Below are 108,385 nucleotides of genomic sequence, written 5' to 3'. Positions count from 1 at the left end.
CCGCGTTCCCATGCGCTTGCGATCTCTTTCGACTGCCTCTTCCATAACGGTCACGTCTCCCTTCACGAGCGTGTCTATGGAGGTGTCGAATAGGATGCTCAGCATGAGCAGACTCTGGACGTCCGGATACGTCTTGTCCCGCTCCCAGTTGCTGATCGTCTGACGCGACACGTAGAGTTTCTCGGCGAGTTGTTCTTGGGAGAGCCCCATCGCCTCGCGCCGCGTCTTGATCTGGTTGCTGATGTCCATCGTCACCTCCCGGTCGTGAAGGAGCGTCCCGCGAACACGCCGGGTGCGCTATCGAATCTGTTGTACATCATATGCGGCAAGGCTTGCCGGGCGCTGCAAAAACTGTTTTGCACGGGGTTTACCTGCATGACTGTTGCTGCGATGGCTTAGCGATGTTGTCGAGCAGTCATCCAAGTGCGCAGGCCCATGGCGGCGTAGCCGATTGCGGTATAGGCAACCCCATGGAACGCAAGGTCCCGGCTGCCCTCGACCGCGAGGGGAAACAGGAGCGCGGATCCGATTCCGAGCGCCGCGGGTATCCAGAAGAGCGTCCTCGCGGAGTTCGCGGCGAGCAGGCCGAGGGCGATCGCAGTTACGGGGAGCACGAGGTAGATCAGCGTCATCATGGCGATCATGCCGGCATCGGATGGGACGACCCTCACCAGGAGGACGGGGATTGCCCAGCAGGCGCCAACGATTGCGATCAATGCGATGAGGGACGCGCGTACGGTGACGTTCATGGGGCACCTCCTAACGGGAATCGCCCCCATTCTGGCATACATCTTCAGAATGGGGGCTAAGGGGGATACCATTTCGGGGAACGGGTGCGTACCCGCGCTTTTAACTCAGCATCTTGGCGAGCATGCCGATGCCGACGCCCACCAGTCCGCCGGCGATGGCGCCGATGATGATCTGCACCGCGTTGCGCGTGCCCTTGACCCAAGGGTTCATCTCGCGCTCACGGCGCCCCTCGAGCGTGTCGCGATCGACCTGCTCGCCGCGGCTAAACGCCAACACCTCGCGGTACGTGACGAGGTCGTGCTGCTTCTTCATGCGTTCCATATACACGAACGCCACGAGCATCACGACGAGCGCCACGGCGGCAAACGCCGCGGTGGGCGCGATGTGCATGCCCCAGCCCCATTCGAACTGGAACGCCGCCCACGCGCTCAGCACCAAAAACACGACCGCGCTCACGACCGTGATTGTGGAGAGGGCGTTGTACTTCTTGACCGCTTTGTTCATTACCTGTGCCATGGTTTCCACATCTCCTTTGATGAGGGAGTCCACGGTCACCCCGAACACGTTGGAAAGCAGCAGCAGGCTCTGGACATCCGGATACGTACGGCCGCATTCCCAGTTGCTGATGGTCTGGCGCGACACGTAGATGCGCTCCGCCAGATCGTCTTGGGACAGTCCGAGCTCCGTGCGATGCTCCTTGATGTGCGAGCCCAGCTCCATGCGTTTGCTCCCTAGAGGGTCGGGGTGACCCCTGTCGAGAGCCACCATGTCATTGACGCGAGCATCGTACCATCAAAGGTCTTTATATTTGACCCCCACGGGGCAAAATCGAGCTGTCAAAAGGCTTTATATACGACATCTAGCTGGGAAAAGAACGGTCCCCAAAGGCGGATGCCTCCGGGGACCGGTTGGTGCGTATAGAGGGGGCGAGCTTGCTTTGGGTTGGTGTTGGCCCCGCCGCTCGGCTCGACTTTGGAGCGGCGGGGCTCAGCTCTGCCTCGGCGCTGGCGAGGCAGAGCGCGGCTTTGCCCCGACGTCGGCAGCGGCCGAGCCCTGTCTTCCCGGCTTAGCCCTCTTCGCCTTTGGGCGTGCCCTTGAACGAGGGCTCTTTCTTTGGCAGCCTTCCCGCGCGTTTGAGGGCGTCTCGCAAGATCCATTCCACCTGACCGTTGGCGCTGCGCATCTCATCGTCCGCCCAGCGTTGGACGGCCTCCCAGATAGCGGGGTCTATACGAAGTGGATACTGCTTGCGTGCCATGACGTGCCTTCTTGTCGAATGTGCAATTTTGCACCCGTCCCCAAATTACTCATTGGTGTTGGGGTTAGTACAGCGAGCCTGCGTTGAGCACCGGGTGCGCCTCGGATTCACCGCAGAGCACCACCATGAGGTTGCTGGCCATCTGCGCCTTGCGCTCGTCGTCGAGCTCGATGGTGCCGCCGGCAGCCATCTCCTTCACGGCCATGTCGACCATGGAGACCGCGCCCTCGACGATCTTCTTGCGTGCGGCGATGACGGCCTCGGCCTGCTGGCGGCGCAGCATCGCCTGGGCGATCTCGGGGGAGTAGGCGAGGTGCGTGAGACGTGCATCGTCGACCTCGACGCCGGCGGGCGCCAGGCGCATCGCGAGCTCGCGGCGCAGGGCTTCGGAGACCTCTTCCACATTGGCGCGCAGCGTGATGGCGCCGGCGGCATCGGACTCGTCCTCCAGGTGGTCGTAGGCGTACACGCTCGCCACGTGGCGCAGCGCCGTCTCGGCCTGCATGGCGACATAGCTCTGGTAGTCGTCGACGTCGAAGAGCGCCTTGGCGGTATCGGCGACGTGCCACACCACGACGGTTGCGATCTCGATGGGGTTGCCCATTTTGTCGTTGACCTTCAGGCGCTCGCCATTCAGGGTGCGCACGCGGGTGGAGATGGTGGTGGGGTTGCCCTTGGCGGCCTTCTGCGCCGCGGCCTTGGCGGCCTTGGAATCGCTCATCTCGAGCTCGATCATCTCGCCGATCCCGGCCGATCCGCCCATGCTCTTGCTAAAGAACGGGTTGGCCCAGAAGAAGCCCTCGTCGCGGACGGTGCCCACGTACTTGCCGAACAGGATGCACACGCGCGCCTGGCCGGGCTGCAGCGAGAAGAATCCGTTGAGTGGGATGAACCACAGGCAAAACGCGAGGATGCTGAGGCCGAGCCCCCATCCGTAGACTGCGGGCGCGTCGACGCCGTCGGGCGTGCTCGCGAGCCCGATGGTGCTCCAGATAAAGAGGCCGATGATGGCGATGAGCGCCACCGCCACGGCGACGAGCATGCCGTAGCCCGACTTGGCCTTGAGTTGCTTTTCCACGCTCATTGTGAGTTCCTTTCACGACTGCGCCGGCGTTTGCGTGACGTCCCCGGCGCCGCGCTCCAGATTGCGATGGGGAGGAGGCGAGTCCCCGAGCAGTCCGTGCGACTGCTGATTGCATTGTGATATCACATTGAGACCAAGTCAAGGAGAATCGGATGCCGTCTCTCATGGCATAAGTGGTTCGGGGCGCCCGGCATCTACGCTCCGTAGAGGTCTTCCTGTTGCATCTTGGCTCGCAAGTCCCTATAATAGCTCCACTCACGGCTGAAGGTTTACCTCTAGATTTGGAAAGGGGAGCTGCACCATGCTTGCTTCCATTTGGCTCTAGCCACGGTCGCGTGAGCGACCGGTACTTCGCTGCATACCACCGATCGCATCAAAGGATTATTCCATGACACAACCGAACCCCTGCGCTTCTTGGAAGCGCTCGCTCGCCATCGTCTGGATCGGCGAGTTCTTCTCCGTGCTCACGAGCTCCATTCTGCAGATGGGTCTCATCTGGCACGTCACCCTCACCACCGGCTCCGCGAGCGCCCTGTCGTTCGTGAGCCTGGCGGCCTTCTTGCCCATGGCGCTCCTCGGCGCCTTCGCGGGCACCATCGTGGACCGCACGTCCATCAAGCGTCTCATGATCGGCGCCGATCTCTTCATCGCGGCCGTGAGCCTCACGCTTGTCTTCGGCTCGCTTCGGGGCGACCTTTCTGTCGCCGTTGTGGCGGCGGTGCTGTTCGTCCGTGCGCTGGGCAGCACGCTCCATACGCCCGCCTTCAACGCGCTCACACCGCTCATCGCCCCGCCCGAGGTGCTCGGCAAGCTGGCGGGCATGCTGCAGTTCATGCAGTCGGGTAGCTATATCATCGGCAACGCCATCGCCGCGGCGGTCTACCCGGCGTTTGGTCTGACTTTCATGATCGCGCTCGATGTCGCCGGGGCGGTGCTCGCGAGCATCGCGGTGGCGACCTCCGGCATCAAGACGCCGGCGCCCGAGCGCCATACGCCCGAGGAGAACGCCGAGGCGTCGCACCGCGCGGTGCGGGCCTTCCTATTGGAGACGGCCAACGGGTACCGCGAGCTCAAACGCCATCACGGTCTGTTCGCCATGCTCTGGATCGGCTTCGCCTTCTCGGTCCTGTTCTCGCCCATATCCGCGCTGTTCCCGCTCATGGTGTTCGACCATTTTGGGGGCACCACTACGCAGTCGGCTATCGCGGAGATCGCGTTCTCGGTCGGCATGATCGCGGCGAGCGGCTGGATCGGGGCGACGGGTGGCCTTAAGAACCGCGCTCTTTCGTGCACGCTGGCCATCGGCCTCATCGGAGCCGCCGCGCTCGCGGGCGGCCTCGTGCCCCCTTCCGCGCTCGTTGTGTTTCTGGGGCTTACGTTCGCGATGGGGGTCTCGAGTCCGCTGTACAGCGCGCCGCAGATGGCGCTCATGCAGGAGCGCGTCGATCCCGAGTGCATGGGCCGCGTCTTCGGTCTGTACGGAGCGGTCTGCAGCTGGGCTATGCCCGTGGGGCTCGTCGCATCGACCTTGTTCGCGGACGCCATCGGCGTAAGCGCGTGCTTCGTGCTCATCGGTGCTGCAATGGTGATCCTAGCAGGCATCACCTGGGCGATCCCGAGCATCCGCAAGATTGGGTAGCGCTCTGGCGGAGTGCGTTTCGTTTCGGACGGCTCGTAGGGTCGCTGCGACGTGAAGGGTGGTCGACGGTGCGCCTGCGAGGGCGCCGTCGACCACCCTTTTGTTTAATTCGTCTGGCCCGGCGCCGATCATCATCTGTTCGCCGGGCGATTGCGATGCCGCCGCTTGCCGATACGCGGCTCCTTACGTTGTGCGCATCCCATCGTTCTGGCAGCGTTTCCTGCAGTTAATCTCCAGAGCCCTAGGCGGTGGCCCCTATGAGTAATCTGCTCGAATCCATTCTGCGCGTCGGAATGACTGTGTTCGTCTTCGGCCCGCTGGTTGCGTGGGTCGCTCGCCGCGGTGCGCGGGAGCGCCGCGAGGCGACAGACGTCTTCGAGTGCTTCACGGTGCGCATGACCGCGGGTGGTATGGGCACTGCCTGGGACCGGGCCTGCCTGCCGCTCCTCGCGTCCCTACATCACGCCCGCAGGCCAGCGGTACCGGGTGAGGTCGACTCGGCCGTCGTCGAGAAATTCGACACCCTCGGCTTCGAGCAGCTCACGTTGCGCCTCAGGTCCGCCAAAGGCGAAGCCCGCAGCGAGGCGGCCGTCGGCAAACACGATGCGATGGCAGGGGATGACGCCCGGTTGAGGGTTGACGTGCAGGGCATATCCCACGTAACGGGCTCGCCTGGGCTCGCCGACGAGCTTGGCGATCTGCCCGTAGGTGGCGACCATGCCCGCGGGAACCTGTGCGACCATCTCGTAGACGCTCCCGAAGAAGCCCTCGCGGTTCCTATCAGCCATCACAAACCTTTCAGTGCGCGGGTATCGGCGCGCCCGCGAGCAGCGGACGCGCTACGCCTCCAAATACCTCTCGACAAGCTCCTCAAACGCGCCGTCCATGCCCGTGGTCTCGAGCGCGCCGTCGCAGTGGGGGCGCACGTCGTCGGTGACGTTCGCCACGCCCACGCCGAGTCCGGCGGCCTGGATCATGGAGAGGTCGTTGGCGGAGTCACCCACCGCGATGACCTCGCTCATGGGGATACCGAGCATCTCGGCCAGGCGCATCAGGCCGACTCCCTTGTTCACGCCTGCGGGCATGAACTCGAGGTAGCGCTTCGAGGAGAACGTGATCTCGACGCCAAGGCGCTGCGCCAGGGGCTCAAGATCGCCCCCGAGCTTCTGCAGCGCGTCAAAGTTCCTGTTCACAAACAGGATCTTCACGATGTCGCGCCCATCCAGGAAGGACAGGTCGGGGTGGTCTGCGCTCGAGATATGCGTCACGCCGCTGATCGAGGTGAGGTACGCACGCTCGTCGTCGTCCGCATCGGGCACGAAGACGTGTCCGTCGGCGACGTTGATGTGCATGCTAAGCCCCAGCTCAAGGCCCTTTTGATAGAGCTGCTCGGCACAGTCGCGCGAGAGTCCGCAGGTGGTGAGCGGGCAGGGGTCGCCCACGCGGTTGATAAACCCGCCGTTGTACGACAGAACGTATCCGCCTTCGAGCAGCGACGCATCGACGGCCGCGAAATTGTGCATGATGGACGAGTACCAGCGCCCGCTTGAGGGGACGAACAGAACCCCCAGCTCCTTCATGCGCTTGAGCGCGCGGATGTTCGCCTCGGGGATGGCGTGATTGGAGTCGAGAAAGGTCTCGTCCATATCGCTTGCAACAAGGCGGTACATGCTAGTACACCATGCCCATGGCCTCGCGCACCTCGGCGAGCGTGGCCTCGGCGACCTCGTTAGCGCGGCGGTTGCCCTCGTGCAGGACGTCCTTGACGTAGTCCATATCCTGCACGAGCTCCTCGCGGCGCGCGCGGATGGGGGCGAAGTGCTCGTTCACGCTCTCGGTGACGTACTTCTTGAGCGCGCCTGCGCCGCCCATGCCGATCTCCTCGGCGATCTCGACCTCGGAGCGGCCGGTGCAGATGGCGGCGGTGGAGAGCAGGCCGGACACACCGGGACGGGCTTCGGGGTCGAACGTGATCATGCGCTCGCCGTCGGTCTGGCTCTTCTTGATGCGCTTGGCCGTCTCCTCGGCGGTCATGGAGATGTTGATGGCGTTGCCGTAGGACTTGCTCATCTTGCGCCCGTCAAGGCCGGGCAGCAGCGGCGTATCGGACAGCAGCGCGTCGACCTCGGGGAACACCTTGCCGTAGCGGTTGTTGAACTTGCGTGCGATGGTGCGGGTGAGCTCGATGTGCGGCAGCTGGTCGCGCCCGACCGGCACCACGTTGCCCTTGCAGAACAAGATGTCGCACGCCTGGTGCACGGGGTAGGTGAGCAAAAGGCCGGTGAGCTCATGGCCGCTGGCCTCCATCTCGGCCTTGACGATGGGGTTGCGCTGCAGCAGGGCCTCGGAGACGAGCGACAAGAACGGCAGCATGAGCTGGTTTGCCGCGGGCACGGCGGAGTGCGTGTAGATCATCGTCTTGTCGGGGTCCAGGCCGCAGGCCAGGTAGTCGATGACCATGTTGTAGACGTTGTCCTAGATGTTGTCGGTGCTGTCGCGGTCGGTGATGACCTGGTAGTCGGCGATGAGCACGTTGGTGTGGACGCCCATGTCCTGCAGCTCGACACGGCTCTTGAGCGTGCCGAAGTAGTGGCCGAGGTGCAGGCGGCCGGTGGGGCGGTCGCCGGTGAGCATGGTGTACTTCTCGGGGTGCTGCGGCAGGTCGGCGCGGATCTGGTTGCTGCGCTCGAGGCTGACCTCATAGCTGAGCTCGTTGGGCATGCTGTCTCCTTTTGGGTTGAGTGCCTGGCCGGCATTGTCGGTCTTGGTTGAAGATGAAGCTACCAGAGAAACGGCGTCTCTTGCCGGAATCAACGATGGTTTTCGCCGTGTCGTCCCGCAGGGTCGTTTCCCTTCTTGGGAAGGAGCCCCTCGATATGCTCGAGCCGCTCCTCATGGGCCGCGTGCGCCGCGCGCTCCTCGGCGGCGAAAGCGGGGTCTTCGGGCGTGACGGTCTCATCTCGCTGTCGACTCCGGTACCACCGCGACGGCGCTCCTGAGCCTGCTCGTCGACAAGCCGGTGACTATCTACACCACCAACGGCTATGCATGTCGGTTTACGGGCGAGCTTGCTGCTAAGGTGGTGGTAATTGGCGGCGACTTCAACCCCGTTACCTGCTCGCTCACCGGTCCTATGGTTGAGAGCGCGCTGCGCGAGCTGTACTTTGACCGGGCGTTTATAGGTGTCAATGCGGTGGACGAGGACCGCGGCATCATGACGCCAGGTTATCCCGAGGCTATCAAAAAACGTATCGTGATGCAGAATTCCCAAGCGAGTTGCGTACTCGCCGATAGCTCCAAGTTCCACGTGTTTTCAAATGTAAAGGTGTGCGACCTGGAGGGCTTTACTGTTATTTCCGACAGGCGCGACTCCAAAATCGGCGAACGCGTCAAAATGATCACGGCCTAGGACACTGGGGCATCGCATCTTGCCCTCAAGCCGTTGCCCACGTAACGAAGCGTGGGGCAAACGTGCGCCCCATTCCTGATTTGGGGACTAGCTTAGTTCGTCGGCTATTTGGTGCTCGTAGAAGGCTTCTACTACGGCGTTAAAGTCGCGGGCGAAGTCTTCCATGGTTCCACGCCAGGTGGCTCGGCCGGGCTTTCCTTGGCCCACATAGGCGGTTTGAATGCCGCAGGCGGGGCTGGGGAAATCGCGCTTGGGGTCGTTGCCCACCATGAGAACCTCATGTGGCTCGAGCCCCATGACCTGCAGCTGCCCTAGATAATATGTGGCATCGGGCTTGCAGCGCGTGGCGTTGCCCATGTGCGTTACGAGCTCGAAGGGCGCGTCTGTCAGCTCGCCCCAGCCCATGCGGCACTCGATGGCCCCTTGGGGAAAGCTGGGGTTGGTGAAGAGCGCACAGCGCAGCCCCGCGTCCTGTACGGCTTGAAGCGCGGCGTGCGCACCCGGCATGGCGTGGGCATTGATGGCATCGTCATTCTTGTACGGGAGAACTTCGCGTTCATAGTAGGTAAAAGCCTCATAGATGAGTGGGTCCGAGAGGCAGATGCCGCACCTGCGCTCGACCTCGGTGCGGTAAAACTCAAGATTGGTGCGATTGTCCGTGCCGCTTCGGCGATTGGCGTTGAGGTCGACCAGGATGGTGCCGAGGCGTGCCATCGTACCACCGCGGCTGCATCGTCCGATATCCGCGAGCATTGACGAGACATCCTTAAAATAGCGAAGGATAAACGCGTTGAGATTGATGCTGAGAAGCGTCTCGTCCATATCGAAAACGACTGCTTTGAGCACGCGGGCACCTTTCTCGAAAAATCGTTTAGAACGTGGGCTCCGGATACTTTACCCCAAAGCCGTATACTCAACTGCTTATCGTCAACTTATGGAGACGGTCGTTCACAAGATTGCGAAAAAGTCTCCATACGAGTAAAAAATCGCAGTTCACGCTTGAAATCGAAGTGATTTCCACGTAACCTATACGAACGTGATTGCATAAGCGTCACATTAGTATCTGTCGGCTCCCGAGTGTTCCTAAACGTTGTGTGCTTGTCGCACCCTTCTGTAGGTCCTAGCAATCGGGGCCCCGTAGTTCGAAAGGGGTCCACCTTTGAGTGAGATTCAGAACTCGTCCATTTTCTCTCTTGACGATGTCAACGAGGAGGAGATGAACAACCTCATCGACGGTACGATTACCGACTTTGATGAGGGCGATCTCGTTAACGGTACTGTCGTTAAGATCGAGCATGACGAGGTGCTCGTTGACATCGGATTCAAGTCCGAGGGCGTTATCCCGGTCCGCGAGCTGTCCATCCGCAAGGACGCTAACCCTGCAGACATCGTTGCACTCGGTGATTCCATCGAGGCCCTGGTTCTCCAGAAGGAGGACAAGGACGGTCGTCTGGTCCTTTCCAAGAAGCGTGCCGAGTACGAGCGTGCTTGGAACCGCATCGAGGAGAAGTTCAACTCCGGCGAGAACGTCGAGGGCGAGGTTATCGAGGTTGTCAAGGGCGGCCTGATCCTCGACATCGGCCTGCGTGGCTTCCTGCCCGCTTCCCTCGTCGACCTCCGTCGCGTCAAGGACCTCACCTCCTACATGGGCACCCGCATCGAGGCCCGCGTCATCGAGATGGACCGCAACCGCAACAACGTCGTTCTTTCCCGTCGCGTCGTGCTTGAGGAGTCCCGTAAGGCCGAGCGTTCCGAGATCCTGTCCAAGCTCAAGTCTGGCATGCGTCTCCAGGGCACCGTTTCCTCCATCGTCGACTTCGGCGCCTTCGTCGACCTCGGCGGTATCGACGGTCTCATCCACATCTCCGAGCTCTCCTGGAACCACGTCAACCATCCTTCCGAGGTTGTCAAGGTCGGCCAGGAGGTCGAGGTCGAGGTTCTCGACGTCGATCTCAACCGCGAGCGCATCTCCCTGGGTCTCAAGCAGACCACCGAGGATCCGTGGCGCGCACTGGTCAAGAAGTACCCCGTCGGCGCTATCGTCGAGGGCACTGTGACCAAGCTTGTCCCGTTTGGCGCTTTCGTCGATCTGGGCGAGGGCATCGAGGGCCTGGTGCACATCTCCGAGATGGCCAACAAGCACGTCGACCAGCCTTCTCAGGTCACCCACGTGGGCGACAAGGTTCAGGTCAAGGTCATGGAGATCGACCTCGACCGTCGTCGTATCTCCCTGTCTATGAAGTCCGCCGCTGAGACTCTGGGCGTCGAGATCGAGGTTACCCCGCTGCCTTCCGAGAAGAAGGACGAGGAGACCGACGCCGAGTAAATCGGTTTGACGATCACTTGCTTTAAGGGATCCGTCCGCAATGGACGGGTCCCTTTTTGCGTTTGCCGGTGAGGTGCGCAATGCTACTCGTGCGCAATGCTGTCCTGGCTGTTCACAGGCTATTGGGTTGTCGGTGCATGAAAATGCCGACATCCCGCCTCGGGGAGGAGGCGGGAACGCACCGAGTAGACGGAGGGGTGCGGAGCGCGGTCGCGTCTCGACTGGCGACGTTGCCCATCGACAACCCTATTGTACTGCATGGCATGGTTCTTGGTATATCGTGTCGAACGCTTGTGTTGTGCCTTTGCCTGCGGCAACGGTGTGTTACACTCTTGCACTGCTGAGTGGGCCAGACGGTCGCGCGATGTGCTGCTTGCGGCACGCGTGAGGAAAGTCCGGGCTCCAGAGGGCGGGATGCCGGCTAACGGCCGGGCGGAGTGATCCGACGGAAAGCGCCGCAGAAAAGAAGACTCCCACCTGCGCCGCAAGGCGTAGAGGGAAAAGCTGAAACGGTGGTGTAAGAGACCACCAGCGTCGTGGCAACACGGCGGCTTGGCAAGCCCCATCCGGAGCAAGCGCGAATAGGAACGCTATGGGCCGGCCCGGTCCGCGTTCGGGTAGCGTGCGTGGAGCTGCACGGTAACGTGCAGACAAGATAAATGACCGTTCACGACAGAACCCGGCTTATCGGCCCACTCGGCACTTTGTTGACGCTGCGAACCCGTCAGCGCGACAATCTGCCTTTCAAGCCTTCGGGCATGACCATAAGGTCAATGCCCTCGTCTTTCAAGGCACCTTGCTCGCGCTGACGGGTTCTCGCTTTCGTTGACGGAATCATCGGCGGTTCCGTTCTTGGCATCTCGCTGTTTTTGCCTGGTCATCGGCAGCCTCATTTCTGTTGCAATCTCGTCTTTCAAGGCACCTTGCTCGCGCTGACGGGTTCTCGCTGTTGGTGACGGCATCATTGGCGTTTTCGCTCTTGTTGGCGAGGACAACGGTGCTGTCTTTGCCGTATTATTGAGGCTGTTTGTTGCCGTGCTTAGTTTTGTTGAGGGGCTTTGTTGGACAGCTACTTTACTCTGCGATCGAATATTGAGGCTTCTGGCGAGTTTGTGGATCGCAAGAGCCGGTTTATTGCCCAACTGGTCCATATTGAATCCGAGGATGAGGCGAATGCCTTCATCGAGATGGTTCGCAAGCGTCATTACGACGCTCGACACAATGTTCCCGCGTGGATTTTGGTCGATGGACGCGAGCGTCAGAGTGACGACGGTGAGCCGAGCCGCACGAGCGGCATGCCGACGCTCGAGGTGTTGCGCGGCGCTGGGCTCAAAAATGTTTGCTGCGTGGTGACGCGCTATTTTGGCGGCACGCTGTTGGGGCCCGGTGGCTTGGTGCGCGCCTATACCGCGGCGACGCAGGCGGCGGTGGCAGCTGCTCAGGAGGCAGGACAGGTCGTTGAGATGACGAGCGTCGTGCCTGTTGACGTGCACGTGGCCTATCCGCAGTATGAGCAGGTGCTTCGTTTGGCGCAGGATTCGGGTGCCAAGGTTTCGGATACCGATTACGCGGATGCCGTGACGATTCATTTGGTGTTTAAGGCGGGGGAGCAGGAGCCTTTTTGCGCTAAGATGCGCGAGCTTATGGCGGGGCGCGAGGAGATTGAGGTCGGCGTTCCCAAATTTGCCGAGTTCTAACGGCGACGGCCGGCGTGCTTTTGGATGAATCCCAAGCACGCCGGCCGTCGTTTTCTGTTGCCGCCGTTTACTCGGCGAGCTGCTTTAGCACATCGCAGGCGATCTCGATGGCGTCGTCGATGCAGCCGGGGCAGCTGCGGAGCGGACCATTGTCCGATCCGATGCCCTTGAGCGTGCCGCAGACGGTCGTCGTGTTTTTCGTTTTAAAACGCTTGGCGATTTCGCGCGACAGCTTGTAAGTCTGGCCCTTGGTCTTGGGGTTATCCATGCCGTCGCTCATTACAAAGCCCATGATGGCCACGGCGCCCGAGATAGCGCCGCAGGTCTCGGTCATGCCGCCCATGCCGGCGCCAAAGCCCTCGGTGAGGATAAAGGCGGTCTGGGGGTCGAGCCCGACGGCGGGTGCGAGCGTGCAGGCGACGGCCTGTGCGCAGTTAAAGCCACGGGCGTGGTATTCGGCAGCCTGAGCCTGACAGGCGGTGATGTCGAGCTGGGCAGTATCGATTTGCTTCATCGTTGTCTCCTCGGTAACGGTGTACTCGCCTATGGTACCCTTGCCGATGCATTTGTTTATCGAAAGCCTCATGTATGCCTCATTTTTATCTATCGAATAAATGCCAAGATCTGCGATAAATGCCCCGGTTGATTTGTCTCATAACCTACCTTGGGGATGGGTTGAGAGGGGTGCGGGGTAGCGGTATCGTGAACCGGATAAAAATGTAACCCAGGCAAGGGAGCTAGATATGAGCGAGCAGACCATCGGTACGACATGTGTTCAGGGCGGCTATCACCCGGGAGATGCGGAGCCGCGCCAGGTGCCCATCTACCAGTCCACCACGTGGAAGTATGACACGTCCGAGCACATGGGCAAGCTGTTTGACCTGGAGGAGTCTGGCTATTTCTACAGCCGTCTGCAGAACCCTACGTGCGATCTGGTTGCCGCCAAGATCTGCGAGATGGAGGGCGGCACCGCTGCGATGCTCACGAGCTCGGGCATGGCTGCGAACTTCCTCGCGATCTTTAACGTGGCCGGCGCCGGCGATCATGTGGTCGCAAGCTCGGCCATCTACGGCGGTACCTACAACCTGCTTGCCCATACCATGGGTCGTATGGGCGTTACCTGCACGTTCGTTGCCCCCGATTGCACCGATGAGGAGCTCGAGGCAGCCTTTGAGCCCAATACCAAGCTCGTCTTTGGCGAGACGATCGCCAACCCCGCCCTTGCCGTGCTCGATATTGAGCGCTTTGCCAAGGCCGCGCATGACCACGGCGTGCCGCTGATGGTCGACAACACCTTCCCGACGCCCGTGATGTGCCGTCCCTTTGAGTGGGGCGCCGATATCGTTACGCACTCCACCACCAAGTACATGGATGGACATGGGGCCTGCCTGGGCGGCGTGATCGTCGACCACGGCCAGTTTGATTGGATGGCCCATGCGGACAAGTTCCCGGGTCTCACCACGCCCGATGAGAGCTACCACGGCGTGACCTATGCCGAGAAGTTCGGTCGCGAGGGCGCCTTCATTAGCAAGGCAACCGCTCAGCTCATGCGCGACCTCGGCCCCATGCAGAACCCGCAGGCGGCGTTTTTCCTGAACAGCTCGCTCGAGAGCCTGCATGTGCGCATGCCGCGTCATTGCGAGAACGGCCTGGCTGTTGCCAAGTTCCTGCAGAGCCATCCCAAGGTGCGCTTCGTGAGCTATCCGGGTCTGGAGGGCGACAAGTACTATGACCTAGCTCAAAAGTACATGCCCAACGGTACCTGCGGCGTTGTGAGCTTTGGCTTTAACGGTGGTCGCGCGGCGGCCGAGACCTTTATGAAGAGCCTCAAGCTCGCTCAGATCGCCACGCATGTGGCCGACGCCCGCACTTGCTGCCTGCATCCCGCTAACGCCACGCACCGCCAGATGAACGATGAGGAGCTTATCGCCTGTGGTATCTCCGCCGACATGGTGCGCCTGTCGTGCGGCCTCGAGGACACGGCCGATCTGATTGCCGACCTTGAGCAGGCGCTCGAGCAGTGCTAGGCTAGCGTTCGTGCAAGGCGCCGATGCCGGCAGATAGCTTCGGCGACCTTTAGCTCCGATACCGTAGGCGGGGCCCCAATCGCGACTGTTTGCAGGCGATTGGGGCCCCGTTTTTGTGTTGCGCCACTCGAAAGGATGGATATGGAGAAAACCGCAGAGCAACTGCGCCGCGAACACATCGCTGTTGAGGGAGACACCCATGGCAAGAACAAATGGGCGATTCTGTTTACGGTGCTCATCATGACGTTTATGGTGTGTCTGGATTCGACCGTCGTGACCGTGGCGCTGCCCGTGATGCAAAAGGGGCTGGGCGTGGGCCTCGATCGCATTCAGCTGGTAAGCTCGGTGTGTCTGCCTGCGGCTTTGTGGTGCGATGCGGCTTGTGGGGCGGGCGGGGGTCGGACCGTGGTAGACTATCGAGCAATGTTTATTAATCGCGCGGTATCGTTGCCGCGAGAAGGGGTTGCGCCATGCAGGAGCTTGAGGACCGTATTCGCCATGACGGCATCGTAAAGGCCGGTAATGTCCTTAAGGTTGATGCTTTCCTCAACCATCAGTGCGACGTTGAACTGTTTGACCACATGGGCGCCGAGTGGGCCCGTCTGTTCGAGGATGTCGAGATTAACAAGATCCTTACGATCGAGGCTTCGGGCATTGGCATGGCTTGCATTGCAGCCCAGCATTTTGGCGGCGTGCCGGTGGTCTTTGCCAAGAAGGCGCAGTCCATCAACCTCGACGGCGAGCAGTATGCCACGACCATCTACTCCTTTACCAAGCAGAAGGAGTACCCGGTCATCGTTGGCAAGCGCTTCCTGTCCGAGGGCGACAAGGTCCTGATTATCGACGACTTCCTGGCCAACGGATGCGCGCTCGAGGGTCTTATCAAGATCTGCGAGGCCGCGGGTGCAGAGGTTGCCGGCATTGGCATTGCGGTGGAGAAGGGTTTCCAGGGCGGTGGCAATAAGCTCCGCGAGCGCGGCTTCCGTGTTGAGAGCCTGGCCCGTATCGCCGATATGGACTGTGAGAACGGCGAGATCACCTTCGCCTAAGCGCGCAACACAAGCGATTGGTATGCGATGTGACAAAGGGACTGTCCCTTTGTCACATTTTTTGTATGAGGGGAGGTGTTGATATGGATGAGAACACGATGGGATGGCGTGAGTATGCGCGCTATGCCGAGATGTCGGTCGAGGAGCTGGCGCGCGATTGCGAGGTGCAGGTGTTTCGCGCGACGGGCCCGGGCGGGCAAGGCGTGAACACGACGGACTCGGCGGTGCGCATGAAACATATCCCTACGGGGATTACCGTGACGGCGCGCGAGAGTCGCAGCCAGTTCCAAAATCGTAGCTGCTGTTTGCGTAAGCTGCGCGCTGAGCTTGAGCGTCGCGGGCGTCCACCGCGTCGACGCGTAAAGACCAAGGTGCCTCAGCGCTCTCGCCAGCGCAGACTTAATGACAAGCACTTCAACGCCATTAAAAAGGCCAACCGCCGCAAGCCGGGCGGGGAGGAGTGATCTTCTCGATAAGTTGCGGTGAAATAGGGGCTGTTTTGCGGCTTTACCTGCATAAACAGTCCCTATTTCACCGCAACTTAGGGGTGGTTAGCGGGTTGGACGCCAGACTTGGAGGGCGCCGGGTAGGATGTCGACTTCGATGCGCGAGGCGATAACAGGTTCGCCGTCGGCCTGGATGGGGTAGTCGGGCTCCCCAAAGGTGAGCTCGGCATGGCGGCAGCGGCGCATGCAAACCGGCGGCAACTTGGTATGGTGGCCGTCCTTGGCCGAAAGGAACATGGGAAGCGCGACCGCGCGCGGAACGGGGCCGCAGGCGTAGCAAACGTCGAGCATGCCGTCGCACGGGTCGGCGTCGGGACAGATGCGATAGCCCGAGCCATACGTGGGGCCCAGCTGAATCGCCATGATGATCGCCCTCACGCGCTCGGCGGGCGCGCCGTCAAAGCTGACTGTCATGGGGTAGTTGCGATAGCGCAGGCCAAACTGTTCAAGTCCCGAGAGGGTGTAGAGCGGAGCACCGGTGAGGCCCGTCTTTTTGCGCAGCTCGGTGGTGCCCAGGCCGATGGCGGCGTCAATACCGACGGAGAGCGTCTGGTCGTAGTACTCAACGGAAGCCTCGCCGCTACCGCTTGCAGGGTTCCATGAGCGAATGCGACCGATGTCCTGACGCTGCAGCTCGCAGGTGAGCAGCGCGCCAAAATCCTTGCCGGAGAAATCTTCTATACCGAGCGTTTGGGCAAAATCGTTGCCGGAACCCACGGGTAGGATGGCAAGAGCGGGGCGGGGGTCCTCCTTTTGTGCCATAAGCCCGTTGACGACCTCGTGGATCACGCCGTCGCCGCCAAGGGCGATAACGGTGCGATAGCCCTGAGCCTGTGCGGCCAGCTCCTTGGCGTGCCCCATACGCTCGGTCAATACCAGGTCAAACTGGGATGCGCGTGCAGTCATGTCCAAAAAGCGTTGCAGGCGCTCGGCAACTTCGCGCGCCGCACCCGATTGGGCGGCTGGGTTGGCGATGATGAGCGTGCGACCAAAATCAGTTGCGTGCATGGGCGACTCCCGGCATATGGCGTGACGGTGCGGTCGCGCTCGGGTCGAATTGCCCCCCGATTGTGGCTGCACGGCGAATACTTACGTCTACTCTATCAGGTCGTTGTGGCGCTCGATAGCATCCGCTACCGTACCGCCCTCATCCACTATAAGCGAACGGCGCTTGGGTGAGATGATGCGCTGGGCAGGGTACACGCCGCGGTGTCCGCCGGCGAGATAGCTGATAAAGGCCACGATGACAAAGAACCCGGCGGCCGTGCCGTGGAACAGGTCGATGGCCATCATGCAGGTGGTGATGGGCACGTTAAGGCCGGCACAGAACACGCCGAGCATGCCGAGAGCCGCCAGAAAACTGGGGTCGAGCCCGGTAAGGCAACCGATCCAGCCACCGAGTGCCGCACCGATGCCAAACAGGGGCGTGACCTCGCCGCCTTGGAAACCGGCACCCAGGGTGAGTGCCGTTACGACGAGCTTGATGGCGGCGTCGGCGAGGGTGGTGTTGCCGGCAAACCCGGCGCCCGAAAGCCACGTGGAAAGGCCGGCGTAGTCCCAGGCGTCGAGGAGGGCATAGACAGCCAAAACCACGAGTGCGCCTATAAGTGCGCGAACGAGGTAATTGGTGATAAAGCGACCGTACAGGCTCTTGACGGTTCGAACCGACCAGGCAAAGAGGCGTGCCGTCAGACCGAAGATAATGGCGCTGATAACAACGATAACGACCGTTTTGGGCGTCATGGCGGGAACGCTGGCGATGGCATTCGCTTCGTACTCGGTACCCAGGGCGAGTGATGTAAAGTAGCCGGTAAACGAGGCGACCAGGCAGTAGATCCCTGCGGTGTAGTCGATCTTGCCGATAAAGCACATCTCCATGCCAAAGAAAGCTCCGGCAAGGGGCGAACCGAATACGGCGCCAAAGGCCGACGAGATGCCGGCGAGCATGAGGTCGTGGTGGTCATGCTTTTTGAGGTGGGCGAGGCTTGAGATGTTGCTGGCGATGGTGCCGCCAATCTGCACCGCGGCTCCCTCGCGACCGGCCGATCCGCCCGTTAGGTGCGTGAGCGTGGAGCAGACGAAGGTGAGGACGGCCATGCGCTTATGGATGAGGCGTGTGCCCAGAGCGGAGTCGATGACCAGGTTGTTACCGCGTTTGGCGGCAAGACCGTGGTTTTTGTACGCCCATGCGGTGGCAACGCCCACAACGGGAAGCAGCGCGTAAATCCACGTATGGTGCTCGCGATAGTCGGTCGCGATATTCAACGAGGCCAAAAACGCCCAAGCGGCAACGCCCATGGCGAGCGAGACGATGACGACGAGCACGAGCAACTTAGCGCTCGCGAGTAGGTTGTGGGCATTGCGGCGCGTGTCGGCAGCCAAGAGATGCTCGGAGCGGGTGAGCTGTTGCCTGCCTGCCATGATGACGTCGTTCAGGGAGAAAAAGCCGCCGTTGTCGAGCGACTGGGAATGATCCTGCGCCTCGTTTGCGCTTTCGGGTTTGTCGGTAAAAGCCATGCGGTCCTCTTTTAGGTTGCAACACGAGCATTATAGAACGTGCCAAACGTGACAAACCGGCAGGTTGGTTTCGGTTCTGTTTCGCGGCTTGCGGCCGACAGATGTATTCGAGAACGTGGGTCGTTTCGCCGTCGTGCGGCAGGGGATTATACTGAGACAAGCATAAAGAATTGGCGCCCCCGTTGTGCGCTGTGGCATTAAGAGGTGCATATGGCAGAGAAACTCATTCCGCTGGAGGACGCGCAGTCGATTGTTCTGTCGCACGTTGCTCCGACCGATCTCGTCGAGATTCCCGTGTGGCAGGCCGCCGGCCTTCCCTTGGCCGAGGACGCGGTGGCCGATATCGACATTTCGCCGTTTGCCAACAGCGCTATGGACGGATATGCCGTGCGCGCCGTCGACCTCGCCAAAGCGTCCACCGATGCGCCCGTGACGCTTTCTGTCGTGGGGCACGAGGCGGCGGGCCATGTGTTTGGGGGCGCAATCGGCGCGGGCGACACGGTTCGTATCATGACGGGCGCGCCGGTACCCGAAGGTGCCGATGCCGTGGTGAAGTACGAGATCGTCGATGTGCTCGACGGTGACGGCAACGAGGGTTCGCGTGTGAGATTCTCGACGCCGGCCAAGGTGGGGGAGAACGTTCGATCGGCTGCTGAGGAAGCGCATGCTGGCGACGTCGTGATGTACGCTGGAGAGGTTGTGGCTCCGGCGGGCGCCGGCTTGCTGGCGAGCGCCGGGTATGCGAGTGTGAAGGTGCATGCCGCTCCGCGCGTGGGCATTATCTCGCTGGGGACGGAACTGGTCGCACCGAGTAACGTGCCGGCGCGCGGGCAGATTCGCGACTCCAACTCGTCGGCGTTGATGGCCGAGGCGCTCGATGCAGGAGCCGAGCCCGTGTTCTACGGCATTGCGCCCGATGATGAGCAGGCGATTGCCGAGTTGGTGCATCGCGCCGCGCAGGACTGCGATTTTGTCATTACGAGTGGTGGCGCCTCTGCGGGTGATTACGACTATGTGACGGCGCTCGTTCGGCGCGAGGGCGAGGTGCTGTTCGACCGCATCTCGATGCGTCCCGGCAAGGCCATCACGTTTGGCCTGCTGGGGGGCAAGCCATATTTGGGACTTTCGGGCAATCCCGCGGCGGCGTATGTGGGCTTTGAGATGCTCGCCCGCCCGGCGATCCGCAAGATGCGCGGCTTTGCCGAGGGCGTGCGTCCCGTGCAGCAGGCGAAGCTCACACACGGCGTGAAGAAGCGACAGCATCGCCGCTTCTTCGATCGTGCCACGGTTTTGCGCGACCCCGAGACCGGTGAGCTGTTGGTGACCGAGGCCAAGACGCAGAATTCGGCGCTGCTCGGCACGATGCAGCGGGCCAACTGCCTGCTGCGTATTGACGAAGGCTCGTGTGACCTCAGGGCGGGCGACGTCGTGGATGTCGTGCGTGTCGACTTGCCTGAGGGCACGGTGCTATAGGAGGAATGCTATGGAGCTGAAGATATCGATTGTGACGTGCTCGGATACGCGCGATCTTGCCCAGGACGAGGCGGGTGCTGCGCTCGAGGAACTCATCGCGGCGCAGGGCTGGACGGTCGCCTCACATGTGGTCGTGCGCGACGACGTCAGCGAGATCGGTGATGCCATTGTGGAGGCGGCCGATGAGTGCCACGCCAATGTCGTGCTCACCTGCGGCGGCACGGGCCTTTCGATGCGCGACGTGACGCCCGAGGCGACGCGTGCCGTCTGCGACCGCGATGTACCGGGCATTGCAGAGGCAATCCGTGCGTACTCCATGACCAAGACGCGCCGCGCTATGCTTTCGCGCGCCGTGTGCATGCAGCGTGGGCATACGCTTGTCATCAACTTTCCGGGATCAACGAAAGCGGCCCGCGAAAGCTGGGAGGCTGTGAGCGACCAGCTGGAGCACGCAGCTCAAATGACGGCGGGGGGCGGGCACGCCAAATAAGCGCATTACCTGCGGCGGAGTGACCTTACGGGCTGCTCCGCCTTTTTTATGCAGCGACAGTGCGGGCCGTCTCGTGGTTATCGGTAAAGGAAAATTATTAGACGAGAAATGTTTATCACAAACACTATTCGCGCAAAAGTATAATCTAGTAACAGAATAAAGCTTGCGGCGGGGTGCCCGGGCGTAGCCTTCGAAAGGGTTGAACATGTTCGATACGGTTTCTCGCCGCGGATTCGTCTCGCTCTCTGCTGTCGCCGCTGCCGGCCTTGGGCTTGCCGGCTGCTCCGGCAACAAGACGTCTGGGCCGACTGGCTCCGATGCCGGTTTTGCTAAGGCATCTTCCAAGAAGGCTGTCGAGCTGCAGGTCTTTGCTGCCAACTCGCTCGAGAAGGCCCTGCCCGAGGTTCAGAAGCTCTATACCGACCAGACCGGCACCACGTTTGCCGACACGCAGTTTAAGGCGTCTGGCGACCTTGTCGAGCAGATGCGCGCCGGTGCCGCCGTCGACGTACTCATCACGGCCTCCAAGGGCACCATGGATGACGCCGAGGCCGCCGAGCTCGTCGACGCCGACACGCGTGAGGACATGTTCGTCAACGACCTCGTGATCATTCGCGCCGAGGGCTCCGACACCAGGGTCGAGGCCATCGCCGACGTCGCGAACCTGGACGGCAAGATCGCCATTGGCGACGCCAAGACCGTTCCCGCTGGCAAGTACGCCAACCAGGCCCTGGCCTCCGTGGGCCTCTACACCGGCACCGAGGGCGACGACGGCGAGTATGCACCCGATTTCGCCGACAAGGTGGCTCTGGCCGACAAGGTCGGCACCGCTGCGTCTTACGTCTCTACGGGCGACTGCGTGGCCGGTTTTGTCTACAGCTCCGATATCTTCCGCTACGACGGCATCGAGGAGACCTTCGTGTGCCCCGAGGACTCGCACAAGCCCATCGTGTATCCCGGCGCTGTCGCCGATAGCTCCGAGCACGCCGACGAGGCCAAGGCGTTCATCGACTTCTGCCTGACCAACAAGAAAGCCCAGAAGATTTGGGCTAAGTACGGCTTTGAGCTTTCCGCGTAGTTCGCAACATCGCTGCATAACGATATGCTTGAGGGCGGGCGTTCTCGCGATCGCCCGCCCTTTTGATTGAACCGGCGTGTCCGCGCGCCGCTGCCCTGTGTTTGAGGAGTCGCCCGTGTCAAGGAAAACGATTCGCCTGCTCGCCGTGCTGGCTGCGGTTCTGTGCGTGCTGACCGCACCGCCCGGGGTTGCTCGGGCCGAGGCGCTCTTCACCACCGCCGATGGCCGCCAGGCGACCGAAGATTCCGCGCTTATCGATGGCGTCGGGTTTGGCCTCAACGCGTTTGAGCGCAATGCCAAGGGCACGGCCCGTTCGTTTGCGGGTCAGCCCGAGGGTTACCGTTTTCCTATCTACAAGAAGACGACCCTCGTGACGGTGACGACGCCTGAGAGCATCGTGGTCTGGCTCGACGCCCATGCCGCCAAAGACGCGGGGCTCGATATCTCAAAGGCAGATGACCAAAAGGCGCTCAAGAAGATGCTCGTGGGGCTCGACAAGTCGCACTCCATGGGCGGTGCGTTGCTGGAGGACTCTAATCTCGAATGGGTCTTTACCTCGGATAACGCGCTGGTTCAGAGCGATTACCGCTATCAGTTTAAGGTGAAGGGCGGCAACGGCGATTACTACACGGTAGTGAATGCCGCCGACGCCGCGAATGCCGAGCTAGATTTGGGTGACGGCGTCCTGTGGAGCGATAACGCCGCCCTCGTGCGGTATGCGGACGTGTCGACGACGGTGCCGCCGTCGCTGGCGGAGCGCGCCGCAGCCTTCTTGGGCGACATCGACTATCGCCCGTTTTGGGTGTCCATAAAAACGAGCGGCCTTGCCCTGCTGATCTCCTTTGCGCTGGGGCTGTTCGCCGCGTGGAAGACTATGGGTACCTCGAGCCGCATCAGGGGCCTGCTCGATTCGGTCTTTACGATTCCTATGGTGCTGCCGCCCACGGTCTGCGGCTTTCTGCTCCTCATGCTGTTTGGCCGCTCGACCGGGGTGGGCCAGTGGCTCATCGCGCACGGCATCTCGATTGTCTTTACGTGGCCGGCGGCGGTGATATCTGCCGTGGTGGTGTCGTTTCCCCTTGTCTACCGTACGGCACTTGGTGCCTTCGAGAGCCTCGACACGCAGATGCTCGATGCGGCGCGCACGCTGGGATGGTCCGAACGTCGTATCTTTGCCAAGCTCATGATGCCGCTCGGCTGGCCCTCCATCGCCGCCGGCACGGTGCTCGCCTTTGCCCGCGCGATGGGCGAGTTTGGCTGCACCCTGTTCTTTGCGGGCAACTACGCCGGCATTACGCAGACTATTCCCATCGCCATCTACTTTGAGTGGATGGGCGGCAACACGTCGGTGGCCCTCTTTTGGGTCGTGGTTGTAATTGCGTTCAGCTTCCTGGTCATTCTGTTCATCAATATGTACACCGCTCATTCGCAAAAGTATCGCGAACGGGGCCTTTCCCGTGCGGAGCGCAAGCAGGCCAAAGATCTCGCTGGACAGGGCGATTCGCTCGATCCGGCGGGCGGCGATGCCTTGCGTATCGATCGCGAGGCACTGGTCGAGCTCATGCGCGATGATGCCGCTTTGCAGGGAGGTCGATAGGCCATGTCACTCGTTCTGGATATCAAAAAACGCTATCCCGGGTTTACGCTCGACATGCAGCTTGAGGCCGGCGAGGAGCGCGTGGCGCTGCTGGGCGCCTCGGGTTGCGGCAAGAGCTGTACGTTGCGCTGCATTGCCGGCGTGGAGACGCCCGACGAGGGCAAGATCGTCGTCAACGGCATGACCTTTTTTGACTCGGCGGCGGGCATCAACCTGTCGCCCCAGGAGCGCAAATGCGCCCTGCTGTTCCAAAACTATCAGCTATTTCCCAACATGACGGTGGCCGATAACGTATGTGCCGGTGTAAAGGACGCGGGCGACGCCGCGGCGCGCAAAAGGTTGGCGGAGCGCTATCTGGGCATTTTCGGCCTGGCCGATTTTGCCGACCGCTACCCCGCGCGCCTTTCGGGCGGGCAGCAGCAACGCGTGGCGCTCGCCCGCATGGTGGCGGCGCATCCGGGCATCTTTATGTTCGACGAGCCTATGAGCGCGCTCGATTCCTATCTTAAGAGCGCACTCGAGCAGAACATGCTCGACCTGTTCGATGTGTGCAACCGCACCGTGCTCTACGTGAGTCACGACATCGACGAAGCGTGCCGCCTCTGCCAGCGCATCTGCGTGATGCATAACGGGCATGTGGAGGAGATCGGCTCCGTCGAGGACGTGGTCCGCCGTCCGCAGACGCTGGCGGCACTGCGCCTGACGGGGTGCAAGAACACAAGCCGCGCACGAAAGATCGGGCCCGAGGAAGTTGAGGCGCTCGACTGGGGCATGACCTTTAACGTGGGTCGCGAGGTTCCCGATAATGTGGTGTACCTGGGCATTCGCGCAAGTTACTTCCATGTTGACAACCGTGCCGAGCGGGGCCGCAACAGCTATGATTTGCACGTGGCCCGAGTGAGCGATTCGCGTTTTGAGCGCCTGGTGCTGTTAGACGTTCCGCGTGCCGATGCGCCCACGCGCCTGCAGTGGAAGGTCAACAAGGTGGGCGTGCCTGTCGACGAGCTACCGCAAGCAGGCGAGACGCTGCGCATGCATTTTGATGCCAGTAGGATCCATTTGGTTTGTCGATAGCGCCGGGTAATGCCGTCGGGGATATAAGCCTCGGCGGCTTTGTTTTTGCCGTTCGCCGAATGAGGGATGACAAACTCTTTTCAATCAATTTATTAAACGACGGCACACGATGCTGCCGTACGACGATGCCGCGGGGGCTGCAAGCGTAGCTCTGTGTGGTACGTCCGACGAGGTGATTCCCGAGGGCGAGAAGGTGCTGCCGTCAAACCTCTGCCCGCTCATCAAGTCGACCTATGGTTTTGCCTACTCGCAAAAGTGTCCGTTTACGTACTTTAGCGACATGATCATCGGCGAGACCACCTGCGACGGCAAGAAGAAGATGTACGAGCTGCTGGGGGAGCTTAAGCGCACGCACATTCTGCATCTTCCGCAGGGTCGCGACCGCGCCTACGAGCGTGAAGGCTGGTACGAGGAGTGCCGCCTGCTCAAGGAGGAGCTCGAGGGCTTCTACGGCGGCTAAGGCCGCTGTGGTCGATGGGGTGGATTCGGTGACGTGGACCTGCGTGCAGCCAACCGGGTTCTCCTCGGTCGATGCTTCCGAGCGGCTGCGCGAGGCACTGGCAGCGGCTGGCTATGACGTGGCTGCCGACCTGGCGCGTTCCGGTGAGCCCACCAAGATCAGCAGCATGTGCACGGTGTTTGCCGAGAGCGAGGTCATTAGTCTGATCGGCCGCGGCGAGCCGCGCGAGAACATTGCGCGCGGCGTGATCGACAGCGTCGTGTCGCGTGTGGCGACCATGGCCTCGCAAGCCGCGGGCGCCCCGTACTATCTGACCGGTGGTCTGTGCGAAAACGCCTATGTCATCGAGCGTCTTGGCGCATTGGTGGGCTCGCCGGTCACCACCTCGCCCCAGGCCCGCTTTGCCGGTGCCATCGGCGCGACCATTCGAGCCCAGGCGCTCGCGTAGGGGGCCGGTGCGATAAATTGCCCGCTCTCGGCGCCGCCATGCGTATACTGGGAGGAACTGATTGACCTATGAGAGGAGGTATCGATGGCTGACGATCTCATGAAGCTCACGCAGATGACTGCCGCGAGCGGTTGAGCCGCTAAGTTGGCTCCTGGAGCCCTCGCCCAGGTCCTGGGCGACTTACCCAATGTGCATAACGACAACCTGCTCGTGGGGTTCGATACCTCCGACGATGCGAGCGTCTTCCGCGTTGGCGATAACTTGGGCCTCGTGCAGTCCATCGACTTCTTCCCACCGATGGTCGACGACCCGTTCCTGTTTGGCCAGATCGCCGCGGCAAACTCGCTGTCGGACATATACGCCATGGGCGGACGGCCGAGCCATGCCATGAACCTGCTTTGCATACCCAGTTGCCTGGGCGTTGAGGTTGCCGGCCAGATTCTGGCGGGTGGCGCCGACAAGTGCGTCGAGGCCTGCTGTGCCATCGCGGGCGGCCACACCATCAACGACGACGAGCCCAAGTACGGCCTGTCCGTGAGTGGCTTTGTCGCGCTTGACCGTATGCTCACCAACAGCGGCGCACGCGTGGGCGATGTTCTGCTGCTGACCAAGGCGATCGGCTCGGGCATCATCACTACGGCCATTAAGGGCGAGCTCATCGAACAGGACGAGGCCGCAGCCATGTTTGACTCGATGCGGACCCTCAACGAGGCTCCGATTCGTCTGGCCGAGGACCTCGAGCTTCATGGCTGCACCGACATCACGGGCTTTGGCCTGATCGGACATGCGTGCGAGATGGCCGAGGGCTCGGGCGTGCAGATTGAGCTTGTGTCGGGGGCGGTGCCGCTCTTTGACCAGGTGCTCGACATGGCACGCCTTGGCATTATCCCTGCCGGCGCCTACCGCAACCAGGACTTTTTTGGCCCGCGCGTGGCTGCCGACGATGGTCTGGAGCCGGGCATGCTCGACGCGCTGTACGATCCGCAGACCTCGGGTGGTTTGCTCATCGCGGCGCCCGCGAGGGATGTGGATGAGCTTGCGCGCCGTCTGCATGCCGAAGGACGTATCGCCTCCGTCGTCGGTCGCGTGTGCGAGCCGGTGCCAGGCGGTCCTGCCGTCCACGTTGTCCGCTAGCCCGCACGTTTATGTAACTGTTTACCGTTCTCTAGAACGGTTCTTTCGAAAGGAAATGCTATGTCTACCAAGATTGAAGTCAATGCCATGGGCGATGCCTGCCCGCTGCCCTTCGTCAAGACGCTTAAGGCGCTCAAGCAACTCGATGGCGAGGGCGTTGTCGTGACCTCGGTCGATAACGAGACCGCCGTCAAGAACATCTCCAAGATGGCGCAGGAGAAGGGCTGCACGGCCTCGGTCGAGAAGGTTTCTGACGCCGAGTGGCACGTGACCGTGGCGACCGCCGGTGCCGTGGCCGTTGCGGACCCCGAGCAGGACGGTGCTGCCTTCTGTGATGCCAGCGCCGGCAAGGGCAAACTCGTCATTTCCGTCTACACCGACTGCATGGGCCGCGGCGACGACGAGCTGGGCCACAAGCTCATGAAGGCGTTTATCTTTGCCGTGACGCAGCAGGAGGAGCTGCCCGCGACCATGCTGTTCTACAACGGCGGCGCCAAGCTCACCGTCGAGGGCTCTCCGGTGCTCGATGACCTGAAGGGCCTGGCCGAGCAGGGCGTCGAGATTCTCACCTGCGGTACCTGCCTGGACCACTTTGGCATTAAAGACCAGCTTGCGGTGGGCGAGGTCACCAACATGTACGTGATCGTGGAGAAGATGGAGCATGCCGTGCGCGTCGTGCGCCCGTAACATATTTGGTTGGAGTTGCCATGAGGGAGAAGCGTCCGGCGCTTGTCATCACGTTTCCCACCACGGCGGCCGCCATGGGGTGCGAGACCCTATGCATCGAGCGCGGCCTCCCCGGGCGAACGATTCCTGTGCCCGGGGAGGTCGCTGCCGGCTGCGGTCTGGCGTGGAAGGCGTTGCCTGCCGATGAGGAGCTGCTGCGCGGCGAGCTTGCCGCAGCTGGTGTTCCCACCGAGGGCTTTACGGTGATTGACATGTGGGAGGTCGTGCGATGATCTATCTGGATAACGCGGCGACGACCATGCTCAAGCCGCAGGCGGTCATCGATGCCGTGACGCAGGCGATGTGCTCGCTCGGCAATGCCGGGCGCGGCGCCACGTCGGGTGCTCTCGATGCGGCTCGTACGATTCACGGTTGCCGTGCCAAGCTCGCGCGCCTTTTGGGTTGCCCCAGAGCGGACCATGTGTGCTTTACGCCCAACTCCACGGCTGCGCTCAACACCGCCATCTGTGGCGTGGTGCGCCCCGGCGACCGTGTGGTCACGACGGTGCTCGAGCACAACTCGGTGTTACGCCCGCTCAATCGCCTGGCGGCGGAACAGGGTGTGGCGGTTGAGCATGCGGGTTGCGACGCGAGCGGCGTGCTCGACTACGACGAGCTCGAGCGGTTGGTTACGCCGGACACGCGTGCTGTGGTGGTGACGCACGCCTCCAATGTGACCGGCAACGCGGTCGACATTGCGCGCGTAGCGGCCATGGCCCATGCGGCAGGTGCGCTGGTGATCGTCGACGCCTCGCAGTCTGCCGGCACGGCGAAGATTGACATGGATGCCATGGGGCTCGACGTGGTGTGCTTTACCGGCCACAAGGGGCTCATGGGACCTCAAGGCACCGGCGGCCTGGCCGTGGCGGAGGGCATTGACGTGGCGCCGTGGGCCATGGGCGGCACCGGTGTACACAGCTTCGATGCGCTGCAGCCGCTTGAGTGGCCCACGCGCCTTGAGGCGGGCACGCTCAACGGTCACGGTATCGCGGGCCTTTCTGTCGGCCTCGACTTTATCGAGGCCCAGGGTGGGGTCGAGGCGATTGCGGCGCATGAGCGCTCGCTTGCAGAGCGCTTCCTCGCCGGTGTTCGCGAAATCCCCGGCATTGCGCTCTACGGTGCCTTTGACCAGCCCGTGCGCTCGGCGATCGTCTCACTCAACGTGGGCGATATCGACTCTGCCCAGATCTCGGACGCGCTCATGCAGGGGTGGGGGATTGCGACGCGCCCCGGCGCCCATTGTGCCCCGCTCATGCACCGCGCGCTCGGGACTGAGCGTCAGGGTGTCGTTCGTTTCTCGTTTGGGTATTTCAACACGGACGAGGAAGTCGACACCGCGATTGACGCGCTCCGCGATTTAGCCTGCTAGAGCGTATATACTTGCGGGACGGGTCTTTTGCCCGTCCCGTTTTTGTTTCGACCCGAAAGGTGGTCCCATGGCCTCATCCGCCTCGCGCGGCCTGCGCTCCGACCATGTCGTTACCGTCGGCATCGCCCTGTTCTCGATGCTCTTTGGCGCCGGCAACCTCATTATTCCGCCGCTGTTGGCGCTGCAGGCAGGCTCTGCCACGCCGCTCGCCATGCTCGGCTTTCTGATTGCCGCCATCGGCCTGCCCGTCATGGGTTTTATCGCCGTGGCGCTTGCCGGAACGGCGCGCGAGCTGGCCGGGCGTGTGCATCCTAAGTTTGGCGAATTCTTCGTTGCGGCGGTGTATCTAGCCATCGGCCCGTGCCTGGCTATTCCGCGCACGAGCTCCACGGCCTTCGAGATGCTGGTGCCGCTGCTGCCCGAGGGCGTCTCGCTCGGCACGGCACGTCTGGTGTTTGCCGTTGGCTTCTTTGTCGTCGCGTTTGCGCTCACGCTGCGTCCGGGCGTCATCACGCGCGTGCTCGGTCGCATTACGGGACCCGCGCTCATTGCGCTCATCGTGCTGGTCGTGGGTGCCGCCGTGGTCTCGCCGTTGGGACCGGCTGCCGCGCCTCAGGCTCCCTACGATGCGGGCGCTGCCGTGCAGGGCTTTCTGACCGGCTACCAGACCATGGACCTGCTCGCTTCGCTCGCCTTCGGCATTATCATCGCCGAGACCATCCACGAGCTGGGCGTGACCGATGACAAGCGCGTGGCCTTCGAGATCTCGCGTTCCGGTGTGATCGCCGGCGTACTCATGGCCATCATCTACTGCGGCCTGGCGCTTGCCGGCATGCAGCTCGGCACGGTTGTGCCCGATGCCACCAACGGTGCCGCCATCCTTGCCCGCTCTGCCTCCATGCACTTTGGTCTTGCCGGCACGATCGTGGTCTTTGCGATCTTTTTCCTCGCCTGCATGAACGTGTGCATCGGCCTCATCAGCTGCTGCTCGCGCTACTTCTGCGAGACGTATGTGGTCGAAGGGGGAGCGGAGGCTCCCGAGGAGGCTATGCGCCGTCCCTTTGCGGTTCTCGCCTTTGTGTTCGCGGCGTTTTCTTGCGTGCTCTCCAACGTGGGCCTCGACGCGATCCTCATGTTCTCGGTGCCCATGCTCAACGCCTTGTATCCCGTTGCCATCGTGCTGGTGCTTATGGGCCTGGTGCACGGCTTTTGCGACGCTCATCCGCAGGTGTGGGTCTGGGTCGGCGGCGTCGTCGCGGTGCAGAGCGTGATCACCTCGGTCCGCGACGCGTTCTTTGCGGGCGCGTGGCTACCGTTCGATGCGGTGCCGCTGGCGGATATTGGAGCCGCGTGGGCGCCGGCCGCCGTTGTGGCGTTTGTGATTGGTCTGCTCCATAGCCAGTTTGTCACACATTCGAGGAGCTAGGGTATCGTCGCTTGCACAAGCGGGAAGTCTCCCCTATAATTTCCTTCGCTTTGGGACACGCAAGGTTTAGACCTTAGCTGCTCAACACCTTCGGGACGTGGCGCAGTTTGGTAGCGCGCCTGCTTTGGGAGCAGGATGTCGCAGGTTCAAATCCTGTCGTCCCGACCATATCTTGCGGGCGTAGTTCAATGGTAGAACCCCAGCCTTCCAAGCTGATGACGCGGGTTCGATTCCCGTCGCCCGCTCCATAGGATAGTTTTAACGGCTTTGGCTCTATTTGGCGCCAGAGCCGTTTTCATAAGCGTGCCAGGCGACGGGAATCGAACCCGGCAGGGTGCGAAGCTGAGAAAATGCGTGAGCATTTTCCAGCGCAGCACGCAAGGGCCAATGGCCCGCAGCGAAACAAGGGTTTGCGAAGCAAACCCTTGGACTTCCCGTCGCCCGCTCCATAAGATTGATGAATGGCTCTGCTTCCTTTTGGAAGCAGAGCCATTTTCATATACATGCCGGAGACCCCACATCCCCTCCTAAGTTGCGGTGAAATACGGGCTGTTTTCCGGCTTTTATGGCCCATGTAGTCCGTATTTCACCGCAACTTGCACCTGAGCTTCAGGTTGAGATTGCTCGGCCAGGAAACGCCGGCTATTATCTGGCAGATTATGGTTGGCACGTGCCGTCGCTACTCGAGGCCTGCGATGCGCTGCTCGACGAACGCGGTTTTCGAGGGTCGGCCAAGGCCGGCATCTCGGTGTTTGACGACGACTTTGGCCTGCATGCTCAGCAGGTGGCACCATCCGCCTGCTCGACAAACGCGACGTAGCTCGCAAGTCGATGTTCACCACGCATTCGCTCCCTTTGTCGATTCTGATCGAAGAAATCGAGCAATCGTGCGATGATATCTTCTTCATAGGGATTCAGCCGGGCGACATGGAGTTCTACAACCCCATGTCCCCGGAAGTCTTTGACGCCGTTGACGCCGTGTACGACGCCGTGGCCGCCAACGACTTTTCCCACTTTGTCCGCTTGGGACAGGAGCTGTAGCAGCGCTTGTCCCTGGTGATTAGGAAAGAAGTGATTGACATGGCAGATTCCAAGGTGGAGTACCCTGCCCCCGATTGCCTGGCACCCGCCGCGATCGAGGCCAAGACCGAGGCCGCCGGCGTGACCAAGGCTAACCTGCCGGTCGCTCAGGCCTTTCTGTTGGCAATGTTCGCCGGTGCGTTTATCGCCTTCGGCGGTCTGTTCTTTACGGTGTTTTTGAGCGACAGCACGCTGGGCTGGGGTACCCAGCGCGTCGTGGGCGGCCTGTGCTTTTGCCTGGGCCTGGTGCTGGTGCTGGTGTGTGGCGCCGAGTTGTTCACCGGTAATTCGCTTATGGTCTGCGCGCTCAAGAGCAAAAAGATCACCCTGGTCCAGATGCTCAAGGCTTGGGTCGTTGTATGGCTTGGCAACTTTGCCGGTGCCTTGTTCATCGTCTTTTTGGTGTACATGGCCGGCGTTTACAAGCTCAACGGCGAGGCGGTCGCCAATTCCATGGTGAGTGTCGCCGCCGGCAAGGTGACGATCGACTGGCTGACGATCTTCTTCCGCGGCATCCTGTGTAACATCTTTGTGTGCCTGGCCGTGTGGATCGGTACCGCCGGCAAGACCGTGGTCGATAAGGTCGTGGGCATTCTGCTGCCCATCGCCGCCTTTGTGGCCTGCGGTTTTGAGCACTGCGTTGCCAATATGTACTTTTTGCCCATGGGTGCCGTGATGCACGCGTGCGGCTATGGTGCCGACGTCGCCGGCGCCGATGCGCTCAACGCCGCGGGCATTGCGTTTAACCTGTCCGCCGCCACGTTGGGCAACATCGTGGGCGGTGCGGTTCTGGTCGCGCTCGGCTACTGGTTTATCTACGCCAAGAAGTCTGAGGCGTAGGGTACCGTCTGTTTGACGTTGGACCTCCCGCGGGGCGTCGCCGTGCGAGGATAATAGCGATTGATTGACTCAGCCGATCGAATCGGCTGATAGTTTGACGTTCGAACGATTGATTCACCTTTGGTTTTGAAAGGCCGCACATGAGCGATAGCCAGAACATATCCGATGAGGTTCGCGCCCGCCTGCGCGCCATTCCCTCCGTCAACGAGCTGCTCGCCGAGTGGCCGGTAGTGAAGGCGGCGGGGGAGACCTGCGACGCGGTGGTGCATGCCGCCGTCACGGCCGAGCTCGACGAGGAACGCGCCGCCATTCGCGCCGGTGCCGCCCCGCGCTCTAAGCGCGACCTGGCCTTGGCAATTGAGTGGCGTGCGCACCGCTCCGCGCTGCCGAGCCTGCGCCCTGCCGTCAACGCCACGGGCGTGGTCATCCATACCAACTTGGGCCGCGCCCCGCTCGCGGAGTCGGCGGCAAAGGCCGTGGCCGAGGTTGCGCGCGGGTACAGTACGCTCGAGTACAGCGTGGACACCTGCTCGCGCGGGTCGCGCAAGGAACACGCCGCGCATCTGATCCGCTCGCTCACCGGTGCCGAGGACGCGCTTGTGGTCAACAACAACGCCGCCGCGGTGCTGCTGGTGCTGGCTACCCATGCCGCAGGCAAGGAGGTCGTCGTTAGCCGCGGCGAGCTTGTCGAGATCGGCGGCAGCTTTCGCATCCCCGATGTCATGGCGTCTTCGGGCGCCAAGCTCGTCGAGGTCGGCGCCACCAACCGCACGCACCTAGCAGATTATGAGCAAGCCATCACGCCCGATACGGCCATGATTCTCAAGGTCCATCCTTCCAACTATCGCATCGAGGGCTTTCACGAGGAAGTGAGCTCTCGGGAGCTTGCGGCGCTTGCTCACAAGCATGGCCTGCTGTTCTATGAGGACCAGGGTTCGGGCGCGCTCCTGCCCGATGACATCCTGGTGCGCGGTGGCGAGGAACCCACGCCGGCTTCGGTCGCGGCGGGTCTCGATATCGTGTCGTGCTCGGGCGATAAGCTGCTGGGCGCGGCGCAGGCGGGCATCATCATGGGCCGTCGCGATCTGGTCCAGGCCTGCGGCGCACATCCGCTCATGCGCGCTCTGCGTCCGGGCAAGTTGGCGCTTACGGCGCTCGAGGCCACGCTGCATATCTACATGGACGGCGCCGATGTTGCCCATCGCGATATTCCGGTGCTCAGCATGCTTACGCTGTCGCAGGCCCATTTGGAGCGACGTGCCCGCAAGCTGTGCGATCGTATGGTCGCCGGGCTCGATAAGGCCGGTTGCCCGTGCGCCGTTCAGGTGGAGATCGTCGAGGAATCGTCGACCCCCGGTGGCGGCTCGCTGCCTACCATGGAGCTGCCCACGATGTGCGTTGCCGTGCGTCTTGTTGACGCGCGCCTGACGGTCGATGCGCTCAAGCGCTCGCTTGTCCAGGACTTCGACACACCGGTTGTCACGCGAACCTCGCACGATCGCATTTTGTTTGACGTCCGTACGCTCGTGGGCGACCGCGATATCGAGACGGCGGCATCGACGCTTGCCGCATGCGTTGAGAAGGCGATTGCTCGATGAGTGAGGTCCAGGCGCTGGTGGAGTGTCCCGTTATCTTTGGCACGGCGGGCCACGTCGACCACGGTAAGTCGGCATTGATCGAGGCGCTGACCGGCAAGAATCCCGACCGTCTGGAGGTTGAGCGTCTTCGAGGTATGACCGTTGAGCTTGGCTTTGGCGAGCTGGCGCTGCCGAGTGGCAAGATTGTCGGCCTGGTCGACGTGCCTGGCCATGCCCACTACCTGCGCGCCATGGTGCAGGGCGCCACGGGTATCGACGTGGCCGTGCTGGTGGTTTCGGCCGTCGAGGGCGTGATGCCGCAGACCCGCGAGCACGTGCATGTGCTGGAGCTGCTGGGCGTTACGCATATGGTGGTCGCGCTGACGATGTGCGACCTGGCCGATGCCGAGATGACCGAGCTTGCCGAGCTCGATGTCGATGACTTTTTGTCGGGTACCGTGTTTGCGGGCGCGCCGATTGTGCCCGTGTCGTCCAAGACGGGCGAGGGGATCGACGGGCTGCTTGCGGTGGTCGACGAGCAGGTAAGTGCCTGCTGGGATGCTTGCCGCGACCGTTCCGATCGGAGCGATGCCTCGTCTCGCCTGCCGATTGACCGCTGCTTTACGATCAAGGGTGTCGGCACCGTCGTTACGGGAACGCTGCACGATGCGCCGGTTGCGGTGGGCGACGAGCTGATGGCTTTGCCGTCGCGTACGGTCTGTCGTGTGCGCGGGATTCAGGTGCATGGCGATACGCCGGGCGCTGCCTGGGCAACGCGCGGCGCTCAACCTGGTCGGTGACGGTGTCGCGGCGCTTGACCGTGGTGAGATGCTGGGCGTGGAGGGTCGCTTTGGTCAGACGTTGCGCTTTATGATGACGTTTACCTACCTGGGCCGCGAGGGCACCAAGCCGCGCGTGCTCGAGTCGGGCGCGCGCGTGCACGTGATGGCCGGCACGGCCGAGGTCATCGGCCGCGTCATGCTTTTGGAGGGCGAGGCCCCCATGGCGGTGGGCGAGACCCGTACCGTGCAGGTGCGCCTGGAGGAGCCATTGCCGCTGCGCGCCGGAGACCATGCCGTGGTGCTGTCGTATTCGCCCGTTATGCTCATCGGCGGCGGGCGTGTGCTGCTTTCGCGCTGCCGTCGCTCGCGCGAGCTTTCGGCCGGCGAGCGTGCGCTGTTTGCGGCGCTTGAAGCCGGCGATGTCGTTGCTGGCGTAGACGCGTGGCTGGCGCTGCAAGCGCTGCCGGTTGCGGCGGCTGATGTTGCCGAGGCGCTCGATCTTGTTGCCGGTGAGGCCGATGCCGCGCTGGGCGAGTTGGTGGCGCGAGGCGTTCTTTGCGAGCTTGCCGGCTCGGGCGGCACGTTGTATGCGAATGGCGCCGTGCTCGATGCCGCCATGGACGTGCTGGCGGCGACCCTGTCTGCCATGCACGCGGCGGCTCCCAAGGAGACGGGTTTTACGCCCGGCGCCGTTGCCCATGCTGCGTGGCCTGCCGCCGATGAAGGCGTTGCCGCGGCTCTGATTGCCGAGGGCTGCTCGCGTGGCGTGTGCGCCGCCGAGGGCACCGAGGTGTTCGACCCGCACTCCGCTGCTGCCGCGGCGCGTGTGGTGCGCGAGGCGTGTGAGCGCATTGTGGCGCTGCTCGACGGGGCCGGCCTCGATGCGCCGACGCTGCCCGAGGTGGGTGAGCGACTGCAGCTCGACCGCGACACCATGACGCGCGCCCTGCGCGAGCTTTCGCTCAACCGCTCGATCGTTAAGGTCGAGCGCGACGTTGCCCTGTCTGCCATCTCGGAAGCCCATGCGCGCGAGCTTGTCGCCGCTGCCATTGAGGCAGCCGGCGGCGCTGCCACCACGAGCGTGCTGCGCGAGGCTCTGGGCGTGTCGCGCAAACGTGCCATCAGCATCTTGGAGCACCTGGATGCCGCGCGCTTTACGGTGCTCGACAAGGAAGCCGGCGGCCTGAGGTCCCTACGCTAGACTGGCTGCTCGGTTTGGTAAAATACCGCCGCACTTGGGAACGGATGGGCTCCGGTGGGCTCCGCGGTCCTCAAAACCGTTGCGAGGCGTGCAAAACGTCTTGGATGTGTTCGATTCACATACGTTCCCGCCACACGCTACCAGCGCTTTTGTGCTCGCGGTCTTGCTGCGTGCCGCAAAGGCGCTGTTTTGTTTTTATGCGGGTCCGCCGTGTCGTCTGTCTTGCCGCCGGTGTGCCCGGGCGCATCATGTGTCCCCAATGTGGTGGTTTGGAACGTGTGGACGAAACAGCTTCGAAACACGCGATTTGTACGTCGGGTGCTCAAAAACGCTTCTACCTGCATCGTAATCAAAATGAAACATCTGCTCGTCGGCTTATGCGAAACTTTGCTGCAACAGTGCGATATTATCCATACACGATAAAGTTCGCGGCGCATGGGGTGCCGTGACCGACATTTTCGTTTCCCATCATTGGAGGAAGCATGAGCTACACGCAGAAAGTTCTCGAAGAGCTCAAGGCCCGCTATCCCGAGCAGCCTGAGTTCATCCAGGCCGCGACCGAGATCCTCGGCACCATCCAGCCGGCGCTCGACGCCCACCCCGAGTACGAGGAGGCCGCCCTGCTGGAGCGCCTCGTCGAGCCCGAGCGCATCGTCATGTTCCGTGTTCCCTGGGTCGACGATCAGGGCAAGGTTCAGGTCAACCGCGGTTACCGCGTCGAGTTCAACTCTGCCATTGGACCCTACAAGGGCGGCCTGCGCTTTAACCCGACGGTCACCCTGGGTATGCTCAAGTTCCTGGGTCTGGAGCAGATCCTCAAGAACAGCCTGACCACCCTTCCCATGGGCGGCGGCAAGGGCGGCTCCGACTTTGATCCCAAGGGCAAGTCCAACAACGAGATCATGCACTTCTGCCAGTCCTTCATGACCGAGCTCTATCGCCACATTGGCCCCAACACCGACGTTCCCGCCGGCGACCTGGGCGTTGGCGGCCGCGAGGTTGCCTACATGTTCGGTCAGTACAAGCGCCTGACCAACGAGTGGACCGGCGTCCTTACCGGCAAGGGCCTCTCCTTTGGCGGCTCGCTCGCCCGTACCGAGGCCACCGGTTACGGTCTGGTCTACTTTGTGGACGAGTACCTCAAGAGCCGCGGCGACTCCTTCGAGGGCAAGAACGTTGTCGTTCACGGCTCCGGTAACGTCGCTATCTACGCGGTCCAAAAGGTCGCCCAGCTCGGCGGCAAGGTGCTCGCCTGCTCCGATACCCACGGCTGGGTCGAGGATCCCGACGGCATCGACTACACCGTGCTCGAGCACGTCTACAACAAGAAGCGCTCCGGCCACGACAAGGGCGTCACGCTCGCCATGTATGTTGACGAGAAGCCCAACGCCGTGTGGCACGAGGGCGACGGCCGCGGCGTGTGGCAGCTGCCCTGCGACATCGCGCTGCCCTGCGCTCGCGAGAACACGCTGCTGCTCGAGGACGCCCAGGCGCTCGTCGCCAACGGCTGCAAGGTGGTCGGCGAGGGCGCGAACATGCCCACGACCATCGAGGCCACGACTTACTTCCAGGAGAACGGCGTCGCCTTTATGCCCGGTAAGGCTGCCAACGCCGGCGGCGTGCTCGTGTCCGGCCTGGAGATGAGCCAGAACGCCGAGCACCTGTCCTGGACCTTCGAGGAGGTCGACGGCAAGCTCGAGCAGCTCATGCGCGGCATGTTCCACAACGTGGACGACACCGCCAAGGAGTACGGCCAGGAGGGCAACTTTGTCATGGGCGCTAACATCGCCGGCTTCCTGAAGGTCGCCGACGCCATGCTCGCCCAGGGCGTCTGCTAAATCTTCGCTCGACATAGCATGTGATGAGGCTCCCAGCCATCAGGCTGGGAGCCTTTTTCTATGGTGGCGAGGGCTGTGCGCCCTCGTTTGGTACACTTAGAGGTACTGGATAAGTGAGGAGATGGGGGAGAACGTGCTCAAGTTCGGTACCTACGTTCGCGTTGGAAACGCGGCCGAAGCCTATGAGCTCTTACAGAAGAACCGCAACAACAAGATTGTGGGCGGCGGCATCTGGATGCGCCTGGGTTCGCGTCGCGTGGCGACGGCGATTGACCTTTCGGCCTGCGGACTCGACCAGATCGAGGAGACCGAGACCGAGTTTCGCATCGGTGCCATGTGCACCCTGCGCCAGCTCGAGCGCCATGCCGAGCTCAACGCGCTTGTCAACCATGTCTTTGAGTTCGCCGTCCACGATATCGTGGGCGTGCAGCTGCGCAACACCGCCACGGTGGGCGGCAGCATCTACGGTCGCTTTGGTTTCTCGGACGTGCTCTCGGCCTTTTTGGCGCTCGATTCATACGTTGAGCTGACGGGGGCCGGTCGCGTGCCGCTCGCCGAGTTCGTGGATATGGGTTACGTGCGCGACGTGATTGAGCGCGTCGTGGTCGTTAAGCACGATTACCGTGCAAGCTACGAGGCCGTGCGCAAGGCCGCGACCGACTTCCCCTCCTTAAACGTCACCGCCGCCTGGTGGGACAACAGCTGGCATGTCACCGTGGGTGCCCGCCCGCTGCGCGCGACCCTGCTGCAGGGCGAGGCATGTGGCCTGGTGAGCGAGCAGCCTTCCGAGGACGAGCTGCGCGCCCTGGCCGCGTCCGTACGCGCGCTGAGCTACGGCACCAACCTGTGGGGCTCGGCCGACTATCGCCGTTGCATCTCGGCGCCGCTGGCGATTCAGGCCGTGCGTCGCGCCGCCGGCATCGAGCTTTCGGCCTCGCTTGCCCGCGAGCTCGAGGGCGTGCAAGTGCCTAAGTTTGCCACGGACGAGTATTCCTGCCGCCGCGTGCCCGGCGTCGATTCTAGCGAGGTGCGCTAATGGCTGCCAAACTCATCGATCTTTCCTTTACGCTCAACGGCCGCAAGGTCAAGGTTCAGATTGCCCCCGACACCATGCTCTTTGCGCTGCTGCGCGAGCAGGGTTGCGCCTCGGTGCGCTGTGCCTGCGAAACCACCAACTGCGGTCTGTGCACGGTGTGGCTCGACGGCGACCCGGTGCTGAGCTGCTCGGTTCCCGCTGCGCGCGTCGAGGGCCGCTCCGTCACCACGCTCGAGGGCCTCAAGGCCGAGTCCGAGGCGCTCGCCCACGCAATGGCTGCCGAAGGCGCCGAGCAGTGCGGTTTTTGCGCCCCCGGCCTCATCATGAACGTGCTGGCGCTTGCCCGCGCCGCCAAGGAGGACCCGAGCCTCGTCGCCACGCGCGAGGAGCTCTCGCGCCAGCTCGCCGGCAACCTCTGCCGTTGCAGCGGCTACGAGAGCCAGCTGCGCGCCATCGTCCGCTTCCTTAACGAGTCCGGCGTGCAGGTGGGCTTTGAGATGCCCGAGCTTCCGGTCAACGACACCAGCTGCGATGGTGTCTCGTACAAGCAGATCACCCATAAGCAGCCCAAGAAGGACTCGAAGGCCCTGCTCGAGGGGCGTCCCGTCTACACAGGAGACCTGGTGCCCGCCGGCGCCCTTATCGTCAAGCTCAAGCGCAGCCCGTATGCCCGTGCCAAGATCCGCTCCATCGATACGTCGCGCGCCCTGAAGGTGCCCGGCGTGGTGGGCGTCTACACCTACGAGGACGTGCCCAAGCGCCGCTTTACCATCGCCGGCCAGAGCTATCCGCAGCCGAGCCCCTACGACCGCCTGATCCTCGAGAACCTGGTGCGCTACCAAAACGAGGAGGTGGCGATCGTCGCCGCCGAGACCGAGGAGGCCGCCGACAAGGCACTCAAGCTCATCAAGGTCGACTACGAGGTGCTCGAGCCCCTGCTCGACTTTACCCAGGCGCTCGATAACGACATCGTGGTCCACCCCGAGGGCGACGTGACCTTTATGTTCCCGCAGGGCGGCGACGTTGCTCGCAACCTGGTGTGCAGCGGTACCAGCGATTTTGGCGACCTGGACGAGGCCTTCGCCCAGAGCGACATCGTCTTTGAGCGCACTTACACCAGCCAGGCCACGCAGACCGCGCCCATGGAGACCTTCCGTGCCTTCGCGACGACCGACGCGTTCGGCCGCATCTCGGTGACCACCTCCACGCAGGTGCCCTTTCATGTGCGCCGCATGGTCGCGCAGTCGCTCGACATTCCGCAGTCGCAGGTGCAGGTTATTAAGCCGCGCATCGGCGGCGGCTTTGGCTCCAAGCAGACGGGCTGCTGCGAGATCTTCGTGGCGTTCGTGACGCAGCAGACTGGCCGTCCGAGCTATTGCTGCTACACCCGCGAGGAGACCATCACTGCGGGCAACTCGCGTCACCAGATGCAGATGACCGTCAAGCTGGGCGCCATGAAAGACGGCACCATCACGGCCATCGACCTGCACACGTTGTCCAACGCCGGCGCGTATGGCGAACATGCCACCACGACGATCGGCCTCTCGGGCCACAAGAGCCTGCCCATCTACAACCACGTGAAGGCGAGCCGCTTTAGGTGGGACGCCGTCTACACCAACACCAACCGCGGCGGTGCGTATCGCGGCTACGGCGCCACCCAGGGCCAGTTTGCCGTGGAGAGCGCCGTCAACGAGCTCGCCGACATGCTGCACATGGATCCCGCCGACCTGCGTCTTAAGAACATCGTGCGCGAGGGCGAGATTATGCCGCAGTACTACAATGAAAAGCTCAACGCCTGCGCGCTCGACCGCTGCCTGCTGCGTGCGATGGACATGATCGGCTGGCGCGACAAGCCGCTGGCCGTGGACCTGGGCGACCGCGTGCGTGCTCTGGGCTGCGCGCTCACCATGCAGGGCTCGGGCATTTCCAATGTGGATATCGCCGGCATCGACATGCGCCTGGAAGAGGACGGCTTCATTACCATCGGCACCGGAGCCACCGATAACGGCATGGGCGTCGACACGATCCTGGCGCAGATTGCCGCCGAGGAGCTGGGCGTGGAGAGCTCGCTTATCGTGGTGCGCGGCGTGGACACCGACGTCTCGCCGTTCGATGCCGGCTCGTACGCGAGCTCGGGCACGTACGTGACGGGCCTGGCAGCCAAGAATGCCGCGACCGAGCTGCGCGAGAAGATCTGCGCCAAGGCCGCCCAGATGTGGGACGTGGACGCCGCCGACGTGGTCTTCGACGGCCAGTACGTGCGTCTGTCTGACGAGCGCGCCGCTCGCGAGTGCGGCCGCTACCTCACGCTGCGCGACTTTGCCAACCTGTGCGTAAAGAACATCGCGGGCGGCGACGCGCTCACCTCGCATGCTTCTGCCTGCCTGCCCGTTTCGCCTCCGCCGTTTATGGCCGGCATTGCCGAGGTCGAGGTCGACAAGGCCACCGGCAAGGTGACTGTGGTGGACTATGCGGCGGCTGTGGACTGCGGCACCGTGATCAACGAGGCACTCGCGCGCGTCCAGGCCGAGGGCGGCATTGCCCAGGGCATCGGTCACGCACTCTACGAGATTGTCGAGCACGACGACCGCGGCCGCCTGCGCACCGGTAACTTTATGAGCTACAAGCTGCCCACGCGCCTGGATATCGGCAGCATTCGCGTGGCCTTTGAGCCGAGCTACGAGCCGACGGGCCCGTTTGGCGCCAAGTCGATCGGCGAGGTCGTCATCAACACACCGCTCGCCGCCGTTGCCTCGGCCGTGGCGCACGCCACCGGCCACCAGGTTCGCTCGCTGCCGATCACGCCCGAGAAGGCCCTGCTGGGGGAGTAGGCGAGGCGCGGCAGCCGCCGCTCTTTGGCAAGCCCGAGGAAACTGCAGCCCACTTTTCAACCGAATTGTGGGCTGCGGGAGATAGCCGATGGGGGTAGCTAATTTGGGACGGGGCTTTTTTAGCTACCCCCACAAGCGGGGTAGCTAAAAAGCCCCGTCCCAAATTAGCTACCCTGTTCCGCTGTAACTCGTGGTGAGGTCGTGGGTCTAAAAAGGTGTGCGTGCGCTTGCCGTTCGTATCTGCTATCATTCCTTGTCTGTGCGCTCATGCGGGCGTGGCGGAATTGGTAGACGCGCCAGATTTAGGTTCTGGTGGGATTCCCGTGAAGGTTCGAGTCCTTTCGCCCGCACCAACGCACCTGCGTCGGCCTCGGCCGTCGCGACACTTTGTTGCATAAAGGTACCAGCACCTCAGATAAGCTGGGCAGTATGAGGAGGAACGTGTTGAACATCACCGCTTCTGACGTCAAGGACGCCAAGCTCACCGCTACGGTCACCATCCCGGCCGCCGACGTCGACGCCGCGATCAAGAAGGTCTACAAGGACACCGCCAAGAAATACCGCTTCCCGGGCTTCCGTGCCGGCAAGGCTCCCCGTCCGGTCATCGACGCTGCTCTTGGCGCCGAGGCCACCCTCGCCCAGGCCACCAACGATCTGATTGCCGCCAACGAGCCCGCCGTCCTCAACGAGCTGGACATCGTCCCCACCAAGAACGGTGACTACAAGGAGCTCGACCTCGCCAAGGATCACGAGGACTACACCTACACCGTCGAGTTCTCTCTGCGTCCTGCCGCCGAGCTCTCCTCCTACGACGCCGTCGAGATCGAGATGCCTCCCGCGGAGGTCACCGAGTCCGAGATCAACAACCAGGTCGAGATGCTCCTCAACTACCGTGCCACCTTCGAGGACGTCGAGGATCGTGCCGTCGAGGCCGAGGACTACGTTACCGTCGGCCTCAAGGCCGTCGAGAACGCCGACAACTTCGCTGCCGAGGGTCGCATGCTCATCGCCGGTAGCGACAGCAACCCCAAGGAGTTCAACGAGGCTCTGATCGGTGCTAACGTCGACGACGTCAAGACCGTCACCTGGACCGACGAGGTCGAGGAGGGCGAGGAGGCCGAGACCCACACCGTCGAGGTCACCGTCAAGGGCATCAAGGTCCGCAACACCCCCGAGCTCACCGACGAGCTCGTCAAGTCCGATTTTGGCTTCGACAGCATCGACGCTATGCGCGACGCCATCAAGCTCGAGATCGAGCAGGACAAGGCTTCCCGCCTTCCTGCCGAGAAGGAGAACCGTTGCGTCGCCGCTCTCGCCGAGCGCCTGCAGCTCGAGGAGATGGACGCCGACTATGAGCAGTCTGTCTTTGAGGAGCTTGGCCAGAACTTCCTGTCCAACCTCGCTGCCCGTGGCATGACGCTGGACACCTGGCTGCCCGCTTCCGGCCTGACCATGGAGCAGTTCATCGGCGACCTGCACAAGCAGGCCAACGACGTTGCCCGCGAGTCCCTGGCGCTCGACGCCCTCGCCCGTGAGCTCAAGATCGAGGTCACCGAGGACGACGTCAACGCCGAGTTCGAGAAGGCCGGCGTCAAGGACGTCGAGGCTTCCAAGGCCGAGTTCATCGCCGATGGACGCATGCCTGCCGTCCGCGAGTCCATCCGTCGCTCCAAGGCCGTCGATCACCTGGTCGAGAACGCCAAGGTGACCGAGGTCGACGAGACCGCCAAGGACGCCGAGTAATTCTCGCCACCTTTCCCGCGAGCGCATGCAGGCGCCCGTGATGGGGTAAAGTTATAAACCGGTTATTCGGTTGCTTCGTACGGTGCCAGCCAATGCATAGCATGCGGGCACCGTACGTTTATCTAGAACCAATTTGGTCCGCAAGAGAGAAATGGAGATGCGTATGATCGCTAAGTTCGATTCCGCCCTCGTGCCATACGTTATCGAGCAGACGCCGCGCGGCGAGCGCAGCTACGATATCTATTCGCGCCTGCTCAACGACCGCATCATCTTCTTGGGCGAGGAGATCAACTCCGTCAGTGCCAACCTGGTCGTTGCCCAGCTGCTGCATCTTGAGAGCCAGGATGCCGAGAAGGATATCTCGCTCTACATCAATTCGCCCGGTGGCGAGGTCTACTCCGGCCTGGCGATTCTGGACACTATGAACTTTATCAAGCCGCAGGTCTCTACCATTTGCGTCGGTATGGCCGCGTCTATGGCCGCCGTGCTGCTTTCGGCCGGCGCCAAGGGCAAGCGCTTCTGCCTGCCGCACTCCAAGGTCATGATTCACCAGCCCAGTGGCGGTGCCCAGGGTCAGCAGACCGAGATCGAGATCGTGGCCGAGGAGATCAAGAAGACCCGTCGCGAGCTCAACCAGATCTTGTCCGACGCCTCGGGCCAGCCGATCGAGAAGGTCCAGGCCGATACTGAGCGCGACAACTACCTGACCGCTGCCGAGGCGCTTGACTACGGCCTGATCGACCGTATCGTTACCTCGCGCGATCTTGCCGAGAAGGACGCCTAGGATGGCCGGTAACATGCAGGACAACTTTGACGAGAACGGCAACCCCATCCGCTGCTCCTTCTGCGGAAAAGAGCAGGGTCAGGTGCGCCGCCTTGTAAAGGGCCCTACCAACATCTTTATCTGCGACGAGTGCGTTGCCGCCTGCTCCGAGATCTTGGAGGAGTCGCTGGCTTCGGACTTTATGGATGCCGCCTGCAACGGCAAACTGCCGGGCTTCCTCAACGACCACGGTCAGGCTGCCGGGCAGCCTGTCATGGATCCCGAGGCCGAGGGCTTTGAGCTCGAGGACGACGTGCGTCAGGTCATCACGCACGTGCCGACCCCGCACGAGATCTATGACGAGCTTTCGGCCTATGTCATGGGTCAGGAAGACGCCAAGCGCGCCATGTCGGTTGCCGTGTACAACCACTACCGTCGCGTGATCGAGGGCGGCGCCGCGCTTTCGGCCTTTGACGAGGCCTCGGGTGCGGGTTCGCGGCTCGACGACGATATGGACGAGGTGGAGCTCGCCAAGTCCAACATCTTGCTGCTCGGTCCCACCGGTACCGGTAAGACCTTGCTCGCCCAGACGCTCGCGCGCATCCTCGAGGTGCCGTTTGCCATCGCCGACGCCACCGCACTCACCGAGGCCGGTTACGTGGGCGAGGACGTGGAGAACATCCTGCTCAAGCTCATCAATGCTGCCGATGGCGATATCGAGCGTGCGCAGGTTGGCATCATCTACGTGGACGAGATCGACAAGATCGCCCGCAAGGCCGAGAACCTCTCCATCACCCGCGACGTTTCGGGCGAGGGCGTTCAGCAGGCGCTGCTTAAGATCCTTGAGGGCACGGTGGCAAGCGTTCCGCCCACCGGCGGCCGCAAGCACCCCCAGCAGGAGCTGCTGCAGATCGACACGACCAATATCTTGTTTATCTGCGGCGGTGCCTTTGTGGGTCTGGACAAGATCATCGCCGATCGCGTTGGCAACAAGGGCGTGGGCTTTAACTCCGAGATCGCCGGTCCCACTTCGGTCGACGAGAACGACCTGCTGCGTCAGGTGCTCCCGCAGGACCTCAACGCCTTTGGTATGATCCCCGAGTTTGTGGGACGTACGCCCGTCGTCACCCAGACACAGGCGCTCGACGAGGACGACCTGGTGTCGATCCTGACCGAGCCAAAGAACGCCGTTGTGCGTCAGTACCGCAAGATGTTCCAGCTCGAGGACGTTGAACTTGAGTTTGAGGACGCCGCCCTGCACGAGATTGCCCGCATGGCGCTTGCCCGCAAGACCGGCGCCCGCGGCCTGCGCTCCATCTGCGAGGACGTGCTGCAGCAGACGATGTTCGACCTGCCGAGCGAGGAAGGAGTCGCCAAGGTCATCGTGACCGAAGCCTCCGTAAAGGGCACCGAACAGCCCCAGCGCATCTACGGCTAACCTGCCAAAAAGGGACAGGTTTATTTTGGCAGGTTTTATCAGGGAGAATGACGTTTGCCCATATAAAACCGACCAAAATAAACCTGTCCCTAAATGGTAGGTTTCGCAAATGTGAATTTGAATAGCCTCCGACCACCCGCGGTCGGAGGCTATTTTATATATACGCAATAACCCCAACTACCTGTGTTATTCTGTGTGTTTGTTTAAGCCTCAGCGAAGTCGTATCAGACTGAAGTAATTGATACCTAAGGGGAGGAATGCAGACCCTGGCGGGCCTACATTCCTCCCCGGTGGGACGGGAGAGATATATGGAAGAGATGCCCAAAAACTACGATCCGTCGACCAACGAGCCGGCGATCCTGCAGAAGTGGCTCGACGGCGGCTACTACAAGCGCCGCGAGGGCGTGGGCGACTGCACTGTCACCATTCCGCCTCCCAACGTGACCGGCAAGCTCCACATGGGTCACGCCACCGACGACTCCATCCAGGATGCCATCATCCGCATGGCCCGCATGCGCGGCAGGTCCACCCGCTGGGTGCTCGGTACCGACCACGCCGGTATCGCCACGCAGACCAAGGTCGACAAGAAGCTCAAGAGCGAGGGCATCAGCCGCCTGGAGATCGGCCGCGATAAGTTTGTCGACGCCTGCTGGGATTGGACCCACGAGTACGGCGGCATCATCGTCGAGCAGATCAAGCGTATGGGCTGCTCCGTCGACTTTGATAACGAGCGCTTTACCATGGACGAGGACTACGCCCAGGCCGTGCGCAAGGTGTTCTGCGACTGGTACCACGACGGCCTGATCTACCGCGGCAAGCGCATCGTCAACTGGTGCCCCAACTGCACCACCGCCATCTCGGACGACGAGGCCGAGTACAAGGACGAGAAGGGTCACCTGTGGCACCTGCGCTACCCGCTGACCGAGCCGGTCAACGGCCAGGACTACATCGTCGTCGCCACTACGCGCCCCGAGACCATGCTCGGCGACACGGGCGTGGCTGTCTCCCCGAAGGACCCCGAGAAGGCCGCCTTTGTGGGTAAGACCGTCAAGCTCCCCATCGTCGACCGCGAGATCCCCATCTTTGAGGATTGGCATGTCGACGCCAACTTTGGCTCCGGCTTTGTCAAGGTCACCCCGGCCCACGACCCCAACGACTACGCCATGGGTCAGGCCCACGACCTGCCGCAGATCAACATCTTTGACGAGCATGCGGTGGTCGTCGAGGGCTACGGCGAGTTTACCGGCATGACCCGCGAGGAGTGCCGCGAGGCCGTCATCAAGTGGTTTGAGGAGCACGACCTGCTCGATCACGTCGAGGATCACGATCACTCCGTCATGCACTGCTACCGTTGCGACTCCGCACTGGAGCCGTGGCTGTCCGAGCAGTGGTTTGTGGCCGTCGACAAGCTCAAGGGGCCGGCGCTCGATGCCGTCAACTCCGGCAAGGTGACCTTCCATCCCGCGCGTTGGACGCAGACCTATACCACCTGGATGGAGAACCTCAAGGACTGGTGCATCAGCCGCCAGCTTTGGTGGGGCCACCGTATTCCCGTGTTCTACTGCGAGGACTGCGGCTGGGAGGATGCCCTTACCGAGGACACCGACGTGTGCCCCAAGTGCGGCGGTCATCACGTACATCAGGACGAGAACGTGCTGGACACCTGGTTCAGCTCGCAGCTGTGGACTTTCGCCACGCAGGGCTGGCCCCAAAAGCCGGAGCTGCTCGAGGGACATCACCCCACGACGGCACTCGTCACCGCGCGCGACATCATCGCGCTGTGGGTCGCCCGCATGGTCATGAGCTCGCTGTACTTCCTGGACGAGGTGCCGTTTAAGGACGTCGTCATCTACCCGACGATTCTTGCCAAGGACGGCAGCCGCATGTCCAAGTCCAAGGGCAACGGCGTTGACCCCATGGACCTCATTGGCATGTACGGCGCCGACGCCATGCGCTTCAACCTGCTGACGCTCTGCACCAACAACCAGGACGTCAAGTTTGACGCGAACATCGATAAGAAGACCAAGAAGCTTATCGACAGCCCGCGCACCGAGCAGGCTAAGTCGTTTGTGACCAAGATCTGGAACGCCAGCCGCTTCCTGCTTATGAACATGGAGGGCTACACGCCCGGCGAGCCTGTCGTAGAGACGCCGGCCGACGCCTGGATGTTCAGTCGTCTGGCCAAGGCCGTCAAGATGGTCACCGAGGGCATCGAGAACTACACCTTTGGCGACATGGCCCGCGGTGTTCAGCAGTTCTTCTGGAACGAGGTCTGCGACTGGTACGTCGAAGTCACCAAGGCGCGCCTGAAGGGCGAGGGCCGTCTGCAGGCGCAGCGAAACCTGATCTTTGTGCTCGATACCTCTATTCGCCTGATGCACCCGCTCATGCCGTTTGTCACCGAGGAGATCTGGGACAACATGCCGGCGAGCGTGCTCGACCTGGACGCCGAGGGCAACGTGGACCGCGCCGAGGCGCTCATGATCGCCAAGTGGCCCGAGCCTGCCGACTATGTCAAGTATGTCGACGAGGACGCCGAGCGCGCGTTTGAGCTGTGTCGCACCGTCGTTTCTGCCGCCCGTGCCACGCGTTCGCGTTATCGCTTGAGCCCCAAGGCCGAGCTCGACGTGGTCGTGCGTGCCGGTGCCGAGGACATCGAGAAGCTCGAGAGCCTGCGCTCGACCATCGAGCCGCTGGCCAATACCGCCTCGCTGGTCATGGGTACCGATGTTGAGAAGCCGGCTGCGAGCATCGCCGTGGTCGACAGCGGCGTCGAGGTCTTTGTGGTGCTCGAGGGCAAGGTTGACCTTTCGGCCGAGAAGGCACGTCTGGAGAAGGAGATTGCCGCGGCCCAGAAGGAGCTCGCCGGCTGCGAGAAGACGCTCGCCAACGAGGGCTTTGTGGCCAAGGCCGCGCCCGCGGTGGTCCAGAAGAAGAGGGACCGTGCAGCTGAGCTCAAGGAGATCCTGGAGGCGCTGACTGCTCAGGTTGCTGACTTCTCGTAGGCGTTACTGGGGGACGCGGTTTGGGGCATTGCTCGCTACTGCGGACACCTATTCCGCCGTTCTAACGAACGGCGGCTGGCTCGACGCTGCAAACGCCTCTGATGGCCAATCTGCCGTTCAACTTCGGGCGCATGGGCATAAGCCCTATGCGCCCTTGTTTCACGGCACCTTGGCTCATCAGAGGCGTTTTCGCTGACTATCCTCAACCTATACTGTTTTATTTATCTATGAATGGCGGTTCTGAAAATGCCTAAGCGTTCTGGCTTGTATACCGTTCCTTTTGAGTTTGATTTGCTTTCGTTTAGTGAGGCTGTGGGGCTTGCTGCCGATACGGGGCGGATTTCTGGGGATGCTGGTCCTCTGCTCGAGACGGTTGTCGATATGCTCGATGAGCTGGGGCGGCCGGACGAGTACTTTGATTGCATTCAGGTTGCCGGTACCAATGGCAAAACTTCGACCACGCGTTTTTCGGCTGCTATCCTTCGCGGCGAGGGGCTCAAGGCTGCGCTTTATACGTCGCCGCAGCTTGTTCGCTATCCCGAGCGCATGGAGGTCGATGGGCACGTCGTAAGCGATGAGGCGTTTGCCCGTGGCGTTTCTGCTGCTGTTGAGGCGGGGCATCGAGTGAATGCGCGCCGCGTGGTGGCGGGGGAGCGTGCCTATACCATCACGCCGTTTGACCTGCTGACGGCCGCCGCGCTTGTGGTGTTTGCCGAGGCTCGCGTGGATGTTGCCGTGCTCGAGGTCGGCATGGGCGGTCGCTGGGACGCCACGAGCGCGACCGATCCCGTTGCCGTTGCCATCACGGGCATCGGACTCGATCACACGCGCATTCTGGGCGATACGCTCGAGGCCATTGCGGGGGAGAAGGCCGCCGTCATTAAGCCCGGACGCCTGGTTGTGCTGGGCGAGGGCACGCATGAGCCGAGCGTTCAGCGCGTTATGGACACCCGTTGTCGCGAGTGTGGTGTGGTGCCGCTGGTGGTGAGCCACGCCACGACCAAGGTGCCGGCGCATGTGGGCGATACGGTTGAGTTTAGCTGTACCACGCCGCGTGCGATTTATACGTCGAGCATGGTTAAGCCGGCGTATCAGCCGCAGAATGCCGCGTGCGCGATTATGCTCTGCGAGGGGTATCTGGGTCGCGAGCTCGACCACGAGGCGCTTGATGCTTCGCTTATGGGCTGTGCCACGCCGGGCCGTTTTGATGTGTTGGGAACCGACCCGCTCAAGCTGATCGACGCCTGCCATAACCCCCAGAGTTGCGAGAACTTTGTGAGCGCCTTGGACGAGATCGATCCGTGCGTAGAGAATCGCCCCACGTTGCTGTGCGCCGCGCTGGCAGACAAGGACGTGGCGGGTATCGTCGACGTGCTGATCCCGGCCTTCCCGCGCGTGGTCGTCACACAGACCGATTCCGATCGCGCCCTGCCGGCGGAGGAGCTTGCTGCCTTGGTGGACTCCGATAAGCTCGCAGGCGTGTACCCGAGCGTGTCCGAGGCCCTCGCAGCCTTTGAGGCCGCAGGCGAGCCTTTCGTAGCAGCAGGCACCATCACCCTGGCCGGCGAAGTTGCCGGTCTGCTCCGCTAGATCCCTTCCGCGGGGTAGCTAGTTTGCCTGCTCGCCACGAAATGGGCCTATCTACTACGTTTGACCGGCTACCCTCAACCATGCCGAGAATCGCAAAATCAAAACCGCAGGTAGAAGGCTTGCCAATTTTCAAAAAATACCCGCATGGTCGCCCCATGCGGGTTAAACGTAGTAGATAGGCCCATTTCGTGGCGGCATTCATGTGATGCGGCAAAGGGGCTGTCCCTTTGCCGCATTGCCTAGTCTAGGCGGACCGGATCGTGGGGGTAGGCGTTGAGGATCTCGACGCCGCTCTCGGTGACCAGGGCAAGGTCCTCGATGCGGACGCCGGTGCGGCCGGGGAGGTAGATGCCCGGCTCGATGGAAAACGTCATGCCCGGCTCCACGACCTGCTCGTTGACGAGCGAGACGTCACCCGGCTCGTGGTCTTGCAGGCCGATCGAGTGTCCCAGACGGTGCGTAAAGTACTTGCCATAACCCGCGTCCTCAATCACGTCGCGCGCGGCACGGTCCAGGTCGCACATGCGCACGCCCGGGGCGATGAGCGCCTCGGCGGCCTCGTTGGCGCGGCGCACGATGTCGTAGATGCGTGCCGTCTCCTCGTCCGGCTCGCCCCAAAAGAACGTGCGCGTCATGTCCGAGCAATAGTTGCGGCGACGTCCGCCAATATCGAACAGCACCACGTCGCCACGCTTGAGTACCGTATCGTCTGGCTCGTGGTGCGGGTCGCCGGCGTTGGCGCCAAAGCTCACGATGGGCGGAAAGCTAAAGCCCTCGCAATCGTGCTTGCGATACAGGCCAAGCATCTGGTCGGCGATCTCGCGCTCTGTCACGCCTTCGTGGACGAGCTCGATCGCGTCGGCCATCACGGCGTCGTTAGCGGCCGAGGACACGCGCATAAGCTCCTGCTCGGCGGCGTCTTTGTAGGTTCGCGTGGCGGTCACGGCAAAATCGCCTAGGAAGAATTCGCTCGCGGCACGACGATCCATAAGGGGCATCAAGAAGCCGGAGCGCATGACGGTGTCGATGCCGAGCGGTTTGGTCGGATCAACCTCGCGAGCGATGGCGTCGGCCACGACGTCGGTATCGGTGTGGTACGCGACGCGGGCATTGTCATACTCGGGCAGCTGATGCAGCGCGTTGACCAAGATCACGGGCTCGCTACCGCGTGCGAGCAGTACGCCGCAAAAACGCTCGAACATATCGGCATAAAAGCCGGTCAGGTAATAAATCGACCACGGGTCGTTTACGAGCAGCTGCGCGCCGGGGTACTGAGCCTCGAGCGCATCGAGCACGCGTGCCACGCGCTGGTCATCGACATGTGCCATACATCGTCCTTTCGTTAGGTTGCCACCATGGTATCCCCAATGCCAGGGTAGTCAATTTGGGACGGGGCTATTTTAGCTGCGTCAAACATGCGAGCTGATAGGTAAAAGTAGTCAATATGGTCCCGTCCCAAATGGGCTGGTTTCAAAACTATGGCGGATTACGGGGCTGGACCTGTATTACTTGACCATGGGAAAAATCGCGAAATTAAAACCGCAGGTAGAAGGCTTATCAAAAATCGAAAATTGCCGGTATGGGTGGGGGTCTCCGAATCAGCCCCGTAATCCGGCATAGTTTTGAAATGGCACTAAAGTAGGCACAAGCTAAATACCGATCCCAAGGCAAGTTGCGGTGGAATAGTTCCTTGATGCCGGGGTTTTGGCGGAAATCGGGAATTATTTCACCGCAATTGAGGAGGGGCGGGGCGGATGCGGGGTAGCTAAAAGAGCACCGTCCCAAACGAGCTGCTTAGGCCGGGTCGATGTCCATGCTGGCGATGAGGTCGGTACCGGTGTCTAGGAGGTTGGGGAGGACTACATCGCCCATGTGGATGGGGACTTTGACCACTAGGCCGCGGATGAGGTCCATGGTCTGGGCATGGAGTTCGAGCGGGATGGCTTCGGCCGTGCGAACGGGCAGCAGTGCCTCGTCGCCGCCTGATACTGCCACGGTGGTAGTGAGGACGCGCATGGGGCAGGTGAGCTCCTGATGTGCGAACTTATCGCCGCGCGGGCAGCTGTTGCCGGTCACGGCGCGCACCGTCGCCACGCGGTCGTCGGCCCCGCGCTCCACTTCCACCGTAAGGAGGCACTCGGATGGGCAGGTGGTGCAGTTGAACTGTAGCGTCTCGATCGCATTTGTGCTCATGGCTATGCCTCCTCGACGGGCTCGACGGAAAGGATAATCTCGCTGGCACCCAGGTCGAGCGCTCGCTGTATCACCTTTGCCGGCAGCGGGAAGCTTTCCATAACGCTCGGTTTAAACGCGCGGACCTTGCCCGTAAGCAGTTCCTCGTCGTCCGCCAGAATGCGCACGCGGGCGGCATCGACCGGCCGGCGCACGCGGAAGTTGAGCCTGGTGAGTGCCACGGCCGTAATGCGTCCCGGCAGCGCGTAGCCGGCGATGCCGGCAGGGGAGACCGTGAGCTGGCAGCCAGCGCCCGTTTCGACATCCGCGCCGGTCCCCAGCGCGTACGCCGCTGCAGCCGCACCGGCACGCTCGGACTCGGCCGTCACGTTATCGGCCAGGTCGTGCACGTGCAGCACGTTGCCGCAGGCAAAGATGCCTGGCACGCCCGTCTGCAGGATCTGGTCCACCACGGCGCCGCGCGTGCGCGGGTCAAGCTCAACACCCGCGCCTACCGAAAGCTCGTTCTCGGGAATCAAACCTACCGAAAGCAGCAGTGTGTCGCACGGAACGATGCGCTCGGTCCCCGGAATGGGCGCCAGATTTTCGTCGACCTGGCTCACCTCGACGGCCTCCACGCGGTCGTGCCCAATCACGCGTGTGACGGTGGTGGACAGGTGCAGCGGAATGCCAAAATCGTCCAGGCAATTCTTTACATTGCGGCGCAGGCCGTTGGCGTATGGCATAAGCTCGTACACGCCCTCGACCGAAATCCCCTCGAGCGCGCAGCGACGCGCCATGATGAGCCCAATGTCGCCCGAGCCTAAAATGACGGCGCGCGAGCCGGGCTTGAGGTTGTCGATGTTGATGTATCGCTGCGCCAGGCCGGCGGTAAACACGCCGGCGGGGCGGCTGCCGGGAATCATGATCTCGCTGCGCGTGCGCTCGCGACACCCCATGGCAAAGACGACGGCGCGCCCGGTGAGCTGCAACATGCCGGCGGGGCTCATGAGCGTGACGGTGTGTGCCGAGGCTTCGCTCGCCGCGCCACTTGCGCCCGTTCCTGCGACTTTGTCCTCGCTTGAGTCGATCCCAATCACCATACTGTCCAGGAACAGTGCGATATCGGTTTCGCGCACCTGGTCGATAAAGCGCTGTGCGTACTCGGGACCGGTCAGTTCCTGCTTAAAGTGTGAGAGGCCAAAGCCCGGGTGGATGCACTGGCGCAGGATGCCGCCCAGGTGCTGTTCGCGCTCAACGATGGCCACGCGCGCTCCGGCCTTGTGTGCGGCAAGTGCGGCCGCCATGCCGGCAGGTCCGCCGCCGATAACGACTACGTCGAACGCCTGCGTCTGCACGGCGCCGGCAGCAATTGATGCCCTGTCGGCATCTGCGCAAGTGCACTCGACGCCCGATACCGCACCCATATCGATACTCATCGCCATCCTAGCGCACCCCCTTCAAAGGTCCCTCAACGAGCCACGAGCCAGTGTCCTCCAGCAGCACCTCGCTGGGATCGCAGCCCAGCTCGCGGGCCAGAATCCGCACCACGCGGCTCTGGCAAAAGCCGCTCTGGCACCGACCCATGCCGGCGCGGCAACGGCGTTTGACGCCCTCGACCGAGACCGCACCCGGGCGGCGTCGAATCGCGGCCACGATCTCGGCCTCGGGCACCGTCTCGCAGCGGCAGACAATCTGCCCCCACGCGGGGTCGGACTCGATCAGCTCTTCCTTGCGCGCAAGCGGCGCGCGGTCAAAGTCGTCCGGCGCGCGACGAATCGGATCCCAATCGGCCCGCTCGCGCAAAGCAACGCCCGCCTCGCGCAGCACCTGCTCCATGCGCTCGGCAATGGCCGGAGCGCTCGCTACGCCCGGCGACTGAATGCCCGCCGCCTGGAACAGCCCCGGCACCACGGCGGACTGTCCAATAAAAAAGTCGTTCGTTCCCTTAATGACCGGACGCCCGCCGGCAAACGCTCGCACCACGCGGCGCGTATCCAGATCGGGCACCAGCTTGCGCGCGCCGCTCAGCAGCGCGTTTACGTCGCCCGCATAGGTCTGCGTGTCGCCCGCCTCGCGCACAGCGGCCGTCGCGGTGATCACCGTGTTGCCGTGGACGGTGCCCGTAACGATGACGCCCTTGGAAACCGGCGTGGGAACGGGGTAGAGCGGCATGAGTGCGCGCGGCTCCTTGTCCAGCACCACAATGTTGCCCTGGCGCCAGACCATCTGGAACTCCTCGGCGCCCGCCATATGCGAGATGTCTGCGGCGCCGTTGCCCGCCGCGTTAATCAAATAGCGGCAGCGCACATCACCGGCCGGTGTTACCAGCGTAAAACGAGCGGTCCCGTCACCGCTCTTGTCGCCAGCGCCGGGAGCTACCTCGATCGTCTCCACCGGTGCGGAGCGCACAAACGTCACGCCGTTGGCTACGGCGTTCTCCATCGCGGCGATGGCGACCTCAAACGGATCGACATAGCCGGTCGAGGGACACCACAGCGCGCACGTGGCCTGGGCGCTGGCGCGCGGCTCCAGCTCGTGGATGCGCTCGGCCCCGATGATCGCCAACTCGGGTACGCCGTTTGCCAGCCCGTTGCTTTGCAGCTGCTCCAGCTGCGCGCGGTCTTGGTCGCTAAAGCCCAGCACCATGGACCCGGTGCGGCAAAACAAAAATCCCAGCTCCTGGGCCCACGTGCCATATAGCTCGCAGCCGCGGGCGTTGACCTGGGCCTTAACCGTGCCCGGCGCCGGATCGTAGCCGGCGTGCACCAGGCCACCGTTGGCCTTCGACGCGCCCAGGGCAATGTCGTTGGCCGCCTCGACCACGCAGATGGACAGGTCATAGCGTGCGAGCTGCCGCGCGATGGCGCATCCGGTGATGCCCGCGCCCACAATCGCGATATCAAACGTTTCTGTCACAGTGCCTCCAAGACGAGTTGACAGGCTGTCAATAAGGCTATCCTACGGTGTGCGCATCCCCCGCGCAGCGGCAATGCGGCGAACAGCCCCGCTGCATCCGCCAACGGCAGGCGAGGGGAGACTCAGGTCAATCGGTGACCTCGTCTGGCACCCCTGTTGTCAAAGGTTTGTCTCGTTCTGTAACGGTAAGCAGAAGAGTTGGGTTCCAGATGTTACAGATCGAGACGTTTGCCAGGCGGGCCCTCTGTTTGTCTTGATTTGTAACAGTAAGAGTAGAAAATCGGTCCTATGTGTTACAGATTGAGATTTAAAGTCAGGGAGAGGTCATCTGTCTCGATCTGTAACATCTCGGTACCGTTTTGGGGTCTAGATGTTACAGATTTAGATGAACCCATCAGTCGGTTTCGAATGTCTAAATCTGTAACAGTTAGACCTGTTTTTGCCGAGTTGTTGTTACAGATTGAGATATTGAGATTGGACATTTTCCTTTGTCTTGATCTGTAACAGATAGAAGGGTTTCTGGCCCCTAGTTGTTACAGATTGAGATATTTAACGGAGGGCTCACCGTTCATCTTGATCTGTAACAGTAGGGACTGATTCTGGAGCCAAGATGTTACAGATTGAGATTGTAGTCGGGGAGAGAACGGTTTGTCTAATTCTGTAACATCTGGACCCGGATTCCGCTCTCATCTGTTACAGATTGAGATGTTTCTATCTGCCCATGCCTGCGACCTGCCAAATCGTTAACCCCCGTGTTACACTAACTCGAGTTGTAACTACCCCGAAAGGTACCCGTAATGTCCAAGTACATCTCCGAGCTCATGTCGCCGCAGCTTATGGGCGTCATCTATGCCTTTGTTGGCTTTATCATCGCCCTGTACGTGCTGTCGGTCGTCTATGTGTTTATTGACGCCCGCCGCCGCGGCGCTAGCGCTTACGTGGCCTGGGGCATCATTGCCCTCATCCCGTTTGTAGGCCTTATTGCCTACCTGGTGCTTCGCCCGCACTCCTATGCGGCCGACCGCGAGGAGCAGGAGCTGGACATGGCCCTGCGCGAGCGCCAGCTTGCCCAGTACGGCACCTGCCCGCAGTGCGGTGCGCCCATCGAGAAGGACTTTGTGGTCTGCCCGGTGTGCGACACCCAGGTTCGAAACGTGTGCCCCAGCTGCCATCGCCCGCTCGACGCACACTGGAAGGTCTGCCCCTACTGCCGAACTCGCATCCAGTAGCGCATCCATCGCCGGGCTGGCCGCAAGCCACGGGCACGCCGCGCGCCACGCGAACGTCGCGCGCTCCGCACGCGCCCCACGCGATGAAGCATGCGTAGAAATTCGCCCGCCGTGCCATTCAGGTGCGGCGGGCGCTTGTATACCTAGGTAACCTGCCTATAATGATGCAAGTCAAAACGCACGCGCCGGCAAGCGCAATGCACACCGCACGGCGCCAAGCAGCACTTGCACAAGGCATCCGAGAGGAGAAAACATACCCATGAAGGCACTCTACAATGACGGTTCGGTGGCCGAGCTCCCGCAGGACGAGGTCACGCACGTCATCCGCCACTCCGCCGCGCATATCATGGCGCAGGCCATCAAGCGCCTGTACCCCCAGGCCGATTTTGCCTACGGCCCCGCGACCGACAACGGCTTTTACTACGACGTCGACCTGCCCGAGGGCGTCAAGATCAGCGAGGACGACTTCCCCGCGATCGAGGCCGAGATGAAGAAGATCTGCAAGGAGAACCTCAAGTTCACCGTGTACGAGAAGCCCCGCGCCGAGGCCATCGCCCTTATGGAGGAGCGCGGCGAGAAGTACAAGGTCGAGCACATCGGCGACCTGGACGACGACGCCCGTATCACCTTCTACCAGCAGGGCGACTACATCGACATGTGCGTCGGCCCCCACATCTGCTACACCAAGGCCCTCAAGGCCTTTAAGCTCACCGGCGTCTCGGGCGCCTACTGGAAGGGCGACAAGGACAACAAGATGCTCACCCGCATCAACGGCGTTGCCTTTGCCACCAAGGAAGAGCTCGACGAGCACATGCACATGCTGGAGGAGGCCAAGAAGCGCGACCACCGCAAGATCGGCCGCGAGATGGACCTCTTTATGATGCGCGACGAGGCCCCCGGCTTCCCGTTCTTCCTGCCCAACGGCATGATCCTTAAGAACACGCTGCTGGACTACTGGCGCGAGATCCACCACAAGGCCGGCTACGTGGAGATTTCCACGCCGCTCATCATGAACAAGCAGCTGTGGAAGACCTCGGGCCACTGGGACCACTACAAGGACAACATGTACTCCACCGTCATTGACGACGAAGAGTACTGCATTAAGCCCATGAACTGCCCGGGCGGCGTGCTGGTGTACGCCTCCAAGCCGCACTCCTACCGCGAGCTGCCCATCCGCGCCGGCGAGATTGGCCTGGTGCACCGACACGAGCTGCGCGGCGCCCTGCACGGCCTGTTCCGCGTGCGCTGCTTTAACCAGGACGACGCCCACCTGTTTGTGCGCCCCGACCAGCTGACCGACGAGATTGTGGGCGTGGTCAACCTTATCGACTCCGTGTACCAGAAGTTTGGCTTTAAGTATCACGTTGAGCTTTCCACCCGCCCCGAGGACTCCATGGGTTCTGACGAGGACTGGGCACGAGCCGAAGAGGGTCTGCGCACCGCTCTTGAGCAGCTGCACATGGACTACGAGGTCAACGAGGGCGACGGCGCCTTCTACGGCCCCAAGATCGACTTCCACCTGGAGGACTCGCTCGGCCGTACCTGGCAGTGCGGTACCGTCCAGCTCGACTTCCAGATGCCGCTCAACTTTGACCTGGAGTACGTGGACGCCGACGGCACCAAGAAGCGCCCCATCATGCTGCACCGCGTGTGCTTTGGCTCCATCGAGCGCTTTATTGGCATTCTGATCGAGCACTTTGCGGGCAAGTTCCCCACCTGGCTGGCTCCCGTGCAGGTCAAGGCGCTTCCGGTCTCCGAGAAGAGCCGCGACTATGCCCACGAGGTGTGCGCCAAGCTGGAAGAGGCCGGCATTCGCGTGGTCTGCGACGATCGCGACGAGAAGATCGGCTACAAGATCCGCGAGGCCCGCAGCATCGACCGCGTGCCCTATATGCTCATCCTGGGCGAGAAGGAGGTCGAGGCCGGCAACATCTCCGTCCGCGATCGTTCCAACGAGACCGTTCAGATGAGCGTCGATGAGTTTGTTGCCAAGGTGACCGAGGAGATTAAGACTCGCGCCTAAGACAAACGCACAGAACCAAACAAGAAAAGGCGATCGTCTATGGACGGTCGCCTTTTTTGGTGAGGAGAGACGGCAAAGATTAGGCTTATAGGACAAAATGTGTGTCCACGTTGGGGGCATCGGCGCAGGCCGGCGTCCCTTTTTCAGCCGTTTGAATTCCGTGCCCGCTTTTAACCGCTCGGACAGAATGCGTGTCCGGTTGCCTATCGCCCCCGCAGGCAGATAACCTTTTCCGGAGCCGTTAGATACCCTTTCGGAGAAGGCGCCCATGAAGGCCGGCTATTGCCCTTACTGCGGCGGTCGGGCCAAGCGCAACGGCAGGACCTCATCGGGGTCCCGGCGGTGGAGGCGCACTGCCCGCGGCGCGTCGACGACGGTGAGGTGCGACGACACGGCGACAAGGTGTCGGCGGGGACGCTGTTCACCCACCTCGCCCCCGCCCTGGCCAAGGCCGGCCCGCTGCCGTCGACCAACAACGTGATCGAGGGAGGGGTGAACTCGCAGCCGGGGGCCGTCCTGCGCAACCACCGGGGGCCGACGTCGGTCAAGCGCGTAAAGGCGGTGTTCCGGTGGTGCCACGCGCACCCGGGGGACGCGAGGACGGCGCGCGAGAAGCTCGCCGCGATGCCGACCGACGCGGACATCGACTTCCTGATCAGCGCCTGCCCCGCCTCACCGTTGCGCGAGGACGAAGGGCCGGAGTGGGGCGAAAGGGCCGTGTGGGGGGCTCCACCACAGGGACCCGTACCCGTTCTGGCTGGATTAATGGATTAAAACGGATGTTCTATCGGGACACACATTTTGTCCTATAAGCCTGAATTCTAATATTGTCTTTTTGGCGGACTTGTTTCTCAGGATCATCCGAACCCTCCGTTCAAAGAGATGGAACAAAAGCAAAATCGTCCTTACATCGTCTTTTTGGTCGAGATCGAGGACCATACGTGGGCTGTACCTTTTCGCTCGCATATTCGCCACGGGTACGCATTCTTTACCGATGCCGAAAATAAATGCGGAATTGATTATTCAAAGGCTGTTGTAGTGGGCAAGCCAGAATATATAGACCAGCAGGCACGCCCGTACTTACGCCCGAACGAATTTGAAGCTCTTCGCGGAAATGAATTCGTCGTGCAAATGGGATTTGAGAACTATATCAAGCTTTACAAGCGGGCTGTTAAATCCGGACACCCACGCTATCGTTCGCTTATCAAGTATTCAACTCTACAGAATTACGATTTGTAATTGATGGTCTGACGTTTGAGCTCGAACTAGCACATGTCTGCTCCTTAATGCAGCGGGGCATGAGAACTGCAGCTTTGAGAACCGATGCCGGAAGTATGCGGCAAATTCTGGAAACTCTGAGCACACACCCTATTTTGTCCAAAGAACCCGCAGGTAGATTGATCGCGGTGTTCCCGCGTGGTCGGCGTGTTTCAAATTTGCCGCATACTTCCGGATTTAACGGTTCAACGAGGTGCGTTCTGACGTGCTAACCTGGCAAATCGCTGCACTTTATCCGGCCAAGTCGTCCGTTGCCGGGATGTCAATCATCGCTCTCACCGTCCACAGATTGCAAAAACGATTTACGCCGAATTGTTCGCTTATCCCGGCGTACTTCGATTTGCCACGGATCCAATCTCGATACACTAATAGATGCTGCTACCAGGCCATTTTCTGGTGCAGGTCTATTGGCTTTCCGTGGAGATCGGAGCGGCCATGTCAGTCGTTTTTTCCAGTCATCATCGTCGTCAGATTCTGTTTGTTGCCATGGCCTGCCTTTGCGTTTTGCTGGGCGGGCCTTCTTATGCCGCGGGTGCGGATAGCCTTACCATCGCGGGCCAAACATACGACGAGCCGGGTGTCTCGGGCACCGGCTGGGCCTGGACCGATGCCGACCATCTGCAGCTTAACGGCTACGCAGACGAGGCCATTGGCGCGGAGGGCGACCTGGTGGTAACGCTGGTGGGCCAAAACGTTGTGGACGAGGCGCAGGCCGAGGATGCGGACATGTGCACGAGCGGCCTTGAGGTATGGGGCAACCTTACGCTTTGCGGCGCGGGTTCGCTGCGCGCGACGGGTTCGCAGTGCGGCGTCTTTGCGCTGAGCGCGCTGGTGATCGACGGTTGCTTGGTCGATGACCGGGCTGACGGCAGGGGCATGATCGATGCCTCGGTGGCCGGCGTGCGCGGTGCAACCGTTAGCGTACGCGGCGGCGCGCATGTTGTTGCCGTCGGCAGCGGATCGGGCGACGATTGCCACTTCTTTGGTGTGTACGCCTCCGATGGCCAGTTTGCCGTGGATGCCTCCTGGGTGGACGCGACCGGCGCCAAAGCCGGCGTTGCCTGCGAGAGCGGTTCACTTACCTCTGCACTGTTTGTGACGCCGATGGGCGGGGCGTTTGGTAGCACCAGCGTGATTGATTCCAACGGGTCTGTGACGCAGCATGTGGTAATTGAGCCCACGGGTGCCAATCCGTCGGCGGGGGAGACCCAGCCCGGTACCGATGAGCCTGCCGGCGGCGATTCCACGGGGGATACAAAGCCCGGTAGCAAAGAAAAGCTTGGCGATGAGACCAAGCCCAGCGAAGATTCCGCCCCCACGCCTGATCCGTCTCACAAGCCGGACGTAAAGCCCGCGCCCGCGTCCACCAAGACGCCTGCGACCAAGACTGCCAAGAAGACCAAGCCCGCATCGACGCCGGCCGCCGCCCTCCCCAAAACCGGCGACGGCGATTGGATGATTGTTTCCCTGGCATGCGTAACTATGGGGATGCTGCTACTTTTTTAGCTTTACTGGCTGTGAAGTAACTATCAATAGACATGCCTTAAGTGGCCATTAGTTTCCACGTGCATCTACCCTGCGACCTATGGCGTGTCCGTTGACGCCGCTGGCGAGAACGTGACTTACCACGCGCTCAACATCCAGGCGACTCGTCGCATATCGGCGCTATACTTCAGCCGTTGCCCACGATGCGGGAAACATCCGCATCGTGGGCTTTTGTTTTGAAGGGACGGTGTCACGTGGACGCACAACAGCTAGAAGAGGCCTGGGCTGCAAGGGCTGGCGCGCGCGAGGCGCGACTGGTTGCAGCCTCGCATGTGCCGGCGGCGCTTTCGCTTCTGGGGATTGTGCGCCCCGGCGATCGCCTGGTGGCCTTTGCGGATGACTTTGCCGAAGCGTTTGCTTGCGGCTTTGAGGGCTGCGATGTCGTGCTGGTGGGCTCGCCGTCCGCCGAGGCGTTTGCTGCTGCGTCCGAGGGCTTTGATGCTTCGCTTGATGCCGAGGGGCCGCACCTGTGGTGGTTCGTCAACTCCATCGGCGGGCATGGCCTTCGTGTGCCCGATTTGCGCGCTCTGGGTCGGGCGGCTCGCGAGGTCCATGCGCTGCTCGTGGTGGATAACACGGTGGCGTCGGCTTTTGGCTGCGATCCGCTGCGGCTGGGTGCTGCGCTGTCGCTCGAGGCGCTCGACCGCGTGTGTGCCGGTAAGGCCCCGCGTAAGCTCGTTGCCGCTTCGGTGGCGCGATCGCAGCTCAAGCGCCATCGTGTGGATGCCGCGGCTGAGTGCGCGCATGCGTTGTTTGCGGGCTGCGGTGCGTCGGCGCTCGATCTTTCTGCTGAGGAGGCCGACGTGCTGGAGCGCGGGCTTTCCTCGCTTAACGCTCGCATGCAGGCTCACTTCGATCGAGCCCGTGCGCTGGCCGAGTATCTGGCCGCGAACGAGATGGTGCGCAACGTGCGCTATCCCGGGCTGAGCTCGCATCCTGACCATGCGGTTGCAACGGGAATCCTCGAGCATGGCTTTGGCCCGGCAGTTGAATTTGACCTTATCGAGCGTAGCGCGGGAGAGCTGTTCGACTCTTTGCCGGGGGAGTTTCGCACATCGTTCGCCGGCGGTGCAACGACGCGCCTTTCGGCCCCACGTGGCAAGCAGGGGGACACCATCCGCCTCTTCGCCGGCACCGACGATCCCCTGACGGTTGCCGCCGCCCTCGATAACGCCCTCCGATAGTAGCTAATTTGGGACGGGGCTTTTTTAGCTACCCAATGTCAATTTTTGGCTATGAGTTAAGAATGCTCTGGATGGGTAGCTAAAAAAGCCCCGTCCCAAATTAGCTACTCTTTGATGGTGTCGATCAGGTCGTTGGCCCTTGCGGCTATGACTTCGTTGATCTCTGCCTGCAGCTCCTCGTAGGCCGCTATGGCTCGCTCGCCGGCGGGGGTGAGCGAGCTCCCGCGGGCGCCGTCGCGCTCGATGAGCTTGCACCCTAGCTGCCCCTCGGCCTCGTTCACAATGCGCCATGCCTTGGAATAGGCCATGCCCATGCTCTTGGCGGCGCGGTTGATCGAGTGTTCGCGGGCGATACCCTGCAGCAGCAAGACGCAGCCGTGGCCGAACACGCCCGGCAGATCTTTGTCGCACGACTGAATGACCAGTTTTGCCGTCGTCTTGTACTCCATGCGCTCCACGTCTCTCCGCTAAAGTGTTTGCTGGGCAAACGCAAAGCCTGCGTTAAACCCTCGTGTGCTCTTCTTAAGTCATGCATTGTAGCAGTCAAAGTGCGTTAAGATACTTGCCCAGTATTGGGCGTCCAAGGTTGGGCTGGGTCCTACGAGGCCTGCAGCCGACCGGTCGCATGGAAAAAGGAGAAACATGGCTACGTTCTTTCCCGGTGAGTCCCACACGTTTTCGGAGTATCTGCTGGTCCCTGGTTATTCGTCCTCGCAGTGCATCCCCAACAACGTCTCTCTTAAGACGCCGCTAACCCGCTTTAAGCGCGGCGAGAAGCCGGCAATCACCCTGAACATCCCCATGGTTTCCGCCATCATGCAGTCCGTCTCGGGCGTCGACATGGGTGTCGCGCTCGCTACCGAGGGTGGCCTGTCCTTCATTTACGGTTCCCAGACCCCCGAGTCCGAGGCCGCCATGGTCAAGGCTGTCAAGGATCACAAGGCCGGCTTTGTCCAGTCCGATTCCACGCTGACCCCCGACATGACCATGGAGCAGGTCATCGAGCTCAAGGAGAAGACCGGTCACTCCACCATGCCGGTCACCGACGACGGCACCCCCAAGGGTAAGCTCCTGGGTATCGTTACCAGCCGTGACTATCGCCCCAGCCGCGATGACCACCAAAAGAAGGTCTCCGAGTTCATGACCCCGCGTGAGCAGCTCATCGTGGGCGACAAGAACATTAGCCTCAAGGTTGCCAACGACGTCATCTGGGACAACAAGCTCAACGCCCTGCCCATCGTCGACGACAACGATCACCTTATGGGCATTGTCTTCCGCAAGGACTACGACAGCCACAAGACCAACCCCAACGAGCTGCTCGACGGCGACAAGCGCTACATGGTCGGCGCCGGCATCAACACCCGCGACTATGCCGAGCGCGTGCCGCTGCTCATCGAGGCCGGCGCCGATGTCCTGTGCATCGACTCTTCCGAGGGCTTCAGCGAGTGGCAGAAGCGCACCATCGAGTGGATCCGCGCCAACTACGGCGAGGACGTCAAGGTCGGTGCCGGCAACGTCGTTGACGCCGAGGGCTTCCGCTTTTTGGCCGACTGCGGTGCCGACTTTATCAAGGTCGGTATCGGCGGCGGTTCCATCTGCATTACCCGCGAGACCAAGGGTATCGGCCGTGGCCAGGCCACCGCGCTGATCGACGTCTGCCGCGCTCGCGACGAGTACTACGAGGAGACCGGCGTCTACGTGCCCGTATGCTCCGACGGCGGTATCGTCTACGACTACCACATGACGCTCGCCCTTGCCATGGGTGCCGACTTTATGATGCTGGGCCGTTACTTCGCCCGCTTTGACGAGAGCCCGACCGAGCGCGTCAACGTCAACGGTCAGTACATGAAGGAGTACTGGGGCGAGGGTTCTGCGCGCGCCCGCAACTGGCAGCGCTACGACCTGGGCGGCGCCGCAAAGCTCAGCTTTGTCGAGGGCGTCGACTCCTACGTTCCCTACGCCGGCTCCCTTAAGGACGGCGTGGGCGGCACGCTCTACAAGATCAAGTCCACGATGTGCAACTGCGGTGCCCTCTCGATCCCCGAGCTCCAGAAAAAGGCACGCCTGACCCTGGTGAGCTCGACCTCGATCGTCGAAGGCGGCGCCCACGACGTAGTCGTCAAGGATTCGCAGCAGTCTGTGTCTTATCGATAGGATAAGAGCCGCACATAAAGGTTGAGTTCCAACCACGTTATTAAGATAAAGCGAGATGCCTGCAAGTCGCAGGCATCTCGCTTGTCGTATTTGCTATCATCAGTCAAGTTAACCTTAGGGTCGGTCGGCTTGGCTTTGTTCGCTACAAGTTCCGCACGCAAAGAAGAGCACTTAATGTGCTCTTCGTCTTGCGCAGGACTGTCCGCAGTAGCGAATAAAGCCAAGCCGACCGACCCCAGCTAAGATTAAAGGAGCTGATATGTGCGATTGCACAGATCATAAGGACGAGATCCCTGCCTACGACGCGCAGGCCATTGAGTCCAAGTGGATGAAGGCCTGGGAGGACTCCAACCTCTTTGCCGTCGACACCGACGCCAGCAAGCCCAAGAAGTACGTGCTCGAGATGTTCCCGTATCCTTCGGGCGACCTGCACATGGGCCACGCGCGCAACTATACCATCGGCGATGCCATGGCCCGTCAGGCTCGTATGCGCGGCTTTGACGTGCTGCACCCCATTGGCTTTGACGCCTTTGGCCTGCCCGCCGAGAACGCCGCCATCAAGCACAACACGCAGGCTGCCGCCTGGACGTATAAGAACATGGACCAGGCGCTCGCCACGATGAAGCGCATGGGCTTCTCCTACGATCTGGATCGCATGGTCAAGACCTGCAGCCCCGACTACTACCGCTGGGGCCAGTGGATCTTTGAGAAGATGTGGGAAAAGGGCCTGGTCTACCGCAAGAAGAACCCGGTCAACTGGTGCCCCAACTGCAAGACCGTTCTGGCCAACGAGCAGGTTACCGAGGGCAAGTGCTGGCGCTGCGGCACCGAGCCCGAGAAGCGCGACCTTGAGCAGTGGTACTACAAGATTACCGAGTACTCCCAGGAGCTGCTCGACGATCTGGAGAAGCTCCCCGGCTGGCCCGAGCGCGTTAAGCAGATGCAGGCCAACTGGATCGGCCGCTCCGAGGGCGCCGAGGTCGACTTTACCCTGTGTGATGCCAACGGCGATCCCATCGAGGGCGACGAGGGCAAGATCACCGTCTTCACCACACGTGCCGACACGCTCTTTGGCGTCTCCTTCTTTGTCCTGGCTCCCGAGTACGCTCGTCTGCACGAGCTCGTCGAGGGCACGGAGTACGAGGAGGCCGTGACCAAGATCGTCGAGGACTCCAAGCATATCTCTGCCGTCGAGCGTGCCCAGGGCACCCTCGAGAAGCACGGTGCCTTTACGGGCCGCTACGTGGTTAACCCCGTCAACGGCGAGAAGGTTCCCGTGTGGGTTGCCGACTATGTCGTTGCCGATTACGGCACCGGCGCCGTCATGGCCGTTCCCTGCGGCGACCAGCGCGACTTTGAGTTTGCCCGCAAGTACGACCTCCCGATCGTCCCGATCATCCTGGACGATGACGACCGCGCTGCCGTCGAGGCCAGTGGCGAGACCATCGATACCTTCCATGCCGAGACCGTCGACTGGGATTGCGCCCACGCTGCCGAGGGCACGCTCGTCCAGTCCGGCAAGTACACCGGCATGCGCGGCGGTAAGCACTCCGAGGGCGAGGCTGCCATCGTGGCCGACCTCGAGGCCATGGGCTGCGGTCGTCGTAAGGTCGAGTTCCGCCTGCGCGACTGGCTCATCAGCCGTCAGCGCTATTGGGGCAACCCCATCCCGGCCATCCATTGCGAGCACTGCGGCATTGTGCCCGTGCCCGAGGACCAGCTGCCGGTGACGCTGCCCGAGAACCTGGACCTGGGCGCCGGCGAGACCCTCGCCGAGTGCAAGGACTTCTACGAGACCACCTGCCCGGTCTGCGGCCGCCCGGCCAAGCGCGAGACCGATACCATGGACACCTTCACCTGCTCCAGCTGGTATTACCTGCGTTATACCGACCCGCACAACACCGAGCTGCCCTTCTCCCGCGAGGCGGCAGACCGTTGGATGCCCGTCGATAACTACATCGGCGGCATCGAGCACGCCATTTTGCACCTGCTCTACAGCCGCTTCTTTACCAAGGCGCTGCGCGACCTGGGTCTGCTCAGCGTTGACGAGCCCTTTACCAACCTGCTGTGCCAGGGCATGGTCAAGGACGAGAACGGCGACACCATGTCCAAGTCCAAGGGCAACGTCGTGCCTCCGAGCTCGGTTATCGAGCCCTACGGCGCCGACACCATGCGTCTGGCGATCCTGTTTATCGCCCCGCCCGAGAAGGACTTTGACTGGGATCCCAAGGCCGTCGAGGGTGCCAACCGCTTTATCAAGCGCGCCTGGCGTATCGTGTGGCAGCTTGTCCAGTCGGGTGATGCCAACGTTGCCTTCGACAAGTCCGTGCTCGACGAGACCGCGATGAAGCTCTATCGCGAGCGTCACCGCACCATCGCCAAGTGCACTGAGGACTTCGATCGCGGCCAGTTTAACACCGCGATCTCGGCCGTCATGGAGCTCGTCAACGCGGCGAGCGCCTACCTCAACGCCACCGAGGGCGCATCGCGCGACAAGGCACTGTGCTACGGCGTGGCCAAGGACATCGTGAGCGTCCTTGCCCCCATCTGCCCGTTCTGGGCCGACGAGCTGTGGCACGAGGCACTCGGCTGCGAGGGCAACGCCTACACCGCCTCCTGGCCCGAGTTTGACCTGGCCGAGTCCATCGAGGACACGGTGCAGATCGTGGTCCAGGTGCTCGGTAAGGTCCGCGGCCGCATCGATGTGGCCCGCAATGCCTCCAACGAGGAGATGCAGGCTGCCGCCGAGGCCGCTGTTGCCAAGTGGCTCGAGGGCAAGACGGTCGTCAAGGCCATCTGCGTGCCCGGCAAGCTGGTCAACCTGGTGGTTAAGTAAACCTTGCGCATATAGTTGATGCACAATAGACGAGGGACGATCCGGCTGGGTCGTCCCTCTTTTTGGATATGGATACTTGCGACTACACCCAATTATCCATTTCTTGTGGAGATGCTGTGGCCACGCTGACCTGCGGGTTTATGAGATAGTTGCACGTTTTCGCAGGTATTGGTATAGTTTGCTTGCAAATGAAGTTGTAATTGAAAGAAGTGGGGTTTCGGCCCCGCTTCTTTTTTGTATGGATGGAGGTGCCGCAATGGTCAAGACCAAGACCGAGCAGGCGATCATCGACGCGCTCGAGGCCGTCGCTCCCCAGCACGATGTCGATATTGTCGACGTTGAGCTCGTGGGTGCCACCAAGGCCCCCTGCGTGCGTGTGCGTATCGAGGGTGCCGAGGGTCAGAGCCTGTCGCTCAACGACGTCACGGCCAACACCAAGTGGGTCGGCGACGTGATCGAGGAGCTCGACCCCATCTCTTCGAGCTATACGCTCGAGGTGTCGAGCGCGGGTATGGCGCGCCCGCTGCGCCGTCCGCGTGACTTTGCCCGCTTTGTGGGCGAGGACTGCGAGCTTTCCTCCACCGCCACCGAGGGCCGTCGCAAGTACTCCGGCAAGATTGCCGCCGCGACCGAGACCAACGTAACCCTCGAGCTCGAGGACGGCGAGTCTGTCACCCTCGATTTTTCCGATGTTAAAAAGTGTAAGTTGAAGCCCGTCTATGACTTCAAGCCCGCGAAGGAAGGAAACTAACATGGCAGCATCCGACATGATGTCCGCCCTGATGGAGCTTTGCCAGGAGAAGCACATCGACCAGCTCTACCTGATCGACCGCCTGGAGCAGTCACTCGCCAAGAGCTATGCCGAGATCCTGCATCTTGAGTGGGGCGCCAAGGTGACCATCGACCGCACCACCGGCAAGATCTATGTCTACCGCCTTGAGCCGATCGACGATTCCATGGACGAGGAGGGCAACTTCACCGAGTTCGAGGAAATCGACGTCACCCCCAAGAACACCAGCCGTATCGCCGCCCAGCATGCCAAGGCCGAGATCAACGCCATCGTGCGCAACTCCGCCCGCGAGCAGATCTACGAGGAGTTCTCCGGCCGTATCGGCGACCTCATCAGCGGTACCGTGCTACAGTCCACACCCGACTTTACGATCGTCAAGATCCGCGAAGGCGTCGAGGCCGAGCTTCCGCACTTTGATCAGCGCCGCTACGAGAACGAGCGCAACGAGCGCCCCATGGGCGAGCGCTATCTGCACAACCAGCACATCAAGGCCGTGATTATTGACGTTCGCGACCCCAACTCCACGCTTCCGCCGGTCCGCGGCGAGCACAGCCGTCCGCCGATCGTTATCTCGCGTACCCACCCCGAGCTCATGCGTCGTCTGTTTGAGCAGGAGGTGCCCGAGATCTATGAGGGCACCGTCCAGATCAAGTCGATCGCCCGCGAGCCCGGCCAGCGCTCCAAGGTCGCCGTCCACTCGCTCGATGACCGCCTGGATCCCGTGGGCGCCTGCGTCGGCCCCAAGGGCAGCCGTGTGCGCGCCGTCGTGGGTGAGCTGCGCGGTGAGCGCGTCGACGTCATCCTTTGGGATGCCGATCCGGCCGTCTACGTCGCCAACGCCCTGTCGCCCGCCAAGGTCACTCGCGTCCTTATCGACGAGGAGAAGGCCTATGCCGGCGTCATTGTGCCCGACGACCAGCTTTCGCTCGCCATTGGCAAGGAGGGCCAGAACGCCCGCCTGGCCGCACGCCTGACCGGCTGGCACATCGACATTAAGTCCGAGACCCTTGCCGCCGACATCCTCAAGAACGTTCCCGTTCACGAGGAGCCTGCCGCTGACCTGATCGGTGACGAGGAGGATGACGACGCCCGTCGTTGCGAGTACGTGTCCGAGGACGGCATCCAGTGCCGCAACCAGGCCCGTCCCGGTTCCCGTTTCTGCGGTGTCCACGACACCGACGCCTTCGATGATGCGGAGGACCTGATCTAGCGCGCGGTTGCGCTGGACAGGTTCCGGCGCACATCCCACGCTCGTTCAGTCTCTAGGCACCCAAGGTGCCAGAAAGGGTAGGTGAAGTCATATGGCTAAAGTCCGTGTTTCCACCCTGGCCAAAGAGTTCGGCATGACCTCCAAGGAACTGATGGGTCACCTCGCCGAAATGAAGATTCCCGCTAAGTCTGCTTCCTCCGCGCTGGAGGACGCTTATGTTGCCATGGTCCGCAAGCAGCTTGCCTCGGTGATCGAGGCCCGCGCCCAGGAAGTCGAGGCCGCCAAGCAGGCCGAGGAGGAGGCTGCCGCCGCCGAGGAGGCAGCGCGCGCCGCCGAGGCCGAGCGCGAGCGCATCGCCGCCGAGAAGGCACGCGAGGAGGAGCGCCGCCAGTTTGCCGCCGCCCAGGCCGCCGAGGAGGCAGCCCGTGCCGAGGCCGAGGCCAAGAAGAAGGCCGAGCAGGAGCGCCTTGCCCGCGAGAAGGAGGAGGCTGCTCGCGAGGCCCAGCGCCGCGCCGTTCCCGCTTCCGACTCCGGTTCGCGCTTCCGTTCGCTGCTCGATCAGATCGCCGCACAGGAGACCGTGCTCAAGGAGAAGAAGGACGCCGAGGACAAGGCCAAGGCCGAGCGCGGCAACCGTCGCGGTGGCAACAGCGATCGTCGTGGCGGCCGTCGCAACGACCGCAACGCCTCCGAGAACCGCCCGCACAGCCATCGCACCAACGCCAGCAACAATGTCGCTGCCGGCATGGATTTTCCCAACCCCGATAAGCAGGGCAAGGGCAAGAAGCGCAAGGGTGGTCACAACAGCGAAGAGGACCACTACAGCCGCATGGCGCGCGAGGCCGAGGAGTACAGCCGCGAGAAGGTTCTCGAGGAGGCCCGTGCCGCCGTCGAGGAGGCCTCTCGCGAGTCCACCGGTCGCCGCAAGAAGCGCAAGGAGAAGCGCGAGCGCGAGGCCGCTAGGGCTCAGGAGGAGCGCAAGATTGAGGAGGCGCTGGCCCAGGGCGTGAACCCCGAGGAGCTCGACGCCATCAAGGTCTCCCAGGGCGTTACCGTCCAGGAGCTTGCCGAGGCGCTCGACGTTCCGGCCAACGACATCATCAAGCGCCTGTTCCTGCTGGGCACGCCGCTCACCATGACGCAGTCCATGTCCGACGACCTTGTCGAGCTCGTTGCCGACGACTTGGGCCGTCAGATCAGGATCATCACCCCCGAGGAGGAGAACACCTTCTCGTTCTACGACGATCCCGCCGACCTTAAGCCCCGCGCCCCGGTCGTCACCGTCATGGGTCACGTCGACCACGGCAAGACGAGCCTGCTCGACGCCATCCGCCACACCGGCGTCGCTGCCGGCGAGGCTGGCGGCATTACCCAGGCCATCGGCGCATCGCAGGTCATGATCAACGACCGCAAGATCACCTTCATCGATACCCCGGGCCACGCTACCTTTACGGCCATGCGTGCCCGTGGCGCCAAGGTGACCGACATCGTCATCCTGATCGTCGCCGCCGACGACGGCGTCATGCCCCAGACGGTCGAGTCGATCAACCACGCCAAGGCCGCCGGCGTTCCCATCGTCGTCGCCGTCAACAAGATCGATAAGCCCGGCGCCAACCCTGACCGCGTGCGCCAGGAACTCACCGAGTACGGCGTTATCCCCGAGGAGTGGGGCGGACAGAACATGTTCGTCAACATCTCGGCCAAGCAGAAGATCGGTATCGACGACCTTCTGGAGACCGTGCTGCTCCAGGCCGACGTGCTCGAGCTCAAGGCCAATCCCGATACCTTCGCTTCGGGCAACGTCCTCGAGGCCAAGCTCGACAAGGGCCGCGGCTCGGTCGCTACCGTGCTCGTGACCCGCGGTACCCTGCACGTGGGCGATACGCTGGTCGCCGGCCTTACCTATGGCCGCGTTCGCGCCATGCTCGACCCCAAGGGCCGCGCTGTCACCGAGGCCGGTCCCTCCGACGCCGTCGAGATCCTGGGCCTGCAGTCCGTCCCCAACGCCGGCGACGAGTTCCGCGTGTTCGAGGACGAGCGCGAGGCGCGCGCCCTGGCCGATGAGCGCTCGCTCAAGGCCCGCATCGAGGAGCAGAGCCGCGTGAAGCACGTCACGCTCGAGAACCTCTTCGAGACCATCGCCGATGCCGAGGTCAAGGAGCTCAACCTGATCATCAAGGCCGACGTCCAGGGCTCCATCGAGGCCCTTCAGGACTCGCTCGACAAGATGGATCAGTCCGAGGTCCGCATCAACACGATCCACTCCGCGGTCGGTGCCATCAATGAGACCGACGTCGTCCTGGCCGACGCCTCCAACGCCATCATCATTGGCTTTGGCGTGCGTCCCGACGGTAAGGCTCGCTCCGCTGCCGAGCGCGAGGGCGTCGAGATTCGTTGCTACGACGTTATCTACAAGTGCCTCGAGGAGCTCGACGCTGCCCGTATCGGCATGCTCAAGCCCACCGAGGTCGAGGTCTCCACGGGTACCGCGACCGTCCTGGACACCTTTAAGGTGCCCAAAGTCGGTATCGCCGCCGGTGTCCGCGTCGAGGAGGGCGAGATCGCCGCGACCGATTCCGTGCGCCTGGTGCGCGACGGCATCGTTGTCTTTAACGGTAAGATCGCCTCGATGCGCCACTACAAGGACGAGGCCAAGAGCCTCAAGAGCGGTTCCGAGGGCGGCATTGGCCTGGAGAACTTCCAGGACATCAAGCCCGGAGACCAGATCGAGGGTTACCGTATCGACCAGGTTGCCCGTACCGAGTAGGGGGTAGCGCTATGAAGCAAACGCAGGCAACCCGCCGTCTGGGCGAGCAGCTTCGCGAGAAGCTCGGTTATATCCTTCTCTTTGAGGTTTCCGATCCGCGTCTCGACCTGGTCACCCTGACCGCGGTCGAGGTCGCGGTGGACCGTTCGTTCGCGCGCGTGTACGTGTCGTGCGATGCGAGCCGCTACGATGAGGTCATGGAGGCGCTCGCCAGCGCCAAGGGCCGCATTCGCAGCCTGTTGGCTCGCTCGCTCGACTGGCGCGTCACGCCCGAGCTCGATTTTCGCATCGATCGCTCGACCGATGAGGCCGAGCGCATTACGCGTGCGCTGGAGAATGTCCCGGCCACGCTGGCGATCGAAAAGGACGAGGACGGCTATCCCATAACGGATGCCGCCCAGGAGGCAGCTTTAGATGACTAATTCCGCCGACCTCGTCTCGTGCGAGTCTGCAGATATTAAACGACGCATCCTCGAGCTTATCGAGGGTGCGTCCTCCATTGCGATCTCGGGTCATACCTCTCCCGACGGCGATGCCTTGGGCTCCGTGTTGGGCCTGGGCCTCTCGCTCATGAAGGCGTTCCCCGACAAGGACATCGCGCTGCTGCTCGCAGACGACGATCCCGTTCCGCGTATTTACCGCTTTATGGAAGGCGCCGATCGTCTGGTGCCGGCTTCGAGCTTTACGGGCGATCCCGACCTGTTTATCTCGGTGGATGTGCCGGTTGTCGAGCGTCTGAACAACTCGGCCGACGTGCTCCGCCGCTCCAAACATGTGGTGTGCTTTGACCACCATCCGGCGCGCGAGGAGTTTGCCGAGGTAAGCCTGAGGCGTGTCGATGCTGCGGCGTGCGCCATGATCATCGACCGCTTTCTGGATGATTGCGGCATTGTCGTTCGCGATCGCATCGCCACCTGTCTGCTCTGTGGCCTGGTTACCGATACCGGTCGTTTTCAGTATCAGAATGCCGATGCCGCTGCGTTCCATGCGGCTTCGCGCCTGGTGGCGCACGGTGCCGACCCGGCGCGTGTCGCGCTCGAGGTCTATCAGAGCATGCGCGTCGAGTTCTTGCACCTCAAGTCCATCGTCATGGGCCGCATCAAGACGGTCGCGCACGGGCGCGTGGCGTATAGCTACGCGTACGAAAGCGACCTTAAGGAATGTGGCGTCACCTCGGATGAGTGCGACGGCTTGGTCGATGTGGTGCGCTCGGTGATGGGTGTCGAGGTCTGCCTGTTCCTTAAGGGCATCGAGGGCGATACCAAGGTGCGCGGAAACCTGCGCTCCAAGGGCGACATGGATGTCTCCGAGATTGCGGCCAACTTTGGCGGAGGCGGACATCACGCTGCTGCCGGCTTTACCAATAACGGAACGATTTTCGAGACGCTCACCGCGGCACTTCCCATGCTGGCCGAGCTGGTGGGGGAGGATCCCGCTTCGGTGACCGTCGAGCTTTAACTTTTTGGATGGTACATGGCTCGTCGTACGCCTTCTCAATTGAATATGCTGCTCGCCGTCGATAAACCGGTGGGCTGCACGTCCCACGATGTGGTTTCGCGGTGCCGGCGCGCCCTCCATGAGCGGCGCGTCGGTCATGCCGGCACGCTCGACCCCATGGCGTCGGGTGTCATGGTGGTGGGCGTGGGCCAGGCTACGCGTCTGCTGGGCATGCTTACCTTGGATACCAAAAGTTACGTCGCCGATATCTCGTTTGGCGCCGAGACCAATACCGACGATGCGGAAGGTGAGGCCGTCCGTACTGTTGCCATTGCACCCGAGCTGCGCGATCCGGCCTATGCCCGTGAGCGCTTGAGCGCCATGCTGGGCCCTCAGATGCGGGTCCCGCCGGCGTTTTCGGCTATTTCGGTCAACGGCGTGCGCGCCTATAAGTCTGCACGTGAGGGCAATGCCGTTGAGTTGCCTGCGCGCCCGGTCGAGGTATATTCTGCCGACCTGATCGCCGTGAGTGGCGAGGGCGATTCCTGCATTTGGACCGTTGCCTTCTCGGTGAGCAAGGGCACCTATATCCGTGCGCTCGCTCGCGACCTGGGTCGTGCCTGCGATAGTGCCGCGCATATTTCCGCGCTGCGCCGTACCGCTTCCGGCATTGTCTCCATCGGTGCCTGCCATGCGGTCGAGGAACTTTCTGCCGAGTCCGCTGCCGGCTTTGCCTTGGACCCCATTGCGGCCCTCGGCGCCACGCGTGTCGACTTGCCGGGCAATCTTGCGGAAGATCTGCTGTGCGGTCGTCGTATTCCTATTGATCGCGCGCTCGCCGGCTTCGATGCGTCGAAGGCACCGTTTGCGCTGGTGCTCGATGGCGGGCTCAAGGCTTTGGCTCGTATCGAGGATGGTCGCTTTGTGATGGAGCACGTCTTTCCGCAGGCGATCGGCGGTGTTCGATGATGATGGACCCTCGCGAGCTCGCGCGCACATTTTTTGTGGGCGCGGCGGCGGAGGCCCGCATCGTTTTGGCTGATGCTTTTGGTGACTGCGAGTCTATGGGTGCCGCCTCGATTGCCATCGGCGTGTTCGATGGCGTGCATAGGGGACATCGTGAGCTGATCGACGCGGTCATTCGCGATGCGCGCGTCCACGGCTGCAAAGCGGTAGTCGTAACGTTTGACCCTGATCCAGATGTTGTGGTGAGCCCTGTGCCCGCTCAAAAATTGATGACGACGGCCGACCGCCTGCATGCCCTGGCTCAGACTGGGGTCGATGCCGTGGTGGCTGTTCCCTTTACGCCTGCGGTAGCGTCGCTCGACCACGTGGGCTTTCTTGAGCTGTTGGCGCATGCTGTCGACATTCGCTCCATTCGCGTTGGCAGCGATTTTAGGCTGGGCCGCGGCGGCGCCTCGGGCGTTGCCGAGATGCAGGCATGGGGCGCTGAGCGCGGTGTTGACGTGTATGGGCACAATTTGCTGTGCGAAGGCGGCGAGGCTATCTGCGCCACCCGCATTCGACGTGAGCTGAGCTTGGGCCACGTTGAGCTGGCGGCCGATCTACTCGGCCGTCCCTATATGGTGCGCGGTGGCGTGATTCGCGGTCGCCACGAGGGCTCCGATATGGGATTTCCTACGGCAAACCTGCTGGTGCCAAACGGAATTCAGCTGCCTGCCGATGGCGTCTACGAGGGCCTTGTGCTGGTCGACGATACCGTGTGGCCCGCTGCCGTCAACGTGGGCCTGCCGCCGACGTATGCCGACGATGCCGCCTCGGCGCATCTCGAGGCCAACTTGATCGGGTATGCGGGCGACCTGTATGGACGTTCGGTTTCGTTGGCGTTTACGCGTTGGCTGCGTCCTTCGCGCGTGTTTGATTCGCTGGACGAGCTTATCGCGACCGTCGAGGGTAATATTGACGACATCCGTCATAACTTGGGTGAGCAGGGGGTGGGCATCCGTGATTAGCGATGAGGAGAAAGACCAGGTGCGCGCTGCGTCCGACCTGGTTGCCATTGTGCAGGAAACGGTTGAGCTCAAGTCCCGCGGCCATGAGTTTTGGGGTTGCTGCCCCTTCCATGGCGAAAAGACCCCATCGTTTCACATTATCCCCGCTACGCAGGTGTGGCACTGCTTTGGCTGTGGCGAGGGCGGCGACGTCTTCACCTACATCATGAAGCGCGAGAACCTGAGCTTTCCCGAGTCGATTCGTTACCTGGCCGATCGTGCCGGCATTGAGCTGCACGATACCGGCGCGCAGCGCGATCGCGGCACCAAGCGCGCCCGCATCTATGACCTGTGCGCCGAGACGGCCCAGTTCTATCACACCATGCTCATGCGCGGTAAGGACAGCCGTCCGCGCGAGTACTTTGCCAGCCGCGGTATGGGTGGCGACGTCTGCCGTCGCTACTGCCTGGGCTTTGCGCCGGGTCGCAATATGTTGGTGGCCCATCTGTCGCAGAAGGGCTTTACCCCGCAGGAGATGATCGACGCCAACGTGGCCGTGAGCCGCGGGCGCGGACAGCTTGCCGATCGTTTTTACGACCGTGTGATGTTTCCCATCTTTGACGAACAGGGTCATAACATCGCCTTTGGCGGTCGTATTATGGGCGACGGCCAACCCAAGTACCTCAACACCGCCGAGACGAGCGTGTTTCATAAAAAGAGAAACCTCTACGGCTTTAACTGGGCCAAGGAGTTTATCGTCGCGCAGGATACCGCCATCGTGGTGGAGGGATATACCGACTGCATCGCCTGCTGGGAGGCGGGGATCAAAAACGTCGTCGCCACGCTGGGCACGGCGCTGACGGAACATCACGTAAAGACGCTCACCCGTTTTGCCAAGCGCATTGTGTATATGTTCGATGGTGACGCCGCCGGTCAAAAGGCCGCGCGCCGCGCGATTCAGTTTATCGAGCAGGACTCGATGGACCTGCGTTGCGTGGTGCTTCCCGACGGCAACGACCCCATGGAGTTCATCTCCGCGCATGGTGGCGAGGCACTGCAGGCGCGTATCGACGCCGCCGAGCCCCTCATGGACTTTGTGTACCGCTCACTGCAGGAGTCGAGCGACATTACCACGCCGGGCGGTCGCGCCAAGGCGCTCGAGGATGCGCTGACGCTCATCTATCCGCTGCGCGATAGCTACATGATCGATACGTACTTTATCCAGATAGCCGACCTTCTGGGCCTGGATTTGGAGACGGTACGCTCGAGCTCGGGCCGTGTGTTTCGCGATGTCGCCAAACGCGAGGACGCCGAGCGTCGTCGCGAGCAGAACTACGAGCGCCAGCGGGCACAGGCCGAGCGCGCAGGAGGCGCGGGCGGTCGGGTGTCCGGTCCGCAGGGGGCATCTCGCGGCGCCTGGGCGTCGGGGACGACGCCGCCGGTATCCGCACCGGTCGAGGAGGAACCGTACGACTATGTGCCGCTCGAGGCCTACGGGGCCGCGCCGGTCGAGGTCGTCGACGATATGCCGCCGATCGATGTGCCTGCTGGCATGGACGCGGCGCCCGCGGGGTCTGCTTCGACCGCTTCCGTTCCGGCGACGCCGATCGTGCTGACCGATCTGGAGCGGAAGTCTCTGGCGGGGGAGCGCGAGCTGTTGACGATGCTCACCAGCTACCCCGACCTATTCCGCACGTACGCCGATCGCATCTGCTCGATCGAGTGGGTAGATCCCCGTCACGAGTCCATCGCGTGGGCCGTGCTCGCGACGCCGCCGGGCACCGATCCCGCGGCGTGCATGGACGCCGCGCGCGCGGTGTGTCCCGAGGCGGCTTCGCTTGTCAGCGCCGGGCGCATCTCGGCGACGAGCAAGCACCCCACCGAGACGAACATCGTCTTTATGCTCGATACGCTTGAGCTTTACACCATCAAGCGCCGTATGCGGGCTGCCCAGGCCAAGCTGCGCCAGGACCGGTCGCTCGACGATGACGCGCGCCGTGCATTGACCATGCAGGCCGCGCAGGATTCTTTGCGCCAGCGCGAGCTCCAGAAGTCGATTGGCGGCGTGGCCGATCCGTTCCGGTTGATTGGTTTGGAGGCCGCGGGTCCCGATCAGGCCTAGATGTTGTGGTCAATCGGCATGTTATCTGCTATATCCAGTCTGAATTTTGGGTATAGACGTGTAAGTGTGTGCTAAAGTAATGTGTCCTGTGGACTACGAAGGGAGAATCTGTGCCAAATAAGACTGAGAGCACGGGTACTGGGCTGGAATCCTACGTTGCTAAGCTCATGGGCAACGGCTCAAACAGGACTTCGGTAACCGAGGACGAGATCCAGGTCGTCCTGAAGGATATCGATGTTTCTGACGAGCAGCTCAACGCGGTCTATTCCGCGCTGCGCAACAGCGGCATCCAGATTATCTCCGCGAGCGGAAACGACGACGCCCCCATGGACGTCGACGATGACGATAACGATACCGACGATTTCGATGACGACGAGGAGCACGATTCCGGCTCGCTCGACGATCATGAGCTTAAGATGGCCCGTCAGGCCGATGCCGAGATGGGTTCTTGCAAGAGCAAAAAGAAGCGCACCGTCCGCACGTCCCGTTCGCGTTCTCGCGTGCGTGGCATCGATGCCTCCACGGTGATGCTGACCGGTGACCCGGTTCGTATGTACCTTAAGGAGATCGGCAAGGTCGACCTGCTGACTGCCTCTGAAGAGGTCGATCTGGCCATGAAGATCGAGGCCGGTCTCGAGGCCACCGAGAAGCTCGAGGCCGCCGAGGCGGGCGAGATCGAGCTCACTCGCGCCGAGATGCGTCGTCTGACTCGTATCGAGAACGTGGGCCTCGAGGCCAAGCAGGCGCTCATCAGCGCCAACCTCCGTCTGGTCGTCTCCATCGCCAAGCGCTACGTCGGTCGCGGCATGCTGTTCCTGGATCTGATCCAGGAGGGCAACCTCGGTCTGATTCGCGCCGTCGAGAAGTTCGACTACCAGAAGGGCTTCAAGTTCTCCACGTACGCCACGTGGTGGATCCGTCAGGCCATCACGCGCGCTATCGCCGACCAGGCCCGTACCATCCGTATTCCCGTGCACATGGTCGAGACCATCAACAAGCTTGTCCGCGTGCAGCGCCAGCTCCTCCAGGATCTGGGTCGCGACCCGACCCCCGAGGAGATCGGTGCCGAGATGGACATGAGTGCCGACCGCGTCCGCGAGATTCAGAAGATCTCGCAGGAGCCCGTGTCGCTCGAGACTCCTATCGGCGAGGAAGAGGATTCCCAGCTGGGCGACTTTATCGAGGACTCCCAGGCCATCGTTCCGCCCGATGCCGCCAGTTTCTCCATGCTGCAGGAGCAGCTCACCCAGGTGCTCGACTCACTTGCCGATCGTGAGCGCAAGGTTATTGAGCTGCGCTTTGGACTTGTCGACGGACATCCCCGCACGCTCGAGGAAGTCGGCCGCGAGTTTGGTGTCACGCGCGAGCGCATCCGCCAGATCGAGTCCAAGACCCTGGCCAAGCTCCGCCACCCCAGCCGCTCCAGCAAGCTCAAAGACTACATTGAGTCTTAACCTCGCAAGCAAGAGGCGCCCTCAAGCACATCCGCTTGAGGGCGCTTTCATGTAACAAGGGCCGGCAGTTAGGGCACGGGTAGTCTTTTTGGGACGGGGCTTTTTTAGCTGCCCTATCTCAATGAGCGGCTCAAGCTTTAAAGGCCCCAGATTGGGTAGCTAAAAAAGCCCCGTCCCAAAAAGACTACCCTGGGCGTCTGGTTGATTAGTCGTTGGGGACGTTCTTGAATGACTAGTCGTTTAAGAACGTCCCCAATGACTGGGTCGGAAAATTTCTCAAAAAAGTTCTTGCCCTGAGCTGATTCGTCCGTATAATAAACTTCGTTGCTTGAGAGCATGCACCTATTCCTCGGTAGCTCAATGGTAGAGCACGCGGCTGTTAACCGCGCTGTTGTAGGTTCGAGTCCTACCCGGGGAGCCAGAATTTCTCAGCCCAATCTGCTGGGCTTTAAATTCCTCGGTAGCTCAATGGTAGAGCACGCGGCTGTTAACCGCGCTGTTGTAGGTTCGAGTCCTACCCGGGGAGCCAGATTGTAAAACCCGTCGCTTTTGCGGCGGGTTTTTTCATGCCGCGATTGCTTAACGCAAACGTTGCCATATCAACATTTCGTGTCGAGGATGTAATCCCGCGACCCACCACCTCAACATGGCGCGGTCGTTGTAGAATATTGCAATGATTGCTCCCACGACATGGTGCCGCGAGCACCAGATAAGGAGATTCTTGTGTCTGAGACCATTAACGGCAGCCTGAGCGTCTCGAACGACGTTATTGCCGATATTGCCGGTTATGCCGCGATGACGTGCTATGGCGTCGTCGGTATGGCCGAGCAGCTCCAAGGCGCCGAGAGCGTGCGCCTGCTTGCCGGTCAGCGCCTCCGCAAGGGCGTGCTTGTCTCCGCCGACGAGAACGGCCTTACGGTCGACCTTCACGTCGTGCTCGAGAACGGCGTCAACATGAAGTCCGTCTGCCACAATCTTTCGAGCTCCGTTGCTTTCACCCTGCAGGAGATCGCCCAGATCGATCCCGCCAGCCTTAAGATCGGCATTCACATCGACGCGCTCAAGAGCCGTCTGAACTAGCATCCGAAAACGGAGATTCAAATACTCATGATTGTAAAGACCATTCGCACCTGTTTTCCGATCGCTGCGGCTGCCGTTTCCGACAAGGCCGAGGAGATCAATAAACTCAACGTCTTTCCCGTGCCCGACGGCGACACCGGCACCAACATGTCGCTCACGCTCGCCTCGGTGACCAAGGAGCTTTCCGCCCTTCCCGCCGATGCCGATATGGAGGCCATCGCCGGCGCCATCACCCACGGCTCCCTCATGGGCGCCCGCGGCAACTCCGGCGTTATCACCTCGCAGATCCTGCGCGGCGTGGCCGAGGGGCTCGTCTCTGTCGATGAGCCCATCACGTCTGCCGACATCGCGCATGCTTTCCGTCGCGCCGTCAAGGTCGCCTTCCAGGCCGTCCGCAAGCCCATCGAGGGCACGATTCTTACGGTCCTGCGCGACGTCTCGACCAAGGCCGACGAGTGCGAGAAGAAGAAGTTCTCGGCCGAGGACGCGCTCGACGCCATCGTCGTCGAGGCCTACCAGTCTGTGGCTCGCACGCCCGACCTGCTGCCCGTTCTGAAGGAGAACGGCGTGGTCGACTCCGGCGCCTTTGGCTTCGCCATCTTCCTGGAAAACTTCGTTGCCGCTGCTCTGGGCCGCAGCACCGTTGTCGAGGATTTCTCCACCACGTTTGATTCCGCTGGCTCTGCCCGCGATGCGGCCCTCGGTCGCGTCGAGATCGAGGCCAACGACGACTGGGAGGGCTCGGAGTTCCGCTACTGCAACGAGTTCCTCTTTAAGGCCGACGCCCCGTTTGACGAGGACGAGTGCCTTAAGTTCCTGGGTTCCATGGGCGACTGCGAGCTGCTCGTGGGCGCCTACCCCGACTACAAGATCCACGTGCACTCCAACACCCCCAACCTGGTGCTCGAGCACATGCTGCAGCTTGGCCAGATCTACGAGGTCTTTATCCACAACATGGAGATGGAGGCCCACGACCGTACCGCTAAGATCCACGAGGACCAGCAAAAGGCCGCCGAGCCCGCCAAGGCCCTGGGTTTTGTCGCCGTTGCCGCCGGTTCCGGTGAGGCCGACATCCTCAAGTCCCTCGGCGTCGACGTGGTCGTTTCGGGTGGCCAGACCATGAACCCCTCGACCGCCGACCTGCTGGGCGCGGTGGACCAGGTCAACGCGACTTCGGTCATCATCCTGCCCAATAACGGCAATATCCGTATGGCTGCCGAGGCTGCCGCTTCTGCCTGCACCGACAAAAAGGTCGCCGTGGTTCCCACCAAGACCGTTCCGCAGGCGTTCTCCGCTCTGTTCGCGGTGCTGCCCGATTCCGAGCTCGAGGACGCCGTCGCCGCCATGGTCGATGCCATCAGCGAGGTTCGCGATGGCGAGGTCACCCGTGCCGTGCGCGATTCCAGCGCCTCTGACGGCTCGCCGATTCACTCCGGTGACGTCATGGGTATCATTGCCGGCTCCATCGACGTGGTCGGCTCCGATGTGAAGCAGGTCACGCTCGACTGCATCAACCGCATGCAGGAGGAAGAGGAGGGCGACGCGCTGACGATTCTGGCCGGCGAGGAGCTGTCCGATGAGGCCTTCCAGGAGATCGTCGACGCCATCGAGGAGGCTCAGCCCGACCTGGAGATTGACGCCCATCGTGGCGAGCAGCCGCTCTATCCCGTGATCTTCTCGATCGAGTAGGCATCTGCCCATGTCCGAGCTGTGCTCCGTGCCGCGCGTCTCGGAGCGCTTTGCCCAGAGCAATGCGCTCGACGAGGATATCGCGCGACTCAAATATGTTTCGGGTAAACGTGAGGAGGCCCTTCGCCGTCTGGGAATTAGGACGGTGGGGGACCTCCTTCTCCATATCCCTCATCGATATCTGGACTTTACACGCTCCTGGTCCATCGAGATGGCGCCTATCGGTACGGTGTGCACGATCGTCGCCACGGTCGATCGTATCGTTCAAAAGCAGCCCCGCCCGCGTATGCAGGTTACCGAGGTCTCGCTTGTGGACGAGACGGGCGTGCTGCAAGTCGCTTTTTTCCGCCAGCCCTGGATTGCCCAGCAGCTCAAGCAGGGCGACCGCCTGGCCGTGATGGGTAAGGTCGAATTTGCCTACGGCTTTAAGCAGATGGCCTCGCCGCATTTCGAAAAGCTCGAGGACGAGCGTGCCGCGGGCACCATCCTTCCGGTTCACTATGTGAGCGACGGTGTGAGCCAGGCTTGGATGCGCCGTATCGTGAGCGGCGCGCTCGAGATTGTCGGCAATCCCTTCGACCCGATTCCCGCGCCCCTGCGCGCCAAGCGCCGCCTTATGAGCAGCGCCCGTGCGCTGCGTTCGATTCACTTTCCCTCGAGTATGGCCGAGCGCGATATCGCGCGCGCACGGCTTGCCTATGAGGAATGCCTCTATCTTCAGCTGGCGCTTCGTCTGCGCAACGACGGCGGTATGGTCGAGGTGGTTCCCTACACCCATACCGCGGGTGGTCATTTGACGGCGCTTAGGCGGGCCCTGCCGTTTTCGCTGAGCGACGAGCAGGAGGCCGCGTTCCAAGACATCCTGCATGACATGTGCGATGGCGACCACGTGATGAACCGCTTGCTGCTGGGCGATGTCGGTACCGGCAAGACCGCCGTCGCCGCCTGCGCGCTGGCAGTCGCGGCCGATTCGGGTACCCAGTCCTGCGTCATGGCACCCACGGGCGTGCTGGCGCGTCAATATGCCGATAAGACCGGTCCTTTGCTCTCGCAGGCCGGTATGTCCTGGGCGCTCCTGACGGGTGCTACCCCGGCCGCCGAGCGCGAGCGCATCCATGCACAGCTGCAGTCTGGTGAGCTCGATGTGCTCTTTGGTACCCATGCGGTCCTTTCGGATAACGTAACGTTTAAACATCTTTCACTCGTCGTTATCGACGAGCAGCATCGGTTTGGCGTGGGGCAGCGCAATGCCCTGCGTGCCAAAGGCCCAGGTGCGGACTTGCTCGTTATGACGGCCACGCCTATTCCGCGCACACTGGCGCTTTCGGTCTATGGCGACCTGGACACGTCCATCATTCGTCATCGCCCCGTTCCCGGGGCCGGCGTCTCGACGCGCGTGCTCACCGAGTCGAGCCGCGACCTGGCCTACGGTGCCATTCGCGAGGCGCATGCTCAAGGACAGCAGGCTTACGTTATCTGCCCGCTTGTGGAGCCGAGTGACTCCGCGGACGATTTGGAAGACGTTCCCGGCATTGCTCGCGACGATGAAGGTCGCGTGACGGTGCCCGTGCCGTTGCACGACACCGCGACCGAGCTCGACCGCCTGCGTCTGGCATTGCCGGGGCTTTCCGTCGAGCGTCTTCACGGCCGCATGCCGGCGGGGGAGAAGGACCGCGTGATCGACGCCTTTAAGCGCGGCGAGATCGACGTGCTCGTCTCGACTACGGTGGTCGAGGTGGGCGTCGACGTGCCCAACGCCACCGTCATGGTTATCGAGAACGGCGAGCGCTTTGGCTTGGCGGCCCTGCATCAGCTTAGAGGCCGCGTGGGCCGCGGCAGCGTGTCGGGCACGTGCCTGGTCATGACGCATTCCAAGGGCAATGGCGGTGTGTCTGCTGCGCAAGACCGCCTGCGGGCGCTCGAAAAGACCTCTGACGGTTTTGCACTTGCGCAGATGGACCTGCGTTTGCGCCACGAGGGCGAAATCTTGGGTTATCGCCAACATGGCGGTGTGACCCTGCGTTTTGTGGACCTGGACGCCGACGAGGATCTTATCGAATGGGCCCATTTGGACGCGGTCGAGCTCTTGCGGTATGCTTGCAACCTTGACTCCGTGGCGACGCGTCCCTTGCGCGATGCGGTCGCCACGCGTTATCGACATATCTTCAAGGAGGTCAGCGGAGGATGAGAATCATCGGCGGTGAATGGCGCGGCCGCAAGATCGAAGAGCCGCGTGGGCGCGATGTCACCCGTCCCACGACCGACCGCGTGCGCGAGGCATGTGCGTCCATGGTCATGTCGGCATTCGATTTCGATCTGGACGAGGTTCGCGTGCTGGATGCCTTTGGCGGCTCCGGTGCCCTGGGAATCGAGATGCTCTCGCGCGGCGCTCGCTCGCTCATCACGTTCGAGATCGATCGCAATGCCGCCCGACTGATCACTAAGAATATCGAGTCGCTATGTCGCGACCGCTCGCGTTGGCGCGTCGTTACCGGCGATGTGTTGGCGAGCGCCTCGCGCGGCCGTGTTCCGGGCGGCCCCTTTGATCTGGTCCTGCTCGATCCACCCTATGCCTTTGGCGCCGAGCCGGTCGAGGAGCTGCTGCGCAATCTTGCCCAGCAGGGCTTGCTGGCACCAGGGGCCTTTGCCCTGTTTGAGCATGCCGCAAGCGATGCGGGCGCTCATCCGGCTGGTTTTGAGACCGTGCGAGAGAAACGCTACGGCATTACCTCGGTTGACTTGCTGCGCTGGGTGGCCGCGGACGAGTGCGACCATGCTAATGACAGCGATATTGACGAGGACGTGCCTTTGGAGGATACCCATGAATGACACTATCAACCGCGTGATCGTTCCGGGTACGTTTGACCCCATCACGTTTGGTCACATCGATGTAATCCGCCGCGCCCGCCGCATTTTTCCCAGCGTGATTGTCGCCGTGGCGGAGTCGCAGGGCAAAAACGGCGTGGGCACCACCTTTATGCTCGATGAGCGCGTGGCGTTGGCCCGCGAGGCCCTGGGCGATATTGACGGTGTCGAGGTACTGCCCTTTACCGGCCTGTTGGTCGATTTTGCCCGTGAGCAGGGTGCGGGTGCTGTGGTCAAGGGCCTGCGCGCCATGACCGACTTTGAGTACGAGCTGCAGCAGGCGGACCTCAACTATCGCCTGGACAACGAGCTTGAGTCCATTTTTGTCATGAGTGCGCCGCAGTACGGCTATATCTCGAGCTCGGTGGTTCGTCAGATCGCATCGCTCGGAAGCGATGTGTCGACGTTTGTGCCGCCCAATGTGGTCGAAGCGCTTAAACATCGCTTTTCGTGACGTTTCATATTGCCTGATGGCATGTGGTAAACTAACACGATGACATGTTACCTATGAAAGGAGACCGGATGCCGGGCGAGAATTTTCCTGGCGACAGGATCGTGAGCCTTGTCGAGGAGCTCGAGGGGCTCATCGAAGAGGCTAAGACGCCGTTCGGCAAGAATGCCCAGATGAAGGTTATCGATGCCGACGTCTTCTTTAACATCCTTGACGAGATCCGTATGAGCTATCCCGAGGAGTGGCAGAAGTCCCGTCGCATCCTCAAGGAGCGCGACGAGCTTATGGCTTCCGCCGCCGCTCAGGCCGATTCCATCATTGCCGATGCTCAGCAGCAGGCACTCACCATCGCCGGTGAGCAGGAGATCGTCCGTTTGGCGCAGCAGCAGGCCGACGATATCCGTGATCGTGCCCAGCAGTACGAGCGCGAGACGCGCTATGCGGCCGAGGATTATGCCGAGCAGGTCTTTACGCACCTCGAGGAGAACCTCAAGAGCCTGACCGGCACCGTTACCCGTTGCCGTCAGCAGCTCAACGAGGGCGCCGCCCAGCAGAACGGTCAGTGGTAATGGCTGAGTTCCCGAGCGTTACCGTCGATCTTTCCGAGCAGCTCGAGTTTCCCGGAGACTCGTATCCGCTGACCGGCAAGGTCGATGTCGCCACCTACATGGTGGGCGAGAAAGAGTACCAGCTGCAGGACGGCATTACTTACGACGTGGTTTTTACCAATGCGGGCACCGGTGTTCTGCTCTCCGGCATGGTTCGAGCGCACGTCACCGGCGAATGCGACCGCTGCCTTGAGCTCGCCTCGTTTGATATCGCCGGCGAGATCGAGGAGTTCTACCTCTTTGAGGAGCCCGAGGATCCCGAGGCCTACGAGGACGGTTACGAGCTTTTGGGCGAGGACCGCATTGTCGATCTGGGGGAGCCCATTAACGACGCCGTTGTCATGGACACGCCGTTTGTGGTGCTCTGCAAGCCCGATTGCCGCGGCCTGTGCCCCACCTGCGGCATCAATCTCAACGTCGAGCAATGCGATTGCGCCGCCCAGGCCGAGGCCGAATGGGCCGCTGCCACGGAAAATCCATTTGCAGCATTGAAGAATCTCAATCTTGATGAGTAAAAATGTGGTAGTATCGCTACTTGCGCGTAATCGCCACACTGGATAGTTCATAAGGAAGGTCACTATGCCCGTACCTAAACAAAAGCAGGGTCGTATCCGTACCCATACCCGTCGTTCCGCCAACATGAAGATCTCGGCTGCGGCTCAGTCCACGTGCCCCCGTTGCGGCGCTGTCAAGCTCCCGCACCACGTGTGCCCCAGCTGCGGTTTCTACAAGGACCGCGAGGTTATCGTTACCGAGTAACTGTATACTCTGGATACGATGCCGTTCCAACTGGAACCATAATGGCCGGCTCAATGAGTCGGCCATTTTTGTATAAGGAGCACTTGAAATGAGTAACGTTCGCGTTTGTGTAGACGTTGTGGGCGGAGACGAGAAGCCCCAAGTTGTCCTCGACGGTATTGAGGCCGCACTTGCCGCCGATCCCGATATCGAGGTCATCGCTGTTGGCCCCGCCGATATCGTCAACCCCTTTGCCGCGGCGCACGCGCGCGTGGAGGCTCTGGAGGCCCCCGATGTCATCGCCATGGACGACGATCCCATCCGCGCCGTGATGACCAAGCGTAAGTCTTCGATCGTGCTTGCCTGCCGTGCTATTAAGAAGGGCAACGCGGACGCGTTTTTCTCCGCGGGGTCGACCGGCGCCATGACGGCTGCCGCCACCGCCTACGTGACGCCGTTTAGATATTTGGTAGAGGGTAAGAAGCAGCCGGTGCGCCCATGCCTCACCAATGCGCTGCCCAACCGCGCCGGTGGCCTTACGGTACTGTGCGACATGGGGGCCAACCCCGATGTCGAGGTCGACGACATGGTCCGCTTTGCCCAGATGGGTGCAGCCTATGCCCGCGTGGTCCTGGGCATCGAACATCCGCGTGTGGGCCTGCTTGGCAACGGCACCGAGGACGAGAAGGGTTCTAACTTTACCAAGGCGTGCTTCCCGGCTATGAAAGCCGCGGTCCCCGGTTTTGTGGGCAACTGCGAGGGCACCGATCTTACGTCGGGCAATTTTGACGTTGTGGTCGCCGACGGCATGTCGGGCAATATTGCGCTCAAGGCAACCGAGGGTGCTGCCAAGTTTTTGCTGCAAGAGCTCAAGGGCGCCTTTATGTCTTCGCTCGGTACCAAGATCGCCGCGCTGCTCATCAAAAAGCAGATGCGCCAGATGAAAGCCAAGCTCTCGGGCGATGCCAAGGGCGGCGCGATCCTGCTGGGCCTTCGCGGCGTCGTTTTGATTGGCCATGGCGCCACGTCGGCCGAAGCCGTTAAGAACGGTACGCTCGCCGCGGCTCAGGCCGTTCGAGCCGGGCTTATCGAAAGCATTGCCAATTCCATGGAAGGTATCGTTTAGCAAGAGCTCCGTTACGTGGCTCAAGCTATGCATCGTGGGGTAGAATCGGAGCCGTGCTGCAATGCGGCTTCCGCCCGCGCGACACATTGTATTCCACGACTTATGAGAGGATGCGCTATGGATCGCTCCGAAATCTTTGACAAGATCGCCGAGGTCGCTGCCGACGTGCTGGGCGTCGACGTTGCCGAGATCAGTGATGAGACGACTTTTGACGACCTCGATGCCAATTCGCTCGAGCGCCTGCAGCTGGTGACGGCCATCGAGGACGAGTTTGACCTCGAGATCGATGACGAGACCCTGTTGTCGCTCACCTCCGTTGCCGACGCCGTCGACGCTATCGAAAACGCCAGGGAGGCCTAGGTCTTGGCTTTATCTCAACGACTCACGCGCGCTCAGGAAATCCTGGGCCATGAGTTTAATAACAAGGTGCTGCTACGCGCGGCGCTCACCCACCCCTCGGCAGTAGAGGGGCAGCCGGTCTCTGCCAGCTATGAGCGGCTTGAGTTTTTGGGTGACTCCATTCTGGGCGCCGTGGTTGCCCGTTCGCTCTTTGAGTCTTATCCCGAGTTCGATGAAGGCAAGCTCACGCGTCTGAAGGTATCGCTTGTTTCGGGTGCCACGCTGTCCGAGGTTTCGCACGAGCTGGGCATCGACGACATCATCATCTTTGGCGCCTCCGAGACCGGTACCGGCGCGCGCGGCCTTAACTCGGCGCTCGAGAACGTCTATGAATCGCTCGTGGGTGCGTTGTACCTCGATGCCGGCTGGGATGCGGCGGCGGAGTTCATCCACCGCACGCTTAAGCCCCATTTGGCCTCCGAGCGTGCCGAGCACCCCGCGAACCCCAAGTCGTTCTTGCAGGAGTGCGTGCAGGCAGACGGTCACGAGCCCCCGGCATACAAGCTGGTAGGCTCCGAGGGCCCGGCACATGCGCCCACCTTCACCGCCGTGGTGCTTGTCGACGGTATCCGTCAGGGCCGCGGCACCGGCGCCTCTAAGAAAGAGGCCGAGGGAGCCGCTGCACTCGAGGCGCTCGACCGCATGGGTTACACCACCAACGGTGTGATTCTCAACAAGAAGCCCGTTTAAGCGAGGAACCGTGTATCTCAAGTCCCTTACGCTCAAAGGGTTCAAGTCGTTTGCCGACCGCGCCCATATGACGTTTGAGCCGGGCCTGACCGTCATCGTCGGTCCTAACGGCTCGGGAAAATCGAATATCTCCGATTCGATTCTGTGGGTACTGGGTGAGCAGAGCGCCAAGCAGCTGCGCGGCCAGGCCATGGAGGACGTCATCTTCTCGGGCTCGTCGGCGCGCAAGCCGGTGGGCGTCGCCGAGGTCACGCTGGTGCTCGATAACTCGGACCATGTGCTGCCTGTCGACTTTGATGAGGTTGCCATCACCCGCCGCATGTATCGTTCGGGCGAGAGCGAATACCTCATCAACTCGAGTCCGTGCCGCCTGATGGATATCCAGGACATTTTGCACGATTCGGGCTTGGGTAAGGATACGCATTCCATTATCAGCCAGGGCAAGCTCGATGCCATTTTGCAGAGCCGTCCCGAAGAGCGCCGCGTCCTTATCGAGGAGGCTGCCGGCATTTCCAAGCACAAGCGCCGCAAGGAGCGTGCGCTCAAAAAGATTAAGTCGATGGACGAGCACCTTACTCGTGCCCGCGACATCAATAAGGAGATTGCCCGTCAGCTGCGACCGTTGGAGCGTCAGGTCGATCGCGCGCGCAAGTACAAAGAGCTGTCCTCGCGCGCGAACGAGCTTACGCAGATGCTGGCCGTTGACGAGCTTCGTTCGCTGCAGTCGCAGTGGAACGATCTGGAGAGCCGTTCCAAAGAGGGTGCCGCCGAGCTGGAGCTTGCGCAGTACCGCTTGGGCGAAAAGGAGCGCGAGCTCGAGAAGCTCCAGGTGATGCTCGAGGAAAAGGGCCTGTTTGTGGGTGACTTGGGCGAACAGCGCCGTCATATGCAAGATGTGGTCGGCCGTATTAATTCCGATATGCGCCTGCTCGAGGAAAAGGGCCACAATATGGTGTCGCGCCTGTCCGATATGCGCGGCCAGATTTCGAGTTCCGAGCATCAGCGTCGTCGCGTGGTCGAGGAGCTCGAGGATGCACGTGCCCAGCTTGAGGAAGTGACCGGTGCGCACATCCAGGCCCAGGACGACGTTGACGCCGCCGGCCCTGCCGCCGCCGAGCTCCACGAGCGCCGTGTTGCGCTCGACAATCAGATTTCGCAGCTTACGCGCGAGCAACGCGATGTGCAGCGCGTGGCCGACAAGGCTGCGCTCGAGCTTGCCAAGGTGAAAGACTCGCTGAGCAATGCCGAGGTCGAGGACAACATGTATGCCTCGCGCCTGGAGCAGATTGACGAGCAGCTCGAGGAGGTCACGGCCTCGCTCGAGAGTCGTCGCGACCGTGCCGAGGAGCTCGACGGCGCGCTCGATCAGGCTCGCCAAGCCCAGGCCGATGCGCGCCAGGCCACCGAGGTCGCCCGTGCGGCGTTGAAGGACTTGCGCGCCCGTGAGAGCGAGTCGCGCAACAAGCTGTCCGAGGTGCGCTCTGAGCTTGCGAGCCAAAAGAAGCTCGATGCCCGTATGGCCGATAGCTCGCCGTTGGTGAGCCGTCTGGTAGGGGCATTGGGCGATGACGTAACGGGCCGCCTGGGCGACGTGCTCGAGGCGCCGCGTGAGCTTGAGGGCCTGGTCGAGCAGCTGCTTGCCGGCGATATCGATGCCCTGTTGTTTGATGACGCCGCCACGCTTGAGCGTGCCGGTCGTGCGGCTTTGGACCAAAAGAAGGCCTCGGGCGAGGCACTGCTGGTGGCGCGTGGTGTGAGCGGCTCTGCTGCTGCCGAGGGCGCTGCCGGTTCGCGTCTGGTTGATCGCCTGTCCGTGCGTGCCGGTTATGGCCCGATTGTCGAGGCGCTGCTCGGCGGCTATTACGTGGTCGATGACTTGGCTTGTGCGCTGGCGGCGCCAGTCGTTGACGGTGTGACCTATGTGACGCCCGATGGCGCTCGCGTGAGCTTTGGTGGCCTGGTGCGCGTGGGGCTCGATGCCGGCGAGGCCTCGGGTGCCCTGGAGCGGAAGCGCCGCATTCGCGAGCTCGAAGGCCTGGAGCCCGATTTGGCTGCCGTTTTTGAGCATGTGTCGAACCAGGTTATCGAGGCCAATGCGGCCGTCGAGGAGGCGCGTGTCGCCGAGGGTGATGCCGCCGGCGAGATCGCCCGTCTTGAGGGCGAGCGCCGCTCGCTGCTCTCCGAGATTGGCCGCCTGGAGCAAAGCGCCAACAACGCCGAGGTCGAGCGTGCGCGCATCTCCAGGCGCCGCGAGCAGGCGGCCGAGGCCGTGAACGCCGCGCGCCCGCGCGTTGACGAGCTCACCCGTTCGCGCGACGAGGCCCGTGCGCAGGCAAGCGACCTGGGTCTCCAGATTGCCGAAGCCAACGACGAACTCGATCGCGTGCGCCGTGACGATTCCGAGGCAGCCGGTAAGCTCGCCGATGCCAAGGTGCGCCTGGCCCAGACGAGCGAGCGCCTGCGTTCGCTGAAGGGCCGCGTGCCCGATCTGGAGCATCGCCTGGAGGGCATTGACCGCCGTATCCGCGGAACACGTCAGGCTTCGCGCTCGCTCGAGCTGCTGCGCCTGCGTGTCGATCCCATGCACGAGCGCTATTCGGCCCTGCTGGAGCGTGCATCTGATTGGGCTGCGCGCCTGCGTGACCAGGCCTCACTCGAGGAGGCAGACTCGGCTTCGCTCAAGAAAACCATCGAGGATGCCAAGGCCGAGGTCTCCCGCGCCAAGGAGCGGGTCGATGCCGCCACGGCGACACAAAACGAGTTCAAGGTCGCGCGCGGCAAGCTCGAGGTGCAGGTAGAGGCGGCCATCAAGGCCATTACCGCCGATGGCACCACCGTACTTGAGGAAGCGCTCATGCTTCCTGCTCCCACCGATCGCGACGCCGCCGAGCGCGAGCTCAACCAGCTCGTGCGCCAGATCAACAACCTGGGCCCTGTGAACCAGGTTGCCATGGAGGAATACGAGCAGCTCAAGCGCCGCGCCGATTACATCGAGGAGCAGCTGGCCGATCTGGAGAGCGCGCGCAAGGCGCTCACCAAGATTACCGTGGCCATCGACCGCAAGATGCGTAAAGCCTTCCTGGTGACCTTCGAAAAGGTCGATGCGAACTTCCGCGAGATCTTCGCTATGCTGTTCCCGGGTGGCCAGGCGCATCTGGAGATGACCGACCCTGAGCATCCGGCCGAGACGGGCATCGAGGTCGTGGCGCAGCCGCGCGGCAAGCGCATCACCAAGATGATGCTCATGTCGGGCGGCGAGAAGAGCCTGACGGCGCTCGCCCTGCTCTTTGCCGTGTATCGCACGCGTACGGTGCCGTTCTATGTGCTGGACGAGGTCGAGGCGGCGCTCGATGACGCCAACCTGTCCAAGCTCATCGGCGCGCTCGACGTGCTGCGTTCCGATACGCAGCTCTTGGTTATCTCGCATCAGCGCCGTACTATGGAGGACGCTGACGTCCTCTACGGCGTCTCGATGCAAGCTGACGGCGTCAGTCGCGTCGTCTCGCAAAAACTCGATCGCGAAACCGGAAAGGTCGTGAATGCATAATGGGATTCTTCGATGCTCTCTCGCGCGGACTTGAGCGCAGCCGCGAGGCCCTCAACGAGGTCTTTTACTTTGGCGGCGAGGTCGACGAGGATTTTTGGGAGGACCTAGAGGACACCCTCGTCATGGGTGACATGGGTGCCGAGGTCGCCATCCAGGTCTCCGACGACCTGCGCGATGCCGCGGCCAAGAAGAACCTCAAGACCGCCCCGCAGCTTCGCCGCGCCCTGGCCGAGCAGCTCGAGCAGCATTTTGTACCCGTCGAGCGCGATCCGTTCGCCGACACGCCGAGCTGCGTGCTGTTTGTGGGCATCAACGGTGCCGGCAAGACCACTACGGTCGGCAAGATCGCGAGCGCCATGGCCGCCCGCGGCAAGAACGTCGTGATCGGCTCGGCCGATACCTTCCGCGCTGCCGCCATCGAACAGCTCGATGTGTGGGGCCAGCGAGCCGGCGTCCCCGTCATAAAGCGCGACCGTGGCTCAGACCCGGCAAGCGTTTGCTACGACGTGCTCGACGAGGCCGATAAGCGCGGCAGCGACCTGGTGCTCATCGACACCGCCGGTCGTCTGCACACGAGCCCTGAGCTCATGCGCGAGCTTGCCAAGGTGGTCAACGTGACGCGTAAGCGCGCCGCCAATATGGCCGCCGGCCCCATGCCCGTCTCGGTCGTCCTCGTGATCGATGCCGCGACGGGCCAAAACGGCCTGAACCAGGCGCTCGAGTTTAATGAGGCGCTGGGTCTGGACGGTATTATCATGACTAAGCTCGACGGCACGGCAAAGGGCGGTATCGCCATGGCCGTGGCCGAGAAGCTCAAGCTCCCGATCCTGCACGTGGGCGTGGGCGAGCAGGTCGATGACCTGCAGGAGTTTAATGCCAAAGATTTCTGCCGCGCCCTGGTGGGCGAGTCCAACTAAGGAGTGACCAGTGTTTGATTCTCTGAGCGATCGCCTCAACGACACATTTGACCGCCTGCGCGGCAAGGGCAAGCTGACCGAGGCCGATATCACCTCGGCCATGCGCGACATTCGCATGGCGCTGCTCGAGGCCGACGTCAACTTTAAGGTCGTCAAGGAGTTTGTCGCCAAGACCAAGGAGCGCTGCATGACCGCCGAGGTCATGGAATCGCTGACGCCGGCGCAAAACGTCGTCAAGATCGTGCTCGACGAGCTCACCGAGATGCTCGGCTCCACCGAGAGCAAGCTCGTCTTTAGCAACCGCATTCCCAACGTCATTATGCTCGTGGGCCTGCAGGGCTCCGGTAAGACCACGGCGGCTGTAAAGCTGGCATACCTGCTCAAGAAGCAGGGCCGCTCGCCGCTGCTCGCCGCGTGCGACGTCTACCGTCCCGCCGCTGCCGACCAGCTGGCCACGCTTGGTGGAGAGATCGGCGTGCCGGTCTTCCGCGGTGACGGCGAGCACCCGGTCGATATTGCCAAGGGCGCCATCCAGGAGGCCGTCGACCACCTGCGCGATGTGGTCATCGTCGATACCGCCGGTCGTCTGCAGATCGACGAGCAGATGATGCAGGAGGCCGTGGACATCAAGAAGGCCGTCAAGCCCGATCAGGTGCTGATGGTCGTCGATGCCATGACCGGCCAGGATATCGTCAACGTTGTCTCGACCTTCGCCGAGCGCACCGACTTTGACGGCGTGATCATCTCCAAGCTCGACGGCGATGCCCGTGGCGGCGGCGCGCTTTCGGTGCGCCAGGTGACCGGCAAGCCCATCAAGTTCGTGAGCATGGGCGAGAAGCCCGATTCGCTGGAGCCGTTCTATCCCGATCGCATGGCCAAGCGCATCTTGGGCATGGGCGATGTCGTCGGCATTATCGAGAAAGCCCAGGAGGCAGCCGATGCCGAGCAGCTCGAGGCTGCCGAACGCATGCTGCGCGAGGGCTTTACCATGAACGACATGCTCGACCAGATGAAGGCCGTCAAGAAGATGGGTGGTATGAAGGGCATTCTGGGCATGCTTCCCGGCGGCCAGCGCGCGCTCAATCAGATGGGCGGCAACCTGGATGAGGGCATCTTCGACAAGAACGAGGCCATCATCATGTCGATGACCAAGGAGGAGCGCCTGCGTCCTTCCATCATCAACGGCCAGCGTCGCGCCCGCATCGCCAAGGGTGCCGGCGTGACCCCCACCGAGGTCAATAGCCTTATGAAGCAGTGGGGCGAGATGAACAAGATGATGGGCCGCATGCGCTCGATGGCCAACCAGGCGCAAGCCGGCGGCAAGAAGGGCAAGAAGGGTAAAAAAGGCAAAAAGATGCGCATGCCCAATATTCCCGGTCTGGATGCCATGGGCCTGGGCAGCATGGGCGGCCTGGGTGGCCTGGGTGGCATGGGAACAGGTGGTCCCAAGTCCGATATGGACCTGCTGCGCCAGATGGAAGCGCAGATGCGTAATAAAAAGTAACGACTGGTTGAGTCGAGTATGGCGAAGGCCGCCTGGATGGTACTCCAGGCGGCCTTCGCCGTTCGTTCGCAGGTTTTCTCACGCGCGGAAGCGTGTTGGCGTTGAGGTGCTTGCCACTAGTGGCAGCCACAGCTCTCGTGCCCATCATGGTCGTGGTGGCCGTGGCAGCCGCAGGACTCGCCATGCTCGTGGGCGTGCTCGTGCTCGTGCCCATGGCAGTCGCAGGTGGCCTCGCCGGTCTGCGCGAGCGTGCCGGCAATGAGGGCCTCGACGCAGGCGTCGCAGCTGCCCTGGGCGCCCGCATAGACCGTGATGCCTGCCTGGGTGAGCGCGTTGATGGCGCCGCCGCCGATACCGCCGCAGATGAGCGTATCGACGCCACCGTTGGCGAGCAGGCCCGCTAGGGCGCCGTGACCAGTGCCGCCGGTGCCTACGACCTGCTCGTTGAGTACCTTGCCATCCTGGATGTCATAGATTTTGAACTGCTCGCTGCGGCCAAAGTGCATAAAGATGTTGCCGTTGTCGTACGTCGTTGCCACCCTCATGGTGCCGACCTCCTTTGCTGGCCATATGGCCGTCGTCGTAGGTGTGGGGGAGTATGCGATATTGCCGCCCTCGATACTAAGTGCTCGCCCGTTGACCAGCGCGTTTGCCACCTTCCGATGCGCGCGGCTGCAGATGGCCGCCACGGTGGCACGGGCGATGCCCATTTGCTGGGCGACGGCCTCCTGATTGAGGCCTTCCAGGTCGCAAAGCCGTAGGACTTCGAGCTCATCGACCGTCATGTCGATGGCGTCTCCGCTGGCAAGGCCGTCAGGGGTAAAGCCGCGATATTCGGGAATGATCCCAACGCGGCGCAATTTTTCGCGTCTTCCTGCCATACACTCTCCAAATCTGACATATGTCAACAATAGGATAGCGCGTATACGAAACCGCTCAAGCTATTTTTGGCATATGTCAAAAAAGCTAAAGGTGCAGCATTTGCGAATGCGGTGCCGTACTGCCGTGCATTGCGTGTGCCGCCCCAAGTGTGCAATTCGATGCTGCGCGCCTGGGCTACAATAAAAATCGCTTATAGGCGACTGACAGGAGGGTCAATGAGCAAAGCTGATCAACAGTTTGTAGCCATGTGCCGCGATATTCTGGACCATGGCACCACTACCGAGGGCCAAAAGGTTCGTCCGGTGTGGGAGGACGGCACCCCTGCCTATACCATTAAAAACTTTGGCGTTACGGCACGCTACGACCTGCGTGAGGAGTTTCCGGCGCTTACCCTGCGTCGTACGGCCCTCAAATCTGCCATGGACGAGATTCTATGGATCTATCAAAAGAAGTCCAATAACGTGCATGACCTCAACAGCCATATTTGGGATGAGTGGGCCGACGAGACCGGCTCCATCGGCAAGGCCTACGGGTACCAGATTGGGCAGAAGAGCCATTATGCCGAGGGTGACTTTGACCAGATGGACCGCGTGCTGTACGACCTTAAGCACACGCCGTACAGCCGCCGCATCATGACCAATACGTACGTGTTTAGCGACCTGTCCGAGATGCACCTGTATCCGTGCGCCTACAGCGTGACCTATAACGTCACGCAGCGCCCGCAGGATGACAAGCCCACACTCAACATGATTCTCAACCAGCGCAGCCAGGACATTTTGGCCGCGAACAACTGGAATGTGTGCCAGTACGCCATTTTGCTGATGATGGTCGCGCAGTCGGTCGATATGATCGCTGGCGAGTTGCTGCATGTGATCGCCGATGCCCATATTTACGACCGTCATGTCGATATCGTCCGCGAGCTTATCGAGCGTCCGCAGTTTGCGGCTCCAAAGGTAACGCTCAACCCCAATGTGCATGATTTCTACGCGTTTACGACCGACGACTTGATCGTTGAGGGCTATGAGCACGGCCCGCAGGTCAAGAACATCCCCATTGCGGTGTAGGTGACGCGCATGACGTGTAAGCTTTCTGCCATTGTCGCCGTGTGCGATGACTGGGGCATTGGGTGCGAGGGTGACATGGTCGTGTCCAACCGTGCCGACATGCGCCATTTTGTGGCGTGCACCAAGGGTTGTCCGGTCATTATGGGACGCAAGACCCTGCTGAGTTTTCCCGGCGGGCGTCCGCTTAAGAACCGTCGCAACATTGTGCTCACGCGCGACGAGGGCTTTGCTCCCGAGGGCGTCGACGTGGTGCATAGTATCGATGAGGCGCTCGCCGCGGTTGCCGATGAGCCCGTTGCCTGGGTGATCGGTGGCGGCGATGTCTATCGGCAGTTTTTGCCGTACTGCGTGGAGGCCAAGGTCACGCATAACCATTGCGTACATGACGTGGACACGTATTTTCCCAATTTGGATGTCGATCCTGCGTGGGAAGTTGCGCGGCGCGACGGGGTTGCCACGATTGCCGCGGGTGAGGGTGACGAAGGCCTCGATTATGAGTTCGTGACATATCGTCGCGTTGATGCTTAAATCGTCTGGCGTGAACGGTATCACCGGGTTGATTGAATGCATGGGGCGGCGCTTAGCGTCGCCTCGTTTGGTATAGATGTGCTGTAAAGAAGGGTACGGGCTGGCTGCTATGACTGATGCCGTTGAGGTGCTGCGAATCGATTCCCTTAATGATGAGCGGCTCGACGCCTACGTGCGACTGACTGAGCGCGAGCTGCGCTGCGTGCTGGAGCCGCAAAAGGGCATCTTTATCGCCGAGAGCGCCAAGGTCATCGAGCGCGCGGTGCGTGCCGGATACGAGCCGGTGAGCTTTCTTTTGGGTGAGCGCTGGCTCGATCAGATGATGCCGCTGTTCGAGCGTCTGGTTGTACGCGAGGGCGCAGGTCCGGTTCCTGTGTTCGTGGCCTCCATGGAGCTCATGGAGCAATTGACGGGCTTTAACGTGACGCGCGGTGCGCTCGCGGCGTTCCGTCGCCCGCGTCAGATTCCGGTTGATGAGTTCTTGGGCGGCGTCGTCGATGTGGCGGGTGAGCGCCCGGTGCGCGTGTGCGTGCTCGAGGGTATTGTCGATCATACTAATGTGGGTGCGATTTTCCGCTCGGCGGCAGCGTTGAATGTCGATGGCATTTTGGTGAGCCCCACTTGCTGTGACCCGCTGTACCGCCGCTCTGCCCGTGTGAGCATGGGCACGGTGTTTCAGGTGCCGTGGACGCGCATTGGCAGCGAGGCGCGCGTATGGCCGCATGATGGGCTGGCGGCGCTGCACGATGCCGGCTTTTCGTGTGCCGCCATGGCATTGACGGATGATTCGGTGTCGTTGGACGATCCTGCGCTGCAAGAGATTGACCGGTTGGCGATCTTTATGGGCACCGAGGGTGCCGGCCTGGGCGCCAAGACCATCGCGGGCTGTGACCGGGCTGTGCGTATTCCGATGGCGCACGGGGTCGATTCGCTCAACGTGGCCGCGGCGAGTGCTGTCGCTTTTTGGCAGCTGTGTCCGCACGTGAGCAACGAGTATCACTACCAGCCGGGACTGTATCACTAGGCAGATATTTTGCACCGGGCTCTGAGTCCGGGTGTTTCGGTTGACGCCGGTCGGTGCTAAGCTGGTGCTGGCCTTGGTCTTAAATTGACGTTTTGTTGTTTGACGTGCGCTGGTGGGGAGGGCGTGTGGCTAAGAAATCTACGGCTATCGATGTAACACAGGGTGTTATTTGGCAGCAGTTGCTTTCGCTGTGCGTTCCCATCTTCTTTAGTTCGTTCTTTCAGCAGGCCTACACACTTATCGGTACCTATATCGTCGGTCAGTTTGGCGGCAAGCTCGCGTTGGGCGGCATCCAGGCCACGATGGTGCTCACGGAGCTCTGCATCGGTTTTTGCGTCGGTGTTGGCGCCGGCTGTGCTGTTATTACGGGTCAGTATTTTGGCCAGCACGATGATGAGCGACTGAGTCGTTCGGTCCATACGGCCATGACGCTCGCTCTGGTGGGCGGTATCGTCGTCTCGATTCTGGGCATAGTGTTCGTTGAGCCCATGCTGGTGCTTATGAATACGCCGCATGAACTATTGGCCGAGGGTGTGGCCTATGCTCGTTGCTATTTTGCCGCCATGGTTGCGGCGCTGCTGCTCAATATGGGAACGGCACTGCTGCGCGCCGTGGGCGACACGCGTGGGCCTGCCGTGATCATCGCTTCCGGCTGCCTCGTTAACGTGGTACTGGATATCATTTTTGTTGCCGTGCTGCATATGGAGGCTCTGGGCTGCGGCATCGCGGTGGCGCTGACCATTTGCTCCAACGCCACGATGATCGTGATTCGCATGATGCACGCACCGGGTGCGTGGCGGCTTTCACTGTCCAAACTCGGCATTGATCCTGGTATTTGCAAGAGCATGATCTCGTGTGGTCTGCCGCTTGGCTTTCAGTCTGCTGCGTATTCGATTTCCAACGTCTTGATTCAGGTGTCGGTCAACTCGTTTGGTGCCGATGTCACCACGGCTTGGGGTCTTTCGGGCCGCTTAGATGGCATTGTCTGGATGGTTACCGAGGCGCTTGGCGTGTCGATCACCACGTTCTCGGCACAGAACTTTGGCGCGCGCAACTACGAGCGCATGCGCAAGGGCTACCATACGTCGCTCGTGCTGTCGTTTATGCTCATTGGTGGCCTGTCTGCCGTGCTGCTGGTGTTCTCGGGTCCTCTGTCGCGTCTGTTTGTCGACGATGCTTCGATCTCAGCCTACACCACGACCATCATCCATTTTATTGCGCCGTTCTATGCGATTTTCTCGATTATCGAAAACGCGTCGGGCTCCATTCGCGGTGCCGGCGTGAGCTTGCAGCCCATGATTCTCACGATTTTCGGCACCGTCGTGCTCAGGGTGATCTGGGTGTTTGCGATCATGCCTTTCGATCCGTCGCTTGAGCTCCTGCTGCTGGTTTACCCCGTAACCTGGCTCATCACGGCCACGATGTTCACCATCTACCACCACAGCGGCAACTGGCTAGGCCGCGCTACTGCCTAATGATCCGTATGAGACAGAGGAAAACGGATCATTGCTCTCCGTGGGTGATGTCGATGATTCGTTTTCCTCCGTCCCCTTTGGATCAATTAGTATTCGATGCCTTGGCGGGCTAGGAGGCCTTCGTCGAAGTAGTGTTTGACGGGTCGCATTTCGGTTACGAGGTCGGCAAGGTCGGCGAGGGGCAGCAAGCCGCGGCCAGTGAGCACGAGCTCCGTGGTGGTTGGTTTCATAGCGATCAACGCTTCGACATCTTCGCGCGTCACAAAGCCCCGTCGCATGGCTTCTCCCAGCTCATCCAAGATCAGCACGTCGACTTGGCTAATCTGCTCGCGCGCCAGCTCCATGATCTGTGCGGCACAGGCTTCGGGCGTGTCGCGGTCGGCTTGTACGATGCAAAGCCCCAATCGAGGAGCTGCGTCATGTTCGGCGCAGTGCAGCTTCTTGGCAAACTGAAGCATGAGCACGTTAAGTCCATAGCCCGTGGCGCGCAGCGCGAGCCCCAGCGCAGCCGTTGTCTTGCCCTTGCCGTCGCCCGTATAGATTTGAACCTTGCCGGCTTCCAGTGATGCCATCTCTGTCCTTTCGTGCCCGGTGTCGGTTTATCGCCGGCCGGGTGGGGTATTCTAGTTAGCATTATCAACCCCAGTAGATGGAGTTCAAGCAGATGGAGATGGATGACAACAAACGTAGACGGAATATGATCCTCTACGTGCTCATCGCCTTCGTCGTCTACCTCGTGCTCTCGACCGTTCTGTTCCCCAACATCGGTCACACGCAGCAGATTACGAAGACCGATTACTCGACGTTTGTCAAAGCGCTCGACAAGAAGAGCGTCGATAAGGTCGAGTACAACACGGACGATTACTCGATTTATTACACCAAGAAGGGCGAGGACGAGAACATCGCCTACAAGACGACCGGTGTGCCGAATGATGCGGGCTTTACCGATCGCGTGCTTGAATCTGGCGCCTCGCTTGAGTCGGTCGTTCCCGATAAGAACTCGGGTCTGATGACTTACTACCTGCTCACCCTCATTCTTCCCATGGCGATTTTCTTCCTGATCGGCTGGTGGCTCAACCGCCGCATGAAGAAGGCCATGGGTGATGACGGCCCGTCGATGAACTTTGGCGGCGGCGGTTTTGGCGGCGGTGGACTGGGCAAGTCCGGCGCGCGCGTGATTGCCTCCAAGGATGTGGGAGTGACCTTTAAGGATGTCGCTGGCCAGGAAGAGGCCAAGGAGTCCCTCAAGGAGGTCGTCGACTTTCTGGAGAAGCCGCAGCGCTACGAGGAGATTGGCGCCAAGCTGCCGCGCGGTGCCCTCCTTGTCGGCCCTCCGGGTACCGGTAAAACCCTGCTTGCCAAGGCTGTGGCCGGCGAGGCGGGTGTGCCGTTCTTTAGTATTTCGGGCTCTGAGTTTGTTGAGATGTTCGTCGGCCGCGGCGCCGCCAAGGTTCGCGATCTGTTTAAGCAGGCCAAGGAAAAGGCCCCGTGCATCGTCTTTATCGATGAGATCGATACCATTGGCAAGAAGCGTGACGGCGGCGGCTTTAGTGGTAACGACGAGCGCGAGCAGACGCTCAACCAGCTGCTGACCGAGATGGACGGCTTCGATAACCACAAGGGTATCGTCGTCCTCGCTGCCACCAACCGTCCCGACAGCCTCGACCCGGCCCTGTTGCGCCCCGGTCGTTTTGATCGCCGCATCCCCGTTGAGCTGCCCGACCTGACCGGCCGTAAGAACATTCTTGAGCTGCACGCCAAGAGCGTGAAGACGCAGCCGCCGATCGATTTGACCGCGATTGCCCGCGCCACGCCCGGTGCCTCGGGCGCCGACCTGGCCAACATCATCAACGAGGGCGCCCTGCGTGCCGTCCGCGAGGGTCGCAAGCGCGCCACGCAGGACGATTTTGAGGAGTCGGTGGAGGTCGTCATCGCCGGTCAGCAGCGCAAGTCCACGGTGCTGTCCGACCACGAGAAGCAGGTCGTTTCTTACCACGAGATCGGTCATGCCATCGTTGCCGCTCGCCAGAAGGGCTCTGCGCCGGTCACAAAGATCACCATCGTGCCGCGCACGAGCGGTGCTCTGGGCTACACCATGCAGGTCGAGGAGGACGAGCGCTTCCTGACCACGCGCCAGGAGATCCTGGACAAGCTCGCCGTCTATTGCGGTGGCCGTGCTGCCGAGGAGCTCATCTTTGGCGAGATGACGACCGGCGCCGCCAACGATATCGAGCAGGCCACCAAGCTCGCCCGTAACATGGTGACGCGCTTTGGTATGTCCGATGAGTTTGGCATGATGGCGCTCGGTACCGTGCAGAACGCGTACCTTAACCAGGATACGTCGCTCACCTGCGCCCCCGGTACGGCCGAGCGCGTGGACGCGATTGTCGCCAAGCTGATCGAGGATGCGCACGACCGCGCCCTGCAGATCTTGAAGGAGAACAAGTTTAAGCTCCACGAGCTGGCTCGTTATCTGTACAAGAAGGAGACGATTACGGGCGAGGAGTTTATGAATCTCCTCACGCGTGAGAATCCGCTGATGCCAAAGCAGCAGTAATACTAGTTGCGCAGTGTCAATCGCCCCATTTGAGTGTCCATCTCAAATGGGGCGTTTTGCTTGGGAAGAGTTGTATATGAAGATTGTGGTAAGTGCCTGCTTGATGGGCGAGAGCTGCAAGTATAACGGGCTCGATAATTACCATCGCGAGCTGGTCGAGGCTTGCGAGCGCACGGGAACCGAGGTCCTGTTGGTATGCCCCGAGGTTTTTGGTGGCTTGCCCACACCGCGCAAGCCGTCCGAGATTGTGAACGGCGAGGTCCGTACCTGCGAGGGCGCCTCGGTCGATCGTGAGTTTCGCCTGGGTGCCGAGCGCGCACTCGACATGTGCGAGCAGGCGGGCGGGCCGGAAGAGATCGCCGCGTGCATCTTACAGGACCGTAGCCCCTCGTGCGGTGCAGGTCGCATCTACGATGGCACCTTTAGCGGCACGCTCACCGCGGGCAACGGTGTCTTCGTCGACCTGCTCCTGCGCCACGGGTACCGTGTGATTCCCGCAAGTGAATTTGACCCGAGCATGTTGGAATAGCAAAAGAATGGGGTAGCCATCATTTGAATGGCTACCCCATTTGCTGTCGAGATAAACTATTTCACCAATTAGAAATGGCGTTTGCCCAGATAAAACCTGCCAAAATAAACCTGTCCCTTTTTGGTAGGTTAGGCGAGGAGGGTGTGGCCGTAGGCGTTGGCTGCCTTGATGGCGGCGGCGAACTTCTCGTCGGTGAAGGGCTCGGGGTTACCCTGCTTCCACTCGTTGGTGGCGTGCGCGTACTCGCACAGGGCAGGGATATCGGCCTCGGAAAGCCCGACCTGCTCAAGCGTCACGGGCAGGCCCATCTGCTTGTTAAAGGCCGCGTAGCGTTCAAGGTTCTCGGTGTCGCCCGTGTAGGCGAACAGCACCAGCACGCCCAGGCTTACGACCTCGCCGTGCAGGTAGGTGCCCTCACGCGGAATGCTGCAAGTGGCGTTGTAGAACGCGTGTGCCACGCTCGAGTTGTAGTAGTAATCGTTCTGGTTGGTCAGGTTCGAGACATATCCCGTGTTGACCACGATATCGAGCGCGATCTGCTTGACGGCCTCGCTCGACAGGTCCTGGCGCACGTCCTCAAGACCCTGGACGCCATAGGTAAACAGCGGCTCGGAGCAGGTGTGGGCGAGTGCCAGACCAAGACCGGCGGTGTGCTCCAAATTTCCGGCGCTCGTGGCGTACTCGACCTCGGGCTGCTTAGACAGGGCATCGCCTACGCCGGCCCAGAAGTACTCTGCCGGTGCCTCGGCGATGATCTTGGGGTTGATGAAGATGTGCGCGGGGCGGTTGGGGTACGAATAGCCCTCGAGCGATCCGTCGTCGTTGTAGACAACGGCAATGGCGGTCGCGGCGGAGCAGTTGGAGCAGATTGTCGGGACAGTGAAGACGATCTTCTTGAGCTCGATAGCTGCGGTCTTCACGGTGTCGAGCGCCTTGCCGCCACCACAGGCTATGAGCACGTCTGCCTGCTGGCAGGCGGGGGAGTTTACGACCTTGGCGATATTGGCGCGTGTGCTGTTGGTGCCGTAGACGCGCGTCTCCAGAACCTCGACGCCGGTTCCTGCCAGCGCGGCTTCGATGCCGGGAAGTGCTGCAGCCAGTGCTCGCTTGCCACCGATGATTGCGACCTTGGTCGCACCGTATTCGGCCAGCGCGCCGGGCAGCTCGTCGAAGCAGTCCTCGCCGACGGTATAGTCGCTCATTCCGATCGTGCGCATAGCAACCTTCTTTCGTCCGATAAAGTGCTTTCAGGTATTTTGCTCCTAGAGAAGGTCCCCAGCCGCGAGAAATTTCGAACGTATAAAACCAGTGTTGAGGGTTTTTCGTCGGCGCGGAACGTGCTAGCATACTCCGCATAAGCGTTGATGGGGACGAGTAGTCGGCCGTCCGCATGCTACAGAGAGCGGGGAGCGCTGAGAACCCGTGCATGCGACCGATGAAAATCACCCCGGAGCTGCGGTCCCAACGGACGCGCCGCGCAGGCACGTCTTAGTAGATATCGCCGAGATGGTCGTCGATACAGGCCAGCCGAGTAACGGATGCGAGCGCGCGGCGACGCGGGCGAGGGCATCTAAGCTGGGTGGTTAAACGAAGAGCTTTTACGGGCAGACTGTCTGTCTTGTGGCGCTTCGTCCCAGCTTGCAGGGACGGGCGCTTTTTTGGTGCCCAGAGGGCGTGCGCGCCCATGACAAGAAAGGGGTACCGTGGCAAACGAGTACAAGCAGACGATGAATCTGCCCAAGACCGGTTTTCCCATGCGTGCCGGTCTTTCCAAGTCCGAGCCCAAGCGACTCAAGGACTGGCAGGACAACAAGGTCTACGAGCAAGTTCTAAAGAAGAACAAGGGTCACAAGAAGTTCGTGCTGCACGACGGCCCTCCGTATGCCAACGGCCCGATCCACATCGGCCACGCCATGAACAAGATCTCTAAGGACATGATCAATCGTTACTGGATGATGCAGGGCTATGAGGTTCCCTATGTCCCCGGTTGGGACTGCCACGGTCAGCCGATTGAGCACAAGGTCGAGGAGAAGCTCGGCACCGAGAAGTTCAACCAGACCTCCACGGCTAAGATCCGCGAGCTTTGCAATAAGTTCGCTGTCGAGAACATCGAGCTGCAGAAGGCCGGCTTCCGTCGCCTGGGCGTGCTTGGCGACTGGGACAACCCGTATCTGACGCTCTATCACCAGCATGACGCCGCCGACATCGAGGTCTTCAAGGCCATGTTCGACAAGGGCATGATCTATCGCGGTCATAAGCCCGTCCACTGGTGCAAGCACTGCCACACCGCGCTGGCCGAGGCCGAGATCGAGTACTCCGACGAGACGAGCCCGTCTATCTTCGTGCGCTTTGAGATGACCACTAAGCCTGCCGGTCTCGAGAGCTTCGACGGCCCGGTTGACTTCATTATCTGGACGACCACGCCGTGGACCATCCCCTCCGACCAGGCCGTTTCCCTTAAGCCCGGCGCCGCCTATGTTGCCGTTGAGCACGATGGCCGTGCCGAGGTTATGCTCGAGGACCTGGCTCCCAAGTGCTGTGAGGAGTTTGGCTGGGAGTACACCCCGGTCATGGTCGACGGTAAGCCCTATGTGGTTCCCGCTGAGACCTTCCACCACATCCACTACAAGCAGCCGATCTTTGACGGTGTCGAGGGCGTGGCACTGCTGGCCGATTACGTCGGCGTCGATGACGGTACCGGTATCGTCCACAACTCGCCCGGCCACGGCGTCGACGACTACTTCGCCTGCCTCAAGGAGGGCATCACCGATATCTGCATGCCGGTTGATGACGACGGTAAGTTCTACACCGGCGAGGAGTTTGGTACCGGTGGCCCCTTCAGCGGTATGGATACCGACGAGGCCAATCCGCACATCATCGAGTTCCTGCGCGAGCGCGGCACCCTGGTCCTCGAGAAGAAGATCACGCACAGCTATCCGCACTGCTGGCGCTGCAAGCACCCGGTGCTCTTTCGTGCTACCGACCAGTGGTTTGTCTCGATGGACAAGACCGGTTTGCGCGAGCAGGCTGGCAAAGAGATCCGCGAGAACGTCAAGTGGTATCCGGCCCACGCGGCCAACCGCATCGGTGCCATGGTCGAGCAGCGTCCCGACTGGTGCATCAGCCGTCAGCGCAACTGGGGCGTGCCTATCCCCAGCTACACCTGCGCCGACTGCGGCGAGAAGGTCATGAACGACGCCACGCTCGACGCCGTCATCAAGCTCTTCCACGAGAAGGGCTCCGACGCCTGGTTCACCGACGCTCCCGAGAGCTACCTGGGCGAGGCTTGCGTCTGCCCCAAGTGCGGCGGCCATCACCTCAAGGCCGATAAGGACATCCTCGACGTGTGGTGGGACTCCGGCGTGTCCTGGAAGGCCGTCTGCGAGTATCGCCCCGAGCTTGAGTACCCGGCGGATGTGTACCTCGAGGGCTCCGACCAGCACCGCGGCTGGTTCCAGAGCTCGTTGCTCACCTCGGTGGGTGCCAACGGCCACGCTCCGTACAAGGCGGTCGTTTCGCAGGGCTTCACGCTCGATGGCCAGGGCCGCAAGATGTCCAAGTCGCTCGGCAACGTCATCGACCCCAACAAGGTCTGCGACGAGATGGGCGCCGATATCATCCGCCTGTGGGTCGCCTCGGTCGATACCAGCTCCGACGTCTCCATCGACCACGAGATCCTTGCTCGTACGTCCGATGCCTACCGTCGTTTCCGCAACACGCTGCGCTTCCTGCTCTCCGAGCTCGAGGGTCAGTTTGAGCCCGAGACCGACGGCGTCGCCTTTGCCGACCTGCTGCCGCTCGACAAGCTCATGGTTGCCCGTCTGACCCAGGTCCAGGCCGAGGTCGACGACGCCTACGCCAGCTACGAGTTCCCGCGCGCCTACCGTGCGCTCTACGACTTTGTGGTTACCGAGCTTTCCAACGTGTACCTCGACGCCCTGAAGGACCGCCTGTACTGCGACAAGCCCGGCTCGCTCGAGCGCCGCAGCGCCCAGACCGTGCTGGCCGAGCTCTTCTCGATGCTCATGCGCGACCTGCAGCCGATCCTGTCCTACACGGTCGACGAGGCCATGGCCTATGCGCCCGCCGGCTGCGTCGATCACCAGAAGTACGCCGCGCTGCTCGATTGGTACAAGTCGCCCATCACGGTCGACGAGGCCAATGAGTTCGAGGGTGTGCTCGAGGCCTCGCTCGAGCTCCGTAGCGCTGTGACCAAGGCCCTTGAGGATGCCCGCTCCGCCGGCACCTTCACCAAGAGCCAGCAGGTCCGCGTCAAGGCGGTCGTTCCCGCCGAGATGTATGCGCTGCTGACCGGCGACAAGGCCGTCGATCTGGCCGAGTTCTACATCGTCTCCGATGTTGAGCTAACCCAGGGCGAGGAGCTTTCCGTCGCTATTGAGGCCGCCGAGGGCGAGTGCTGCGACCGTTGCTGGAACTATCGCACCACCGTCGGCGAGTACAACGGTCACGCGCATATCTGCAAGCGCTGCGCGAATGCCTTGTAGTTACGCGGTTTTACCAAACCGTGTAACAGGTTGACGCTGCAAACCCGCCAGAGCGGCAATCTGCCTTTCAGCTTCGGCGGCATGACCAGAAGGTCTATGCCGCCTTGCTTCAAGGCACCTTGCTCGCTCTGGCGGGTTTTCGCTCATATGACCCAATCCGCTGTCAAGAGCCACAATGGCCCCGCCGACCGCTTGCAATCGGTCGGCGGGGCCTGCCGTTTGCTGGGGTTAGATAGCGATACTTTTTACATCTACCATGTTGCGGCGGTCATGGTTGACAACTTGCGTCGGCTCCTGCTCGGTATCAACCTGTCCGACAAAGCTATAATGGATTTCGATTTTCCGGGTGTTGGTTTCCCGGTCTAATTCATGTATCAAAATACGGTCGATAAACTCATGGACGTTTTCATAGGTCAATTCCTGTATGTCGCTGTATTTCCCGACAATCTGAATAAACCTTGATATATCCCTTTTTCGCTCGGTAACGGTTGCGATCTGCTGTTGTAACTCGTCTATCCTTGCGGCAAGGGATTTCTTTTCGTCCTCATAGCCGGAAGTTAGAAACACAAACCGTTCATCTGTCAGTCTGCCTAATGCGTTGTCCTCATACAGCTTGCGGAAAAGCGTGTCAAGTTCGGTCATACGCGCCTGTGCTTTGAAAAGTTCCTTTTGCTGCTGCGCTAATGCCTTTCTCGCTTCCATGTCGCCGTACTCGGTAGCTTTACAGATAAAGTCCTGTTCGTGTTCCTTAACATACCGCAAAACCCGCCGCATATCTTCCAGCACTAAATCAAGAAGTACGTTTTTGCGGATATAATGAGAGGTACACTCGCTGCCTGTCCTTGCCCTGTTGCGCCATGCGCCGCAAGAATAGGAAAACTTGCGCGGCTCGATATTTACGCCCTGTTGGTAATACATCTTATGTCTGCAACCAGCGCAAAACAGCAAGCCGGAAAAAATATCAATCTCCGCTGCTTTTGTCGGGCGGTGGCGGGTAGCAATCCGCTTTTGCGCAAGTTCAAAGGTTTCCTCGTCAACAAGCGGCTCATGGGTGTTTGGGAAGAAATAGCGTTGTTCTTCTTCGTTCTTCCGGGTCTTTTTCGACTTGTAGGATACCTTGTGAGTTTTCGCGGTTATGGTATGCCCTAAATATTCCTGCCTTGCTAATATGTCATAGAGCGTTTTGTCCGGCCAAGTATAGGGGGCGATCATTGCCCGCTGATACCGCGCCTGTCCTGTACGCTGATAGCGCAACGCTCCAATCGTCAAGACTTTGTTTTCCGCAAGCCATTTTTGGATTTCGCACATACGCACGCCGCTAACAAACATAGCGAAAACCTGTTTGACAATCGGCGCGGTTTCCGGGTCGGGTATAAGGTGGTGGCGGTTGTTCGGGTCTGGGATATAGCCGTATGGATATTCCCCGTTGACGCGCTCGCCTTTTTGCGCCTGTGCCTGTTTAACTGCGCGGATTTTCTTGCTTGTGTCGCGGGCGTAAAACTCGTTAAACCAGTTCCGCAAGGGGGTAAACTCGTTATCCTCCCGCGCTGTGTCAACTCCGTCGTTGATCGCGATATAGCGTACTCCGTTTTCGGGAAATACAATCTCTATGAGTTCGCCCGTTTTCAGATAGTTTCTGCCAAGACGGGAAAGGTCTTTGGTAATGACCGTCGCCACTCGTCCGGCTTCCACTTCCTGCAACATCGCTTGCAGCCCCTCGCGCTCAAAACTCACGCCGGAAAATCCGTCGTCCACAAAAAACTTGGCTCTTCGGTGGTTTCTGTGGGAGAGATTCCGGCATAGGCCCAGCTCAGCGGGCGAAAACAACGATCTGGAACTGAAACGGCCCCGGGAGGGGCCGTTTCCGCGTCATC

General features: G+C 61.6%; 92 protein-coding genes, 6 tRNA genes, 1 other RNA gene and 3 pseudogenes. 80 read left to right on the top strand and 22 right to left on the bottom strand.

All coding sequences use genetic code 11. The annotated features are described in order from the left end of the window. The 5 genes from ACTQ40_RS04910 to ACTQ40_RS04890 form a co-directional block, all read right to left on the bottom strand. Nucleotides 1-249 (bottom strand): helix-turn-helix transcriptional regulator (locus ACTQ40_RS04910; RefSeq protein WP_441563479.1); only part of this gene is annotated, 249 nt, incomplete at its 3' end. A 146-nt stretch (nucleotides 250-395) separates the two neighbouring features. Continuing rightward, nucleotides 396-749: a hypothetical protein gene (locus ACTQ40_RS04905; protein ID WP_427727584.1), complete on the bottom strand. Its 354-nt coding sequence runs from the start codon at nucleotides 747-749 to the stop codon at nucleotides 396-398. A gap of 100 nt (nucleotides 750-849) precedes the next feature. After that, entirely contained in the window at nucleotides 850-1,470 is a 621-nt protein-coding gene (locus ACTQ40_RS04900; RefSeq protein WP_427727582.1) for a helix-turn-helix domain-containing protein, read from the bottom strand. A 346-nt stretch (nucleotides 1,471-1,816) separates the two neighbouring features. Next, a complete protein-coding gene (locus ACTQ40_RS04895) occupies nucleotides 1,817-2,008 on the bottom strand; it encodes an Arc family DNA binding domain-containing protein (RefSeq protein ID WP_117734980.1) in 192 nt (63 codons plus the stop codon). A gap of 64 nt (nucleotides 2,009-2,072) precedes the next feature. Beyond that, complete coding sequence (locus ACTQ40_RS04890) at nucleotides 2,073-3,092, bottom strand: SPFH domain-containing protein (protein WP_117734981.1); 1,020 nt, start codon at nucleotides 3,090-3,092, stop codon at nucleotides 2,073-2,075. A 388-nt stretch (nucleotides 3,093-3,480) separates the two neighbouring features. On the opposite strand from ACTQ40_RS04890, the gene ACTQ40_RS04885 reads away from it, so the two are divergent. After that, the gene (locus tag ACTQ40_RS04885; protein ID WP_427719692.1) at nucleotides 3,481-4,731 is read left to right on the top strand and encodes an MFS transporter; all 1,251 of its coding nucleotides are present in this window, start codon (nucleotides 3,481-3,483) and stop codon (nucleotides 4,729-4,731) included. Nucleotides 4,732-5,186: 455 nt separating this feature from the next. Here ACTQ40_RS04885 and ACTQ40_RS04880 read toward each other — a convergent pair whose 3' ends face one another. The 3 genes and pseudogenes from ACTQ40_RS04880 to trpS all read right to left on the bottom strand — a co-directional run bounded on the left by ACTQ40_RS04880 (nucleotide 5,187) and on the right by trpS (nucleotide 7,452). Continuing rightward, entirely contained in the window at nucleotides 5,187-5,519 is a 333-nt protein-coding gene (locus ACTQ40_RS04880) for an MGMT family protein (RefSeq protein WP_217750461.1), read from the bottom strand. Nucleotides 5,520-5,570: 51 nt separating this feature from the next. Further along, nucleotides 5,571-6,401, bottom strand: coding sequence for an HAD-IIB family hydrolase (locus ACTQ40_RS04875; RefSeq protein ID WP_427719690.1), 831 nt, complete (start codon nucleotides 6,399-6,401; stop codon nucleotides 5,571-5,573). Nucleotide 6,402: 1 nt separating this feature from the next. Next, nucleotides 6,403-7,452, bottom strand: a pseudogene (gene trpS / locus ACTQ40_RS04870) (tryptophan--tRNA ligase). Between the two features lie 298 nt (nucleotides 7,453-7,750). Here trpS and ACTQ40_RS04865 point away from each other — a divergent pair. Next, on the top strand, nucleotides 7,751-8,140 hold the full coding sequence (locus ACTQ40_RS04865; RefSeq protein WP_441048626.1) for a hypothetical protein: 390 nt from the start codon (nucleotides 7,751-7,753) through the stop codon (nucleotides 8,138-8,140). A gap of 87 nt (nucleotides 8,141-8,227) precedes the next feature. On the opposite strand, the gene ACTQ40_RS04860 is transcribed toward ACTQ40_RS04865, so the two are convergent. After that, the gene (locus ACTQ40_RS04860; protein WP_441056167.1) at nucleotides 8,228-8,986 is read right to left on the bottom strand and encodes an HAD family hydrolase; all 759 of its coding nucleotides are present in this window, start codon (nucleotides 8,984-8,986) and stop codon (nucleotides 8,228-8,230) included. Nucleotides 8,987-9,299: 313 nt separating this feature from the next. On the opposite strand from ACTQ40_RS04860, the gene rpsA reads away from it, so the two are divergent. Beyond that, nucleotides 9,300-10,466 (top strand): 30S ribosomal protein S1, encoded by a 1,167-nt coding sequence (gene rpsA, locus ACTQ40_RS04855; RefSeq protein ID WP_154515317.1) that lies wholly within the window; start codon nucleotides 9,300-9,302, stop codon nucleotides 10,464-10,466. 341 nt (nucleotides 10,467-10,807) lie between these two features. Continuing rightward, nucleotides 10,808-11,169: RNase P RNA component class A (gene rnpB, locus ACTQ40_RS04850), an RNA gene on the top strand. A gap of 67 nt (nucleotides 11,170-11,236) precedes the next feature. Here rnpB and ACTQ40_RS04845 read toward each other — a convergent pair. Next, nucleotides 11,237-11,671, bottom strand: a complete 435-nt coding sequence (locus ACTQ40_RS04845; protein WP_441563481.1) for a hypothetical protein — start codon at nucleotides 11,669-11,671, stop codon at nucleotides 11,237-11,239. On the opposite strand from ACTQ40_RS04845, the gene ACTQ40_RS04840 reads away from it, so the two are divergent. Beyond that, the gene (locus tag ACTQ40_RS04840; RefSeq protein ID WP_441563480.1) at nucleotides 11,579-12,163 is read left to right on the top strand and encodes an IMPACT family protein; all 585 of its coding nucleotides are present in this window, start codon (nucleotides 11,579-11,581) and stop codon (nucleotides 12,161-12,163) included. The two genes, ACTQ40_RS04845 and ACTQ40_RS04840, sit on opposite strands and share 93 nt — an antisense overlap. A gap of 67 nt (nucleotides 12,164-12,230) precedes the next feature. Here the strand turns inward: ACTQ40_RS04840 and ACTQ40_RS04835 are convergent, their stop codons facing one another. Beyond that, nucleotides 12,231-12,677 (bottom strand): C-GCAxxG-C-C family protein, encoded by a 447-nt coding sequence (locus tag ACTQ40_RS04835; RefSeq protein ID WP_154515321.1) that lies wholly within the window; start codon nucleotides 12,675-12,677, stop codon nucleotides 12,231-12,233. A 229-nt stretch (nucleotides 12,678-12,906) separates the two neighbouring features. Between ACTQ40_RS04835 and ACTQ40_RS04830 the strand changes: the two genes are divergently transcribed. From ACTQ40_RS04830 to ACTQ40_RS04815, 4 genes are all read left to right on the top strand, one after another. Then, on the top strand, nucleotides 12,907-14,190 hold the full coding sequence (locus ACTQ40_RS04830; RefSeq protein ID WP_441563478.1) for an O-acetylhomoserine aminocarboxypropyltransferase/cysteine synthase family protein: 1,284 nt from the start codon (nucleotides 12,907-12,909) through the stop codon (nucleotides 14,188-14,190). Between the two features lie 141 nt (nucleotides 14,191-14,331). Further along, nucleotides 14,332-14,703 (top strand): hypothetical protein, encoded by a 372-nt coding sequence (locus ACTQ40_RS04825; RefSeq protein ID WP_441563477.1) that lies wholly within the window; start codon nucleotides 14,332-14,334, stop codon nucleotides 14,701-14,703. Further along, nucleotides 14,661-15,239 (top strand): xanthine phosphoribosyltransferase, encoded by a 579-nt coding sequence (locus ACTQ40_RS04820; RefSeq protein ID WP_441563476.1) that lies wholly within the window; start codon nucleotides 14,661-14,663, stop codon nucleotides 15,237-15,239. The genes ACTQ40_RS04825 and ACTQ40_RS04820 overlap by 43 nt, the downstream gene beginning before the upstream one ends. Nucleotides 15,240-15,304: 65 nt before the next feature. Then, nucleotides 15,305-15,703 carry a peptide chain release factor family protein gene (locus ACTQ40_RS04815; protein WP_427794717.1) on the top strand — a complete coding sequence of 133 codons (399 nt, stop codon included), beginning with the start codon at nucleotides 15,305-15,307 and terminating at the stop codon, nucleotides 15,701-15,703. A gap of 87 nt (nucleotides 15,704-15,790) precedes the next feature. On the opposite strand, the gene ACTQ40_RS04810 is transcribed toward ACTQ40_RS04815, so the two are convergent. Both ACTQ40_RS04810 and ACTQ40_RS04805 read right to left on the bottom strand, forming a co-directional pair. Continuing rightward, nucleotides 15,791-16,753, bottom strand: coding sequence for a diacylglycerol/lipid kinase family protein (locus tag ACTQ40_RS04810; RefSeq protein ID WP_441563475.1), 963 nt, complete (start codon nucleotides 16,751-16,753; stop codon nucleotides 15,791-15,793). Between the two features lie 87 nt (nucleotides 16,754-16,840). Next, nucleotides 16,841-18,262: a chloride channel protein gene (locus ACTQ40_RS04805; protein WP_441563474.1), complete on the bottom strand. Its 1,422-nt coding sequence runs from the start codon at nucleotides 18,260-18,262 to the stop codon at nucleotides 16,841-16,843. Nucleotides 18,263-18,472: 210 nt separating this feature from the next. Between ACTQ40_RS04805 and ACTQ40_RS04800 the strand changes: the two genes are divergently transcribed. The 31 genes and pseudogenes from ACTQ40_RS04800 to ACTQ40_RS04650 all read left to right on the top strand — a co-directional run bounded on the left by ACTQ40_RS04800 (nucleotide 18,473) and on the right by ACTQ40_RS04650 (nucleotide 49,261). Further along, nucleotides 18,473-19,735, top strand: coding sequence for a molybdopterin molybdotransferase MoeA (locus tag ACTQ40_RS04800; RefSeq protein ID WP_441563473.1), 1,263 nt, complete (start codon nucleotides 18,473-18,475; stop codon nucleotides 19,733-19,735). 10 nt (nucleotides 19,736-19,745) lie between these two features. Beyond that, nucleotides 19,746-20,225, top strand: coding sequence for a MogA/MoaB family molybdenum cofactor biosynthesis protein (locus tag ACTQ40_RS04795; RefSeq protein WP_427794485.1), 480 nt, complete (start codon nucleotides 19,746-19,748; stop codon nucleotides 20,223-20,225). Between the two features lie 205 nt (nucleotides 20,226-20,430). Further along, nucleotides 20,431-21,303 carry a molybdate ABC transporter substrate-binding protein gene (modA, locus tag ACTQ40_RS04790; RefSeq protein ID WP_441563472.1) on the top strand — a complete coding sequence of 291 codons (873 nt, stop codon included), beginning with the start codon at nucleotides 20,431-20,433 and terminating at the stop codon, nucleotides 21,301-21,303. Between the two features lie 115 nt (nucleotides 21,304-21,418). After that, the gene (gene modB, locus ACTQ40_RS04785) at nucleotides 21,419-22,900 is read left to right on the top strand and encodes a molybdate ABC transporter permease subunit (RefSeq protein WP_441563471.1); all 1,482 of its coding nucleotides are present in this window, start codon (nucleotides 21,419-21,421) and stop codon (nucleotides 22,898-22,900) included. 3 nt (nucleotides 22,901-22,903) lie between these two features. Then, entirely contained in the window at nucleotides 22,904-23,974 is a 1,071-nt protein-coding gene (locus ACTQ40_RS04780) for a sulfate/molybdate ABC transporter ATP-binding protein (protein ID WP_441563470.1), read from the top strand. A gap of 109 nt (nucleotides 23,975-24,083) precedes the next feature. Further along, complete coding sequence (locus tag ACTQ40_RS04775; RefSeq protein ID WP_441563469.1) at nucleotides 24,084-24,434, top strand: 2-hydroxyacyl-CoA dehydratase; 351 nt, start codon at nucleotides 24,084-24,086, stop codon at nucleotides 24,432-24,434. Nucleotides 24,435-24,441: 7 nt separating this feature from the next. Continuing rightward, complete coding sequence (locus ACTQ40_RS04770) at nucleotides 24,442-24,882, top strand: BadF/BadG/BcrA/BcrD ATPase family protein (RefSeq protein ID WP_441563468.1); 441 nt, start codon at nucleotides 24,442-24,444, stop codon at nucleotides 24,880-24,882. Nucleotides 24,883-24,966: 84 nt separating this feature from the next. After that, complete coding sequence (gene selD / locus ACTQ40_RS04765) at nucleotides 24,967-26,016, top strand: selenide, water dikinase SelD (protein ID WP_441563467.1); 1,050 nt, start codon at nucleotides 24,967-24,969, stop codon at nucleotides 26,014-26,016. A gap of 60 nt (nucleotides 26,017-26,076) precedes the next feature. Continuing rightward, nucleotides 26,077-26,703 (top strand): sulfurtransferase-like selenium metabolism protein YedF, encoded by a 627-nt coding sequence (gene yedF / locus ACTQ40_RS04760; RefSeq protein WP_441563466.1) that lies wholly within the window; start codon nucleotides 26,077-26,079, stop codon nucleotides 26,701-26,703. A 20-nt stretch (nucleotides 26,704-26,723) separates the two neighbouring features. Next, complete coding sequence (locus ACTQ40_RS04755) at nucleotides 26,724-26,975, top strand: DUF3343 domain-containing protein (protein ID WP_343001227.1); 252 nt, start codon at nucleotides 26,724-26,726, stop codon at nucleotides 26,973-26,975. Then, nucleotides 26,972-28,111: an aminotransferase class V-fold PLP-dependent enzyme gene (locus tag ACTQ40_RS04750; protein WP_441563465.1), complete on the top strand. Its 1,140-nt coding sequence runs from the start codon at nucleotides 26,972-26,974 to the stop codon at nucleotides 28,109-28,111. Before ACTQ40_RS04755 ends, ACTQ40_RS04750 begins: the two co-directional genes overlap by 4 nt. A 67-nt stretch (nucleotides 28,112-28,178) precedes the next feature. Further along, on the top strand, nucleotides 28,179-29,537 hold the full coding sequence (gene brnQ / locus ACTQ40_RS04745) for a branched-chain amino acid transport system II carrier protein (RefSeq protein ID WP_441563464.1): 1,359 nt from the start codon (nucleotides 28,179-28,181) through the stop codon (nucleotides 29,535-29,537). Nucleotides 29,538-29,628: 91 nt separating this feature from the next. Continuing rightward, nucleotides 29,629-29,705, top strand: a tRNA-Pro gene (locus tag ACTQ40_RS04740). Between the two features lie 6 nt (nucleotides 29,706-29,711). Continuing rightward, a tRNA-Gly gene (locus ACTQ40_RS04735) sits at nucleotides 29,712-29,785 on the top strand. Nucleotides 29,786-30,102: 317 nt separating this feature from the next. Continuing rightward, on the top strand, nucleotides 30,103-30,357 hold the full coding sequence (locus ACTQ40_RS04730) for a hypothetical protein (protein WP_427727528.1): 255 nt from the start codon (nucleotides 30,103-30,105) through the stop codon (nucleotides 30,355-30,357). 11 nt (nucleotides 30,358-30,368) lie between these two features. After that, a complete protein-coding gene (locus ACTQ40_RS04725; protein ID WP_441563463.1) occupies nucleotides 30,369-30,578 on the top strand; it encodes a hypothetical protein in 210 nt (69 codons plus the stop codon). Nucleotides 30,579-30,617: 39 nt separating this feature from the next. Beyond that, nucleotides 30,618-31,457 carry a formate/nitrite transporter family protein gene (locus ACTQ40_RS04720; RefSeq protein ID WP_441563462.1) on the top strand — a complete coding sequence of 280 codons (840 nt, stop codon included), beginning with the start codon at nucleotides 30,618-30,620 and terminating at the stop codon, nucleotides 31,455-31,457. 140 nt (nucleotides 31,458-31,597) lie between these two features. Next, the gene (gene selA / locus ACTQ40_RS04715; RefSeq protein WP_441563461.1) at nucleotides 31,598-33,055 is read left to right on the top strand and encodes an L-seryl-tRNA(Sec) selenium transferase; all 1,458 of its coding nucleotides are present in this window, start codon (nucleotides 31,598-31,600) and stop codon (nucleotides 33,053-33,055) included. Next, nucleotides 33,052-33,834 (top strand): GTP-binding protein, encoded by a 783-nt coding sequence (locus ACTQ40_RS04710; RefSeq protein WP_441563460.1) that lies wholly within the window; start codon nucleotides 33,052-33,054, stop codon nucleotides 33,832-33,834. Before selA ends, ACTQ40_RS04710 begins: the two co-directional genes overlap by 4 nt. After that, nucleotides 33,779-35,017: a SelB domain-containing protein gene (locus ACTQ40_RS04705; RefSeq protein ID WP_441563459.1), complete on the top strand. Its 1,239-nt coding sequence runs from the start codon at nucleotides 33,779-33,781 to the stop codon at nucleotides 35,015-35,017. Before ACTQ40_RS04710 ends, ACTQ40_RS04705 begins: the two co-directional genes overlap by 56 nt. 36 nt (nucleotides 35,018-35,053) lie before the next feature. Then, nucleotides 35,054-35,150: transfer RNA gene (locus ACTQ40_RS04700), tRNA-Sec, on the top strand. A 349-nt stretch (nucleotides 35,151-35,499) separates the two neighbouring features. Further along, nucleotides 35,500-36,855, top strand: a complete 1,356-nt coding sequence (gene gdhA / locus ACTQ40_RS04695) for an NADP-specific glutamate dehydrogenase (protein WP_154515369.1) — start codon at nucleotides 35,500-35,502, stop codon at nucleotides 36,853-36,855. A gap of 121 nt (nucleotides 36,856-36,976) precedes the next feature. After that, nucleotides 36,977-37,891: an FAD binding domain-containing protein gene (locus tag ACTQ40_RS04690; RefSeq protein ID WP_441535903.1), complete on the top strand. Its 915-nt coding sequence runs from the start codon at nucleotides 36,977-36,979 to the stop codon at nucleotides 37,889-37,891. Further along, nucleotides 37,891-38,334: pseudogene (locus ACTQ40_RS04685) on the top strand ((2Fe-2S)-binding protein); the annotation flags it as partial. The gene ACTQ40_RS04690 and the pseudogene ACTQ40_RS04685, both read left to right, overlap by 1 nt. 180 nt (nucleotides 38,335-38,514) lie before the next feature. Continuing rightward, nucleotides 38,515-40,722, top strand: coding sequence for a xanthine dehydrogenase family protein molybdopterin-binding subunit (locus ACTQ40_RS04680; RefSeq protein ID WP_441535911.1), 2,208 nt, complete (start codon nucleotides 38,515-38,517; stop codon nucleotides 40,720-40,722). A gap of 269 nt (nucleotides 40,723-40,991) precedes the next feature. Further along, nucleotides 40,992-41,075: transfer RNA gene (locus tag ACTQ40_RS04675), tRNA-Leu, on the top strand. Nucleotides 41,076-41,163: 88 nt separating this feature from the next. After that, the gene (gene tig / locus ACTQ40_RS04670) at nucleotides 41,164-42,465 is read left to right on the top strand and encodes a trigger factor (RefSeq protein WP_441563458.1); all 1,302 of its coding nucleotides are present in this window, start codon (nucleotides 41,164-41,166) and stop codon (nucleotides 42,463-42,465) included. A gap of 163 nt (nucleotides 42,466-42,628) precedes the next feature. Continuing rightward, the gene (locus ACTQ40_RS04665) at nucleotides 42,629-43,249 is read left to right on the top strand and encodes an ATP-dependent Clp protease proteolytic subunit (RefSeq protein ID WP_441563457.1); all 621 of its coding nucleotides are present in this window, start codon (nucleotides 42,629-42,631) and stop codon (nucleotides 43,247-43,249) included. A gap of 1 nt (nucleotide 43,250) precedes the next feature. After that, a complete protein-coding gene (gene clpX / locus ACTQ40_RS04660; RefSeq protein ID WP_441563456.1) occupies nucleotides 43,251-44,666 on the top strand; it encodes an ATP-dependent Clp protease ATP-binding subunit ClpX in 1,416 nt (471 codons plus the stop codon). 308 nt (nucleotides 44,667-44,974) lie between these two features. Beyond that, the gene (locus ACTQ40_RS04655; protein ID WP_427719738.1) at nucleotides 44,975-47,671 is read left to right on the top strand and encodes a valine--tRNA ligase; all 2,697 of its coding nucleotides are present in this window, start codon (nucleotides 44,975-44,977) and stop codon (nucleotides 47,669-47,671) included. Between the two features lie 246 nt (nucleotides 47,672-47,917). After that, nucleotides 47,918-49,261 (top strand): bifunctional folylpolyglutamate synthase/dihydrofolate synthase, encoded by a 1,344-nt coding sequence (locus ACTQ40_RS04650; RefSeq protein ID WP_441563455.1) that lies wholly within the window; start codon nucleotides 47,918-47,920, stop codon nucleotides 49,259-49,261. Nucleotides 49,262-49,500: 239 nt separating this feature from the next. Here the strand turns inward: ACTQ40_RS04650 and ACTQ40_RS04645 are convergent, their stop codons facing one another. The 4 genes from ACTQ40_RS04645 to ACTQ40_RS04630 form a co-directional block, all read right to left on the bottom strand. Then, nucleotides 49,501-50,589: a M24 family metallopeptidase gene (locus tag ACTQ40_RS04645; protein ID WP_441563454.1), complete on the bottom strand. Its 1,089-nt coding sequence runs from the start codon at nucleotides 50,587-50,589 to the stop codon at nucleotides 49,501-49,503. Between the two features lie 466 nt (nucleotides 50,590-51,055). Next, nucleotides 51,056-51,454, bottom strand: a complete 399-nt coding sequence (locus ACTQ40_RS04640; protein ID WP_441563453.1) for a DUF1667 domain-containing protein — start codon at nucleotides 51,452-51,454, stop codon at nucleotides 51,056-51,058. A 2-nt stretch (nucleotides 51,455-51,456) separates the two neighbouring features. Continuing rightward, complete coding sequence (locus ACTQ40_RS04635; RefSeq protein ID WP_441563452.1) at nucleotides 51,457-52,878, bottom strand: NAD(P)/FAD-dependent oxidoreductase; 1,422 nt, start codon at nucleotides 52,876-52,878, stop codon at nucleotides 51,457-51,459. A 1-nt stretch (nucleotide 52,879) separates the two neighbouring features. Next, nucleotides 52,880-54,352 carry an NAD(P)/FAD-dependent oxidoreductase gene (locus ACTQ40_RS04630; protein WP_441563451.1) on the bottom strand — a complete coding sequence of 491 codons (1,473 nt, stop codon included), beginning with the start codon at nucleotides 54,350-54,352 and terminating at the stop codon, nucleotides 52,880-52,882. A 797-nt stretch (nucleotides 54,353-55,149) separates the two neighbouring features. On the opposite strand from ACTQ40_RS04630, the gene ACTQ40_RS04625 reads away from it, so the two are divergent. From ACTQ40_RS04625 to ACTQ40_RS04600, 6 genes and pseudogenes are all read left to right on the top strand, one after another. Further along, nucleotides 55,150-55,581 carry a double zinc ribbon domain-containing protein gene (locus ACTQ40_RS04625; protein WP_006234085.1) on the top strand — a complete coding sequence of 144 codons (432 nt, stop codon included), beginning with the start codon at nucleotides 55,150-55,152 and terminating at the stop codon, nucleotides 55,579-55,581. Between the two features lie 259 nt (nucleotides 55,582-55,840). Beyond that, nucleotides 55,841-57,604, top strand: coding sequence for a threonine--tRNA ligase (gene thrS, locus ACTQ40_RS04620; RefSeq protein ID WP_427793822.1), 1,764 nt, complete (start codon nucleotides 55,841-55,843; stop codon nucleotides 57,602-57,604). Nucleotides 57,605-57,946: 342 nt separating this feature from the next. Continuing rightward, nucleotides 57,947-58,378: a hypothetical protein gene (locus tag ACTQ40_RS04615; protein ID WP_441563450.1), complete on the top strand. Its 432-nt coding sequence runs from the start codon at nucleotides 57,947-57,949 to the stop codon at nucleotides 58,376-58,378. A gap of 90 nt (nucleotides 58,379-58,468) precedes the next feature. Next, nucleotides 58,469-58,843 (top strand): annotated as a pseudogene (tenpIN, locus tag ACTQ40_RS04610) (type III toxin-antitoxin system TenpIN family toxin); the annotation flags it as partial. 474 nt (nucleotides 58,844-59,317) lie between these two features. After that, complete coding sequence (locus ACTQ40_RS04605) at nucleotides 59,318-60,388, top strand: hypothetical protein (protein ID WP_441563449.1); 1,071 nt, start codon at nucleotides 59,318-59,320, stop codon at nucleotides 60,386-60,388. A 233-nt stretch (nucleotides 60,389-60,621) separates the two neighbouring features. Then, nucleotides 60,622-61,611 carry a PLP-dependent transferase gene (locus tag ACTQ40_RS04600; RefSeq protein WP_441563448.1) on the top strand — a complete coding sequence of 330 codons (990 nt, stop codon included), beginning with the start codon at nucleotides 60,622-60,624 and terminating at the stop codon, nucleotides 61,609-61,611. Nucleotides 61,612-61,715: 104 nt separating this feature from the next. Here the strand turns inward: ACTQ40_RS04600 and ACTQ40_RS04595 are convergent, their stop codons facing one another. After that, a complete protein-coding gene (locus ACTQ40_RS04595) occupies nucleotides 61,716-62,060 on the bottom strand; it encodes a winged helix-turn-helix domain-containing protein (protein ID WP_427719637.1) in 345 nt (114 codons plus the stop codon). Between the two features lie 193 nt (nucleotides 62,061-62,253). Here ACTQ40_RS04595 and ACTQ40_RS04590 point away from each other — a divergent pair, with 193 nt between their 5' ends. The 27 genes from ACTQ40_RS04590 to ffh all read left to right on the top strand — a co-directional run bounded on the left by ACTQ40_RS04590 (nucleotide 62,254) and on the right by ffh (nucleotide 93,947). Next, nucleotides 62,254-63,765 carry an IMP dehydrogenase gene (locus ACTQ40_RS04590; RefSeq protein ID WP_154515410.1) on the top strand — a complete coding sequence of 504 codons (1,512 nt, stop codon included), beginning with the start codon at nucleotides 62,254-62,256 and terminating at the stop codon, nucleotides 63,763-63,765. 259 nt (nucleotides 63,766-64,024) lie between these two features. After that, nucleotides 64,025-66,601, top strand: coding sequence for a leucine--tRNA ligase (gene leuS, locus ACTQ40_RS04585; RefSeq protein ID WP_441563447.1), 2,577 nt, complete (start codon nucleotides 64,025-64,027; stop codon nucleotides 66,599-66,601). Between the two features lie 256 nt (nucleotides 66,602-66,857). Continuing rightward, nucleotides 66,858-67,352 carry a ribosome maturation factor RimP gene (gene rimP / locus ACTQ40_RS04580; RefSeq protein ID WP_441563446.1) on the top strand — a complete coding sequence of 165 codons (495 nt, stop codon included), beginning with the start codon at nucleotides 66,858-66,860 and terminating at the stop codon, nucleotides 67,350-67,352. Nucleotide 67,353: 1 nt separating this feature from the next. Continuing rightward, nucleotides 67,354-68,601, top strand: a complete 1,248-nt coding sequence (nusA, locus tag ACTQ40_RS04575; protein ID WP_154515419.1) for a transcription termination factor NusA — start codon at nucleotides 67,354-67,356, stop codon at nucleotides 68,599-68,601. 91 nt (nucleotides 68,602-68,692) lie between these two features. After that, nucleotides 68,693-71,368 (top strand): translation initiation factor IF-2, encoded by a 2,676-nt coding sequence (gene infB, locus ACTQ40_RS04570; RefSeq protein WP_427747321.1) that lies wholly within the window; start codon nucleotides 68,693-68,695, stop codon nucleotides 71,366-71,368. A gap of 11 nt (nucleotides 71,369-71,379) precedes the next feature. Continuing rightward, entirely contained in the window at nucleotides 71,380-71,790 is a 411-nt protein-coding gene (rbfA, locus tag ACTQ40_RS04565; RefSeq protein ID WP_441563445.1) for a 30S ribosome-binding factor RbfA, read from the top strand. Next, nucleotides 71,783-72,826, top strand: a complete 1,044-nt coding sequence (locus tag ACTQ40_RS04560; protein WP_427719632.1) for a DHH family phosphoesterase — start codon at nucleotides 71,783-71,785, stop codon at nucleotides 72,824-72,826. Before rbfA ends, ACTQ40_RS04560 begins: the two co-directional genes overlap by 8 nt. 15 nt (nucleotides 72,827-72,841) lie before the next feature. After that, complete coding sequence (gene truB / locus ACTQ40_RS04555; protein WP_441563444.1) at nucleotides 72,842-73,774, top strand: tRNA pseudouridine(55) synthase TruB; 933 nt, start codon at nucleotides 72,842-72,844, stop codon at nucleotides 73,772-73,774. Nucleotides 73,775-73,776: 2 nt separating this feature from the next. After that, on the top strand, nucleotides 73,777-74,778 hold the full coding sequence (gene ribF / locus ACTQ40_RS04550; protein ID WP_441563443.1) for a riboflavin biosynthesis protein RibF: 1,002 nt from the start codon (nucleotides 73,777-73,779) through the stop codon (nucleotides 74,776-74,778). Beyond that, nucleotides 74,771-76,879: a DNA primase gene (dnaG, locus tag ACTQ40_RS04545; protein WP_441563442.1), complete on the top strand. Its 2,109-nt coding sequence runs from the start codon at nucleotides 74,771-74,773 to the stop codon at nucleotides 76,877-76,879. The genes ribF and dnaG overlap by 8 nt, the downstream gene beginning before the upstream one ends. A gap of 110 nt (nucleotides 76,880-76,989) precedes the next feature. Beyond that, nucleotides 76,990-78,333 carry an RNA polymerase sigma factor RpoD gene (rpoD, locus tag ACTQ40_RS04540; RefSeq protein ID WP_370450567.1) on the top strand — a complete coding sequence of 448 codons (1,344 nt, stop codon included), beginning with the start codon at nucleotides 76,990-76,992 and terminating at the stop codon, nucleotides 78,331-78,333. A 346-nt stretch (nucleotides 78,334-78,679) separates the two neighbouring features. Continuing rightward, nucleotides 78,680-78,754 (top strand) — tRNA-Asn (locus ACTQ40_RS04535). Nucleotides 78,755-78,787: 33 nt separating this feature from the next. Next, a tRNA-Asn gene (locus ACTQ40_RS04530) sits at nucleotides 78,788-78,862 on the top strand. Between the two features lie 161 nt (nucleotides 78,863-79,023). After that, a complete protein-coding gene (locus tag ACTQ40_RS04525; protein WP_187361832.1) occupies nucleotides 79,024-79,413 on the top strand; it encodes an Asp23/Gls24 family envelope stress response protein in 390 nt (129 codons plus the stop codon). A 27-nt stretch (nucleotides 79,414-79,440) separates the two neighbouring features. Beyond that, the gene (locus ACTQ40_RS04520) at nucleotides 79,441-81,102 is read left to right on the top strand and encodes a DAK2 domain-containing protein (protein WP_427794677.1); all 1,662 of its coding nucleotides are present in this window, start codon (nucleotides 79,441-79,443) and stop codon (nucleotides 81,100-81,102) included. A gap of 10 nt (nucleotides 81,103-81,112) precedes the next feature. Continuing rightward, nucleotides 81,113-83,290, top strand: a complete 2,178-nt coding sequence (gene recG / locus ACTQ40_RS04515; RefSeq protein ID WP_441563441.1) for an ATP-dependent DNA helicase RecG — start codon at nucleotides 81,113-81,115, stop codon at nucleotides 83,288-83,290. Beyond that, nucleotides 83,287-83,931: a 16S rRNA (guanine(966)-N(2))-methyltransferase RsmD gene (gene rsmD, locus ACTQ40_RS04510; RefSeq protein WP_154515437.1), complete on the top strand. Its 645-nt coding sequence runs from the start codon at nucleotides 83,287-83,289 to the stop codon at nucleotides 83,929-83,931. Before recG ends, rsmD begins: the two co-directional genes overlap by 4 nt. Next, nucleotides 83,924-84,421: a pantetheine-phosphate adenylyltransferase gene (coaD, locus tag ACTQ40_RS04505; RefSeq protein ID WP_154515440.1), complete on the top strand. Its 498-nt coding sequence runs from the start codon at nucleotides 83,924-83,926 to the stop codon at nucleotides 84,419-84,421. Before rsmD ends, coaD begins: the two co-directional genes overlap by 8 nt. Nucleotides 84,422-84,489: 68 nt before the next feature. Further along, nucleotides 84,490-84,987 carry an ATPase gene (locus tag ACTQ40_RS04500; RefSeq protein ID WP_154515443.1) on the top strand — a complete coding sequence of 166 codons (498 nt, stop codon included), beginning with the start codon at nucleotides 84,490-84,492 and terminating at the stop codon, nucleotides 84,985-84,987. Further along, nucleotides 84,987-85,541, top strand: coding sequence for a YceD family protein (locus tag ACTQ40_RS04495; RefSeq protein WP_441538337.1), 555 nt, complete (start codon nucleotides 84,987-84,989; stop codon nucleotides 85,539-85,541). The genes ACTQ40_RS04500 and ACTQ40_RS04495 overlap by 1 nt, the downstream gene beginning before the upstream one ends. A 64-nt stretch (nucleotides 85,542-85,605) precedes the next feature. Next, nucleotides 85,606-85,785 (top strand): 50S ribosomal protein L32, encoded by a 180-nt coding sequence (gene rpmF / locus ACTQ40_RS04490; protein WP_022094017.1) that lies wholly within the window; start codon nucleotides 85,606-85,608, stop codon nucleotides 85,783-85,785. Nucleotides 85,786-85,873: 88 nt separating this feature from the next. Next, on the top strand, nucleotides 85,874-86,890 hold the full coding sequence (gene plsX / locus ACTQ40_RS04485) for a phosphate acyltransferase PlsX (RefSeq protein ID WP_154515449.1): 1,017 nt from the start codon (nucleotides 85,874-85,876) through the stop codon (nucleotides 86,888-86,890). A 117-nt stretch (nucleotides 86,891-87,007) separates the two neighbouring features. Continuing rightward, nucleotides 87,008-87,250, top strand: coding sequence for an acyl carrier protein (locus ACTQ40_RS04480; protein ID WP_154515452.1), 243 nt, complete (start codon nucleotides 87,008-87,010; stop codon nucleotides 87,248-87,250). A gap of 3 nt (nucleotides 87,251-87,253) precedes the next feature. Then, nucleotides 87,254-87,979: a ribonuclease III gene (gene rnc, locus ACTQ40_RS04475; protein WP_154515455.1), complete on the top strand. Its 726-nt coding sequence runs from the start codon at nucleotides 87,254-87,256 to the stop codon at nucleotides 87,977-87,979. A gap of 10 nt (nucleotides 87,980-87,989) precedes the next feature. After that, on the top strand, nucleotides 87,990-91,526 hold the full coding sequence (smc, locus tag ACTQ40_RS04470) for a chromosome segregation protein SMC (RefSeq protein WP_441563440.1): 3,537 nt from the start codon (nucleotides 87,990-87,992) through the stop codon (nucleotides 91,524-91,526). Further along, nucleotides 91,526-92,443 (top strand): signal recognition particle-docking protein FtsY, encoded by a 918-nt coding sequence (gene ftsY / locus ACTQ40_RS04465; RefSeq protein ID WP_441563439.1) that lies wholly within the window; start codon nucleotides 91,526-91,528, stop codon nucleotides 92,441-92,443. The genes smc and ftsY overlap by 1 nt, the downstream gene beginning before the upstream one ends. A 10-nt stretch (nucleotides 92,444-92,453) precedes the next feature. Next, entirely contained in the window at nucleotides 92,454-93,947 is a 1,494-nt protein-coding gene (gene ffh / locus ACTQ40_RS04460; RefSeq protein WP_441041149.1) for a signal recognition particle protein, read from the top strand. Between the two features lie 116 nt (nucleotides 93,948-94,063). Here the strand turns inward: ffh and ACTQ40_RS04455 are convergent, their stop codons facing one another. Continuing rightward, nucleotides 94,064-94,828, bottom strand: coding sequence for a NifB/NifX family molybdenum-iron cluster-binding protein (locus ACTQ40_RS04455; RefSeq protein WP_441563438.1), 765 nt, complete (start codon nucleotides 94,826-94,828; stop codon nucleotides 94,064-94,066). A gap of 216 nt (nucleotides 94,829-95,044) precedes the next feature. Here ACTQ40_RS04455 and thyA point away from each other — a divergent pair, with 216 nt between their 5' ends. The 4 genes from thyA (at nucleotide 95,045) to ACTQ40_RS04435 (ending at nucleotide 98,920) form a co-directional block, all read left to right on the top strand. Then, nucleotides 95,045-95,893 carry a thymidylate synthase gene (thyA, locus tag ACTQ40_RS04450; protein ID WP_441563437.1) on the top strand — a complete coding sequence of 283 codons (849 nt, stop codon included), beginning with the start codon at nucleotides 95,045-95,047 and terminating at the stop codon, nucleotides 95,891-95,893. 9 nt (nucleotides 95,894-95,902) lie between these two features. Beyond that, the gene (locus ACTQ40_RS04445; RefSeq protein WP_441563436.1) at nucleotides 95,903-96,421 is read left to right on the top strand and encodes a dihydrofolate reductase; all 519 of its coding nucleotides are present in this window, start codon (nucleotides 95,903-95,905) and stop codon (nucleotides 96,419-96,421) included. Nucleotides 96,422-96,530: 109 nt separating this feature from the next. Next, nucleotides 96,531-97,445, top strand: a complete 915-nt coding sequence (locus tag ACTQ40_RS04440) for a TrmH family RNA methyltransferase (protein WP_441563435.1) — start codon at nucleotides 96,531-96,533, stop codon at nucleotides 97,443-97,445. Between the two features lie 125 nt (nucleotides 97,446-97,570). Then, nucleotides 97,571-98,920, top strand: coding sequence for an MATE family efflux transporter (locus ACTQ40_RS04435; RefSeq protein ID WP_441548346.1), 1,350 nt, complete (start codon nucleotides 97,571-97,573; stop codon nucleotides 98,918-98,920). Nucleotides 98,921-99,006: 86 nt separating this feature from the next. Here the strand turns inward: ACTQ40_RS04435 and ACTQ40_RS04430 are convergent, their stop codons facing one another. After that, on the bottom strand, nucleotides 99,007-99,492 hold the full coding sequence (locus ACTQ40_RS04430) for a cob(I)yrinic acid a,c-diamide adenosyltransferase (protein WP_441563434.1): 486 nt from the start codon (nucleotides 99,490-99,492) through the stop codon (nucleotides 99,007-99,009). A 92-nt stretch (nucleotides 99,493-99,584) separates the two neighbouring features. Here ACTQ40_RS04430 and ftsH point away from each other — a divergent pair, with 92 nt between their 5' ends. Together ftsH and ACTQ40_RS04420 are read left to right on the top strand one after the other, a co-directional pair. After that, nucleotides 99,585-101,477 (top strand): ATP-dependent zinc metalloprotease FtsH, encoded by a 1,893-nt coding sequence (gene ftsH / locus ACTQ40_RS04425; RefSeq protein WP_195838531.1) that lies wholly within the window; start codon nucleotides 99,585-99,587, stop codon nucleotides 101,475-101,477. 76 nt (nucleotides 101,478-101,553) lie between these two features. Then, entirely contained in the window at nucleotides 101,554-102,006 is a 453-nt protein-coding gene (locus tag ACTQ40_RS04420; protein WP_441016321.1) for a DUF523 domain-containing protein, read from the top strand. A 128-nt stretch (nucleotides 102,007-102,134) separates the two neighbouring features. On the opposite strand, the gene ACTQ40_RS04415 is transcribed toward ACTQ40_RS04420, so the two are convergent. Next, entirely contained in the window at nucleotides 102,135-103,223 is a 1,089-nt protein-coding gene (locus tag ACTQ40_RS04415) for an iron-containing alcohol dehydrogenase family protein (protein ID WP_427793784.1), read from the bottom strand. Nucleotides 103,224-103,733: 510 nt separating this feature from the next. Here ACTQ40_RS04415 and ileS point away from each other — a divergent pair. Further along, complete coding sequence (gene ileS / locus ACTQ40_RS04410; RefSeq protein ID WP_427728193.1) at nucleotides 103,734-106,511, top strand: isoleucine--tRNA ligase; 2,778 nt, start codon at nucleotides 103,734-103,736, stop codon at nucleotides 106,509-106,511. A 228-nt stretch (nucleotides 106,512-106,739) separates the two neighbouring features. Here ileS and ACTQ40_RS04405 read toward each other — a convergent pair whose 3' ends face one another. Further along, nucleotides 106,740-108,338, bottom strand: a complete 1,599-nt coding sequence (locus tag ACTQ40_RS04405) for a recombinase family protein (RefSeq protein ID WP_441088542.1) — start codon at nucleotides 108,336-108,338, stop codon at nucleotides 106,740-106,742. Between the last annotated feature and the right edge of the window lie 47 nt (nucleotides 108,339-108,385).

It is taken from the genome of Collinsella sp. Sow4_D11, from assembly GCF_052116465.1.
Taxonomy (GTDB): domain Bacteria; phylum Actinomycetota; class Coriobacteriia; order Coriobacteriales; family Coriobacteriaceae; genus Collinsella.
This window is presented reverse-complemented; position numbering and strand designations above follow the sequence as displayed.

Excerpts from the sequence above, each read along its gene's own strand:
- ACTQ40_RS04560 (WP_427719632.1), top strand. The coding sequence starts at position 71,783 with ATGACTAATTCCGCCGACCTCGTCTCGTGCGAGTCTGCAGATATTAAA.
- ACTQ40_RS04650 (WP_441563455.1), top strand. The coding sequence starts at position 47,918 with ATGCCTAAGCGTTCTGGCTTGTATACCGTTCCTTTTGAGTTTGATTTG.
- ACTQ40_RS04500 (WP_154515443.1), top strand. The coding sequence starts at position 84,490 with ATGCCGGGCGAGAATTTTCCTGGCGACAGGATCGTGAGCCTTGTCGAG.
- leuS (WP_441563447.1), top strand. The coding sequence starts at position 64,025 with ATGTGCGATTGCACAGATCATAAGGACGAGATCCCTGCCTACGACGCG.
- brnQ (WP_441563464.1), top strand. The coding sequence starts at position 28,179 with ATGGCCTCATCCGCCTCGCGCGGCCTGCGCTCCGACCATGTCGTTACC.
- ACTQ40_RS04895 (WP_117734980.1), bottom strand. The coding sequence starts at position 2,008 with ATGGCACGCAAGCAGTATCCACTTCGTATAGACCCCGCTATCTGGGAG.
- ACTQ40_RS04845 (WP_441563481.1), bottom strand. The coding sequence starts at position 11,671 with ATGACGCTTGCGAACCATCTCGATGAAGGCATTCGCCTCATCCTCGGA.
- infB (WP_427747321.1), top strand. The coding sequence starts at position 68,693 with ATGGCTAAAGTCCGTGTTTCCACCCTGGCCAAAGAGTTCGGCATGACC.
- ACTQ40_RS04710 (WP_441563460.1), top strand. The coding sequence starts at position 33,052 with ATGAGTGAGGTCCAGGCGCTGGTGGAGTGTCCCGTTATCTTTGGCACG.
- ACTQ40_RS04605 (WP_441563449.1), top strand. The coding sequence starts at position 59,318 with ATGTCAGTCGTTTTTTCCAGTCATCATCGTCGTCAGATTCTGTTTGTT.
- rimP (WP_441563446.1), top strand. The coding sequence starts at position 66,858 with ATGGTCAAGACCAAGACCGAGCAGGCGATCATCGACGCGCTCGAGGCC.
- ACTQ40_RS04420 (WP_441016321.1), top strand. The coding sequence starts at position 101,554 with ATGAAGATTGTGGTAAGTGCCTGCTTGATGGGCGAGAGCTGCAAGTAT.
- ACTQ40_RS04800 (WP_441563473.1), top strand. The coding sequence starts at position 18,473 with ATGGCAGAGAAACTCATTCCGCTGGAGGACGCGCAGTCGATTGTTCTG.
- ACTQ40_RS04725 (WP_441563463.1), top strand. The coding sequence starts at position 30,369 with ATGTTCACCACGCATTCGCTCCCTTTGTCGATTCTGATCGAAGAAATC.
- ACTQ40_RS04430 (WP_441563434.1), bottom strand. The coding sequence starts at position 99,492 with ATGGCATCACTGGAAGCCGGCAAGGTTCAAATCTATACGGGCGACGGC.
- ACTQ40_RS04525 (WP_187361832.1), top strand. The coding sequence starts at position 79,024 with ATGGTGCCGCGAGCACCAGATAAGGAGATTCTTGTGTCTGAGACCATT.
- coaD (WP_154515440.1), top strand. The coding sequence starts at position 83,924 with ATGAATGACACTATCAACCGCGTGATCGTTCCGGGTACGTTTGACCCC.
- ACTQ40_RS04830 (WP_441563478.1), top strand. The coding sequence starts at position 12,907 with ATGAGCGAGCAGACCATCGGTACGACATGTGTTCAGGGCGGCTATCAC.
- ACTQ40_RS04495 (WP_441538337.1), top strand. The coding sequence starts at position 84,987 with ATGGCTGAGTTCCCGAGCGTTACCGTCGATCTTTCCGAGCAGCTCGAG.
- ACTQ40_RS04805 (WP_441563474.1), bottom strand. The coding sequence starts at position 18,262 with ATGGCTTTTACCGACAAACCCGAAAGCGCAAACGAGGCGCAGGATCAT.
- ACTQ40_RS04875 (WP_427719690.1), bottom strand. The coding sequence starts at position 6,401 with ATGTACCGCCTTGTTGCAAGCGATATGGACGAGACCTTTCTCGACTCC.
- ACTQ40_RS04665 (WP_441563457.1), top strand. The coding sequence starts at position 42,629 with ATGATCGCTAAGTTCGATTCCGCCCTCGTGCCATACGTTATCGAGCAG.
- rbfA (WP_441563445.1), top strand. The coding sequence starts at position 71,380 with ATGAAGCAAACGCAGGCAACCCGCCGTCTGGGCGAGCAGCTTCGCGAG.
- ACTQ40_RS04645 (WP_441563454.1), bottom strand. The coding sequence starts at position 50,589 with ATGGCACATGTCGATGACCAGCGCGTGGCACGCGTGCTCGATGCGCTC.
- ACTQ40_RS04750 (WP_441563465.1), top strand. The coding sequence starts at position 26,972 with ATGATCTATCTGGATAACGCGGCGACGACCATGCTCAAGCCGCAGGCG.
- ACTQ40_RS04730 (WP_427727528.1), top strand. The coding sequence starts at position 30,103 with ATGGCCCATGTAGTCCGTATTTCACCGCAACTTGCACCTGAGCTTCAG.
- ACTQ40_RS04445 (WP_441563436.1), top strand. The coding sequence starts at position 95,903 with ATGACGTGTAAGCTTTCTGCCATTGTCGCCGTGTGCGATGACTGGGGC.
- rsmD (WP_154515437.1), top strand. The coding sequence starts at position 83,287 with ATGAGAATCATCGGCGGTGAATGGCGCGGCCGCAAGATCGAAGAGCCG.
- ACTQ40_RS04595 (WP_427719637.1), bottom strand. The coding sequence starts at position 62,060 with ATGGAGTACAAGACGACGGCAAAACTGGTCATTCAGTCGTGCGACAAA.
- ACTQ40_RS04880 (WP_217750461.1), bottom strand. The coding sequence starts at position 5,519 with ATGGCTGATAGGAACCGCGAGGGCTTCTTCGGGAGCGTCTACGAGATG.
- ACTQ40_RS04905 (WP_427727584.1), bottom strand. The coding sequence starts at position 749 with ATGAACGTCACCGTACGCGCGTCCCTCATCGCATTGATCGCAATCGTT.
- ACTQ40_RS04520 (WP_427794677.1), top strand. The coding sequence starts at position 79,441 with ATGATTGTAAAGACCATTCGCACCTGTTTTCCGATCGCTGCGGCTGCC.
- ACTQ40_RS04835 (WP_154515321.1), bottom strand. The coding sequence starts at position 12,677 with ATGAAGCAAATCGATACTGCCCAGCTCGACATCACCGCCTGTCAGGCT.
- selA (WP_441563461.1), top strand. The coding sequence starts at position 31,598 with ATGAGCGATAGCCAGAACATATCCGATGAGGTTCGCGCCCGCCTGCGC.
- gdhA (WP_154515369.1), top strand. The coding sequence starts at position 35,500 with ATGAGCTACACGCAGAAAGTTCTCGAAGAGCTCAAGGCCCGCTATCCC.
- yedF (WP_441563466.1), top strand. The coding sequence starts at position 26,077 with ATGTCTACCAAGATTGAAGTCAATGCCATGGGCGATGCCTGCCCGCTG.
- ACTQ40_RS04440 (WP_441563435.1), top strand. The coding sequence starts at position 96,531 with ATGACTGATGCCGTTGAGGTGCTGCGAATCGATTCCCTTAATGATGAG.
- rpmF (WP_022094017.1), top strand. The coding sequence starts at position 85,606 with ATGCCCGTACCTAAACAAAAGCAGGGTCGTATCCGTACCCATACCCGT.
- nusA (WP_154515419.1), top strand. The coding sequence starts at position 67,354 with ATGGCAGCATCCGACATGATGTCCGCCCTGATGGAGCTTTGCCAGGAG.
- ACTQ40_RS04820 (WP_441563476.1), top strand. The coding sequence starts at position 14,661 with ATGCAGGAGCTTGAGGACCGTATTCGCCATGACGGCATCGTAAAGGCC.
- ACTQ40_RS04625 (WP_006234085.1), top strand. The coding sequence starts at position 55,150 with ATGTCCAAGTACATCTCCGAGCTCATGTCGCCGCAGCTTATGGGCGTC.
- modA (WP_441563472.1), top strand. The coding sequence starts at position 20,431 with ATGTTCGATACGGTTTCTCGCCGCGGATTCGTCTCGCTCTCTGCTGTC.
- ACTQ40_RS04635 (WP_441563452.1), bottom strand. The coding sequence starts at position 52,878 with ATGGCGATGAGTATCGATATGGGTGCGGTATCGGGCGTCGAGTGCACT.
- recG (WP_441563441.1), top strand. The coding sequence starts at position 81,113 with ATGTCCGAGCTGTGCTCCGTGCCGCGCGTCTCGGAGCGCTTTGCCCAG.
- ACTQ40_RS04655 (WP_427719738.1), top strand. The coding sequence starts at position 44,975 with ATGGAAGAGATGCCCAAAAACTACGATCCGTCGACCAACGAGCCGGCG.
- ACTQ40_RS04900 (WP_427727582.1), bottom strand. The coding sequence starts at position 1,470 with ATGGAGCTGGGCTCGCACATCAAGGAGCATCGCACGGAGCTCGGACTG.
- ACTQ40_RS04590 (WP_154515410.1), top strand. The coding sequence starts at position 62,254 with ATGGCTACGTTCTTTCCCGGTGAGTCCCACACGTTTTCGGAGTATCTG.
- ACTQ40_RS04705 (WP_441563459.1), top strand. The coding sequence starts at position 33,779 with ATGGCGATACGCCGGGCGCTGCCTGGGCAACGCGCGGCGCTCAACCTG.
- ACTQ40_RS04795 (WP_427794485.1), top strand. The coding sequence starts at position 19,746 with ATGGAGCTGAAGATATCGATTGTGACGTGCTCGGATACGCGCGATCTT.
- ACTQ40_RS04775 (WP_441563469.1), top strand. The coding sequence starts at position 24,084 with ATGCTGCCGTACGACGATGCCGCGGGGGCTGCAAGCGTAGCTCTGTGT.
- ileS (WP_427728193.1), top strand. The coding sequence starts at position 103,734 with ATGAATCTGCCCAAGACCGGTTTTCCCATGCGTGCCGGTCTTTCCAAG.
- clpX (WP_441563456.1), top strand. The coding sequence starts at position 43,251 with ATGGCCGGTAACATGCAGGACAACTTTGACGAGAACGGCAACCCCATC.
- truB (WP_441563444.1), top strand. The coding sequence starts at position 72,842 with ATGGCTCGTCGTACGCCTTCTCAATTGAATATGCTGCTCGCCGTCGAT.
- ftsH (WP_195838531.1), top strand. The coding sequence starts at position 99,585 with ATGGAGATGGATGACAACAAACGTAGACGGAATATGATCCTCTACGTG.
- ACTQ40_RS04720 (WP_441563462.1), top strand. The coding sequence starts at position 30,618 with ATGGCAGATTCCAAGGTGGAGTACCCTGCCCCCGATTGCCTGGCACCC.
- ACTQ40_RS04885 (WP_427719692.1), top strand. The coding sequence starts at position 3,481 with ATGACACAACCGAACCCCTGCGCTTCTTGGAAGCGCTCGCTCGCCATC.
- thrS (WP_427793822.1), top strand. The coding sequence starts at position 55,841 with ATGAAGGCACTCTACAATGACGGTTCGGTGGCCGAGCTCCCGCAGGAC.
- ACTQ40_RS04415 (WP_427793784.1), bottom strand. The coding sequence starts at position 103,223 with ATGCGCACGATCGGAATGAGCGACTATACCGTCGGCGAGGACTGCTTC.
- plsX (WP_154515449.1), top strand. The coding sequence starts at position 85,874 with ATGAGTAACGTTCGCGTTTGTGTAGACGTTGTGGGCGGAGACGAGAAG.
- ACTQ40_RS04455 (WP_441563438.1), bottom strand. The coding sequence starts at position 94,828 with ATGGCAGGAAGACGCGAAAAATTGCGCCGCGTTGGGATCATTCCCGAA.
- ACTQ40_RS04640 (WP_441563453.1), bottom strand. The coding sequence starts at position 51,454 with ATGAGCACAAATGCGATCGAGACGCTACAGTTCAACTGCACCACCTGC.
- ACTQ40_RS04690 (WP_441535903.1), top strand. The coding sequence starts at position 36,977 with ATGGGGGAGAACGTGCTCAAGTTCGGTACCTACGTTCGCGTTGGAAAC.
- ACTQ40_RS04480 (WP_154515452.1), top strand. The coding sequence starts at position 87,008 with ATGGATCGCTCCGAAATCTTTGACAAGATCGCCGAGGTCGCTGCCGAC.
- ACTQ40_RS04780 (WP_441563470.1), top strand. The coding sequence starts at position 22,904 with ATGTCACTCGTTCTGGATATCAAAAAACGCTATCCCGGGTTTACGCTC.
- ACTQ40_RS04755 (WP_343001227.1), top strand. The coding sequence starts at position 26,724 with ATGAGGGAGAAGCGTCCGGCGCTTGTCATCACGTTTCCCACCACGGCG.
- thyA (WP_441563437.1), top strand. The coding sequence starts at position 95,045 with ATGAGCAAAGCTGATCAACAGTTTGTAGCCATGTGCCGCGATATTCTG.
- ACTQ40_RS04815 (WP_427794717.1), top strand. The coding sequence starts at position 15,305 with ATGAGGGGAGGTGTTGATATGGATGAGAACACGATGGGATGGCGTGAG.
- ACTQ40_RS04810 (WP_441563475.1), bottom strand. The coding sequence starts at position 16,753 with ATGCACGCAACTGATTTTGGTCGCACGCTCATCATCGCCAACCCAGCC.
- ACTQ40_RS04890 (WP_117734981.1), bottom strand. The coding sequence starts at position 3,092 with ATGAGCGTGGAAAAGCAACTCAAGGCCAAGTCGGGCTACGGCATGCTC.
- ftsY (WP_441563439.1), top strand. The coding sequence starts at position 91,526 with ATGGGATTCTTCGATGCTCTCTCGCGCGGACTTGAGCGCAGCCGCGAG.
- ACTQ40_RS04825 (WP_441563477.1), top strand. The coding sequence starts at position 14,332 with ATGGAGAAAACCGCAGAGCAACTGCGCCGCGAACACATCGCTGTTGAG.
- ribF (WP_441563443.1), top strand. The coding sequence starts at position 73,777 with ATGGACCCTCGCGAGCTCGCGCGCACATTTTTTGTGGGCGCGGCGGCG.